This window comes from Bacillus paramobilis (assembly GCF_038096195.1).
In the GTDB taxonomy this organism is placed as follows: Bacteria; Bacillota; Bacilli; order Bacillales; family Bacillaceae_G; genus Bacillus_A; species Bacillus_A mobilis.
On record NZ_CP151108.1, the window covers coordinates 4,170,861 to 4,285,622 of the forward strand.

The window sequence follows — 114,762 nt, forward strand, 5'->3', positions numbered from 1 at the left end:
AAGTGTGCGACTTGAGGACGTTTCATCGCTACACGCTGTCATTCCGATGACGAGGCTGAGTAGTAATACAACGTACATTACCCTTTTCATTTCGAACCGCCTCCTTTTGAATATATATATTCCTTTACGAGGAGCAAATGTCCTGTGATTTTATGGTGAGTGAAATTATATCGGCGATTTTTAAAATATATCGACTTACCAACAAAACGCGACAATCTACGTAAAAAAAAGAGGCTGCCAGTTACGGCAGCCTCCCTTATTTTTAGAAGAATAAATGTAAGAAATCTTCTGTTGTAATATTACCAAAGTAACGTGCGATATCTACGCCCTCTAAAGCTACAGTGAATGCATCTTTATCAAATTGTACACCTGTTAGACGCTCTTCAATGTCATGTACATCTAGCGAACCGAAGAAGTCACCGTAAATTTTACATTCTGTTACTGTTCCTTTTTTCACTTCAAGACGAACGTCAACTTGTCCAACGGGGAAGCGGTGTGAATGTTGTAAGTTGAACTTCGGAGATTTTCCGTAGTTCCAATCCCAATTTTGGTAACGCTCTTCAGAAAGTTTATGGATTTCTTTCCAATCATTTTCTGTTAATTCGTACATCGGAATTTCTGTTTCCCCTTCGAAAATTGTTTCTAGAAGAAGTTGTCTAAACTCTTCTGTTGTCATTTTTTCGTTTAAGAATTCTGTAATGTTCGCAACGCGGCTACGGATTGATTTGATTCCTTTTGATTGGATCTTATCCATTTTTACTTTTAACGCTGATACGACGTGATCGATTTCAGAGTCAAATAGTAACGTACCGTGACTGAACATACGACCTTTCGTTGAGAACTGCGCGTTACCTGAAATTTTTCTACCTTCAGCTAAAATGTCGTTACGACCACTTAGTTCTGCATTTACGCCTAATTTACCAAGCGCTTTCGTTACAGGCTCTGTGAATTTTTTGAAGTTGCTGAAACTGTCTCCATCATCTTTCGTAATAAAGCTGAAGTTTAAGTTTCCTAAATCGTGATATACTGCGCCTCCGCCTGATAGACGACGAACGACATGAATACCTTTTTCTTTTACGTAATCTGCATTAATTTCTTCTACTGTGTTTTGGTTTTTACCAATGATAATGGAAGGTTCGTTAATGTAGAACAGTAAATATGTTTCGTTAATATCTAAATTCTTCACACAATATTCTTCAATTGCTAAGTTTATTCTAGGATCTGTAATTCCTTTATTATCAATAAATAACATCATATCACCTCATGAGTTCCATACGTAGCCACTATGCGCTAGCGTAATATGGCCACTGAAAATTTGTTTTGCCTCTGTTACTAAATCAGATGGGTTTCCTGCATGCGGTAAGTGCGTTAATAAAAGTTCTTTTACATTCGCATCTTTCGCAATACTTGCTACTTCTGTACTATTCATATGTCCTGCTTTTGCCGCTTCTTGATGTGCATACATATTACACTCACAAATAAAAAGATCAGCATCTTTTGTGAATGGAATGAATTCAGGAATATAACTGGAATCCGCGCTATATACTACAGCGTCACTACCAGCTGTAATACGCATCGCAAAGCATGTAACAGGATGAACAGTTTTTAAGAATGAAATCGAGAATGGTCCAACTTGAAGTGTTTCTTCTGGGTTGTACGCAATTCCTTTCGTATGTGGTTCATGCGTTAAAGAATGGAATCCATTCTCGTCAAACGTATGACCGTATATTGGTAACTCCGGTAGTTGCCTTGTTGTCGCACTCGTAATTAATCTCGCATATTGCAATACCCCAATATCCGCAACATGATCGTGATGATAATGCGAAAGTACAACTGCATCTATATCAGATGGTGTTATATATTTTTGAAGCTGTGCTAGTACACCACTACCACAGTCTACAAGTAAACGAAAACCATCTTGTTCAAACAAATACCCCGACGTTGCTTCTCCCGCTTCTGGAAAACCGCCCCAAAAGCCGACAACAGTCATTTTCATATGTATCCATCCTTTCTAAAACCGAGTAGGAATGCATGTTTCACTTACATCCTACATTGTTAACTATAATCCATTTCCTAAACTTTTTCATTAATTTTCAATTTTGTTATAAAACAGTTGTTGACTTTCGTTATTTGTACTAATACAATGATAGTAAGAAATGGAAATGGAGGGATTGACATGATCGATCAACCAATGGAGTTTTTCAGAAATTTACCGACGAAAACTTGTGCGCACTGTGGGAAAGAAATTGATGAGCAGCACGAAGCATACCATAACAAATGTGATGACTGCGTTCACGAAGAATAGTAGTTTATGAACATAAAAAAACCTAGCAGACATAGTCTACTAGGCTAATAACATCGTATCCTTCTTCATCGTTGAACCTTTCACCAAGAGCTCCAGTTCAAACTCATACAATTCTTTTTGTCGATAATTTTTCGTATGGATTTTATCCATCATCAGGTCGACAACCTTTCGGGCCATCTCATCGATTGGCTGCTCAATTGTCGTAATACCTGGCTCTGTAATCTGTGATAATATTTGATTATCAAAACCGATAACAGCGAGATCATCTGGAATGCTCCAGTCATGGCGTTTCGCCTCTGAAATAATTCCAGCTGCAACCTCGTCACCTCCTGCCAAAATCGCGGTAGGATTTTTTTTGTCCTTTAATACTTCATGGAATATTCTCTTTCCATCATCCCAAGAGAAAGCGTTTTCAAGAAAATCGATCGCTTCTACTTGGCGGCTCTTCTCCGTTATGGCACGTAAAAAGCCCATTTTTCGCTGTTGGCTAACCACTTTGGTTTCGTTACCACGACAAAAAATAAGATTACGATATCCTTGTTCTAACACATGCTTAGCAGCTATGTATGCTCCTTGCGCATGATCAAACTTCACTGTTGGAACATTTGCTTCCTCAATATATTCATTACATAACACGATTGGACCGTGCTGTAAGTATGGCTCTACATCTTCCCACGGATTTTCTAGTGAACATAGAATAATCCCATCTACTTGTTTCGTAGATAATAATTGTAAATACTCCATCTCTTTTTCCGGTAAATATCTTGTTTGACAAATAATCAGTTTATATTTATGTTCAGAAGCAGCAATCTCGATTGCTTCGATAAATCTACTGAAGAAAGGATTTGTAATCCTTGGAACTAGCACCGCAATTGTTTCCGTCTTTTGTTTACGAAGCCTTCTCGCCGCAGAATTAGGAACAAAGCCTAAATGCTTCATTGCTAATTGAACCCTTTTTTTCTTCTCATCTGAAACATATGGATGATTATTAATCACCCTAGAAACCGTTGTCCTTGATAACCCCGCTAATTTCGCCACGTCCTCTATAGTCGACACGAAATTCTCCCCCTTTGCATGAAAACGTTTTCTTAAATTGATTATATAGTATATTATTGGAAACTGCAATATGGGTTGTTATGATTTTACTATATTAATATTATACATAGGGAAAAGTATGTTAATGGGAGGGGAAAACATACTGCTTTTAGAAGTTTATAGTAAGCATATTTATAAAAATTTGAAGGTGATATTTCATGAATCGGACAGATCGTTTATTAGCCATATTAATTGAATTACAAAGAAGACAAACTGTTACAGCAAAAAGCTTAGCTGAAAAATTCGAAACAAGTATAAGGACTATTTATCGAGACATGGATGCACTTAACGAATCGGGTGTTCCTATTTATTCAATGCCTGGTCACGGTTATTCATTAATGGATGGTTATTTCTTGCCCCCCATTCAGCTTACGCCTGAAGAGGCTGTTACTCTTTTACTAGGCGGTGATTATATCGAGAAAACTTTCACTTCTTCTTTTTCTGTACATGCACGATCAGCAAAAGAGAAACTTGAAATTGTTCTCCCTGCTGATCAACAAAAGAAAGCCCAGGAATTACGAGAAACTTTTCGTTTCCTTTCTCCTATATTTTCACATCAGCAATCTGAACAAGAAAAACTAGAAAATCAACTTCTCCTATTGCAAGAATCTATTCAAAAAGAACAAGCTATCTCTTTTTCTTATCGGAAACCGAGAGAAACTACAAAAATAAAGCGGACCGTTCATCCTTATGGCTTAGTCAATATTTCAGGAATTTGGTACATCGTTGCCCACTGTTTACTTCGAAAACAAATACGCAATTTCCGCTTAGATCGTATGGATACGTTACAGCAAGAACAAGAATTTTTCACAAAACCGAAAGACTTTTCTTTACAAAACTATAAGCCTGAAAGCAATCGTACTGTTATGATTCATTTATTGTTTCCATCTCATATTGCACATAAAATTATTGAATCACGATATTATTTTATAGATTCATATGAACATAGAGATAACGGTTTTCACGTCTTTTTGAAATCAAGAAGCATAGACGAAGTATTTCAATGGGTATTAAGTTGGGGAAGCCAAGTGCAAGTACTTGAGCCAAAAATTCTTTCTGAGAAAATCCGTGATGAAGCAAAAAAAATGTTACGACTTTAATTGTTTCATTTCACTACTGACATAATGTTGTCAGCATTACTTCTTTATAGTAGGTAGTAACAAATACATTTTCATAAAAAGGAGTTAGCAATATGAAGAAATTTGAGGAATTAGCTACGTATTACATAGAGGAATTAGAAAGGTACTCTATAGAGCAATTTAGGACGAAGCCGTCTAGCGAAGAATGGTCTCTTGGTCAAATGTATAATCATTTAATTGCTTCTACATATATGCAGTTAGATGCAATCGCGAAATGTAAAACTGAAACACCATCAGCAACTAACAAGAAAACGGATATGGGTGAAAAAGTATATAAACTTGGTGCTTTCCCGGATATACAAATCAAAGTACCAAATCATCCTGGATATACACCTGAAAACCCCTCTAATAAAGAAGAAATACAAAAACGTATGCTAGAATTAATTACAGTTGTTAAAGACATTGAGCCAACACTTTCTTCTATTCCAAGTGATTGTAAAGTCGAACATCCTGGGCTTGGTTACTTACATGCAGCAGAATGGTTCCAACTTATTTCTATGCATTTTGCTCATCATCTTCGTCAGAAAGAAAGATTGGAACTTAAGGTTTGCTAAGTGTTAACAATTCCACTAAAAAGAGACTGCCAATATTGGCAGTCTCTTCACTAGAATATGCACCGCCTATACAATTCATAAATTCCCACTTGCTATCAATAGAAGACTCCTCTTTGTTATTCAATATAAAACCCCATCAATACGTCATCCCCATATGATCCATCTTCATATTTAATTTGCTTTCTTTGTCTTCCTTCTTCTACAAATCCCATCCGTTTGTACACTTTAATTGCCCTATCATTAATAGAAACTGCGCCTAAGCAAATTTTCTCTAAACCTTTCTGCTCTTTAGCCCAACGAATAAGAAATTCAATTAGCTTCGTACCAATGCCTTGATTACAGTACGCCTCCTTAATCCCCATTCCCATTGTGCCTGCATGTCGTAAGCGGTCTAGTTCATATCGATTGAAAAGTAAAAAGCCGACCACCTTATTATCTACTTCATAAACTATGTAGAGATTACCTTTCTCATGACTTTTCCGTATCTTTTCTCTTTCTGCATTCATATCATTTGGCAATTTATTTGGAGATACTATAAAAAACTTTGTAGTAGTTTCCGATAGTATAATTTCTTTTCTAATATTCATAATGGGTTCTGCATCAATCTCTTTTGCTAATCGTATCATTGAATCACCTCTTACCCTTTTCCTAAAAAATAATATTTAAACTATAAAATTCTCAATATGCAATATTACATATTGAGAACCTTTTCACTTTTGATACAATATTTTTACGTCTATATAAAAGGAATGTACACAATGAATCCAATCTTAACGGCTGCAAAACAACTATTACATAAAGAAGAAAAGATTTTATCAACTTTAAATTGTTCACTTACCAGTTATATTATTACACATAATGTTCCGTATCCCGGCATGTTACTGGCTACTAATAGAAGGCTTCTCTTTTATGGACAATCTAAAAATACATTCATTACCGAATTTAAGTATGAAAAAATTCAATCTATAGAAACGAAGAGAAGAATCTTTGATAAAAAAATAATATTTTACTATGAAGATGAATATATAACGCTTGGGTACATTACTAGTTCAAATGTTGAAGAGTTCGTAGACTTACTACATAGAAACTGCAACACTAGCGCAGACTCATAATCAGTGGGGATCCCCCTGCTGATTCATTATTGTAACTCCTCCCACTTCGTCCAAACTTCTCTCCCGTTTATATGATACATATTATCCTCGCGATCCATAAACCCATGCACGATAAATTCTCTTCTAATCGTACAAAAATCATCATGATATTGTTTTATGAATGTATTCATTTCTTTTTCCGTATACTGATTCTTTGCATTTAATTTGCAAATTAAATGCTCTAACAATACTAGTTTTTTCTTCTTTTGACCTGGAATCGATTTTAGACGGTCCTCTTTATCGAAAAAATTACGAATGGTTGTATCACGAAATTTCATTTCACTTTCAGTCATTTTGTTGTCCTCCATCGGTTTTTATGCTATAAAACTTTATTATTTGTCCTTACTATTCTTCTTCATTCTTTTACTTATAACATCCATAAAGTAATATCCGCTAATTAGCACATAGTAAACTAAAAGTATTCCTAGTGCATCTTTCATATTTATATATTTTTCTTTATGAAACAAGATAGGTGAAAGGGCGTAAACAAGAAAGATGATTAGCGGATTTACGATAAAATAGTAAGTAAGATTTCCTTTCATCATATCAACTCCTCTATATCTAGTTTTCTCTATAAATTGTTGTAATTCCTTTTCTTTCGTTTAGACTGCAATCAGAAATTAAAAGCAAGAGCTCCAAGGACAAATTGATTGAGACACTGGAATAGCTGAATTAATACAGAAAATAAAAAATCTATTTTCTAAAACATTGGTGTTATTGCAAAGAATTTTTGTATTATAAATGTATAGTAAAAAAATTATAGGATTATAAGTAAATAGAATACGAAATTGTTGATGCCGAAAAAATCCCAAGAAACATTCGTTTCCATTTATGAAGAGGTTCAAATTTCGAGGTTGTTTTAAATATAATGAATGGAGAATACATAATGGACAATTTATTTAATCAAATTGCAACTTTTTTTAACATATCATTACCTCAAGAAATGATGAATGCTTTCAAAACTCCAATCTATTTGCAGCACAAGAATGACTTTTTAATACGCTTATTATCCTTTGAAGAAGCCATGGAAGTGTATTTATACCTACATGAAGATGTTAATATTCCAGAAGTTTTCCCATTATGGACCGATGATAATTCCAATTATGTAGGTGTTTACATGTTAGGGCCACTAACAGGAAAAGTTTGTTTTATAGACCATGAGGAAATCGATTTATCCCCAGTATATCCTCATGTACAAACGTTAATAAAAGCTCTATTAGAAAGTCCTGAAAGCGATTGGTATGAACTTCCAAGATACTATCCTTGTTCCAAAGAAAATACGGATAAACTGCAACTAAAGCAAGATGTACAAACCATTAATGAATTGAAAAACCTTCTTAAAAACGATGAATTAAATGAAACTAAAAGAACTCAATATTTATTTTCAATTATGGCTTTAACTCCTCGCGCACAATTGCATGAAATACTTCCCCTCTTGGACGACTCGGATATGTGGGTACAAGAGAGAGCCGCTGAAATTCTAGGTTTCCATAGATACGTGCCAGCTAGCGAAAAACTAAATTGGGTTAAAGAACATGGCCAACATAACGGGAAATTAGCAGCTGAATTAGCATTAAAAAGAATAGAAATGGAATGAAAGAACTAAAAGAAAAAGACTCTGATAACAACAACCTTTGCGAACAAAGCCAATAAAAGAGCCTGTATCGATAATCACTTAGTAATTATTGATACAGGCTTTTCATTCTAATGTTTAGTTGTTATATATATTTACCTACAAGGTGCTTTTTTCTACGCTTCAATCGATTGATTTTCAGCAATATTTCTAAATTGTCGTTTGTGCATCCAAGTTAAGGATGCAATTGTTCCAAGTGATAACACAACGATGAAAATCATGAGTACTCCTATGTTTTGCCACATGAAGTTAAAGTCTCCACTTGATACAACTGCTTTCAATCCGGATACAGAATATGTCATCGGCAACCAAGCATTGAATGGCTGTAAAAACTTCGGAATCAATTCTAATGGGAATGTTCCAGCACTTGTTGTAAGCTGAATAATTAATGTGATGATGGCGATGAAACGCCCCGCATCACCAAATGCTGTTACTAAACATTGAATTAATGCGATAAACGCTAAACTTGTAACGATGCTAAAGAGTATGAAATACGGAATACTTTGTACTTCTACACCTAATCCGAATAGCAATATAACATCTGCTACAATCGCTTGAATAATACCGACTGATAGTAACACACCGAACTTACTAATAAACCAGCTAAATCCTGATTTCGGAACGCCCACTGTATCACGTAATGGATATACGATTGATAATAGTAATGCCCCAACAAATAAACCGAGTGATAAGAAGTACGGTGTAAATCCAGTTCCGTAGTTAGGAACTTCCGCCATTTTCTCCGTCTTCACTTTTACAGGACTTGCAAACATATCATACGTTTTATCCGTCCCTTTTACTTCACCAGTTTTCTCTGCCCCTTCGCCAAGTTTCTCAGCAAGTTCGCCTGAACCATCATTTACTTTTACGAGGCCATCTGTTACTTTTCCTGATCCGTCTGCTAGTTTATTTACGCCGTCGATTAGCTGGGTTGAGCCTGTTGACATTTTATTTAGACCACCATTTAGATTGCCTAGGCCCGTTGTTACTTGATTTGAGCCATCTGCTAATTTCGTTACTCCTACAGATAATGTACCTAAACCGCCTGTTACTTGACTTGAGCCGTCCGCTAATTGATTTATTCCACCTGCCATTTGGTTTGCTCCTACAGATAACGTGCCTAAACCGCCTGTTACTTTGCTTGAGCCATCTGCTAATTTCGTTACACCCACAGATAATGTACCTAAACCGCCTGTTACTTGACTCGAGCCATCTGCTAATTGATTTACACCACCTGCCATTTGGCTTGCTCCTGCTGATAGTGTACCTAGGCCGCCTGTTACTTGACTTGAGCCATCTGCTAATTGATTTACACCACCTGCCATTTGATTTGCTCCTGCAGATAATGTACCTAGGCCGCCTGTTACTTTACCCGAACCATCTGCTAATTGATTTATCGCATCAATTAATTGACCGGATTCGTTTTTAAATTTATTTGCGCCTTCTTTAGCAGTATTTAACTTCGCACCAAACCCTTGAAATTTTTCAACAAACCCTTTTTGTGCACTGGATAATTGATCAATACCAACAGTTAAAGATTGTAATTCTGCTGGATTCGATAGTTTGCTTTGCCCATCGCCTGTTTTTTGATTTATTTCACCTTTTAATTGTTTTACTTCTTCATTTAATTTATTTGTTCCACCTGCTACTCCGGCAGCTTTTTGCTGAACTGTCGCTGTACTTTTTACAGCACTTGTTACGAATGGCTGTAACTGCTCTTGATATTCTTTTGGTAAACTTTCAATTTGCTTTTGTAAATTCGCTACATCTTGCGCTGCATTTTTTGCATCTCCTGCTGTTGATTGCGTAAGTTCATTTAACTGATTTACATTCGCCCCAGCTCCATCTATTTTCTCATTTACTGTATTCAATATAGAAGGGCCTTTTGACTGCATTTCCTCTAAAGCTGCAGCAGAACTTTTCACTTTACTATTTAAATCTTGCAAACCTTTTTCAATTTTTTGAGAGGCTTCCTCTAATTGTCTTTGTCCCCCAACCAATTGTTCCATACCATTTGATAGATCGGTTGTTCCTGTTTTTAATTCACCTGTCTTACTTACTAATGTATTTAAACCTGCTGTTACCTTCTCGGACCCATCTTGTAGTTTTCCTATACCGGTCTGCATCTCACCTGTTTTGCTATTTAACGTATTTAAACCTGCTGTCACTTTTCCTGACCCATCTACTAATTTTCCGATACCTGTTTGCATCTCACTTGTTTTACCATGTAACGCATTTAAACCGGCTGTCACTTTCCCTGACCCATCTACTAATTTCCCTATACCCGTATTGCTATTTAGTACATGTAAACCATCTGTTACTTTTCCTGATCCGTCTACTAATTTCCCGATCCCTGTCTGCATTTCACCTGTTTTGCCATTTAGCGTATTTAAACCGTCTGTTACTTTTCCGGATCCATCTTGTAATTTCCCTATACCCGTTTTGCTATTTAACGTATTTAAACCTGCTGTTACTTTTCCAGACCCATCTACTAACTTATTAGATCCATCTGCTAATTTCTGAGCTCCATCCTTCATCTCCCCAGACTTTCCTTGAAGTGTATGAAGGCCATCTGTCACTTTACTTGAACCATCGTGCAATTCACTTGATCCGTCATGTAGTTTATTTGCTCCTTCCGCCCCATCTGCTAATCCTTTTGAGACGTCTTTAATGGAATCAAACATTTTCTCTGCATATGTTTTCGTTAACGTACTTGATACTTCACCTTTAATTTTTTCAATCGCTGTTCCACCAATTTGTGAAGATAAGAAGTTTAAGCTTTCGTTTGGAATATATTCTAAGTTTAATGGTTTTGGATCATCTTTTAATAACGTTGTAGCGTTACTTGAGAAGTCATTTGGAATGCGTACTAACATGTAATACTTTCTACCTTCCATTCCTTTTTTCGCTTCTTTTTCACTTACAAACTCCCATTTGAAACTTGTATTATCTTTTAAATTATCAACGAGCCCTTTTCCAACCTCAATTGGTTTCCCATCAAATACTGCACCTTTATCTAAATTAACTACCGCAACTGGTAAATCATCTAACTGTTTATACGGATCCCAAAAGGCCCATAAAAACATACCTGCATATAAAATTGGTACGAATAAGACCGCGATAATTGGAATTAATATTTTTTTACTTTTTATAATTTCAGTAAACTCTTTACGAAGTAACTGATTCCATTTCATCATTTCTCCCCCTTTTCCGAATGACCGAATTGTTCATTTGGTCATTTTCTCCCAAATAAAAAGGCTATACCTATTCATACATATGCCTTATCCCCGAATTTATACTATGCAACTGTTTCTTCATATGAAGTAAATATGTCTATTATCCCTCCCTAAAATAAATGTATGACCAAATTATTCAATTGGTCACTTTTTATAATAATAAAAGGATTATCTTAGTTTGACAATCCTTTTAATAAATAAAGTTCAAATAATTCTGCAATTTTTTCTTTTTCTAGCGGTTCATGATTTTTTTCCCAATCAAAAATAAGCGATACGTATAAGCGAAGCATAATAAATGCTGTAATTTCTGGATCACATTTGCTAATCTCACCTTTTTCAATCGCAATCTTTAAATACGATTGAATGACAGAAACGATTTCCACATCTACTTGTTGCATCACTTCTTGTACTTCTTTCGTTCCCATATCGCGCTCTTCTTGAATTAACTTAATCATGAGCTGATGTTCTTTTCTGAATTCTAATATGCTATATAATGCTCTATGTACATTTTCAAAAAATGAAATATCTGAACGAATTGCATTTTCTGCAACTTGCTTCATTTCTGTAATTAAATTAGAAATAATTTCGCCAAATAGCTCTTCTTTATTTTTGAAAAAAGTATAAATCGTTCCTTTTCCTACATTCGCTAACTTCGCTACTTGATCCATCGTTGTTGCTTTATAACCGAACGCTGAAAAAGACTTTGTTGCAGCTTCAATAATAGAACGTTTTCGATCTATCGCCACATCGTCACCTCCAAAAATGACCAATTGGATAATATAGTCAATCAGTACATCTTTGATATTACCACACGCTTACATTCTATACAAGTTCTCTTTTTTATTATTTCCAGTATAAAAATTTCCAGTCAGCGTATATCATACTGTCCATAGTTTATCAGAAGAAAAGAGAAAAGGAAAAGGTGTTCTCAAAATATACATCTCAAGAACACCTCTTTTTATTTCAGCATAGAAAGCATAATCTTCTCTAACTCTTCCTTACTTACATTTTTATCAAATACTGCTTCTCCTGGACGCTCTAAACTATGATTAATAATAACAATTTGATAGGCTCTATTGTTCCCTTTTGCAGGGACTATCATCTTCATCCCTTGTAAATTACTATCTGAGTTATTAGTCGCATAGAATATTTGATTACCTTCTAATTCGTACTGTTCAATATTTTCTTCTACAACAAACAAAGCATGGAACGGATCTTTACTTTCTCCAAATACTTGTGATTGATAAGTTGTATAGTTTCCTTTTCCGTTTGTATACTCTAATTCAATAATTAACTCAGGTCTTCTCTTAATAAAATAATTTACCTTTTCACCCTTCAAATTGTATCCTTCAATTGTGTAAGTTGGCTTCTTAATTTGAAAATCGACATGTTGCTGCGCTTCCTTTACCGTGTAATTTAAAGATTCATATACTTTGTCATCAAATGGTTTTGACTGATCATAAAGCGCATATAATTTTTCACGATCATCTTTTGTTAAACGCTCTTCTCTAAAAAATATTGACTCGTAGTCAGAATCTCTCGGAGCACCTTTTTTCTGTATATTAATAATTTCTTTATATAATTTTATGTACTGCTGGAATTCATCTTTTGTTAAACTTTTTTCAGCTAAATATAAATAATCTGTCTTTTGTTCATACACTCTTGCTGAATAACGATATTCTTTTTTCGCATTTTCTTCTGTACCAAACAGCATATCTACAGCATTTTGGAAAGCATCCTTTGACTGCTCTACTTTATCCTCTTGCTTTTCTTTTCCTTCCGTTGCACGTGCGTTGAATAAAGAAAGGGATGCTATAGTAACTATGACAATAACTCCAAGTAAAGAAAGACGATACGATTTCTTTTGGAACTTTTTAATCATAACGATTCTCCTTTTTAGTGTTCGTTTATTTCTACTTAAATTTGCTAGGCTTGGTACTTGATAGGAATAATGTTCTAAAAGGGTAATGATTGTATGACCGTATGCAATTTGCTCCTCTTTGTCTATAAAAGTAAGCGCATATGCATCACAGGCTAATTCTTGATCTTCTCGCATACAGAAATAGGCGTACCAAAGAATCGGGTTAAACCAATTTAGTAGGAGTAAGCTATACATAATCCAATTTACAGCTACGTCGTTTCTCTTAATATGAGCTAACTCATGGTAAAAGACATATTGTAATTGTTGCTCATTTAATACTTTTATATGTTTTTTTGATAGTAATACTTTCGGGCGAAAGAAACTAAAAACAGTTGGGCTCGCAATCTTTCCCGCTAGACGTAATGAAACTGCCTTCTTCATTTTCAGAGACTGCTTACAGCGATTAAACACTGTAACGACCTGTTCATCCGTAATATCTGGTTGTTTCTTTATGTAAGAATATAACCGTCTATTTGTAATAAACGTGATGATTACTAATACGATTACCCCAGCTAACCAAACATATAGAGCAATTTTGTATAAAGAAAGTGTAGTCTGTTGTTCCGCACTCGCGTTTACTTCAGGTTCACTATTCTTTGTTACAGTTTCAGAATTTGATTCTAATTCCGCTGTATGTTTCATCTCGTTATTCACTGTACTCTCAAGTGAAGATGTATTTTTTTGAATAACTTCCGACACACTAGAATTATAAGAAAGTAATGAATAAATACTATAAGAGCTATCCGGTGACCATGGTAAAAGGAGTCTTATCATTAGTACGATCCACAGCATATATTGCCACCGGGGCGTTAATTTATTTCTAAATAGAACTTTTATACATAAAATAAATCCAACTAGTATACTGGCCATAAGTGACGTTTCTATAAGCCAATCAAAAAAATGAGGAAGGTATACATTTATAAGCATGTCTATCATTGTTATCTATCCTTCCTCTTATTCTCCTCTTTCTTCTCATCTAAAATGCGTTTCAGTTCATTAATATCTTCTGAAGACAGTTTTTCCTCTTTTAAGAAATTAACAAGTAATGGTTTAAACGCTGCGCCGCAAAAACGCTTTAGCAAAGATTTCGTTTCAACTTGTAAATAATTATCTTGTGATACTAACGGATAGTAAGCGTACATACGCCCTTTATCTTGATGATAAGAAACGGCTTCCTTTTGTACTAACCGATTAATTAATGTACGGATTGTTTTCGGTTTCCAGTCCATTGCATCCTCTAGTTCTTCTATAATTTCATTCGCTGTTTGTGGAGAGTTAGACCAAAGTACTTTCATAATTTCTAATTCAGCTTCAGATATTTTAGGTAATTGATTCGTCATATACTTCACTCCTTCGTATTACATTTGTAATCTACAATTAAGATTACAAATGTAATACTTAATTGTCAACCATATTTTAGAAAATATACTTTCAGTTAAACCTTACTTAACAACAACAAATTTCCCTTTTTTCAAATAATCAAATAAAAAAACAAGAAAATCTTTACATTTAATAGTAATATAGAAAATAGACAAGTTTATCAAAATAGTGGAGGCTTTTTCAGTCATGATGCGTGCGCTTCGTTTAAATATAAAGCAAGCTTTTTGTAGTCGTATTTCTTTAATTATTATGTTTAGTGGATTCGTTCTTATTTGTATTTATCACTATTACTATGTCATTCGTTATTTAGGAGACGCTGCGAGTGGACCTATTTCAACAGATATAAAATGGATTGGATTTCGCGACAATGAAATGGATGTTTATTTATTATTAATGCCAGTTATTGCGAGTTTTCCCTTTAGTACAAGTTACAATTCGGATAAGTCAGATGGTTTTAAACCGTTTGTCAGTAAGGGGATTTCTTTATTTCCTTATTCAGTAACGAAATATATCGTTACGTTTTTTTGCGGAGGATTTCTTTATACGCTTCCATTCATCTTATCGTTATTATTTTGCAAATTAACCATTCCAGACGGAACACCTACTATTGGTTCCGGCATCATAAATGCTGATGGAATGTTCGCAAACCTATATTTTGATGCGCCTCTCACTTACATTACTGTATATATCGGAATTAATTTTTTATTTGCAGGTTTAATGGCTCTTTTAGGACTTGCTGCATCTGTATGGTCACAAAAGGACTATATGGCGATTCTCTTTCCATTCGCAGTTGCCTCCATTCCGTACGTCCTGCTAAATACAATACTTCCTTCAATAGGCGGAGCACCTATTCATTTATATGATCCGAAACAACCATTGCAAGGCATGTCACCGTACATTTTAACGATGCAATGTACTTTCTTCCTTCTCGTTAGCTTATTCATGTATATACAAGGAGTAAAGCGGGATAAGAAAAAATATAGAAGAAGACTGCAAAAAAGAGATCGATGTAGAAAAGCGTTTCAAGCAATTTCAGACTAAATCATTGAACGAATAAGAGCGTAATTCCCTAAGCAAGCTTGGAGAATTACGCTCTTATTATCATTATTCATATAATCATCTCCCCCTTACGGCGTATCTGCTAATCCCCATAAAATAACGAACACCGCAAAATAAATCGCTTTAATACCTACAACTGAACATAATAAAATAATTGCATATTTACTTAATTCTCTTCTTGCACCTATTAAAGTAAAAATGACTGCCAAACTAAACGTTACATAGGACGATGCTATATGTATTAAGTTATACGTGATATCTAAATTTTGAGTAAGTCCTGTTACCTCAGCTACAAATTGAAACATGACGATTGTACTAAAAAAAATGGCAAGCTGATTTATTAATTTTCCATTTAACCATGCTTGCATTTTTAACCTCCCCATTATAAAAAACTGAATTTTTAATTAATTTTAACATGATTTTTACAGAAAAAGAACGCTCAGTATATTTCTAAGCGTTCTTTTACAACGATTTAAGAAGCTTTCTTCAAGTCAATTTGAGCAAGTACTGGGTCGTGATCACTTACACGTCCGTGTTCTTTCATAATGTTTGAGTTTAAGTGTACTGGGTCTACAATTGTGTGTGGTGCGATGTTGTTTGTTACTAAAATATGATCTAACACTTGCGCATTTCCTTCATGAATATACGTGTAGCGGTTCTCTTTCGGCACTGTGTTTAACATATTTTTTAAGTTTGTTCCTTCTAGTGCTTTTAGTGGTTTAGCAAACTCAAAATCGTTCATATCTCCTAACACAACAACTGGTGCATTCGTATTCTTTTTCTGAATTCCTTGTACGAAATTGTTTACTTCTTGTGCTAATTGAACTCGTTTTTCTTCACTCTTTAATACGAGCGGCTGCACTTTTCCAAATGGCGTTGCATCTCCTATTTTTGAGTTTAAGTGATTTGCAACGACAACAACGTTTTGTCCTTGGAACGTAAATTCTGCCGCAAGCGGTTTACGTGTACTTTCAAATAATGGGTTTTCGTCTCCAATACGAACAACATTTTTATCAAGCAACTTCGGTACTGTTGCTAATTTCACGCGTGATGGGTTGTAGAAGAAACCGACGCGAATATTCGCTCCTGGTGCTCCTCCGTCTAGATTATTATGCGGAGCAATTTCTACATACTCATACTTTGGCCCGCGAATCTCTAGCACTGCATCAATGATACGTTTTGCGCTTAATGAAGCATCTGTTGTCCCGTCATTAATCGTTCCGTTATTATCTTGCATTTCCTCTACACCGATAATATCTGGCATTTTTAAATTGTATTTAATAGAATACGCTAACGCTTTTACTTTTTCATCTGTTGTTTCTTTTTTATTCGCCGAGAAGTTTTCAATGTTATATGTAGCAACTGTTAACTTATCAAGACGCGGCTGAATATTTGCTCCTATTTGCTTAAATCCACCGTCTACTACAGATGGTAATTCCGTTATTGGCGCGATGCGGAATGCACCGTAATCATATCCGACTACTCCTGTTATATCTCCAGTGAAAGTATCTCCTACTTTTGCTACATAATCACGAGGTACTTTTACAGAAAGACGCTCTGGGTTTAATTGATTTTCATCTAATACAGGTGTGCCATATTTCGTTACGACTTTATTCCCGCCATTTTTCACTGTTACATATAAATTTCCGTTTTTCTGAGGTGCAATAATTTTTGGCGTTGGCATCGTAACGCGCATACCTTCTATACTTTCATAAAAGTCGATTGCATCTTCATTTGGATCAAATAAACCAAATGCATCATTATCGATAATTTGATCAGGAATTTTCACACCGTTTTCTCCAAGTACAATCGGTGCTGGTAAAGCTTGATCTTTTGCGATTACAGCAACGCGGCTCGCTTTAATTTCGGTCGTCGTTAAGTCTGTTTCAAATCGCTCTGCATATCCAGGACCAACATATTCTTCTACTTCTCCATCAGCTTGAATAAGATCGCCTACCACTACATTTGCATCTTTTTTGTACACATAAATACCTTCTGAAGTAGCTGGATCATTATCCGGCTGATTATCTTCTATATAAAAACCATTTTTATCAAGCGCCGTTACAACGCCTTCCACATTGTATACTTTCTTCCCGTTGTAAGGAGAAATATGTGATTTTCCTTGAATATCATGAATACGAACCTGTTCATTGTTTGCGATAACAAATGAAAATGTTGAAATCGCTGAAGAAGTAAGCCCTTCTTTCTCTGCAAATGCTTTAATTACACTATTTTCATTCACGATAATTTGTCCGTTATAACGAACGCTTTTATTTGTAGGATTAGAGCCATCTAACGTATAGTAGATTGTTGCTCCTTCTGTATTCGTCGTTAATGTTACTGCTGTGCCCTTCGCAATTTCTCCGCCACTTGGCGAAGCTACTACATCGCTAACACGGTTTTGTCCTTCCCCTTGAAACTTATGAGCTGTTACTGATTTTAAACCTGGGCTACTAAAATATAATTCAAGCGTCCCTGTTAAACTAACTTTCTTCCCGATATTTTCAGGATGATCTTTCACGTTTACTGCCGCTCTCACATCGCCTTTTGGCAACTGAACAGGCATGATTTTGTCTGGATTCGTTTCATTTGGCGAATCCGCGATTGCTACGTTTGTATCATCAAACTTAGCCGGATCTTTCGTGTATTTAGAAGGACTTTGCGTATACCCAACGATATATCCTTCCACTATCCCCTTCGCTTTCCCTTGCTGCTTAAATACTTGAATTGCTTTTTCTACTGACATAGAAGTCGTTTCTTCTGCTTGTACTAAAGTTCCAGTAAATGAAAGCAATAGTATGAATGATAAAAAGACACTTAACAATTTCTTCACAGCCATTTTCCTCTCCCTATTTCATATTTTCTCAGCATTTCTATCATATCAAATGATTCGTTATATAGAACTACATTTCGACAAGTTTTACAAAAAATTTATTTAATTTACAAGCTTTCAAACTATAATACAAAATAATAATTTTACACCTTCTACGAATGCACTCTATAATATTAGAGAGAGAAAACAGAAAATATCGAAATTTAACTGGCATGTAAATGGATTCATTTGAATAGGAGTGATTGGATGGAAGTGCAAACAGAAACATACCGCGCAGCTATGAATGGAACATTAGAACGTCATTTTTCAGATATGATTGCCGTTATACCAACTAGAATTACAATTGAGCAGTTAAAACAGCGGCTAGAAACGATCGCTACTAAAGTTGATGAGTTAAAAATTATTTTTAGTGATGAGACAAGCCTTATTGTTGAGTTACATATGGATGAAACCATCATACCGTATGAACTGCATATTGATGAAGCGAATGAACCAGAAGAATATAAAATGTACAATAGACAAGATTCTACAATCGTAGATCGTCATTTTGAAGATTCTGCTTATGGCACTGAAATTTTTACTCGTACGCTATTTGTAGGCGATGTGCTGGACTGCTTTTTCCAGCAACTACAGTTTTTATGGAACCTCGCTCCAGACTTGTTATTTGTAATCGATTCAAGTGCCGCAATGAAAGTGATATCTAGAAGCTATATTGAATATCACGTTGAAAATGAATTATTACCTGACATTCCTGACTTGTACGTTATTCATTCCGTTTATGAAGACGATAAAGACGGTGAGCCTACGCAATATTGGTTTCATACACATGGCCTTTTAAGAGCAGGTGTAACAGAAATAGAATTAATTATTCCAAATCGCATTTCTTCCTACTACGGTATTGGTGACCTCTTTCAAACCTTTGCTAATAATGCTGTTGAAAATGGACAAGTCCCTATGAATGAGCCTATCGTTATCGCGCATAGTCAGCAAGGTTCTATACATACAGTAGCTGTTCCATGGGAAAAAGGATTATCTTATATTGGGCATAAAACGAGTATGGATCAATTATCTTCAATTGAGGATGAAGAAGTAAAACTACAACCAATAGATGCGCAAAACGTATTTCTTGGCGGTATGGATGACCGAGATGAATACCATCAATCTCCATCCGTTCTCTTATTCAAATTTAATACTTCAGAAGAATATATTGAAAGCTTTTTCCAAGAACACGAGGAAGCTACAGGGCTCATGTTCTATAAAACAAATAGTGAAACCGATCGTATGGCTTACAATGCGAAGAATACTTTCGGGTATTTCAGTAACATTTTTCACATTGAACAATCGAATGAAGATTTTCGTTTCCTCGCTAAGTTTGGTGTCTCCTACGAAGAAGGAAAAAGTGAACATATGTGGTTTGAAATGCAAGAAATTACGGAAGATTTCATTCAAGGAATACTCATTAATGAACCACATTTTATAAAAGATATGAGTGAAGGAAATAGTTATCAGTTAGATTTTGATAACTTAACAGAGTGGATTATTTATGCAGGAGATGCTGTTATAAAGCCAAATAACTTATATATGTTTATTGGTGAATAAGTAACAAAACGCCTTCAATATAATTGAAGGCGTTTCACTTTATTGCGCGATTAATTCAGTATCCATTACTTTCTCCAAATGAGAGAGTACACGCTTTGCGGCTTTCTCACCTTGATCAATACAGTCCGGAAGACCAGAACCAGCGTAAGAACTACCTGCCAAGTATATACCTGGCAACTCTTTCTCCATAAATGTCGTGAGTTTCTTCATTCGCTCGTTATGACCTACTGTATATTGGGGCATTGCTTCTTTCCAGCGGCTTACGACTGTAAATTCTGGATCCTCTGTAATATCCATCGTCTTTCGCAAGTCTTCTAGTACGAGCTGAACGAGTTCCTCTTCTGTTTGTTCTACAACTGCTTCATCACCAGGTCGTCCAACGTAACAACGAAGAAGCGTTTTTCCTTCTGGCGTTGTATGTGGCCACTTTTTATGTGTCCACGTACATGCTGTAATGGTGTAATCGTTATTTCGAGATACGACAAATCCTGTTCCATCAATATCGCGCTGAATGGCTGATTTCGAGAAAGCCATTGCCACGTTCGCAACTGATGTGGACGGAATATTGCGGAAGAAACGAAACTGCTTGTACTGCGCAAACATAGATGGCAATACTTTATGTGATGTTGCCACTACGACCGCGTCCGCTTCTATTTCTTTTCCGTTACTAAGAGTAATCGTATAACCATCACCAAGTTTTGCAATTTTTTCAATGCGAGTGCCCTTTATTATCGTACCTTCATGCATCTTCACTTCGAGAGATTCTACGATAGATTCTAAGCCTGTTTTCACTGTTTGGAAAATGCCCTTTTTCGGTTCAGATGTCTCTTTTTTCGGGGCAAGTGTACGCATACCGAGTGAAATACTACGATGTTTCTGCTCAATTTGATACATTTGCGGGAATGTTGACATTAAGCTCATTTCATCAATATCCCCTGCATAAATACCCGATAGTAATGGTTCGATTAAATTTTCAACCACTTCGTTTCCGAGGCGATGTCTGAAAAACTGCCCGAGTGATTGGTCAGATACTGGCTTTGATCTCGGCATTAACAGATCAAAACCAGCTCTTAGTTTACCAATTGGAGAGAGCAGCCTGGAAAATAGAAACGGCGTAATTTGCGTTGGAATTCCCATCATTGATCCGCTCGGCATTTTATGTAACCGATTGTTTACGAGGATAAATGATTGACCGCCCTTATTATTTACAAGTTCATCGCCAAGACCTAATTCTCTCGCTAATCTTGCTGCACTTTCTTTTCGTGCTAAGAAAGAATCCGGTCCGCGTTCAATTGTAAATCCATCTTTTCGAACGGTTTGAATTTTCCCGCCAAGTTTACCCGATGCTTCTATCAGTAATGTATCGATCGGCAAGTTGTTGTCACGAATTTCTTTTTGCAAGTTATACATTGTTGTTAATCCTGTGATGCCACCGCCGATGATTACAACTTTTTTCCTCAAGCAGGCTCCCCCTTTCTTCTTACAATACAGATTCTTTTTTCTTTAATACAACATCTGTTAAGCAATCAATAAATGCGTCCGATGCATTTGGCATTTCTGGACGATAATATTTCGCGCCAATTTCATCTGTTACAACTTTACATTCAAAGTCATTGTCATATAGAACTTCTAAATGTTCCGCAACAAATCCAACTGGTGCGTATACGAATGAAGTATAACCGTACTTTTCATTTAATTCTCTCGTTAAATCTTGTACATCTGGACCAATCCAAGGATCTGGTGTGTTTCCTGCACTTTGCCAACCTACTGCATAGTTTGCAACTTCCGCACCTCTTGCAATATAGTCAGCTGTTTCATTTAATTGATCTGGATATGGATCGCCAAGTGCGATGATTTTTTCTGGTAAGCTATGTGCAGATACGATTAATACTGCTTTTTCACGCTCTGCTTCTGACATACCGTTATATATACCTTTCACTGCATCAACCCAGTACTGAATGAACTTCGGCTCTTTATACCAGCTATCAATGCCGTGAATTGTTAAGTTTCCAAGTTTCTCAGCTTCTTCTTGTGCTCGTCCTACATACGATTTCACGCTAAATGTAGAATAGTGCGGCGCCAGAACAAGCGCGATTGCATCTTGTATACCGTCGTTATGCATATCTTTCACCGCATCTTCAATGAACGGTTCAATATGTTTTAAGCCAAGATACATACGGTACTCTACTTCATCTTGTACTTCATTTAAACGCTTCTCTAACTTTTTAGCTTGCTCTAATGTAATAGTAGCTAAAGGAGAAATACCACCAATTGCACGGTAACGCTCTGTTAAATCTTCTAGCATTTCAGGACTTGGCTTTCTTCCTCTGCGAATATGTGTATAGTAACGTTCAATATCTTCTTCTTTATATGGCGTTCCGTATGCCATTACAAGCAAACCAATTTTCTTTTTCATACAGCAATGCTCCTTTACTTCGCTAACTGCCCTTTAGAGTATTCATGAATAAATGTAGTTAAACGTTTTAATGTATCTGGATTTACTTCTGGGAATACACCGTGTCCTAAGTTAAAGATATAACCTGGCTGTTTCATCCCTTGATCTAAAATACCTTTTACATGTTCTTCAATAACAGACCATGGCGCAAGTAAGAATGACGGGTCCATATTACCTTGTACCGCCTTATGAACGCCGCGCGCACGTGCCTCTTCGATCGGTAAGCGCCAATCTAAGCCTACTACATCAAGTGGTAAGTCGTGCCATTCATTTACTAAATGTGCAGCTCCTACGCCGTGCATAATCATTGGTACACCCATCTTACGAACTTCTGCAAAAATACGCTCCATTGCTGGTTTAATAAATACGCGGTAATCTGCTACATTTACTGTTCCAACCCAAGAATCGAAAATTTGAACTGCTTTTGCTCCTGCGTTAATTTGCGCTTTTAAATATGTAATAACCATATCTGCTAGCTTATCCATTAAAGCGAACCAAGCTTTCGGCTCTGCATACATGAACGCTTTCGTATTATGATAATTACGAGATGGACCGCCTTCAATCATATAGCTCGCTAATGTAAATGGAGCTCCTGAAAAACCGATTAACGGTACGTCTAACATTTCTGTCGTTAATAAACGAATCGTATCTAATATGTACGGTACGTCATCTTCTGGATTGATTTCCCCTAGCTTTTCTACGTCTTGTAAAGAACGGATTGGGTTATCAATAACTGGGCCAATACCTGATTTAATTTCTACATCCACACCAATCGCAGGTAGTGGTGACATAATATCTTTATACAGAATTGCTGCGTCTACGTTATATTGATCAACTGGCAACTTTGTAACGTAAGCACATAACTCTGGATTATGTGTAATTTCAAATAAAGAATACTTTTCTTTTATCTTTCTATATTCCGGCTGCGAACGACCTGCTTGACGCATATACCATGCTGGTACATAATCAGTACGTTCCCCCCTACATGCTTTTAAAAATGTCTCATTTATAGTTCTTACCAAGACCCTTGCTCCCTTCCTTGCCAATGCTTTTGCTCTAAATACGTTCTATTCCGATATTTATCTTTTTTTACTATACAGCTTGTAAAAACAAAATGCATAATATTATGTACGTTGTTCATGAAATTGACACAAACATTCTTAAAAACGCTTACTATTTTCACAACATTCTTATTATAACACAGAGAAAAACTATGGTTTAGCTACTTTTGACTTTTCTCCTTCGCGATTTGTTTGTGTGTTATATGGTACAACGTAAAAACTCGGTTTTGAAAAGATGTTAACGAACTTTTCTTCATATTCCCCGGCACCATTTACAGTTGCTACATGCGTATGGACTCCGTTTTCCACTCTATAAATACGATACATAATTCTATCATCTGGAAGTGGTGTCCAGCTTAATTTCGCCTTGAATAAACCGAAAGGGCTAAACGCTAATTTCATTTTCACATCTTCAATCTTGCGCAGCCGAATTGGAGCACCGATTGTTTCCACGCCTTCTGGTTTCATAAACTGCTCTTTCTGTTCTACATTTGCCTTCGTTAAAATTTTCTTAAACAATTTCGTTGCTGATGCACTTTCTCCTTGCAACTGACGCTCTTTATCCGTGCGGTCATAACCAATCCAAACAGCGCCTACTAAATTTGGCGTATAGCCAACGAACCACATATCTCTCGCTCCATTATCGTCATTTGGTAAGGAAGTTGTACCTGTTTTCCCAGCTAACGCCCCGGTATATACACCGGCTTTCGCTGTCCCTTCCTTCACAACTCCTTCTAACATTTTCGTCATATACCATGCCGTTTGTTTCGAGAAAATTTTCGTTTCTACTTTTGGTGATTCTCCAATAACTGCGCCGTGTCTATTGAACACTTTATCAATCACGTGCGGCTCAATAATAGTGCCATTTGCTAAAAACGCACGATACATCTTCACAAGATCAAATGTTGAAACACCATTTTTCAACCCGCCAAGCGCTGTACTTAAACCAGCATCTGCAATATGAACATTGCCTTTCTCTAAATATTGTTTTCCTTCTTCTACCCCTAACTCATTTAATAAAGAAACTGCCGGTACATTTGCTGACTCTAATATCGCATCGTACATCGTCATTTCTTTCGAATACGCATGATTATAATTTCGAGGTTCATACCCTTCAAAAGAATGTCTTTCATTCGTCAATAAAGAATACGGATTATACTTTTTCGTTTCGAGTGCTGGTGCATAGACAATAAGCGGTTTTAGCACAGAACCTGGCTGTCTTTTTGCGAAAACACGATTAAATCCTCTCGGGACGTACTTCCTTCCACCAATCGCCGCTTTAATTCCGCCCGTACGATTATCCATTAATAAAAAAGCACCTTGCGCCCCCTCTTCTTTCCCAGGGAAATTCCGTGCATCTTGAAACTGGTTATATGCTACCTTTTGAATCTTTTCATCCATCGGAACGACAAACGTATATCCTCCGCGAAGTACTTCTTGATGAGACAACCCGTATAAACGTGCTGCTTCATCTATAACCATATCAATATACGGCATATATGCGAGTTCATTCTCGTCTAAGTTTTTATATAGAGCAATCGTCTTTCCTTGATAACGTACGCTCTCTTCGGCAGTCAAATAGCCTTGTTTATGCATCAGTGACAATACGAGATCACGGCGCTCCTTACTCTTTTCTGGAGAGAAATACGGTGAATATCCGTTTGGCGACTTCGGAAGACCTGCAAGCATTGCTCCTTCTTCTACTGTTAAATCCTCTACATTTTTATTAAAATACAACTTTGCTGCTGCTTGAATACCGTAAGCCCCATGCCCAAAATAAATATGATTCATATACATTTCAAGAATTTGTTGCTTCGTATATTTTTGCTCTAATTGAAGGGAGATTGCGACTTCCTTCAATTTCCGCGTAACTGTTTTTTCACGAGTTAAAAAGACGTTTTTCGCTAGTTGCTGCGTAATCGTACTACCGCCCTCTACCTTTTCTCCGGCTAACGTATCTTTATAAAGAGCCCGGAATATAGACGGGTAATCAATTCCTTGATGCTCATAAAAACGAGAATCTTCCACCGCAATAAATGACTGCTGCACGTATTTCGGAATTTGCTCGATTGGTACGAGGTCTCTATTTTCTACGTATAATTTCGTAATTTCTTTCCCTTTCTGGTCAACGATACGTGATGAAGAGTGGAAAACGAGCTGCTTTTCATCCATCATATAACCACCAGCTAATACAATAATTTTATAAAATACAATCGCTAATACAAGCGTTGCTAATCCACCTAATAAAGTCCACTTTACTTTCTTCATACATCGGCCTTCTTTCCAAATGATGGTACATTTATTATTTGAAAAAGAAGTATCTTTATGTATATAATCTTCGAAGTTTTTTACGAGAGTTGATATAATAGAAACAAACATTTAAAGGGGGCATTAAAATGAAGGCTATTATTTCATACGAAACACCTCTAGAACAAGCACATTTCACTGCAAAAAATAATGAAAAAGATATGTTTTATAAAGAAAATACAGAAGAATCTGTAGAAGGCTCTCTTCAGTATGACGTACTAGACGCTGTTGGAGAATTTAAAGGACAACCTGGCTATATCGTTTGTAACAACATTTCTGTCACAGACGAAGGTCGTCCAGTATTTGAAAACCGTTTTAAAAACCGCGCAGGCCTTATTGAAAACGAACCAGGATTCCAAGCAATTCGCGTTCTACGCCCATTAAGTAACGATACATATGTCATCTTAACGATGTGGGAAACGGAGCAAAACTTTAAAGACTGGACAGAATCACGTTCATTCGAAAACGCTCACAAAAAACGCCCTGCGCAAGCAGCAGGACAAGCTCCAGCTCAGGCGCATCCACATGCAGAGCAGCAGAAGAGTATTTTCTCTCGCCCGTCATTTGTGACTACTTTTGATGTGTTAGTTTAAGTTTTTTTGTACTGTAGTTCCTCCAGGGATACGGTACATGAAATTATAACGGCGATTTTTCGAATATATCGGCGCAACTCAAATTATATCAGCGATTTTTGAGATATATCGACTTATCGACAAATCACGACACAAAAAAGGAAACACCCTCACGCACCGGTGTTTCCTTTTTCTTTGTACCAATTATATATACGAAGCGCATCTTCTTTTCTCATATGCTTCACTTTATATTTATGTCCCGCTACCGCTACGGCAGCTGTACATAGCTCATCTTTCTTTTGAAAATACGATTGATTGTATCCTACTGCTTGAACATGCCTTCTTCGCATGATTCCTGTATATTTTGCCAGGCCGCGGTATACCATGACTAACTGATTGTCTCGTATCATATATCCACCACTTTTATATCGGGCGTATGCAAGTAACGTAAATATGATAAATAGTGGTATTAAAGTGAACAACGCCATATTTTGTTTAAAATATACACTCGCACCGACGATCGGCAGTGCAAGCACGGTACTTGTAATCCAGCCCATTATTACGTAACGGCGTAATGCAGCCTTCGGTAATTGAACGATTTCCGCTTCCGTTTCATACGGCAACTGCAAATATGTAAGTAACTGCTGGACATCTTTTTTCTTCATAAAAGGATGTAACATCACTTCATGCCCTGCTGCTTCTATACTTTGAATAACTTCTACTTCGACAGAACAATAACCGAAAGGCTGGCGAAGAATTCCTTCTTTCACCGTAATTGCTTGAATGCGGTGTAATTTTAAAACAAACTCTTTTTTATCAAATAACCCTTGTACGATGCGAATTTCATTTCCTTTTCGCTCTATTTTAAAGTTCGCATATTTTAACGCATAGCCCGCTGTTGAAATGACCCACGAGATCGCCATTAAAATCGCGGCCATAACGATTAATTCATATACACCGTTATCCATCACATACGCTTCTACTTTATTGATGAGCCATTCTGGTAGAAATTGATTAAACTCTGTGTAAATGATGACTAACATAGAAAACACTAATCCGAATCTACCAGATGTAATAGAGGCGAATAAAATTTCTTTCGCTGTTAACTGATAAACCGTCTGACTATCTTCTTCCGTAGGCGCCTCTTCACTCACTACACTTCTCTCTTTATGTAATAAAGAGGTCAATTCCTTCGCTTCCTCTTCTCTAATACCAGCTAACATCACTTCCGGCTCAGTACCGCCGCCCGCTACTTCTATGTTTAATTTCGTCAGTCCAAGCACTTGATAAATGATGTTAGAAGATGTACTAATATTTTGCACACGTTCTCTATTTAAGTAACTTTCTTTCTTTACAAAAACGCCGTGTTTAATATGTAAAATATTATTTTCAACCCAGTACACTTTGAAATACCATTTTATAGCTGAGAAAATTGCCATAATAAATAATATGGCCAAAAGGACAAGATGAAAGATATACCAAGGTTTTACTTGGCCATCTGATTTAAATAGAACAAGAAAAATAAAAGGCAATAAACCCGCAATTCGAATACCTAATAAGATTGTGATCGGATGTTGCCTTTTATACATCCTCATCACTCACTTTCGCAAGTTCTCCAATTTGTCTTTTCAGCTGCTCTGCTTCTTCTTTCGTTAAGCCTGGAATACTATGAGAAGTTGCTGCTGTTGAAATATGTAATTCTGCTAAATTATACTTTCTCATAATTGGTCCTTGTTCAATCGTTACGTGCTGCACGCGCATCATCGGAATAAGTACGCGTTTTACAACGAACATTCCTTTTTGAATCTCAATCTCTTCTTCATTTAATCTGTAACTATAATAGCGTTGACGTAAATTTGGAAACACGAAATAATCAAGCGGGATAAATAGAATAGCACCTGTTACTAACAAACCAAACAACCAACCCCACCAATTAAAATTGATCATAAAAAAGAAATATGCAATTACGACTGCTAGTATAACTGCCGCCCCAATTAAAGCATGAATTCTCCACACTTTCAGCATATTAGAATGAATCTCCCTTTCTAACGGCTGCATCTCATCACTCCAATTATATGAATTTATTATTTATATTTTAGTTGGTATATACATATTTGTAAAATTATCCCGCGTTAACGGGCAGTAAAACTCCCAAAAATTTTCAGCTGGAGCAAAGAAGTTAGGTGGGCGTTGGGCTGCCCATAAACGTCCGATTGGTGAGGACTAATAATCAGTGGGGGTGAATCTTCCCACTGATTAAAGTTTCACTTTATAGTTTTCTACATCGTATCAATCATTTCTTTAAAACTCCCTTCATTAATGGAATACACTTGAAACTGAATGTAATCTATTTCATTCATATTCGGACGGGCATATGGCAAAATGTTAAATTTAGAAGCAGATCTTCCCAACATATCTACAATCATTAGAGAAACGTCAATATATTCGAAATCTACACGGAATACTACTGCTTCTTCCGTAAATTCATACTCTTTAATCGCATCATATGATTTATTTGCACTAATTAACATTACTTTTAATAGTTGGTTCAAATTTTCTGGTTTAAAATTAATCATATACGCAACTCCTTTTTTAATAAAACACTATAAAAACAGTGTAATCTTATCATTTCATAGCTTTACACATCAATGATGTAAAAAATAAAGCTAGTTTTTTATAAATTTTTTGATATAATTACATACGGGAAACGGGAAGAATTTTGTCTTCCCTTGTGTTTTTATTTGCATCTAGTACTTTTGCTAGATGCTTTTTTTTATGCTAACAAAACTTGAAAAGATACCCTCAAAATATAACTAAATAAAAATAGCTGTTAAAATTGAAAGAACAATTTTAACAGCTATTAATTTAACATTACGCAGACTAGTCACTCCTATAATAGTTGGAGTTTTAACTAATATTGGTACGTTTCTCCAGCTGTTGTCATTAAAGTAACAGAACCATTAAATTTAACATGATAATCTACAATATGTGTTATATGAGTTTCCTTATTCTCATATATTCTACCACCGTAGCCTTGTTCTGTATTCATACCTGAATCTGGCATAATTCTTATATCTGCTTTACTTAATGGATTACCTGCTAAATATTTCTCTAATGCTTTCCTTACATAAGGTATTGCTTCCTCATCACTTTTTATATCAACTTGTTTTTGTTCTTCAACTTGCTTTTTCTCTTCAGCACGTTTTTGCTCTTCAGCCTGCTTTTTCTCTTCAGCTTCTTTTTGTTTCTTTTCACTCTCTATTTTTGTAAGTTCCATATCCACTGTCGCCATTAATTGCGTAGCTTTTTGATTATGATCTTTTAATTTCTCATTTGTTGCTGTTTCTTGCTGAACAGTACTTAATAGTTGCTTAGCCTCATCTAAAGATTTATTATTTATTAGTTCTTGCGCTTGAGATAATTTGTTATTGTACGTATCCAAGGTGTCCTTATTAGACTTTAGCTCGCCTTTCATTTTTTTAGCATCTTCTTTAAGGGAGCTTATACCACCTTTAGTTTCCACTACTTCTCCAAAAAGCTTATTCGCTTCATCCCATTTCTGCTCATCCTTTGCCTTCATTGCATCCATCCATTTTTTAGTTTGTGTATGCAAAACCTTTGCTTCGTCACTTTTTTCATCTAATGCTAAACTAAATGATGCCAACGCCTTGTCATACTCCTTATTAGCTAGTGCCAATTTCCCTTGTTCTATTGCCTTTTCAGCTGTCTTATCCCCACATGCAGCTAATAAAATAAAACATGAACATATAATTCCTAAAACTCTAAGCTTCATAACTCTCTCTCCCCTACTATTATGAATATATCTTCTAACTTAATAATCATACCATTATTGTATATCATTATATAAATTTTACAATTTTGATTACTCACTTTAAATGATACATTTATAATTTCTGCAAGCTTTTTATCGATAGAAGCTTAGATGATTATAAGCAAACATAATAAAAGCTGAATTAGATACAATTTCAAGTTTCAGCACATCTCTAGGATGAACGATGCTTCCATTTAAACTTCCTACATGACGTATTACAATCATTATAAATACCAATGGAAATAAAAAAAGATGACCTCTGTTGAATACAGAAATCATCCTCTTTATATTGATAACCTTTTCTCAAAATGTCCTTTACAAAGGGTACAGATTCATCGTGTACTTTCCATCAATTTAGTGCAGTTCAACGATTGTACCATCTTCGAATACTTTAAATACACCAGTAAATCCTGGTCCACCTGCACCTTCTATTTTATATGTCGTATGCACTCTAATTTGATAATATTTCTTTCCATTCTCTACTTGCGTATTCTCTAGCGTGTAATCATAGTCTTCTTTATATTCATTTTTAATATATGCTTTAGCTTTCTCAAAAGTAAATGCATTTTGATTCTTTCCTGTTTCTACTTTTTGGTTCTTTTCTGTCTCAGTTTTGCCATTCTTTTCTGTTACTACCTTCTGATTTTTTTCTGCCTCAGTTTTTTGGTTCTTTTCTGTTGCTACCTTCTGATTCTTTTCTGTCTCAGTTTTTTGGTTCTTTTCTGTTGCTACCTTTTGATTTTTTTCTGCCTCAGGTTTTTGAGTCTTTTCTGTTGCTACCTTTTGATTCGTTCCTGCATCAGTTTTTTGTGCCTTTGTCGCTGCCGTTACATTCTTTGCAGTTTTTTCTTCTTCATTCATTTTAGTAACTAACCCTACCGCTTTTTTATTATATTCTTCAAGTTTTTTGTTATCTTTTGTTTCTGCAACTAGCTTATTTAATATTTCTTTCGCTTCTGCATAATTTTTCTTACTTATTAACTCTTCACTTTTCGTCAATTGCTCACTATACTTCTTGTTTTGCTCTAAGATGGCTAGTAATGCTGTTCGTTCTTCCTTTGCTTGTTTTACAAGCGTAGTATTTCCATTCTGCATGTTCTCTACTTTTTCAAATGACTTAATTGATTCTTCTACCTTTGTTTCTTCTTTTAACTTCACTGCTTCAATCATTACTTTCGTTTGTTCTACAAGCACCTTTGCATCTGCATCGTCTTTTTTCTCATCTAGCGCTTTTTCAAATGATGATAAGGCATTTTTATATTCTTTATTCGTTAACGCAGTCTTTCCTTCATCCATTGCTTTGTCAAAATTCCCATTGCTACATCCAGCTAACATTAAAAACGTAAGTCCAATTACCATTAATAACTTTTTCATTTTTTCTCCTCCTATATATCCCTAAAACAATAAATAACAGCATATGTATAAAAGTCTGTGTAGTAATTAGACTGAAAATAAAGATGTACTTTGTGTGTGGGAAAGGAAGTACATTTCATTTACTATCATTACTTAAAACTCCTAAATAGTTGGTAGTTGGTTTTCTTCTTCTTTTAAAGACAGAAAGGAATTTTAATCATGTGCGTAAAGATCTCACCAGACTCTTTACTACACACACTCTTATACACATAGAAAAACTATTTTTAGGTTGTTATCTTTCAGCTTTACTTTTTCCCTTTTTGTAACATACCGAAAAACAAAAGAAAACAATCCGTAACATAAGTTACGTTTTGTAACTATTATGTAACACAAATGTAACATAAGGTTTTTAAATATACAATAGTTTTTTTACATTATTTTCCCCTATCTATATTTTCAGAAAACAATAAACTTCCAATCCTTAGTGTAAATAAGGATGCAAAGGATCTCTCCTCACTATCATCAAGTTGAAAAACAAACAGTACTCTGAAACAAAAATTCCTTACGCTAAACAAAGTTAAATAAAAAAGCCAACTTCTTTACATGAAAAGAAATTGACCTTTTATTTTATTCACGTTAATCCCTATGTATTAAAAAATTTATTTATTAGTCTCAAAAAACTACAAACAACCGTTTATGGAATCTTCCTAACGTATCGTAAATCCAAATTTTTAATGAAATAATCCATTAGCGTTTGAGATTAACAAAAAAGCCTACTAATGAAAGTAGACTTTAAATAATGCCGTATAAATTATATTTTTTTAGATTATCAAATTAATAATTTGTCAATTCATTTTCAGGAGTTTGAATAATAACGGGATTTTTCCCGGGATCAATCCATCTTAAAATATCAATCACATTTTGTTTATCTACACCTGTACACCCTTCTGTCCATGAAGTAGAGACGTGGAAGAAGATTGCGCTTCCTTTGTATGGTGTACGTGATTCCGTATTATAATTAATTACGAATCCATAATCATACGCTGGGATATACATATTTTCAGCTGACTTCCATCTACCTCTTACAGGCTTTTCCTGCAGTGTATTATAGTATGGGGATGTAGAATCATCTACCCAGACATGATTTGGTGTTAAATGAATAAAGGGAAGTTTCGTACCAGGATTTCCTTGTCTACCGAAAGCCGAGCCAATGGTGTATTTTCCTCTTGGCGAACTCATACCACTCTCACTCATCTCAACTGCAAAACCTTTTTTCCCAATATATCCAATTATACTCTTTTGCTCTCTCCATTTCCCATTTAAATTTTCAAATGTACGAATTTGAGCTTGATTTGTATGATAGCCTTTTGTTGTAACTAAAATAACCTGTTGATTATTTTGGATCGTTTTTAGGTTGTCGATTACTGTTCTAGATTCATTCGTATTCATCCATTGAAGACCAGAACCAGTTCTTATACGCAACCACGTACCTCTTTCTTCCACTACTGTCACCGTTTGCGCTGTATATTTTAACAGTACATTCGCTGAGTCCGCTGGATAATCGTATGTGAAAAAATCTCTATTAATATGAATTCTTTTCTCATTTAATAAAATCCATTTGAACCCTTGATTTGTATGGATTTTAACCCAGCCATCTCCTCTTTCTTCATACACTGTTACAGTTTGTGGTGTACATTCAAAAGCGATTCCTGAAGATAATGAGGCATCGTGATAAGCAAAGAAAGATTTAGACATCTGAATTTGTTTACGCTTGAATTCTTTATCTTTTGAAGTATCTGTTCGAGCGACTAAACTTACTGTTTCAGCACGAGTAATCGTTTGATCAGGCTTCCAATTATCATCACCGTATCCACTTGAAATGCCTAATTCAACCAAGATGTTTACATGTTTCTCGCTCCAGCGCCCTTTTAAGTCGTTAAATACTGTTGGAGGATTCCCGGTCACTTTCTCTTGTAATTTATATGCATTTACTAACATAGAAGCCATCGCGCCTCGCGTTAGCTTTCCATTCGGATTAAACTTCCCGTTCCCCTCTCCTTTAATCACACCCGCTTTTTCTATAGCCGCAATATACGGAGCTGCCCAGTGCCTTTTTGAGTCATCAAAAGTAGGCGTTGCCGATTCATCGACAGGAAGGTTCAATATTTTCGCCATCATTGTTGCGGCTGCGCCTCTATCTATCTCTAAATTTGGTGAAAATGTACCGTCAGGCATACCTGACAATACATTTTTATTTATAAGATAGTCTACTGATGGCTTTACCCAATCCGGAACATCAGGGAAACTACTTGGAGCTGCTTGCACTTCATTCTTCGTTACATTTTCCATTTCAGCTAAAGAACTTGAAGAAATAGAAAGAGATCCTACCGCAATCATACCTATCACTGCTATTTTTATTAGCTTCATACGTATATATGTTCTCCTCTTCTTAATTAAACTAACTCGTAGTACCATTGTGATTCATTTCACAAAAACCATCATAATGACAGATCACACAAATGTTAATTATAACCTTTTACCTTAAATATTCCAATAACAATATAAAAAGAAATAACGTACTAATAGTTTACTATTTATATTAGAAGCAAAAAAATAAAGCTAGTTTTTTATAAACTTGATATAATCACATATAGAAGATGAAAGATTTTCATTTGTGCCTAGTTCTATTGCTACATGCCATTTTACATAGTCTCGGGGGATAATAATGAAGAAATTTACTATTAGCTATATAGCATGTTTACTAGCTTTCTCTATTGTTGTAAATGTTCCGCAGTATATACGCGTTCCAAATTATGCGGATTCATGGGGACCGATTTGGTTATCTATTATTATGTTTTCAATTCTTGGAAGTATTCCTGTTCTTATCGGTTGTTTAATAGGTGAATTTTGTTATAGAAAAATAAAAGGAAGTCACGAATTAAAAATCGGTGTTCCTTTATTTATAGTGTTAGGTATTACTTACAATCATTTACTCTTTATGTGGTTTAACCAAAGAGATTTGCTATCCCTTTATTTAGAAGCTTTTCTGGATACTGGCCTTCCTATTACCGTATCATCTGTACTGTTTTATCTTGTCAGACGGCGTTAATTCTTTATTTATATTTACTACATAAAAAATGTTATTACTCCTGTTACATCGAGTAATAACATTTTTATTTCAAGCTATTTAACAAATTCGCTTCCAACTAGCATCCTTCACATCTTCACTAGTCGGCTTTCTAACTAATTTCACAGAACATTCATCACAAGCACCAAATGCAATGAAGTTTTGCTGTGCTTGTCTTAACGAGACTTCATTTGCCCCGCCTTCAAAGTCAGGATCATTAAACTGAACCTCATCATCTTCCCAATAACATATATTACAAATTTCATATGTACCTGGTGGTTTTTCTTCTATTGTTTTATATCCGCAGCACGGACATGTGTATTTCATTATTTCACTCCATTATTAACTTGTTTTTTCTCCCATATATTCCGCCCTATAAAGAATGTAATAGCGCAAATCATAGTTATTATCATGAAAGTAATATTAGAATCTTCATATGTAGTTGGAATTCCAACCGTTACGGAAACAATACTACAAGCTAAAAGTAAATATAATAATAAAGATATAATATAGCTTAGTTTAAATCGTACAATGATACCTCTAAACAATAGTTCACCAAGTAGACAGCCACCTAAAATGATAGGCACTCCGAAATACAATGTAAGGACTCCCATTTGCGCAGTAGATTGAATTATCTTTCCAATTATGTTCGGCGAAGTCATCTCATCATTTCTTCCCATCCTATCAAATAAATCAAGTGCCGTTACTGAAATAAAGAAACTTAATATAGAAAATGAATACGGTATTAAAAATTTGCTCACTCTCATTCACCTCACTTTCCCTTCCCCATATATTATTCATTATTTTCACATACAGTGAAACTTTAATCGGTGGGGGATTTTTCATCCCCCACTGATTATCAGCCCTCACCAATCGGGCTTTTACGGGCAGCCCGACCCGCACCTAACTTCTTTGCTTTTGCTGAATTTTGAGGTGGGGATCTTACTGCCCGTTAATGCGGGATAAAAAAATAGCCCGCCTTCCGCAAAAGACGAGCCATTCTATTTAATCCTCACTTAATTTCTTCTTATACCAATCCTGCATTCTCTCCGCGTCTTCTACTCTCGTATGCTCTAATTTATAATTCGATGATGCATTAGAGAACTTATACGTACATAAATTTGCACGGCGCTGGAAATATGATTGTGTCTTTTCCATTGATTGGACGTGTCTTCTTCTAACAAGTCCTGTATATTTTCCGACGCTGCGATATACAAGCGTAATTTGCTCTCCGTTTACACTGTAACCATTCGTTTTAAATGTTGCGTATCCAAGTGTAAAGATGAGGATCGCGAGCGGAATTAATGCCCACATGATGAAGTGCTTTTCAGAGTATATACTTATTCCAATAAGCGGGATTGCTAGCATTGCGAAAAAGATGAAACTATCAATGAGATAGCGGCGTAATGCTGCTTTTGGTAATGAAATAATGTTTGTATTTAGTTCGTATGGTAATTGTAAATGTGCGAGTAACTGTTGTACGCGATCTTTTCGAATGATAGGATGCAGTGTAACTTTTTCTTTCTCGTCACCCAGTCCTTTACTTTGAATGACTTCTACTTGCACAGCACAATAACCGAATGGCTGACGTAACATACTTTCTTTTATCGTAATCCCTTGAATACGATGCAATTTTAGTACGAGTTCTTTTTTCTCAAGTAATCCTTGCGAAATGCGGACTTCATCATTTCTTCGATTCACTGTGAAATCTCCATGTTTTAACGCGTAACCAATTGTCGATATAACCCACGAAAGGACGATCAAAATGGCTACCATGAAAATCCAGCCATATATATCATGTTCCATTACATACGACTTTACGCCATTCTCTATCCATTTTGGAATGTACTCATCTACTTGGTGGTACACGAAAAAGATTAATGAGAATAATAGTCCAAACTGACCAGATGTAACAGATGCTAATAAAATTTCTTTCCAAGTTAATTTGTATTCTGTCGCTTGTTTTTCTTCTGTAACGATTTCTTTTTCGACTACTTTTTCTGATGTATCTTCTGCTTTCACTTCTGGAGTTGGCTCATTTAGCATTGCAATAAGCTCTGTTGCCTCTTCTACTGTAATACCAGCTAAGCTAACTTCTGCATCATCGCCTCCGCCAGCTGTTTCAATCTGAATTCTCTTTAAACCGAGCATTTGATATAACACGTTAGAACTTGTGTTAATCGTTTGCACACGTTCTTTATTTAAATAGCTCTCCTTCTTCACAAAGAGCCCTTGTTTCACATGTAATACGTTATTTTCAACCCAATATGTTGTGTAATACCATTTTTCAAACGCTGAAAAAACGGTGAGTAAACCGAATGCAGCAGGAATTAAATACCAAAACGGAAACTTTCCATTCAAACTAAACATGAAAATAATGAGTGGTATAAAATCTGTTATTTTTAATTCTAATAACATCGTGATTGGATGCTGCCTCTTATACATCCTCATCACTCACTTTCGCCAATTCTGCGATTTTCGTTTTCAACATTTCTGCTTCATACATCGTTAAGCCTGGGATGCTGTGAGAAGTTGCCGCTGTTGAAATGTGTAATTCTGCTAAGCCATATTTTCTCATAATTGGCCCTTGTTCAATCGTTACGTGCTGTACACGAATCATCGGTACTAATACACGCTTTACGACGAAAAGACCGTGCTGAATTTCAAGTTCTTCTTCATTTAGTTGATAGCTATAATAGCGCTGACGAAGTTTCGGGAATACGAAGTACTCCAATGGCGCTAGTGCAACCGTTAAGCCGATTAACACGTACAAAATCCACGCCCACCAATCAAACTTTATCATGAGGAAAAGGTAAGCTAAAATAACGAGGATACCAATCCCTTCTTCAATGACAGCACGAACTTTCCACACCTTGACCATGTCAGGGTGAATTTCATTCTTCAATGGATCCATGTAACCACTCCAAATCTAGTAATCTAATATATGAATACTCTCAAATTATATTTTACATAACTTTACAGGGAATTGAAATTCAATCTTCTTTCTTCTCGGGAATAAAATATCCGAACCAAAGTAGCCAAATGAAACCGATTAGCTTCATCCAACTTCCATCCGCTTGAAAAGCTTCTATCATGCCTGGAATTTTATACACTCCAATGAACCCAAGAAAACCGAGCCACCAGTTTTTTTGCATTTTCACTTTTATTCCTCCTTCATTACGTTTTTCACGTTTTGAATCCAAATTTCTTTATACTTTAACTCGAATCCCATCAGCATGTAATTACTCATATTATCGATCACAAGCGCTAACGTATGAGCATTTTCTTCCGTTGCCTGTTGTGACACAACGTCAAGTTCTACACCTTTCTTCAATAAATCGTGGAAACCATTTAAGAAATCTTCTTGTATTTCAAATAAGCGTTTCTGATACTTTTCATTTCGCGCCGCAGTTACGATAAATTCATTTATAACGCGTAATATTCCTTCTTGCCCTTCATACTCAGACAACATATGTAAACCATCTGCGATTAACTGTTCTGCAAAGTTTTCTTTCGTATAGCGTTCTTTATCGAAATAACTAGCGAAATGATAACCAGAAAAAATCTCTTCAAATAAAAAATCAACTAACGCTTCTTTAGAAGAAAAATGATAATAAATAGCCGGTTTTGAAATACCTACCTCTTTCGCAATCATGGAAAGGCTCATCTTCTCAATGCCGTGCTCTGCCATGAGTTTAAATGATGCCTCTACAATGTTTTGCGATGTTTGTAAATTTTTTGTCATACTGTACCTCACTTATTTTTACTTACCGGTCGGTAAGTGAATTATAAAATGAAACGAAATGATTTGCAAGTTAGTTAACGCTACGGAAGGAATTTATTGGTAAATATAGAAAGGTATAAAGTAAAAGCAACATATAACAATAAGGAGGATATTCCTATGGGACTTGGTGGTAAAGGTGGTAGTGGTGGCACTGGCGGCGGTGAAGCTGGACAAGATGGTAAGGGCGTTAGTAGCGGTTATATAGTACTCATTGTGCTCTTTATCGTCTTGATCGTAGCTGGAGTCAGCTATGGTGGACTTGGTTTTTAACTTTCATCAGTAATGGTAGGCAAAATAGAAAGCACTGGCTGTATTAATGGCCAGTGCTTTCTATTTTCGGCATTCTTATACATCATGTTTGTTTCATTATTGATCATCTACAATAATATACGCTGTCCGGATTGGTCCATGTACACCTACGACAAGGTTCATTTCAATATCTGCGCTATTTGATGGACCAGAAACGAAATTCACACAAGCGGGCAGTTTTTCTCCTGATGTATTTTGATCATGGATCATTTTTGTAGCTTGGGTTAATCTTGGCACGATCGTACTTTTAGGAACGATTGCAATGTACGACTCTGGAAGAAGGCTAACATGTCTTCCCTTTAACCCGTCATTAAATAGTACAACGGTTCCTGATTCTGCCAGGGTCATATCACTGAACGTAATGCCAAGGTCAGCAGCTTTCGCAAATGCTATGTCCTCTTCTTTATGATCCGATCCCCAAATACGAAAATGCGTTGTGCCTTCACTGTTGAAAAGTGGAGTAAGGCCGTACTCATGAAAGCGCTCATCGTTCGCATACATTGCGGATTTAATATTCCATTCTTTTAGTAAAGATTGAAATGTTTCAACTAGATTTTCCTTCGTTGTTCGCTTTACTTCTGTATGAATGACTTCGCAGTGCTCCATTAACTGTACTACAAGTTCGTCTTGCGCGAGTCCGTCAAAAACAGTCCACTGCGGGGCAAAAGACCATTTCGGCTTTTCCACTGCTTCTGGACGTTTCCTACCAAGCTTTTCTGATAATTGGAGTAAAAATTCCTCACGATTTTGGATGGCCATCATCGTTCTCCTTTACGTGTTTTTCAAACCACTTTCGAAACGGTTGTTTTTTCGGAACCGGGAAATCTCTCGCATCTGTCCAAGCTTTTAACGGCCCAATGCCACGCTCGATTTTATCACCTTTCGCAAGAGGTTTTAATGCATACGGAGCGCTCTTCGCCGCAAAAGAAAATAAGCTAGGACTCTTCACTACTTTTTCAAAACCTTTCATAGCCGCATTCCAAGCTACAGGTGATCGTTTTTCTTCTACAATGCGGCTGCGATGTTTAATTAATAAGTCGTGTAACGGGATTTTCACTGGACATGCTTCTGTACACGCACCACAAAGGCTAGAGGCATAAGGTAAATCCTTATATTCATCATATCCCCCTAAAAGCGGTGTTAACACAGCTCCAATTGGCCCTGGATAAATGGAGCCATATGCATGTCCACCAATATGCCTGTATACAGGACACACATTAATGCATGCTGCGCAGCGAATACACTGTAGGACACTTTGGAATTCTGTCCCTACAATATCAGAACGACCATTATCCACAATAACTAAATGAAATTCCTCAGGTCCATCTGTCCCGCCAGGCTCCGTTAATCCTGTAATATAACTTGTTAACTTTTGTCCTACAGAACTTCGGCATAGAAGTGTTACTAAAACATCAAGCTCTTCCCATGTCGGAACAATACGCTCCATTCCCATAACTGTAATTAACGTTTTCGGAAGTGTCGTAGTAAGTCTTGCATTTCCTTCGTTTGCTACGATAGAAATGGACCCAGACTCTGCAACTGCAAAGTTACATCCAGTCACTCCTATATCTGCCGCGAAGAAATCATCTCGTAAATAGCTTCTTACAAACCTCGCCATTTCCGTAGGGTCAGATGTTCCAGTGTAATTTAACTTTGTTTTAAATATTTCACAAATATGTTCTTTATCTTTGTGAAGGCACGGAACAACAATATGTGACGGCGGATCGTGGTCGTTCACTTGTAGAATAAATTCAGCAAGATCTGTTTCTAACACTTCCGCTCCAGCTTCTTCAATTGCCTCATTCAAACTAATCTCTTCCGTTACCATCGATTTTGATTTCACAATTTTTTTCGCGTTTTTCTTTTTTACAATCTCTTTTACATATTCCCTTGCGTCTTCGGCCGTCTTTGCAAAATAAACAAAACCACCGTTTTTCTCAATATTCTCACTCAGCTCATATAAATAATAATCAAGGTTTTCTAATGTATGCTTTCGAATTTCTTCTCCTAAAGCTCGCCATTCTTCCCAATTCCCAAGACTCTCAGTCGCTTTTAATTTCTTGCCCCTAAGACCATCTTGTGCTTTCCTAACAGCCTGTCGCATAAATTGATCACCAATACCGGTTGCAGTACGTTTATGAAAGGGATCGTTCCCGATTTTCATTCCCATCTTTATTTCCCCCTCTTATTTTCGGTCTTCATTTAATACTTGAGCGATATGTTTTACATCAATTGGATAGCCATTTCGTGTTAAACGTCCTTTTATATTCATTAGGCAGCTACAATCCATCCCAATTAACAAGTCCGCACCGGTTTCCATAATATGCTTTACTTTTTCATCGACCATTTGTTCAGAGATTTCTGGCATTTTCACTGAAAATGTTCCTCCAAATCCGCAGCAATCATAATTATGTGGCAACGAAACAACTTCTAGTCCCTTGACGCATTTTAATAATTTTTGTGGTGGTTCTTTAATTCCCATTAATCGGCTCATATGACACGATGTATGAACCGTTGCTTTTTTATGAAGCTCCGCACCTAAGTCTTCTTTCCCTAATACTTCAACGAGAAATTGTGTAAATTCATACGTTTTATTCGCAAGCTCCGTCGCTTTTTTCTTCCACTCCGCTTCACTGTCAGAAAATAAGCTAGAAAACTCGTGAACCATCATCGCGCACGAACCCGATGGTGCCACAACATATTCTGAACTAGAAAAGACTTCAATCATATGTTTTGCAGCTGTTTTTGTTTCTTTCACGTACCCGCTATTATAGGCAGGTTGTCCGCAGCAAGTTTGGCTTTTAGGAAAATCAACTTCACAGCCTAAATCTTCAAGAATTTCGACGACATCACTTCCGACCTCTGGATAAAAAACATCTGCCACACAAGTGATAAAAATTGATACTTTCATATTTGCACCCCTACATACAATAAAATAAGCTCAAGTAACTCTATTTGTATATTATTGGTAAAAAGATAAAAAATATGAATAGAAATATGAAAAAAAGACTCTCAAATTTGAGCATAGTCATCAACTTTAAAAATGCATTGTTCTTAAAACGAAAAAACGAGTTGAATTCACATAAATAACTGTAAAAAAATTAAAAATTTTGTTTAGGGGGTACTTAAAGACCTTAGCTTGATAGGCATGTGACGGTGCCTCATGCTCACCAAGCTAGTTAGTGTCTGTTAAGTAAACCTTATGGATTTGTATATCTCATCCATCCACTTTCAGATTGTTTCGCTTTATACTTCCCATAAGACAGAAGCTTCATTGCCGAGCGATTGGCCGCATGAAAAACCAAGTTCAGCCTCCATTCTTCCTCCATTTCACTAGGTGGTGGATTCATAAAAAAACGCCATCCTTTCTTATGATTCTACAGAAAGAATAGCGTTTTTTTCATTTTAGGGGATTTTGTTCAACTGGAAAAGATACCCGAAATATTAAAATATCTTTGGCTAGATAACCACCTTTACACTGATTCCACCATCGCTCTACTGAATATCAAGTTCACTGCAATCACGATGACTGCACCGATAAGGGTTGCCAATACACGGTCGAACAGAATGATAAACTGGAACGGCTTGCCGGCTTCCATGATCAAAATAATGAGCGGAATCATGGTTGCAGAGTATACAAGATAATTTCGAACCTTTAGAAGAGGTCGAACACCTGCGAATAGTCCGATACTTATAACTACCCCCCAAATTGGTAGACTAGTTGCGAGAAGCAAGCTCGCAACAATCACGCCGATTACTGTGCCAAGCACTCGTTGCGTTGTTTTGATTGGAAAGAGTTCTATTTTCCGCTGAGTAAGGATCGCTACGGTAATTGCAATCCAATAGAAGTGGTGCTCGGGCCAAAGTATTCGCAATCCCTCAGCTATACCTAGACATAATGCGAGCCTGATTGGGAATTGCCAACCGGATAGGTGTGAAAGAGAATTCCGCCATAGAATGATTTTTTTCGATATTGGCCCTTTCACATCTCCATCTAACGATGATTTATAACAACGGTGTACCCAGATGCCTAGCACCAAGCTGATACTGACGGTCCAAATCGCCCCTGCTAAGATTGAAAAAATTAGTTCCATCCTGTACTCCGTCTGGTCGACCATGTTGAGGATGATGATCAGGAATATGACAAAGCGTGTTGTTGCCACCGCCAAGGCACGACTATATCCGCCAATTAACGCAGCAAGGCTTACTAGCAGGATCAAGACTCCAAATGTCAGATAGCCATGTCCGAAAGAGAGAACAGCAGCAATCGCAGCGAGCACTACTGATATTAGCGCTGATGCCAACTTTTTTCCGTGATTTATAAAACTCGAACCGACTTTCACGCTACTGACTGCCAAACTGCCGACCGATGCAGCAAAACCAAGAGCGGGATAGCCTAGAACTGTGGCGAACAGAACAGGTCCAGCCATACCTATGCCGGCGGAAATGAGTTCTACTATTTCTACCTTGGCCTCCTTAGACCAAGAAAACACTTGAGCCCTATATGTCTTTACATTCATCTATAGCACCTCTTCCGACCCAAAGAGTAGGGTATACAGTTTAATAATAGGCTCTTTCTTTAATCCATGGACATGTGGTGATACCTATATCCACCAAGCTAATATTTTGAAGTATCCCCAAAATGAAAATTTTATCTTTCCAGAGTTATTTATAATAATTCAGCTCATTTTTTTCGATATGGGGAAATGCCAATTTCTTAAGCTGCTGGCGATGTGGCGAGACCCTACTTATAAGTAATTGATTAGAGGTGGTACAGATATTGTTATGGTTTAATAAGATTTCCGTAAATATATTATAGAAACTGCGCTCCATTCCTTCATTCGACAGGGAATAATAAGTATAAAAAAGAAGGCATCCTAACTGTGGAAGTTAGGATGCCTTCTTTCTTATAAAGCAAATCAATTTCTATTAAGCAATCGCATACGATAACAATTCATCGTCACTTCTCCGAGTCTTTGCAGTAATTGATAGTTCGCATATGCGCCGACTGGGGCACCGATTATTGGTACAAGCTGAAGCATTTTGGCTAAATCGATATAGTCTCGGTACTCTGTTTGGAACTTTTCCCAGTCCATATGATTTTCTTCTTCTGTATCCCACGTTTCAATTGCTTTCCATATTTCTTTACGGTGGTCGTCACTGGAAAAGGCAAGCTGGAAAACGTGAAGGATAAAAAGGCGCTCTTCTTTATCGCTCGTATCAAATCCGTACAACGTTGCTGCATCGAATAAAAATTTAATTTTAATGCCGAGTAAAAGCGGAAAGTCAGCAAGGCCAAGGAGAATACCGCCTGCTCCCGTCCCTGCTCCTTCTGCCGCTGCTATTTTTTTGTACTCATCCATTTTTTTACGTACTTCATCGTCTCTTCTTTGCAATGACCAATTCGTCTCTTTTAATTTCGGCTTTATAACGTTTGATCCAGCACTAATCGTTTGCACCATCATCCGAATCGTTTCCGTTAATACTTTTTGCACTTTCGCCGGAATAAGCTGTTGTACTTTCGTCTGCACTTTCTTAGAGAACCGTGTCATCATAGAAGAATCTTTCATGAATGTAGCTTTCCACTGCTCCAATTCTTTTATAACCTTCTCTTCATATGTAATCATAGGTTCATTCCCTTCAATTTAAACGCTCAATACGTTTCGCCCCGTATTGATAAACGAAACCGATACTAAATACTATGCTTGCGACTAATAAAATGCCCGTCATCATGAAATCTTTCGTCGCAAGGGCGAATATAACTGTAAATACAACGCTGCCAATAATAAGAATTGCATTTAATAAAGTAAGAAAATCTTTCTTCTTCTCTTCTCCCCCGACCGGGTACAAATCAAGCCAAATCTTCATGCGGTGATGCTTCCATAAAGTTAATAGCTGATAACCGATTAAGTATAGGAAAATAAAGCTTACGATAAATCTTCCATATAAAAATGGAATGAAGTAAAGAATAACTCCGCCAAGAGCAAGCAGGCGTACATACAAGCCGAAATAGTTACCAGATCGTAAAAACGTTCTCGTATATAAGTATAAATATGTACGCTTTTCACCAATCATCGAAAGGATGAAATCAAGCCATTTTCTACGTGCTACTCTTTCTTTTAATGCTGGTACATCAACGAACATGTTCGCGATGCGGTACAGCAGCATCATTTTCTTACCTTCTTCAGAAATTAAATATTCCCAGTTTAGCGGCTTTCCCTTCACCATTTGATGCAGTACTACGAGGTATAACACCATGAGAAGGACGATTCCGCCAATAAACATAACGGAAGTACGTTCTACAAGGAAATACACAAATAAGCCGTTTAAAATAAAACGAATGAACCAATCAGCTCTTTGTATATTTTGATCTGTTAAAAATGATTTTTCCCACGCGACGAATAAGTTCCACGCTTTTACAATGACAAACGCGAGTACAATCCATATGTAGGCCGCTCCTGTTTGCTTCATTTGCTGGAAGTATAACGGGGCAAGCGCTGCTGCAACGATTGCGATTATGTATAACTGAATCATAAACGTAAAGAGAAATGCCTTTGTGAAGTAAGGTTTTAACTTTTCTTCAACGGGCAGCAAGTAAACGAGATCCGCTTCTTTTAATAACGTTTGAATGGATCCAGCCGTTAATACGAGACCGAGTAACACTGCCATAACGAGCGCCGCCTCAAACGAAGGTGTTAACGTTTGTAACCATTGCTGATAATAATACGCTCCTGCGCCGATGATAAATACGAAAATAAATTTCAAATGATCATTAAATACGTATTTACTATATGTACGAACTTCTTTTAGAAAGTGACGAAATCGTTCTTTCCATAATGCTGTGCTATTCATAATCTTCTTCCTTCGTTAATGCAATATAAATATCATCTAGCGTTGCACCTGGCATATTAAACTGTGATTGCAGTTCAGATAATGTTCCCATCGCTCTTACTTCACCTTGATGCAAAATAATGAACGAATCACAATAACGCTCTGCCGTCGCTAAAATGTGTGTACTCATTAAGATTCCCGCACCACTCTTTTTCATTTGATCCATCATTTGAAGGAGTGATTGAATTGCTAATGGATCAAGCCCAACGAAAGGTTCGTCCACAATGTAAAGAGAGGGCTCCACTAAAAACGCACTCATAATCATTACTTTTTGTTTCATCCCTTTTGAGAAATGAGATGGAAACCATTTTAAACGATTTTTCATACGAAACTCTTGTAATAGTTGTCCTACACGTTCTTCGTATTGTTTTTCATCGACACCGTACGCCATCGCTGTTAACTTCAAATGTTCTTCTAGCGTTAGCTCATCATATAATACTGGTGTTTCTGGGATGAACGAAAAACTAGAACGGTACGCTGTCATATCATCACGAATTGTTTTCCCATTAATTGTGACAGTTCCTTTTTTCGGTTCCATTAAACCGATAATATGTTTAATCGTCGTACTTTTACCCGCTCCATTTAAACCGATTAAGCCGACAAGTTCGCCTTTATTCACAGAGAACGAAACATCTTTTAGTACAGGTCGTTTCGTATATCCTCCTGTAACATTTTCTACACGCAATAACTCGCTCATACGACACCACTTTCTTCATTAGTATTCATTCTATATTCATCTTACCAAAAATAGCGCTGTACTACATAGTATCGATGCCCTCAAAAAAAAATTTAAATTTGTTCGCATATATTTTTACGAAAGCGGACATCATAATTAAGGAAGAAGGAACACATTGAAAAAGCAACCACCAATTGATGAGTACAACAACATAGTGAAGTCATCATGAAATGGGGTGTCCATGTTGGACAAAGAAATTTACACATAACCAGATCATTTGTTTCATTTTAGAAACGGGGTGTCTCTGAAAGAGCATATACTGTTTTAAAAAATAAACAATTTCCCTTTATAAAGATTGCAATTCATTTCACTTGAAAATGGGGTGTCTACGGCAGAAACTTTAGCCGATTTACCGTGCATTTCTTAAATAAATGAGGTGTCTGCGAAACGTAAATTACGATAATGCTTTTTCAATCCCTCTTCAGAAAACAGGAAGCTGAGTCAGCTTCCTGTTTTTCGTGTTTGTTCTCTTATGTAATTATGGTAAAATACGGCTAAGGATATTCGAAAGGATGAGATCAATGAATCATACAGCGGACAATTGTATTTTTTGTAAAATTATTGACGGGCAAATCCCTTGCTCAAAAGTATACGAAGATGAACATGTGCTTGCATTTTTAGATATTAGTCAAGTAACAAAAGGACATACCCTTGTTATTCCAAAAGTTCACAAACAAGACATTTTTGCGTTAACGCCAGAAATCGCATCACACATTTTTTCTGTCGTTCCGAAAATCACAAATGCGATTAAAGCAGAGTTTAATCCAGTTGGCTTTAACCTACTTAACAATAACGGTGAAAAAGCTGGACAAACTGTGTTCCACTTCCACCTTCATTTAATTCCACGCTACGGTGAAAACGATGGTTTCGGTGCTGTTTGGAAATCACATCAAAATGAATACACAATGGAAAATTTACAAAACATCGCAAGTACAATTGCAAATAGTGTGGAATAGTGACACTATAATAAGAAGTAATACATAACAAGCCACTTTCCTAAAGTGATTACATATTGCACGGCTTGTTTCTCCATTCGAGATGCCGGGGAATGTGCACTAAACACTTTTCTTTCCCTTGTCTTAAAGATATGCATATTTTTTCACATCATGAATACGAACAAAAAATAAGGAGGTTTCCTTTTATGTCAAAAGCTAAATCCTTTATTACAGGTGTCATTTGCGGCGGAGCAGTTGCTGGACTAGCCGTTCTTTTCTCTACTCCTTCTTCTGGCAAAGCTATGCGCGGTAAGTTAAAAGAAAAAGGAAATGATATTAAAAAGACTTTAGCTGATATTACAGCTGATACAAAATTATTAAAACGTCAAATCGTTGAAACTGCTTCAGAAGGTAAAGAAGTGTTTCAAGAATTAAAAGACGATATGCAAGATACACTTTCGAACTGGAAGCAAGACATTTCTCAAAACAAACGACATATTGAGCAAGAGATTTTGGACATTCAAAAATCAATTGAGAAACTACAAGAAGCTGTTCCGGAAAAAGCGTAAACAAATTCCTGCTTAGTTTTTTGCATATAACAAATATTTTTTATATAAATTGACCTTAACACGGCATATCACACAGATATGCCGTGTTTTTATGCATTTACAATATATGTTATCACTTAACATGTATGGACAACGCATGTATTCACGACTCATAAAACGCTTCCATAGTTATGCATGATTTGTATAGAATGTCATTTTTCCAAAAAATTTTCACAATTCTCACAAAAAGACTTTATTAATTTTTATTTTACTGGCATAATAGATAGTAATGAAAAAGAATGTTAAAGTGGGTGAGTAAATGAAAAGTGGAGAAAAAGATTACTCGGTAAAAGAAGCGATGATTTTCAGCCAACGCATTGCTCAATTATCGAAAGCGTTATGGAAATGTGTAGAGAAAGATTGGCAACAGTGGATTAAGCCTTACGATTTAAACATTAATGAGCATCATATTTTATCAATCGCTTATCATTTAAAAGGGGCTTCTATTTCTGAGATTGCTAAGTTTGGAGTTATGCACGTATCAACGGCGTTTAACTTCTCGAAAAAACTGGAAGAACGCGGCTATCTTGTATTCTCGAAAAAAGAAGATGATAAACGAAATACGTACATTGAGATTACAGACAAAGGGGAAGAATTACTACTTCGCTTAATGGAGGAGTATGATCCTGAAAATAACTCTGTATTTAATGGGGCTCTTGCACTTCGTAATTTTTATGGTAAGTTCCCAGAAAATATCGAACTTATCGCTATCTTGCGTAACATTTACGGACAAGACTTCATCGATATTTTTGAGAAATCATTAGAGAATATTGAGGAGAATTTTACGGAATCCGATCAGAAGTTAGTTAAGAAGTAATCTATTTATTTTTTCGCAATCATGCTTAAGAATTCATTCATAAGCGGATTAAATAAACCTTGTTTTGCTAGCGCTTCCGCAGTTTCGTGTACTTCGAGCTGATGTGGAAGCGCTTTTTCAAATTGATCTAACAGCGCATCGAACAAAAGAAGCCCTTCTGCTTTTTCCACTACATATTGTTCGTTCAGTACTTCACAAAGTTTTAGTATACGTTCAATATCTTTTTTGCGAGCTTTTTTCTTTATGATCAAAGAATAAAATGGACACTTTTCTTCATCAATCATTTTAAATAGTAGGTCTACGTAGTATTCAGCTTGTTCTAATCTTCTAACAACGTCCATTTTCTCCCTCACTTTCTAACACAAAGTCTTCTATTTCTGAATTTTATAACACGAACAAAATATCGTATGATACAATATATAAAGTATATGTATTTTAGCCAAAAGGAGGTCTCGCCTCATGACACTTATAACAGTTGTTTTTGTCGCATTCGCACTTCTTGTTATATTTTACACGAATTTTATGACACATACACTGTGTGAACGAAAACAAATAGCTGCGAGCCGCCAACCCAGTGTCTTTCGGGTTATCAATGTATGTATAACAATTTTATTAATTTCTAGTTATATAGAAATTATATTTCATGGAAAGTGAGGAAGGAAGCCCCTTCCTCACTTTTTTCCTCTATAAGCAAATTATACCTACTATAACCAATAAAATAAACAGTACAAGTAATAAAATAAGTTGAGAATTCATCCCCATCCCCTCCTCTTTTCTGTATATGCGGCATGCGCCCAATATGGAACACCTTCAAAATCTGACACATACTGGTTAAATTTTCTTTATCAATATGAAATCGAGTCGAAATATGATATATTAAATTTTGTACATATTGCTTATACTATGAAATAAATGACACGCATCTTAACTTTATCCTAAAGCCTCGGTAAGCCCTGTTAAGCGCGCTTTACCAATACAAAAAGCAAAAGTATCAGTGAGACTTAATCGGGCTCTTATGAACTAAAATTCATTGGGTAGGATAAATTAAAAATACATAATAGTAGGAGTGTTTATCGAATGAAGAAAGCTATGCTTGCCTTAGCCGCAACAAGTGTAATCGCATTATCAGCATGTGGAACAGGATCATCATCAGACAAAATTGTTACATCTAAAGCTGGTGACATTACAAAAGACGAGTTCTACGAGCAAATGAAAACACAAGCTGGTAAACAAGTACTAAACAACATGGTTATGGAAAAAGTACTTATTAAAAACTACAAAGTTGAAGACAAAGAAGTAGACAAAAAGTACGATGAAATGAAAAAACAATACGGTGATCAATTCGATACACTATTAAAACAACAAGGTATTAAAGAAGAAACTTTAAAAACTGGTGTGCGTGCTCAATTAGCGCAAGAAAAAGCTATCGAGAAAACAATCACTGATAAAGAATTAAAAGATAACTACAAGCCTGAAATTAAAGCAAGCCACATTCTTGTAAAAGATGAAGCGACTGCGAAAAAGGTTAAAGAAGAACTTGGACAAGGTAAATCTTTCGAAGAGTTAGCAAAACAATACTCTGAAGATACTGGTTCAAAAGAAAAAGGTGGCGACTTAGGATTCTTCAGCTCTGGTAAAATGGTTAAAGAATTCGAAGATGCTGCTTATAAACTGAAAAAAGATGAAGTAAGCGAGCCTGTAAAATCACAATTCGGTTACCACATCATTAAAGTAACAGACATTAAAGAACCAGAAAAATCTTTCGAACAATCTAAAGATGACATCAAAAAAGAAATCGTTCAGAAGAAAGCACAAGATGGCGAATTCATGAACGATCTTATGATGAAAGAAATCAAAAAAGCTGACGTAAAAGTTGACGATAAAGATTTAAAAGATCTTTTCAAAGAGCAAAAAGCTGACGCTAAAAAAGACGAAAAGAAATAATGAAGTGAAAAAAGCTTGGGCTTCGGCCCAAGCTTTTTTATTTTGCAATTTTTATCCTCCTATTTGCGAGAAACAGGATAAAGTGAAACTTTAATCAGTGGGGGTTTTCTTCATCCCCCACTGATTATTAGCCCTCACCAATCGAACTTTAATGGGCAGCCCGACCCCAACCTAAATTCTTTGCTTTCGCTGAATTTTGAGGTGGGGGTCTTACTGCCCATTAAAGCGGGATAAATGAATAAAGTTTGGTAAGAATATATCTAAAAAAGGTGTACGAAAATGAAGAAAATAATCTTCCTCCTCTTACTTATACTATTTTCTATTGGAACCGCCGAGAAAACCTCTGCTCATTCTACAAAATCAGTTAAAGATACATTAGAAGTCTCTGCGCATCAAGAATTATCAGTAAAACAAGCGATTGAGTTGGCATATCCCTCTGCACTTAAATGGAATAAACATGCTCAATTCTTACAGGCAGTTAATATAGACAAAGATAAACCCGAGAAGTCCATTGGGAGCAACGGTAAAAGAAAGTACTGGAATATTGATTTCGGAGTGCCAGATACGAACAAAATATTTTTAATCACAATCTTTGAAGGAAAAATTGTTGAAGCGCAAGATGTCACCCGAGATGGCGTTTCGCCTTATTCTAGAGAAGAGTTTATAAAGTTAGAAGATATTCACTACGATTCTCCCCATTTACTAAAAAAAGCATTAAAAATAGGTAATATGCATCCCGGTAAAGATTGGGCAAAAGGTTATAATTTCATGCTAAAAAAAGACACTAAGATGAACTTTCCCCTAATGTTAGTAATAGGCTGGAATAAAGAACAGACAAAAATGAAAGCTGCTGGTTTTCATGTAACAACCGGATAATATATTCCACCGCAAAATTGATTTTTTGTTCTCCCCTTTTAACTAATAGATGCTAAAAATCGAACTGAAACAGACTATAATCTACAACAAAAAACCTTGATTCCATCACACACGGAACCAAGGTTTATCTTATTATCATTGATTAAATGAAAAAACTATGTTAAATTAGTACAGAAACACGTTTTACAAAATACAAAGAACGTATTTATCCGTATCTTAATTGTACACCAAAACACATCTTCAGTCAACCTCTATTTTTCACTTTTAAAGGAGTGCTTACGTATGAACAAAAAACTTGATTTAGAGCAAAAACGATTGGATACCGTAATTGAAACGATTACGGAGCAAATTGATAAACTGGAAAACGAAACTGGCAGACGCCGAGCAGAAGTAATCCATATTCGTAAACACTTTTGGGATGACGTGAAAGTGAATACTGATACTTTCGATGATTATCTTGAAACAGTTATCAACTTAAGACAACAAGCTCAGTCACTAGCTGTCACACAAATTACCCATAAACACACCTTTAATCGACTTGCTGCATTAAGACGTATGCATAAAGCACCTTACTTCGGGCGAATTGATTTCAAAGAAGAAGGAGAATCTGCTGCGGAGAAAATTTATATCGGCGTAGCTACACTTACTGATGCAAGCGGAGAAAACTTTCTTATATATGACTGGCGCGCACCCATTTCGAGTGTGTACTACGATTATCCACCAGGACCGGCTGAATACAGTACACCAGGCGGCGTAATCCACGGTAATGTGGAGAAAAAATTACAATACATTATCCAAAATGGCGAGATTGATTCTATGTTCGATACGAGCCTTACAATTGGTGATGAAATCTTGCAGCAAGCGCTCGGAAAAGGTACAAACAAACATATGCAAAGCATCGTTGCTACAATTCAGCGCGAGCAAAATGAAATTATTCGTCACGATGAAGGCCGACTCCTTATCGTGCAAGGAGCTGCTGGTAGTGGTAAAACGTCAGCTGCCCTGCAACGAATCGCCTACTTACTATATAAATATCGCGAATGGTTAAAAGCTGATCAAATTATTCTCTTCTCCCCTAACTCTATGTTCAACAGCTACGTATCTAACGTATTGCCTGAACTTGGTGAAGAAAATATGCAGCAAGTGACTTTCCAAGAATATTTAAACCATAGACTAAGCAAGTCATTTGACGTTGAAGATCCTTATGAACAATTAGAATATATGTTAACCGAAACGAATAGCCCTACCTATAAAACGAGAAATGCGAGCATTCGATTTAAAGCATCAACCCAATTTTTCGAGATGATTAGAGCGTATAGACAATCCCTTGAATCTTCAGGCATGCTATTTAGAGGAATGAAATTTAGAGGAAAGTTAATTGTTTCTGCTAAAGAAATTACAGAGCAATTTTATAATACGGATTCCTCCCTCCGCTTCCATAATCGAATTGAAAAGTTAACGGATTGGCTAAATAAACAAATAGATGCAATTGAAAAAACAGAACTGAAAAAGCCTTGGGTAGAAGAAGAAATTGAATTACTTAGCAAAGATGAATACCAAAAGGCTTATAAATATTTACAGAAAAAAGGCGAGTTTGACAACAACTCCTTCCATGATTTTGAGAAAGAAACGAGAGTACTTGGACGTATGATTGTCCGTAAAAAATTGAAGCCACTTCGTAAAGGCGTTCAAACATTGCGTTTCATCAATTTCACAGGCATATATAAACAACTCTTCACAGATGCATCATGGGTTACTGGGGAAAAACCAAAAGAATGGGATGACATTTGCTCCTTAACAGTAAACATGCTTGATGAAGGAAAGCTATATTACGAGGATGCGACTCCATTTTTACTTTTAAAAGAATTAATTGAAGGCTTCCAAACGAATAGATCGATTAAACACGTACTCGTAGACGAAGCGCAAGATTATTCGCCGTTTCAATTTGAGTTTTTAAAACGTCTCTTCCCTGCTGCAAGAATGACTGTACTAGGAGACTTTAACCAAGCGATATTTGCCCATGCAAGTGAAGCAGTGAATTTCAATACACTTACTAGCTTATACGGACCAGATGAAACGAACGGCATCAACTTAACTCGTAGCTATCGCTCAACAAAACCAATTATTGAATTTACACGTGCTCTCGTACCGGAAGGCAAGAACATTCACGCCTTTGAACGTGACGGCGAGAAACCTACAGTGACGAAAGTATCGAATGACAGCGAACTGCACCAGCATATTACTGCCAAAGTTGCTGAACTACAAAAACAACAGCACAATACGATCGCAATTATATGTAAATCTGCAGCTGAAAGCGCCGCTGCCTACGAAGCACTTCGTCATATCGAGAATATTAAACTTGTGAAAAGTAACTCAGCCGAGTATGAACAAGGTATTGTCGTGATCCCTGCTTACTTAGCGAAAGGTATCGAATTTGATGCTGTTATTATTTACAATGCATCTAAAGATGTATACAGCGATGAGAGCGTTCGTAGATTGTTCTACACTGCTTGTACGCGCGCAATGCATGAACTGCAACTTTATAGCGTTGGCGAGGTTAGTCCTTTTATACTTGGGGCTGATTCGGAGAGTTTTGAACTTATTACACCTTGATAACAATCAAGGTGTTTCTTTTTTTGCAGGATTTACACCTTTAAAGTAGAATATATCATTTTAGAAAAAAGTTAAGGAGTGAAAAGATGAACCATTATTTTATTGCTATTTATGACGGCGTATTTCCTACCGAAAAATTACATACCATTTTACAGTCTAATCCTACTTTTACCGACCTAAACGTCCGTCCTCTCGAAATCTCATCACCAAGACCTTTCACATTATTAGTTGGCGAAGAACACGATACACTCACAACTGGACTTACAGACAAATACCACTTATTAACGAAAGAGTTGCAAACACTTGAGCAGCAAGAAAAGTACTACTATGTATACGATTATAAAATTAGAAAGACCATCGAGAATCCTATCCAAAAATGCTTTCCATTAGCACAAATCCATATAAGTGTTACGAAATTCCATCAGATGATTCAAAAAGTAAAAGACTTAAAACGACCTGTTTTTGCAGGTTATAACATTGTCTCTCATGATGCAGACATACTTACGATTGATGTACTTCTTTCTTCACCTTTACTAGATCCTAACACTTCCGAAAAAAATGCGGAAGAATATGCCTATTTACAACAACTAGCTGAATCAATCTCTCGTTCCGAATTATGTATTTCTATTAAAGAGAGTTCACTTATTTAGAAACGAAAAAGAGGGTTATTTATCATAACCCTCTTCTACTATCTATTTACGTTTGTACTTGATCATAATAATGAATTCTTTTATATACAACTTATAAGTATTAAGGTGTTTTTCTCGTTCTAAATGAAAGATCTTTACGTCGATATACACTCAGCACGATCCCCATTATAAGCGCATGAAATACAGTCGGCGTTAATCCATAACTAATAAAAGGTAAGGATATCGCAGCAAGCGGCAATAATCCTAGTATCATTCCAACATTATAAATGAACTGGAATACAAAAAGGGTCATTCCACCAACGAGCAGCAATTTACCATACCGATCATTTATTTTATAAGATATGACCACTAACCTTACTACGAAAAGGGAAAGGATTAAGACAAGAATCAGTGCTAGCACATATCCATAATAATAAGTCAAACTTGCAAATACAAAATCAGTATCTGGATTAGGGATGCGCTTTACATCTCCATGTGTACCAAACCAACCTGCTGACGACATTACCTCTTTTAAACGTATATACATAAAGCCTGCGCCCTGTGCATCACGCTCTGGATTCAAATACCCTAAAAATCTATCCAAATGATATCCTTTTACTGAGGACCAGGAAAAAGACGCCCTTATAACCAATAAACAGATTGGTACAATTGTAATAATTAATGCCGTTTTCTTTCCTAACTTACTCCACCAAAGCATAACGAATACCATCGTGATATAAATAAAAATCACTGAAAAAGCTGCGCCAATTAAGAATAAATACAAAGAAAATAAATACAACACTACAAGATACCTAACTTTCAACCTACTATTATTGAAAAAAGAAGCCCAAGCTAGAAAAAAGAACGGCACTGCCATTAAACGGTCAATTGCAATAGGACCAACTTTTATTATCGGTTCTCCAAGCATCCCAGCATTCGGAAAGCAGTGTAGCATTAACAATATTAGCACCCCAATTGTATAAAACAACCATCCTAATCTCTCTAACTTCCGATAATCAATCAGCATCATCCCTAACGCTGTTGCAATACCAAGAACAACAGATATCACCTTATCCATTAGTAAATCATTCATATATTCAAAGGCTACAACTGGCAAAAAACCTAACCCCATCGCAGCCACTAATAAACCAATTAAGAACCAATCAACCTTTGGCTTATGTAGTTTGTTAAGCTCTTGCCCAAGTTTGACCGGACTTCCCATTTGTTCAACAGCCTTATCTTCAGCAACTTCCTCGCTTAGCCCTTTTTCTATCCACATATTCTTCGCCTGTTTTAAATGAAAATTTAGTTCAGTTGCTACTAAGTCCTTCGCTTCTTTTGATTTAATATGATTCGTAACCTCGCTTACAAAACGCTCCCCTTTTTTATTCAATTTCGCCTCACTCCTGTACTAAGCCTTTTAATATAAATTGTACCTTCGTAGCATTTTTTTCTGCCTTTCGCAGCATCTTGTTCCCTTTATCATTTAATTGATAATATTTAGCTCCCGCATGGTCCCAGCTAGATTGGATAAAACGATTCTGTTCTAGACGATGTAATACGGTATATAAAAACCCTTCATTTCCTTCGAATTTCCGAATCCCTCTCCCTCGTAGTAGCTGTGACAATTCGTATCCTGTTTTTTCATTACTGAGGAGTTGTAAAATCGCTAAAGAGATGTCCTCTTCTTTTTCGTTTGACGCATTAATTTTTTCGCGCACCTGCTTTCGGTGTTGATCAGAAAAACTCAAATGTTTAAACGTTGTATTCTCCATTGATTTTCGCAGGCCTTTTAATCGATCTTCCATTTGATTATTCCTCCAATCCTTTCTTCAAAAGCTCCTTCGCTTTTTTCAGTCTCGTTTTTATTGTGTTTTCTTTCACGTCTATTACAATAGCAATTTCTTTAATTGTTAGTTCTTCATAATAAAATAGATAAATGACTTCTCGATATTTTATCGGTAACTTCATTACTGCTGAAGCGAGCTCACGGTCCTCCGCATTTTGCATAACAGTTTGTTCAACACTATCATTTTGAATCCCCATATAAGCAGATTCATCCCCTGTCACGATCACCTTTTTGTTATACCAACTTTTTATATGGTCCTTACATTGATTAATCGCAATTCTCCATAACCACGTTTTCACATTCGACTTCCCTTTGTATGTATGAAGAGATTTATAACATTTCACAAATATATCTTGCGTTACATCCTCAGCAACCTCTTTATTATTCACATATGAATACACAAGCTGCAGGACTTCTTGTCCATACTTGTTCATGATTTCATCGATAAGGAGTTCCTTATCTTCTATTTCAAACGCTTCTATCGTTAATTCATCCACATCATTTCCTCCTTCCCATATATTAGACGACGCAACCTATGGAAAAGTTTTATACATTCATAAAAAAATACGGATGGCAATAACATTTTTTATAAATCACTTCCTAAGCAAATTACATATAATAAACCCAATAGTCGTTACAATACATTCACCTGAAGAGCGTCTTCCTCCCAAGGCGCTCTTTCATTTTGCAATAAGGATTTTTATAGTCAAGATTCCCCTCAGCTCTAAAGACCGCTAAATGAAAAAGAGAACCCATTTAATCGAGTCCTCCTGCTTCCTAACGCTCACTTAAAGAATCTAATATCTCATGGCCATACAAAGAGGGCTTCATAATATCAAAACCAATAAAGTCTTCATACTGCTTATCTGAAAAATAAAATACGATATTATGAAATAACACTTTTTGCAAATGAGTATCCTGAGAAAGTCTAAATGAGTATATGTATGTATTATCATTTGAAGTTTTCTTTATATATATTTTACTCCTATTTGCTAATTCTTTTAATTTGCGAGCATTTTCTCTAAAAAACTCAATCCCCACTATGCGATCAAATTGATCTATATCTAAATTTAATGTCGGATTTTCTTCTAATTCTTCAGTCGATTCAATCTCAATTTCTGAAGTGAATGGAATTACATACAGATATGCCATCTGGATTTCAGAATCGTAAGTAATTAATTTTTTCATGCTGCACCTCATATCCGTATTCATTTGTCTTGTTCCCTCTTTTAAAACATAATACAATTGAAATGTAACTTAATAAGCTATAACTAGTAGGTGTGATAATCATCTCTTCCATTTTGAAAAAAGGGGGAGGTGATAAAATGATCGCGATGTTTGTAATTAAATTAGTTTACGGTATCCTAACCGGAGCTGGCGTTGTCATCGGTAGAAGATACGTCGGTCCGTGGCTAATTTCTGTATACAAAAAAGCGAGAACCACCCTGCTTCGTGGAAAAGGTAAGGGCGGTTCTCGGCTAAAACGTTAATGTAATTGTCTTATAACCGCACCTACTACCACCACAATAGTAAGTTAGGTTACAAAGACAGAAGTTTCTCAGGCTTCTGTCTTCTTTATTTTATGCAAAATTCATATTATATACTCTATCATCATTGTAACACATTCTAATTATTTTTAGTCAAGAGAAAAAACACCTAAAGGGCTCTCCTTCAGGTGTTTCTCTTTTTACGCTAACGCAGCCGCCTGTTCTTGTTGATCTACAGGAATTACAGCGTCTCTTAATGCTTTTTCTAATTCTGCTGTGTATTTCATTTGCTCTTCTTTGCTCCAGCCTAGTTTCGCAGCCATGTAGTTGATTACTGCTTCTTTCCACTCGTATACCCAGTGGATATTGAAGAATACAGCGCCTCTGCGGCGTACGAAGAAGTCAACTGGTTTTGCTGTCATTTCGTAATCCATTGCGTATACAAGCGGGATTAGAACTTCTAGCGGCATGTTGTATTCTTTCGCTTCGTCTTTATGTTTTTTCGCTAAGTCGAATAGTACGTCTACGTTAGAGCCGTAGAATTTCGCGAATTCTTCTGCTTGTGCTGTCGTTAAACCGTATTTCGTACCTTCGCCTGCTTTTTTCGCAACGAATGCTGGGAATCCGTGTGAACCACTTACATGTCCACCAGAGATTGGCATATGTTTCGTATCGCTCTTCGGATATGCACTATGACCTTCTTTTTGTAATAGATTCGTTACGTAGTCTACTACCATTTCAGCCATTTTGCGGTATCCAGTTAATTTACCACCTGCGATTGTAATTAAACCAGATTCAGAAGTCCAAATTTCATCTTTACGAGAAATTTCAGATGCATTCTTACCTTCTTCATAAATTAACGGACGTACACCAGCCCAGCTTGACTCCACATCTTTTTCTGTAATTTTCACGCTTGGGAACATGTAGTTAATCGCATTAATGATGTATGTGCGATCTTCTGTTGTCATGTGCGGTACAGCTGCGTCTTTATCATAGAACGTATCTGTTGTACCTACGTATGTTTTTCCACCGCGAGGAATCGCGAACACCATACGTTTATCTGGTGTATCGAAGTAAATAGCTTGCCCTAATGGGAAACGTTTTTGGTCAATTACTAAATGCACACCTTTTGATAACTGAAGTACTTTCCCTTTTTTCGAGTTATCTTTTTCACGAAGTGTATCTACCCAAGGGCCAGCTGCGTTTACAATTTTCTTACCGTACACTTCATATACTTCTCCGTCTAGTAAATCGATTACACGTACACCACATACTTTTCCATCTTTATATAAGAAACTGTCTACTTTTGCGTAGTTAACAGCTTTCGCACCGTGTTCAATTGCTTCTTTCATTACTTCAATTGTAAGACGCGCATCGTCTGTACGATATTCTACGTAGTAACCGCCGCCTTTTAATCCTTCTTTTTTCACAAGAGGCTCTTTGTTTAATGTTTCTTCACGGTTAAACATTTTTCTGCGCTCGCTTCGCTTTACGCCTGCTAAGAAGTCGTATACACGAAGACCAATTGATGTACTGAATGATCCGAACGTACCGCCTGTATGGAACGGAAGTAACATCCACTCTGGTGTTGTTACATGGGGACCGTTCTCATATACGATCGCACGCTCTTTCCCCACCTCTGCTACCATTTTCACTTCAAGTTGTTTTAAATAACGTAGACCACCGTGTACAAGCTTCGTTGAACGACTTGATGTACCTGCTGCAAAGTCCTGCATTTCAAACACAATTGTTGATAACCCGCGTGTTGCTCCATCTAATGCAATACCAGAACCAGTAATACCTCCACCAATTACGATCACATCTAACTCTTGTTTATTTACTCCGTTTAATACGTCTTTACGTTGTTTACTTGAAAATTTCATGGTAATTCCTCCCTTTGATAACGAAAAAAGAGACCACGAACTCCGCTATAGATTTCGCCTCTATAGCGTGTTGTGGTCTCTCCAAATCTCCTACCGAATTATTAACTTGTCACCATTATAACACTGTTTATGATTATTTGAAAGCTTTTGTTGCTTCAATCGCTTTTTTCCATCCAGCATATAGCTCTTCGCTTGTTTCCGCTTCCATCGTTGGTTCAAAGCGTTTGTCCATATGCCACTGTTCTTTAATTTCATCTTGGTTTTTCCAATATCCAACCGCAAGACCAGCTAAGTATGCTGCACCTAAAGCTGTCGTTTCATTGATTACTGGACGCTCTACAGGAACATCTAAAATATCACTTTGGAACTTCATTAAGAAGTTATTTTTAACTGCTCCACCATCAACGCGTAATGTTTTTAGTTCAATACCTGAATCTGCTTCCATTGCGCATAATACATCTTTCGTTTGGTACGCTAAAGATTCTAGTGTTGCACGAATAAAGTGCTCTTTCGTCGTACCGCGCGTTACACCAAACATAGCGCCGCGTACTTCACTATCCCAGTACGGTGTACCTAATCCTACGAATGCTGGTACAACGTATACACCGTCAGTTGATTCAACGCGAGAAGCATATACTTCACTCTCACTTGCATCTTTAAACATGCGCATTCCGTCACGTAACCACTGAATTGCAGAGCCTGCTACAAAAATACTTCCTTCTAATGCATAGTTTACTTTACCATCTATACCCCATGCAATTGTTGTTAATAGGCCATGCTCAGAAGCTACTGCTTTTTCACCTGTGTTCATTAACATGAAACAACCAGTTCCGTAAGTATTTTTCGCCATACCTTCACCGAAACAAGCTTGTCCAAATAATGCTGCTTGTTGGTCACCAGCTACACCTGCAATCGGTACATTTTGACCGAAGAAGTGATAGTCAATTGTTTCGCCATAAATTTCAGATGATGGACGTACTTCTGGAAGCATGCTCTTTGGCACTGTTAACATGTCTAGAAGCTCATCATCCCACTGTAAGTCGTGAATGTTAAACATTAATGTACGTGATGCATTTGAGTAATCCGTTACGTGCGCTTTACCGCCAGACAATTTCCATACAAGCCACGTATCAATCGTTCCGAATAATAGATCGCCGTTTTCTGCTTTTTCTCTTGCACCTTCAACATTATCTAAAATCCATTTTACTTTCGTACCAGAGAAGTATGCGTCAATTAAAAGACCTGTTTTTTCGCGAACCATTTCGCTATAACCTTTTTCTTTTAGCTCATCACAAATTTCAACTGTTTGACGAGATTGCCATACGATTGCGTTGTAAATTGGTTTTCCAGTCGTTTTATCCCATACAACCGCTGTTTCACGTTGGTTCGTAATACCGATACCAGCGATTTGTTCTGGTTTTACATCTGCTTCACTTAAGCAAGTTGCGATAACTGCTAAAATAGATCCCCAAATTTCTTGTGCGTTATGCTCTACCCAGCCTGGCTTTGGAAAATGTTGTGTAAACTCTTTTTGAGCTGAATGAACAATTTCACCTTTTTTATTGAACAGAATTGCGCGTGAGCTAGTTGTTCCTTGGTCTAATGAAAGAATATATTTTTTCATAATGGTTTCCCCCTATGCTACTTTTCTACTATTTGTATTGCTTTCACTTTTTTTACTTGTCATATAAGAGATTGCTAGTACAATCACAGTTGCAATAATCACATAAATAAGTGCTGCATTTTGTTTTCCTTCAAATACAACTTGATGGAATAATCCTGCAAGTGATCCACCTAGAATTGGACCAACTACTGGAATCCATGCATACTTCCAGTTCGAACCGCCTTTTCCTGCAATCGGAAGGAAGAAGTGTGCGATACGCGGACCTAAATCACGAGCCGGGTTGATCGCGTATCCTGTCGTTCCACCTAATGATAAACCAATACTTACAATTAAGAAACCTACGATAAATGGATTTAATCCATCTGCAAATTTATTTGCTCCAATTGCTAATATACCAAATACTAAAACGAATGTTCCAATCATTTCACTTAAAAGGTTTGTAAATGTGTTCGGAATTGCTGGGCCTGTTGCAAATACACCTAATTTTGTTCCTGGATCTTCTGTTTCTTTCCAGTGTGGTAAGTAATGTAAATATACAAGAACTGCCCCGATAATTGCCCCAATCATTTGTGCTGCGATATAACCTGGTACGTCACTCCATGGGAACGCTCCCTTAAATGCTAATCCTATCGTTAAAGCCGGATTCAAATGTGCCCCACTAATTGATCCAACTGCATACGCTGCCATAGCAACTGCTAAGCCCCAGCCCATTGTAATAACAATCCAACCAGAATCTTTCGCAAACGATTTCTTTAAACTTACACCAGCGCAAACGCCGCCACCAAGTAAGATTAACAACGCAGTCCCTACTAACTCTCCTAAAAATGCTGACATAGTATCCCTCCACAATCAATTTAAACGCTTCCAAATGTGATAGAGGTAAAATGAATGGCCATTCGTTTTTGTCAAAAGAAAAAGACCCACAGCTTTGCACGCTTCTATATAAATTTATATAGAAACAATGAAATGTGGATCTCTTCTTTTCTCCGTCACGTTTATTAACTTGTCTATAATGTTAACCTTTCATGAAAGCGGTGTCAACAGAATTTTTTCACATTTTCGTCACTTTTTTTGGTAATGTTTCCATAGTTCTTTTTTTGATGTCGTAATTGCTGTCGCACCAGCACTTAAAGCTCTTTCAACATCTTGCACAGTACGAATGAAACCACCCGCTAAAATCGGGACACCAGTACGCTCTTTCACTTCAGCAATCACATCCGTTAGCGCACCAGGAAGCACCTCTATATAATCCGGCTTCGTCTTTTCTAGCAAATTACAGCTCTTTTCCATCGCGCTAGAATCAATTAAAAAGATGCGTTGAATTGAGACGACACCCTTTTGCTTCGCCTTCATAATCACGCTCGCCTTTGTCGACAGTAACCCGTACGGTTTATATTCTTGGCATAAAAACTCCGTCGCATGCCCATCACTTTGTAATCCATGAATCAAATCAACATGTAAAAACACCTTTTTACTATGCTGCTTCGCAAGTGACACAACACTCTTCAATTGACCAACATGAATATCTAAAATAACAATATACTCATACGAACTATGTAATAGCTTTTCCAAATCTTTAATTTGCCTCACTGCCGGCAAAATCTTCTGTTCATGAAATTCCATTCTATATCCCCTTCCTGTCTATTCTTTATAGTACACAATTTGAGTAGAAAGAACAGCTAGTGCGGGGAATTATTTCCTCTATCTATATATTTTCTTCAACTTATCAGAAGCAGTGCCACCTATGACCATTAAGATGAGAGGTAAAAAATTCATTACATATGGTGCATCTGCTACAAGTGTAATGCTCGCCCCGGCAAACTTATTTAACATCCATACAACGATTTTGGTAAGAAACAAAAATACTCCTAGCATGAATAGACTTTCGAAAAACACCTTCCATTTTGGATATGCTAATTGTTTACTATCTTCAATAACTTTCTGCGTCAACTCTTCATCGCTCCTTAGCAGTTCATCAATCGTAATACCGAACAAATCGCTTAAATGAATAATAATTTCAATGCTCGGATAGTTCTTTCCCGTCTCCCATTTCGAAACTGACTGCCTACTTACATGAATTTTTTCAGCCAAATCATGTTGCGACCAATTTCGTTTTTCTCGTTCTCGTTTCAAGCGTTCACTAAAAATCATACTGTGTTTATCACCTCTCTACGTCTAGTATGGGCAAATAACTGATGAAGAGTAAAGCGAGTTGTCGTTGCGTAAGTTGTGCAACTTCTGCGTTACAGGTTGTAATGGTGCTATGTAGTGTGTATATTTCATATGCTATGCTCCTATAATAATTTCCCGAACAATAATCGTGCTTCTTAACATTGTCGCTTTGTGTCGGTAAGTCGATATATTGAAAAAATCGTTGGTATATTTCAATTTATATTCGATATATTTTAGGAAATAAAACAGTGGATAACAATACGTTATCCATTCTCCCCTAATTATAATAAAACCGAATCCTTATCAATATTCTGATTACCCTCCTTATCATTCTCCAAAAAGGAAATCGTTTTGTTGATTTCTCAACTTATACTAATATGGATAGCGCCAGGGAAATTACTGAAGAAATACAATTAGAACGAACAAAAACCCTGTAAAATTTATTACAGAGTTTTTTGCCAATTATTTATTGTTTTGCATAACGAATACGAACATTATCGTCCATATGATAAATTTGTAATGTGTTTCCATCATAGTTTTGTAATTTATACATCATACTATCATTTGTTAACTTTACTTCTTGACCGTCTTTAACTGCCTTGGTTACTTTTAAGGATAACTGGAATGACGGAACATCTACCGCATATGTTCCTGTTAGGTAGTTATCTTTATTCGGATAAGAACCATTCGCATAGGACTCAAATGTTTTATCACCTTTTAGTACTAACGTAGTTTTTACGCCACTACCGTAATCAACACCCCAATTCCCAATAATCTCAGTACCATCTTTGATGTTCTTCTCCATGTTTCCATAATTAATTCCTAACTCTTCACTTGTACCAACTGTACCTACAAATACTCCCGTTTTAGCTTGGCTTTTATCTGTTTGAGCCTGACTACCAGTAGTTGGGTTTGTCGGTGTAGAAGTACTTGTTGTACTATTAGATTTTTCTGTGGCTGTATCACCTTTTATTTCGGATCTTAACTTATCGAATGTAGGTTTCCAAATACGTTTTGCTTCCTCTAGTTTTGTATTTGCTTTATTTAAGATTTCCTTATCAGTCTCTAAGCTGAAGCCTTTATCGTTGAATAACTTCTCTATTTCACTGAATGTTTCTCTTAGTTTACCTGTCGCTCTTTCAATCTCTTTTTGGTCTTCTTTATGTTTTGGCGGTGCGTAAATCTTCTCTATCTTATCAAATACTTTATAGATGTCTTTAATACTATCTAATACCTCAGCTTTTGATTTACTTCCATTTCTCAAATCTTTTACAGAAGCATCATAGTAATCAAAACGTCTTAACATATCCTGTTCAATGTCTAATAAATATTGTGCATAATCTTCATCTAAAACTCGAACCTTTTGAACATCTTTACTTTCTTCTTTCGAATTAGTTGATTTTTCTTTCGTTTCAGCAGCCTTAGATTTACTCGTTTCTTCTGTCTTTTCTTCTTTATTTGCCGAATCTTTCACTGTAACACAACCACTTAATAATATGGCAACTGGAACTGCAGCAGCTATTAGTTTCTTCACTTTCATACCTCATACCCCTTTAAGTCATTTATTCTTAGTTGGTTTTACTACCGATACTCTTCGCTGCTTCTTCAAACAGTTTTGAACCTTCTTGTGCTTTACTTAATGATTGATGCATTTTACTCTCGTCTTCTTGGTCTAATGCATCAAAGAGAAGTTGGAAACAATCCGCATACAGTTCCATCGATTGCTTTATCTTCGCCTGTTCTCCCTGTAATTCAGGAGGCGCTTGTAGATTCTTCAGTTTCGTTGCAGTTGCCTTTGCTCCACCTAAACTCAGTTGTACTTCACTTTTCTTTTGTTTATATGATTTTACATCTGAATCTGCTATTCCTTCAATTAACTTCATTGTATCTTCAATTTGAGTAGCACTGTTTATGATATCTGCCTTGTACCTTTCAACATCTGAACCAGTTACCTTACCAGTTGAAGAACTAGATGCAGTTGAATTATTTGAAGCAGAACTTTGTTGACTACTTGATGAACTACTATTTGTACCTTCACCTTTCGCTACAGATAAGCTATCCTCTTTCTTGCTATCAGTTGACTTACTCTCTTTTTCAGCAGTCTTACTCTCTTTCTCTACCTTTTGCGTTTCTTCTTTCTTTGGTTCAGCTTTCTTACCATCAGTTTCAATTGTAATACAACCACTCAATAACATAACTGGTAACGCTAAACTTACTAATTTCTTTGCTTTCATGATTATTAATACCCCTTTATTTGTAAAATGTAGTGCAAACAAGTTAATATACTTAACTAATAAATTCTCCCAAATAATTTATCAGCATCTACTATCCATAGATTTCCTGTATATTCATAATATTTCCATATATCGTTTTACAGAGAATTACATATTTGGTCAAAGAGATTTATGTAGTCTTTAAAGGTAAATTTATTAAACGAAGAAAAATTTTAATCACAAAAAAGAAGCTAACCATAAACTGTTAACTCCTCAGCTGAAAATAAAATATTATCTTTCCTTATCTTCTAATATCTAGATTGGGATTGAATATTTGTAAGATGAACATCAAACATATCAATGATTTCAAGAAATCTATCAGCTTCACGGAAAACATGGTCTGCTAATAACGGATGAATGATACTCTTTATTTTACATTGCTCAATTAAATCACGTGCTGTTTTCTTAAAATCCCGAAGAGATGTAACCGACACACGATTTTGATCTAAAAATTGATCTAAAAGAGGGACTGTTTGGGATTGTGGCTTCATAGATTCCAAGTCAATTGCTTGATACATCAATTCATCAAAATCATTACTAAAATTCCGAGCTGTATCTACAAGCTTTCTTTCCGATGGATCAAGAAGATGACCAATAAATTTAGCATGGTCTGCCATAATCCTTAAAAAGAAAACATTTTCTTTAATAATAGCATCAGGAAGAGCATCTAATTTCCCTTCATTTAATTGTATTAAACGTTTTCTAAAATAATCAGCTTCCCTACTTGTATGGTCAACTAACAGCGGAAAGTTATTTTGTCCTGGCAATTTACATGTGAGAATTAACCCTAAAATTTTTCGTTTAAATCCCCAAATATTAGTTGCGGCTTGTTGTACTTCTGCATTAAATCTTTTTATTTGCTCAGGATCTGTTTCATTTGTATAGGAATGCGCTATTTGTTCAATATGTTCAAACAATCGATAAAATTGATTAGCCTCTTCGATTAGTTGCGTATCCTCGCATCTAAACCCTAAGCGAAGAAAAAAAGAATGCTCCTTCATGATTCTAGACCAAAAACGAATTTCATTTAATGAACGCTCAACAAACATTACAGACGTAACACCCGTATCAGGATGTAATGATGTTTCATCCCTATGCATTGTTAATCCCCCCCGTAGATACTGCGCTAGTTCCATTCTTATGAGGAAACATATATATATAAATACCATCAATAAAGGTTCATGATGAATTTCGTATACATGCTTCCCAAAAAGAAAAAAGGCTACCACCTAGATGTAAAGTTCTACTAGTTGGTAGCCTTTCAAAATTTCTATTAAAGCAATACCGAATCTTTATCACTATCCTGATTCCGTTTCTCTCGCTCTTCTTCTAAACGCTTCATATACACTTCGCCTTCTTTTTCGATAAACTCATTATCCATCTCTTGCTCTTTTTTTGAAGTATATAAAACCATGTAGCCACTTAATACGATCCCTACGATTACAAGATACACCCACCATGGTAAAGTTTCCACTGTACTTCATTCCTTTCCTTAGACAAGCCTTATTAGTTTCACTGTATGAGGAAAGAAGTGGATTTATGCTTAAAATTTATCCCGCTTTAATGGGCAGTAAGACCCCCACCTCAAAATTTAGCGAAAGCAAAGAATTTAGGTGGGGGATCAACTGCCCATTAAAGTCCGATTGGTGAGGGCTGATAATCAGTGGGGGATGAAGCCCCCCCCCTGATTAAAGTTTCACTTTATTGCGGATTCTTCGCGAAGAACGCTTGTACATATTCCATAAACTCTATTGGTTCCTGGCGAAACGGTGCGTGGTATCCTTTTTCAATGATATGGAACGTACTATCCGTAAATAGCTGATGATACAGTTCACCATTTTTCCAAGAAACGCTCTTATCGTGTCGTCCCCATATAATTAAAGTCGGCACCTTAATTTTATCTGCTTCCATCGCGATGCGGCGCTCTCTCATTTTCGTAAGCTGATCATAATGCTCTTTATCGTCGCGACTATTTTTTACTGCATTTTTATTATAATCCGTAATCTCTGTTACAGTTTGTAAGTCTGTCGATAACGGCGGCACTTCATAACTTTCTTTTTGCTGGAAAGATTCTATCCCTGTAGAATCCGCTAAAATGAGATGCGTTACTGCATCCGGATATAAATACGCTAAATTTAGAGACATCTCTCCGCCCATCGAATGACCAAGTACTGCGAATTGATCGTATCCAAGTTTCTTCATTAGTTTATAATATAAATTCACTTGCGCAGGAAACGAATACTGAAAATCAACCGGCTTAGAAGAACGCCCAAATCCTAAAATATCAACCGCGATAATCGTGTGATCCTTTACAAGTTCCGGATAAATATCACTAAATCCATCAGATGAACCACCAAACCCGTGAAGCATAAGTAAAGGCGGCTTCCCCTCACCAATTTGCTTAAAATAAATCGTCTGCCCATCAATCTGCGCCATACTCTCTTTCGTATTCAGCTTCATCATAACAGTATTTTTCACTTCTCCAACCTTCGCAATCGGCTTATCAACGAAGTTACATACGATTAACAAAACGAGCACAATACCGCTAATGAAATAAAATTTAAACCGTTTCAAATTCCCGTCTCCTTTCTCTTGTTGCTATTTAAAGTTTTTACATTATTTGGTTGTTTTATGATTAATTTTAATTGTAACTATAACAGTTACAGTTATATTAAAAAAATATTACTCACTTCTATTAGTGATGGTTACTTTGTAACTATTATAGTTACATATTTAAAGTAAGTCAATTCTTTTCTCTACATGACCTAAAAATAGAAAGGGACTTCATGTTGAAGTCCCTTTCTTTGTTATTATAGTTGGCTTACTCCGCCGCCATCGCCTCTATTATCTGCTGGTGCTCCGCCATCTCCTCTATTGAAATTGGCTAGCGCTCCTCCACCGTCCCCGACACTTACATAGTCTGGTCTTGCTGGCGCTCCACCTGTATCTCCTCGACTAGCGTATTGATTAGATTCAGTAGAATTGTTTAAGCCTATCGCTAAAGTCCCCAAAAGTGCTAATCCTGTTATTACTTTACTAAGTTTTTTCATTATTTCAAAGCTCCCTTTTCTAAATATTTTTCATTTGCTTTATTATTTATATAAAAATATTTACTTGCTTTGATATGATTATCTTCTTCATAAAATTGCATTGCTAATTTTTCACTGTATTCTTTTATACATTCTAACAGATTTTTACTTTCAAAATACGCAATGCTTTCTAATACAATTTTCTCTATTTCATTCGCATTAGAGCCCTTATTCAATTCTTCCAATATCATAAAACGATATTGAAATTCTTTATTTTTTAATTCATTACATATTTCAATTCCCATCGCAATATATTTTTGCGCTAACTCAACTTTACCCAATTTACAATACTCTTCAGCCACTGTAAAAATCGATTTATAATGTTTAGGTAATTTCTCAGCAACTTCAGAAGCATGTCGAATTGCTAAATCAGATAGATTTTGAGTACCATATAACCAACCTAAATTGTTTCTAATCATCAGAACGTACTTTTTATGATTTACTCTTTGGAATACATCTAAAGCAATATTAAAACTTTCTTCTGCTAATTCAAATTGCTTTAATTCCACGCAACATAAACCATATATATTTTCACATAATGCAACATTAATTTGGTACCCAGGATGATTTACAAATTCTTCTTTCGCTTTTTGAATGTGGTGAATAGCTTTCACTTGCTGGTATGTATGGTAGTAAAATTCACCTAAACGATAATTAAATTCTGCTTTTTCACAAGGATTTTGAATGTATTCTAATAATTTTGCTGCCTGTTCAAATTCTTTACTAGCTTCCTCATAATTTTCAACCATTCTAAAATAAAGCGCTTTAAATAAATGATAATAATAAGCTAGCACACCTTCTTGAGGAGCTTCAAAAGATTCTACTTGATTAAAGTTACCTTCTTTAATGGAAACCCAATCATTCAAAACTTGATACCTAAAATTCAACAAAGCATGATAAAGCAATACATCCTGATCCACATCCAGCCCACTAATCTTACTATCAATCTCCTCTTTCATTTCTGTGGCTTTCTCTATATTTTGCTGCAACATTACACAATACCAATCATCTAAAGAATGTTTCATTTGCTCCCGTGTTACTACGTCTGCTCCCATACACCTGCATCTCCTTTTCTCAAACTTACAAAATTAGGATATTTATACAATTATCCAAATTGTATATTACCACCCCTTTTCTATGTATTGAAAAATAATTGTCAGAAAATTTATAATTTAAATGAATTATACCAAATATTTCTATTTTAAAAACTTGAGAAACATTTTTCAGAAAATTTTATAGACCAAATAAAAAAACAAGCAGTTCCAGCGATCAGCTAAAACTACTTGCTCTCCTACTTACTATCTCTATTGTTACTCTTTAATAAATTCCTTCGTGCTTCTTACTGTATCAATTGGACGAACTAATTTTTCGATTTCTTCACGTTTTGGCTCTAGGAACGGAGGTAATGATAATTTTTCGCCAAGTGTTTCATATGGCTCATCTCCCATAAATCCTGGGCCGTCTGTTGCAAATTCAAATAAAATTTGCGGTGCTACTCTTGCGTATAATGATTCGAAGAAGTGACGATCTACATATCCAGATGACGGAAGACCAACGCTACCGATTCTCTCAATCCATTCTTCTAATACAGCGCGATTTTCTACGCGGAATGCAGCATGGTGCACTGTACCAAAACCTTGTCTTGCTTCTGGAAGAGCCGTATTATGTTCTACAATGACAGAAGCACCGTTTCCGCCTTCGTTTACTTCAAATAAATAGAATTCTCCTTCTTGCGCAATCTCTTTAAATAATAGAACTTTTTCTAACACTTCTTTAAAGAAACTAAAGTTTGCGATGCGGATAAATACAGGTCCTAAGCCAGTAATTGCATATTCTAATGGAACTGGACCGTTTTGCCACGGTGTACCTGATTCTATCCCATTATCTAATTCATCCGAGATTAATTGATAGTGTTGATCATCAAAGTCAACGAACGAAAGAGTTTTCTTACCAAATTGCTCTTTAATTCCTGTATGCTCCACTTCAAGACGGTCAAAACGGTTCACCCAATACGCTAATGCTGCATCAGTTGGAACGCGGAATGAAGTTTTTGAAATTTCATTTGTACCGTGTACTCCTTTAGAAATACCTGGGAAGTCAAAGAATGTCATATCCGTTCCTGCACTACCTTTATCATCTGCGAAGAATAAATGGTACGTTTGAATATCATCTTGGTTTACTGTTTTTTTAACTAAACGCATTCCTAAAACGTGAGTGAAAAACTCATAGTTCTTTTCTGCACTACTTGTAATTGCTGTAACGTGGTGAATTCCTTTTAATTGGTTCATTTTATATTCCTCCAATGGTTTTTAAATTTATATTTTCTCTTCTATTATTTCTCTTCAATAGGTGCTAATTTCGCTTCAATTTCTGCTCGCTGATCTTCTAAGAACGGCGGTAAATCAAGTTTTTCCCCTAAATGTTCTACATCTCCATCAACCGTAAATCCTGGTCCATCTGTCGCAATTTCAAATAGGATTCCGTTTGATTCGCGGAAGTATAAGCTTTTAAAGTAGAAACGATCGATAATACCTGAAGAATAGAAACCTTTTTGTATTACCTGTTCTTCCCAATAAGCTAGCTCTGCATCGTTTTTTACACGAATCGCTAAATGGTGAATGCTACCGCGGCCCGGCTTTTCAGTAGGACCATCTAAATATTTCACAACGATTTCTCCAAAGGCTTCTCCTTTAATAGATTGGAAAATCGCTTCTTCGTCATTTCGGCTAACTTCTGTATAACCAAATATATCTGTTAGTGTACTCGCCAGTTTATCAAATCTACGCACTGTCATTTCCACAGAACCCATTCCTTGAATTTGATGTTCAACAGGAACTTCTGATTTCTCCCACGTTTCCCAGTGCTCCACTTTTTCTCCGTTTGAAACGATTAGCACGAGGCGAAGACCTTCCGCATCCTCAAATTGCAAAGCAGGACGATTTGCATATGTTGTTATTTCGCTATGTTTCACACCAAATTTCTCAAATCTTTCTTTCCAGTAATGTAAACTTTCCTCTGACGGAACGAGTAATCCGATTCGCGTAATTGCATTCGTACCACGGTACGTTTTTCCTACTAAAGGCATTTCAAAAAATGATAGTTCCGTACCTGGGCTCCCTGTTCTATCTCCGTAAAATAAGTGATACATCGATGGATCATCTTGGTTTACCGTCATTTTCACACGACGTAAACCAAGTACGTTTTTATAAAAATGATTATTCTCACTTCCGTTTTTTGTAACCATTGAAATGTGATGATGCCCTTTAATTTCATACATTGATAATTCCTCCGTTTCATTTTACTAGTCAAGTGATATCTAAAAAATAATATGCTTCTTAGCTTTTCAATTTATTCTCATTATGTTTTTGTAAATTCATCTTAGTTTTTACTGAATAAGTTACTTCGTTTTTTAATCGAAAGCAAGTGAGTGTATGTTTTTCATATGACTCAATCGCTTTCGTTACTATCACTTTACAACTCAAGTGATTAAAAAGCAAGTAATTTATCTCGAATTCGAGATATTTTTTTATTGGATAACATTTTGAACTGGAGAATGATGGATTTCTATATGGGATAGCGCCACAAAAATGTGGATTTACAACGCCAAGTCCATTTTCATTTTTCCATAAATCGGAAAGTATCGATTTTGTTAACCCTACCCTTTATTTAGAAAAAGCTGTTCTTTTAAGATCAAATAACTAACGTTCTTGGATTAAAAACTCGCGAAATTCTTGGTTTCAGGACATTATAAAATTCATAAGTTGATGGATGTGAGATATCGCCAGCATTTTTGAAAAAAACACGCTAAGAGTATGCGAGATTTTATACAGTTTTTTCGTTAATCCAATAACAGACAAAAACCCTAAAACCGCACCAGAATAGGAATGTATAAAAAATTGCATAGATTGATAGAACAAAAAAAGGAGGTTCCCTTGTGAGAGTATGGTTCCTCCTTTTTCCTTGCTACCGATAATAGGACGTTATGTTAACCGAGAATGAATAGAACATTCATCATTTTTTCTCTTGTATTCGCTTGTACTAGAATTAAACTAATCTTCAAACCAAAATAACACTTCAATAGGTGCTTTTAAAACTTTTGCAATATCGTAAGCCAATTTTAATGAAGGGTTATATTTTCCGTTTTCGAGATTACCAATTGTTTCTCTTCTAACTCCAACTTTATTAGCTAAATCTCCTTGGGACATATTTAACTTTACCCTATATTCTTTCATCCGAGTAATCAGCGTCATCCTGCATCCCTTTCTTTTCTCTATGTTCAAATATTTCTAAATTAATTAGAAAAGTTCCTAACGGTATTAAAATTGAAAGTCCAAAAAATAAACGAATTACATGTACATTTTCAAAAATAGAAACACTTAAGAGTAGTATACTACCAAATATTAGTGTTACAAAAAATGCCCTTGTAGCGGCCATACGAACATGCAGTATAAAAAGCTCATCTGGTATAACTTTTGCGTATAAAAAAAAGAAAAAGAATAGGAAATAGTAGTGAGGCGAAAACGAATTTTCACTTAAAAATGAGAAAGGTGCCAAAAAACCTAAAAAACCAATAAACCCTAAGTAAGCTAATTTGTTTTTCATATAAGATCCCCTTTGTGATTTATTTCGCTCTTTATGTGATAAATATATCACATAAAGAGCGAAATAAAAAGGAATTGAAACAGTACATCTTTGTTTCAAACTAATACTTTTAACTTCCCTTAACGAGAATTATGTAACTAAGCTGCCCATATGGACAGTTTATTGTATTTTTTACTTAGCATATTTTTTTCTGAAATGCTGACGGTACTCAACTAAAAAGTTGATATGCTCCCATTCTAGTGGCAAGATATGTTTTATTAGTTCTTCGTTACACCCATGCGTACTTCTTAACTATTTTATTTCATTTTCAATAAAGTGAAACTTTAATCAGCCCTCATCAATCGGACTTTAATGGGCAGCCGGACCCCCACCTAAATTCTTTGCTTTCGCTGAATTTCGAGTTGGGGGTCTTACTGCCCATTAAAGCGGGATAAATTGAAATTTAATGACTTAACATTATGCTTATCTTAGGAGCGAGGTATTTTATCGGTGAGTGTACACAAACCATGTAATGCTTGCTGTTAATAATGCTGACGAAATCAAAGCTGTAAGAACACTATATGTTTGCCACATAAGTATTGTTGACCAATCGAAAGCACAGCACAGTATACCCAGGGCAATCGTAGCGGTCAGGAAAATAACTGTTACGGTTATTCTCTTTTTTGTCATTGGCTGCCGCTCATTCGTTCTCCTTCTGCGTAATCCTAAGAGAAATAGCAAAACAGACAATAGGAAAAGAATAATTGTGATAGACGACAAAATGATATCCAAAAGCTGTGTGCCGCTTATTTCATATGACTGAGTTAGATTGCCTTCTAATATATCTTTAACTTTTAGTACCATGTTTGTATTGGTATTTGCACCGTTGCTCAGCAAGGAGACGGCTGTTCGTTCATTTGGCAGTATGACTACTTCGGTTCTGAAATTTGGATTGCCCCCAGTGTGTTCTATAATCGTTTGTTCGGCGTTTACGGACCAGCCTGCCGCATAATACATACCGTTGACAGCCGAAACAGACATATCACCCCTATGTGATTTTTCGATAACCATGTGAAATATTTCGGGTATGTCCTGCACGATCCCCATCTGTATGCCCATCCAACGCGCCATATCTTTTGTATTAGAAATGATGTAGCCTGCGGGTTTATTCCCAGCATAATCCGGAGCTTTAAATGGAGTTGTCATAAAAAAGGAAGAACGGTATCCCTGTGCCAACTGTCCAGTGGCTTGAGCATCTTCTTTATAAACATATGTCTGGTGAAGACCTAACGGCTGAAATACCTGTTCCTTCATAAAGTCTTCATAGCTTTGTCGCGACACAATCTCAATAACCAAACCCAATACGTCATAATTAACGGTTCCATAGTTATACTGTTCACCGGGAGGGAACGCCAATTCAGCATCAACGAGCATTTCCACAGTCTTTTGCAACATATCCGGTGTATTGCCTTGTGGAATATTTTGAAGATGCCTAATATTTGTTAGACCACTGGTATGGTGAAGAAAGTTATTTAGTGTAAGACTTTGCATATCAACAGGTTTCCCTTGATACTTTAATGTAAACCAAGGTAAATATTTTTGGACAGGGTCAGTCATTGAAAGCAGCCCTTGCTCTTCCAATAGCATAATGCCCATACCGGTAAAAGCTTTACTGACCGAGGCTAACTCATAGAGTGTATTTTCACTTGCAGACAACCCCTTTTCACGGTCTGCATACCCTGAAGAAAAGTAGAACACTTCATCATCAGCAAGTATTGAGATTGACATTCCCGGCACACCTGATATACGACAGGCATCATCTAGCAACGCTTGTATTGCCGCAGATTGCGAATCTGACAACGCATAACTTTGTGTTGCAAATCCTGAGAATAATATAAATATCGTTAATACAAAAACAATAATCTTTTTCATAAACTCTCCTTTTTGGAAAATTATAAGAGAATAATATAAAGTGAAACTTTAATCAGTGGGGTTTTCTTCATCCCCCACTGATTATCAGCCCTCACCAATCGGACGTTTATGGGCAGCCCGACCCCCACCTAACTTCTTTGCTCCAGCCAAATTTTGAGGTGGGAGTTTTACTGCCCGTTAATGTCGGATAAATAACCTCCTTTTACAACTACGAAACTAAATTTTAATTTATCTTTCTATTCACCTGTATAATATCAAATAATTGCGAATAGTTACACTTGAACGAACAGATGGATGTAATTTGAAACAACTTTAAAGAGCCTTGCTACGTAGAATGTAGTAAGACTCTTAGCTTTTTAATAATCAAAATTCAATAACTTTATTATCATTATACAACAGCCCCACTAAGCGTATTAACACTTAATGAGGCCATTTGATTCACATTATTAATTATGGAACGTCGGTTTATAGAACGAACGATTATCAAGTGCGAAGACACGCTCTGTGTATTCGCCTGGTTTTGTGCGTCCTAATGCGCGGTCCATCATGTTCATTTTTGCATCTAAGTTATCGATGTAGTGCAGAATTTTTACCACAATACCAATTATCTAGATTTTATATCTACTAAAGCATTATACAGATTTACAATACCTTTTCCTGAAACATTTTCATCGTAATAGCTAGTTTTATCTGCATTCCTATACAAAGTACTTTCAACTTCCTCATTGGACATTTCTCGTCCGAATTTTTTGAAATATTCGTCTTTCATTACAGCAATCGCAGCTGTTACTTTCGGAGCAGCCAAACTTGTTCCTAACATGAATTCATATCCTGGTTCAATACCAATACTCTTACTTAGTTTTGTTTGCGGAAAATAAGTAGGATAGGTCGCTAACACTAGACTATTAAAATCATATATTTTATTTTGTTTGAAATCAGGACCATAATCCCCACCTGGGGCAGATATCGAAATAACACTTCCGAAATTGGAATAACTCGCTAATTTATTCTCCTTATCAGTTGCTGCAACCGTGATTACGTTTTTGTCACCACCTGGCAAGTGTATTAACAAGTCATCAGGTTTCCCAAGTTTTTCTGCTAATTCTTTTGGATTGCTTATATCTAATCCTTCATTACCTGACGATGCTACTAAAACTACGTTATTTTCTTTTGCATATTTAAATGCTCTTTCATAAGCCCTGATAAGATTGCTATCTCCTTTGTTTTTGATTGATTTAAAAGTACCTAAACTTAAATTAATTACATCCACACCATCTTTAGTAGCTTGGATAATTGCTTCAATAGTCCAACTTGAATCACCACCTGTTTGATTGAATACTTTATATGGTATAATCCCAATACTTGGACCAACACCTTGGATTTTCCCGTTTGCAGCTATAGTCCCCGCTACCATTGTTCCATGCCCAATATTATCACTAGTACTAGCATCATTAGGGACAAAAGACTTTCCTTCACTTATAATATTTTCTTTTAAATCTGGATGATTGAAATCAATCCCAGAGTCAATAATTCCTACCTTTACATCATGAGATCCTTTATTAATTGATTGGCTTTTATAATTATTTGTTACTTGTTTTATATCCCACATCCATTTATCATAAGGCCCCTTTTCTTCTTCCTTCAAAAATTGAAAACTATGTTGTTTCTCCTCACTTATGGGTTTTGAACTTTTAATTCTTAATTCCACATCATTTACTATATTATTACTGGGAATCTTTAAATCCTCACTAACATATTGCTTCATATCGGGCAATTGTTCTTTATCAATTCCTTTTACTACTAAGCTGTTAATTTCTTTAATTTGATGTACCTTTACATTTGAAAATTTATTCTCTATTTTTTCTTCCGTCTCTTTAACATCACTATCTAATAATATAATTAAAGATTCCTTACTAGCGGCTTCTGCATAAACATTTATATTAGATGTCATATATATAAATATTAAAATAAATAAAGTACCTATAGTACCTTTGCTTAATAGAAAAATGGATTTTTTCATTTGAACCTCCGTTTTTTGATTTTTCAGTATTTTTTCGATGCATAAACATTAAGATTATAAGTAGATATACTTATATATTCTTTCGATGAAAAAGTTTATTTATCTATTTATAATATAGGATTATATAACTCAGCTATGTTATATAATCCATCGTTTCATTTTAAATGCCTCATTCCTCTAATTGAAACTAAACAAGTCTCACCATTATTCATAACTACTTGCTTATTTGTCTTGTCTAGATATTTAATATTATTTTTATTTACAACAAAGGATTTATGACATCTACAAAACTCTTCTCCTAACTCTCCCAGCTCTTTAATAATTCCATAAAACTCTATATAAGTATCCTCTAGATGCATGATTATTTTATGAGGCGTGACAGAAGATTCAAAAAAGAATATATCAGAATAATGAACAGTTCGAATTGTATTACCTACTTTATATCTAAATAGATTTTGTTTTCCCCCATCTTCATTCAAATGACGCTTTAAAGCTACCGCTATACAATCTCGAATTCTGCCAGTCATTTCACCTATATTTCCCTTAATTATATAATCCATCGCTTCAATTTTATAAGTAAATGTCATATAAGACAATTCACTATGTGTTGTAATAAACACGATTTTCCCTGTAGCATCTATATCTCTAATCTGAGCCGCTAATTCCAATCCATTCATATTTGTTTTTAAATTCACATCGATAAAATATAGCTTTGTACCCTCTGTTTTTCCCTGTAAACTTTCAATAATTTCATAGGGATTTTCTGTAGATAAAATTAATTTAGCATTTAGCTCCTCTATCATTATGTAATTTTTCACACACGTTTCAATATACTCTCTTTGAGTACGATCATCTTCACAAATATATACTAAAAGCATATACTACTCCTCCAATTGAATATGAATTTTTTGAACAAATAAATTATTTTTTTTTGTCGTTTCAGTAGTAACATTGGTCAAGGGTGCTAGCAATTCCTGAAGGTTATTTAAACCTAAGCCCCTTCCCTCACCTTTTGTTGAAAACCCTATTTTTTTCAACAAATGTAGCCTTGGCGTGTTATCTCTGCATGTATTTTGAATGATGATTGAAACATTGTCTCCATCCTTAATTACACCCGTCAATAATTCACTATATTCATATTCTACACACTCTATTTCTTCAATTGCATTATCTAATAAAATACCTACAGAAGTTATTAATGCAAATGAATCGATCGGAAGTTTTTCAATTTCTGCATTTGCTTCAAATCTAGCATTAATACCTAGCTCTTGTGCCCGCATTAACTTAGAAGCAAATATGCTCTTTAATTCTTTTAATTTAATCTTACTTAAATTTTCTAATTTAAAATTATTCTCATCCAAATATTTAGACGTTGGCTTTAAAATTTCTTCAAAGTAACCTTTTAATCCTTGCATATCTTTCTCTAAAATAAACATTTCAATAGATAAAAGGATGTTTTGATAATCATGCTTAAATTTTCTCATGTTTTGATAATGGATTTCTATTTCATTCAAATACTTCTTCAAACTATCATATTCCTCTTCTTTTCTCTTCTCCTGAAATAATTTCTTTAAATGTGCAAAATATATAATGACAGTAACAATAGAAAGAAATAAATACATAAAAAAGAAAAATAGATTTAATCTAATTAATTCAAAAGTATTGCCTTTAGAAGCTGCCGCGAAAATTAGAGTATAATAAACAAAAACTGTAGAAACCCCAATGAAAGCCATAAACAGTTTTAACTGTATATTTATCCCACTTAATTTCTGCAGTACCTTTTGCACCAGAATTGAAATGAAAATCCCCATTAGGACACAGGATAATAAATGAATCCAAACTTCCACTTCAACTATATTAGGGAGATATCCTAAAATAATCGTATCTAGATAAGAAGAGATGTGATCACTAATCAGTACAACTATTAGTGCATAAGAACCATACATCAAAGAATGAATTATCTCCCTTTGGTAAAAATAACTCATACAATATGTAAATAAAATCAATATAATTGATGCATATATAAATCCTTCGATATAACTAATAGCTCCAATCAAACTAATTACTAAAATAACTATCCCCTCTAAAATATTCCTCTTTTTTACATTAGAAATAATCTTTAATGAGACAATCGTTATTAAAAACTGTACAAATAATACACCAAATGTAGACATACTTCTTTCCACCTTAACTATAATAAATAAGGTATATTATATCTCTATCAAAAGCATCAAGTCTACCTATAAAATGGAGATTATTTCATTTTTTGCAATTCTTTCGGAATTTTAGGGTCATAAAGTACCCCCAGACATCTTCCCTTTAAAGTAAATTCTCCTACTTTTTCTAACATATTTATTAACAGTTTTTGCGTTGTTTGTTTCTCCACCATTTGTTTTTTCACTGTTTTATGCCACTCCCCTTTTTTTACCATTTAATACATGACTTGTTAGTGGTAATAGCATTGCTGCTCCCAAAAATGCACCCACCCCAATTAAATTCCCAAAATATAAAGAGGGTAATAACAAACTAACCATAGCCAAACAAAAATTAATTCTTATAGCTCTATTCCTAAGTAATATCCTTTCATCGTCATCGTACATTTGATATCCTGTACAAGCTGGAGCATATTTAAAAATAATAACAAAGTTTAACAAGAACAATAGAGCTAAACTTAATTTAGATATAATAAGAATTTGATTTATTAACAATGGTGCACCTATAAATAAGCTTACAGTTATTATAGTACAATAAAGATTGTTATTTGCATGAGCTCCAAAAGCATAGATTCTGATGCTCATGAAAGAAATATGAAAAACAACAACCTCTAACATTATCCCTAAAGTATATGCAAATATGTATACTATAAACAATTTAGATATATTTAATACTAAAAATTCCATTGCATACTTACATTTAAGATATTTAATACGATCATATTGTAAATCAGAGGTATTCACTAACCGTTGAAATAGATTAGTAGCAAATTTTTCTATCATCAATATTTTCTCATTCTCTTTCTGTAATAAAAATTGAAACACTCATTACCTGTATAAAATTTATAAAACCTTTTTATAATTCTTTTCTTTTATATGCACTTATTGAAATGAAATATGAAATGATAAAAATAAAACAAGATACCAGCAAGAAGTTCACTGAAAAAATTTTATCAAAACCTTCCACTTCTCCCATCATCATTTTTTGCATAAGAGAAACAAGCCCAAACATCGCAAAAGCAAAAATTATACTAATTATACGTATTAACTCTGATTTATCTCCTCCATATATATAAGTCAATGAATATATAGTAGAAGCTAAACAAAGTACCAATCCCATCCCACGAAGCACACTAATTAAAATTAACTCACCAGAAATTTTCACAAACAATGAATTTAACATAAATACCCCAGCAGTCACTAGAATACTTATTATTAATAATAACAGAAATGTTATATATTTACTTCTTATAATTTCTTTTCTTTCAACCGGAAGAATAAATTCAAACTTATCCCATCCAGACAAATTATCCTGCTTTAAAACTTCAAATGCACTTACTGTTATCAATGCCATTGGCAAATAAAATGCCATTTTTAACGCTGTTGCATTTCCTGATAAAACCAAAATCACATTACTTACAATTGCAAGGAGTAGTGAAAGGGCAATACTCTCTCTCACAGAATAAAAATTATTTAAAATAAGTCCCTTCATCCTTTTTCTCCTTTCAATAATAACATTGTAATATTCTCAATCGAAACATCATTTGGAATTATTCCCCTAGGACTATTGTGTTTATTTGAAACAAGTACCTCAACGTGTTCCCCTATTTTTTGATACGCTACAATACTAGACTTATCCAGCTCTTGTAATTCATTTTCAGTACACGTGAAAATAGCATAGTTATGTAATAAATCTTCTTTATCTACCCTTAAAATAATCTCTCCTCTTTTTATAAAGATAAGATAATCTGCAACTTTTTGAATATCACTTATAATGTGAGAAGAGAGTAAAATAGCATGTTTTCTATCTTTTACAAATTCCAAAAATACATTTAATATCTCTTCTCTAACTACTGGATCTAATCCAGATGTAGCTTCATCTAAAATTAACAGTTTTGGGTCATGTGCAAGTGCTACTGCTATAGAAAGTTTCATTGACATACCACGAGAAAAATTTTTTACTTTTTGTCCTTTAGGCAATGAAAAGACATTAATATAATGCAAAAACACTTCTTGATTCCATTGATTATAAATATTTTTCATAACTTTTGATAATTGATTTACACTTAAATTACCCGAAAAATTAAAATCATCGAATACAAAACCGATATTTTCTCGCATCTTTATTATAGCAGTATCCATTTCTTCTCCAAAAAACTTTATAGAACCGGCGTCCTTCTGTAATCCACCCAGTATTGTCCTCATTGTCGTAGTTTTCCCTGCACCATTTTCACCAATAAATCCTACAATAGAACCATATGGTACTGAAAACGAGAGTTTCTTTAATTCAAAATTAGAAGTAGGATATGATTTTTTTAAATCTTTAATCTCTAAAACATATTCCATGTTTATTCCTCCACATAGTTTATTAGGAAAAGAACAAATAGAACACCCGTCCATTCGTCCCTTTCCTAATTTCAACAAAATTGCAAGATCAATATCGTTTCAATAGTCACAAACAAAAAACTTATTTCAGCAAGTGTTACTTACTGTTGACATAAATCCTGTTACTGTCCATGAAGCCGTTGGCCATTCTGGTTGTACATCTGTACCTTCGTTTAATTGTTGTAATGCTAATACGTCTTTCATTATTATCCCTCCTCTTATTTGTACTTCTGATCTATTTGGATTCCACTCTATTTTTAGCAGTGGTTACTTACTGTTGACATAAATCCTGTTACTGTCCATGTAACTGTTGTCCATTCTGGTTGTACATCTGTACCTTCGTTTAATTGTTGTAATGCTAATACGTCTTTCATTATTATTCCTCCTCTTATTTGTACTTCTAATCTATTTGGATTCCACTCTATTTTTAGCAGTGGTTACTTACTGTTGACATAAATCCTGTTACTGTCCATGTAACTGTTGTCCATTCTGGTTGTACATCTGTACCTTCGTTTAATTGTTGTAGTGCTAATACGTCTTTCATTATTATTCCTCCTCTTATTTGTACTTCTAATCTATTTGGATTCCACTCTATTTTTAGCAGTGGTTACTTACTGTTGACATAAATCCTGTTACTGTCCACGTAACTGTTGTCCATTCTGGTTGTACATCTGTACCTTCGTTTAATTGTTGTAATGCTAATACGTCTTTCATTATTATTCCTCCTCTTATTTGTACTTCTAATCTATCTGGATTCCACTCTATTTTTAGCAGTGGTTACTTACTGTTGACATAAATCCTGTTACTGTCCATGTAACTGTTGTCCATTCTGGTTGTACATCTGTACCTTCGTTTAATTGTTGTAATGCTAATACGTCTTTCATTATTATTCCTCCTCTTATTTGTACTTCTAATCTATTTGGATTCCACTCTATTTTTAGCAGTGGTTACTTACTGTTGACATAAATCCTGTTACTGTCCACGTAACTGTTGTCCATTCTGGTTGTACATCTGTACCTTCGTTTAATTGTTGTAGTGCTAATACGTCTTTCATTATTATTCCTCCTCTTATTTGTACTTCTAATCTATTTGGATTCCACTCTATTTTTAGCAGTGGTTACTTACTGTTGACATAAATCCTGTTACTGTCCATGTAACTGTTGTCCATTCTGGTTGTACATCTGTACCTTCGTTTAATTGTTGTAATGCTAATACGTCTTTCATTATTATTCCTCCTCTTATTTGTACTTCTGATCTATTTGGATTCCACTCTATTTTTAGCAGTGGTTACTTACTGTTGACATAAATCCTGTTACTGTCCACGTAACTGTTGTCCATTCTGGTTGTACATCTGTACCTTCGTTTAATTGTTGTAATGCTAATACGTCTTTCATTATTATTCCTCCTCTTATTTGTACTTCTAATCTATTTGGATTCCACTCTATTTTTAGCAGTGGTTACTTACTGTTGACATAAATCCTGTTACTGTCCACGTAACTGTTGTCCATTCTGGTTGTACATCTGTACCTTCGTTTAATTGTTGTAATGCTAATACGTCTTTCATTATTATTCCTCCTCTTATTTGTACTTCTAATCTATTTGGATTCCACTCTATTTTTAGCAGTGGTTACTTACTGTTGACATAAATCCTGTTACTGTCCACGTAACTGTTGTCCATTCTGGTTGTACATCTGTACCTTCGTTTAATTGTTGTAATGCTAATACGTCTTTCATTATTATTCACCCCCTTTCAATTCCTGTTCAGGAACCCTTTTTATAGCGTCCAATCAAATTACTTCACTTCTTATATCCTGTTTTTTCTACAAAACTATTAACATTAATAATTGGCAACCAATGTAGTGGATTGGATTTTAGGATCCCATTTAAAGCCAATATTATGCCCGCACTTCCAGAATACATATCATCCGACAACCTATAACAAAAATTACCAGGGAATGAAAGTGCATTAGCTTCTTTAATAAGGAATAAGTTTAGCTTATCTACTGACTCCATTAAGTCCTTTTCAATACCCTCTATTTTCTCTTCCATGATAAGTGGCAGTAACAAGAACCCTCCGATCCCATCAAATAATCCGCCACTAAATGTACATCTAATATCATTAAGATTAGTAATTAAATTTAATTCTTCTTGATAGAACTTTTGACCACTTACATGATTTAAATACCATATGGCTACTCCAATTCCTATTGATCCTCCAGATAGGTATGGTAATAATCGGTTTTTATCATCTTTAGTTTGCAATATTCCGATTTTTTCATCTTTTTGTGTGTTTCTTAAATCACGTTCAATTACATCTTTAGCAAGTATATAGAATTCTTTCTTTTTGGTAACCGAATACAACGCTGCATAAAACATAGAAACACCAGACCATCCATCTAAGATGCCAATAGGAACAGCAGCCCAATCACTTACAGTTAAACTTTTATTTTCATTTATATAGCTTTTAATACTATTAGCAATTGATTCTGCTTTCTTTAAATAAGAATCCTCTTTCTCCTCTAAATATAAACTGATATATGCAAGACCAATTCCAGCTAATCCTGATCTTAATGAAACATCATTGTAACTATTTTTCTTAATATTCCTATTAAATAATTCTAATCCTTCTCTCTTATATCCTAATTCATATAATGCGACTGCGATTCCAGCTTCTCCCGTAAAAAGACCTTGTTGTGTTATAGAATCCAACTCATTCATTAAAACATTTTCCATCCATTTAAATACTTCCACATCAACATTGCCAGATCTAAAGAGAGCTAAAGCTGCACCAGTTCCACCAGTAAACACATTATATTTTCCATCCGTAACCTCGTATTGTCTGATATCACCATGAATTAATCCCTGTTCAGGAACAAAATTCTCCATAACCCCTTTTCTTAATCCATCTATTATGGAAGAGATTTTTTCAGAAAAGTTTTCATATGGTTTATTAACATCATTACGTTCTTTTTCTCTCGTTTCAGATAAATACTCATCACATTTTTTTTCTATATTCCTAACGAAAGAATAAAAATCTCTACCAAACTCCCTTTCAATCCATTCATTTTGGTATAGATATGAATTGTCTGCAAGGGTACTGACAGGCCCCATTGGTAATATACAATATCTCAAAATCTTCTTAACTGCATACCAATCTCGTTCTTTATGATTTTTATTTTTAAAACTAGCAAATCCCATTGTTTGCATAGCTGCTTTTGATTCGATTTCTGCTTCATTTGCAGATTCAAAGTCTATAAGCTTTACATTTAATTCTTCATCAATTATGACGTTTGATGGCTGTAAATCACCCATACCTATGCCTTTTTCATGCATCCCTTCAACAATATTTACTAAACTAAAAATAATTTGTTTTACATCAGCTATATAAATTTCCTTATCAGTTTTCCGATGAAATGGGTATTTAACCGAAATCCATGTTTTTAAATCCAATCCTTCTACATATTCTTCCACCAAAAATATATGTTTCCAAGACTTAAAATAATCGATGACATTTACTACACCTTTAACATCAGTAAGTTGAGTTAAAGTATCATATTCTACTTGAATTCTTTCTATAGCATCTTTATTTTGAGCATCTAAACCAACTTTTGGTCTAGCTTCTTTGATAACAACTTTTTCTTTATCCTCCTTTCTTTCAGCTAAATATATACCTCCTCCATTTGTATATCGAAAGGCCTCCAGAAATTCATATTTCTTAAGTCTATCCTCTTTATCATTCTCTTTATCAAAAATATTTTTAGAATCTAAAAACTGATCAAAACTCTCTACAAATTTCGGTACTTGATAATAAGGTTTGCGATCATCCGGGATTAAGTGACCGGATTCATCCTTGATACATGGTTCACCTTTTTCATTATAAATACTTCTAAACCCCCCATATCGATAATAAATATTACTATTCTTCCAACATTTATCACTTAAAATATATGGGCCATTCTCTTTATTTTTAATTTTTTCATATAAAACATTTAATAATTCCAAAAACACTTCATCACTAGGAGGATATATAGTTATAAATTTCCCTGAACTTATCCTATTTCCATTTTTTGAATTCACACTATGTAAAGTCGATTCATTAATAATATGTTTAAAAGCAATTTTACGTTCTATCAATATTTCGCTTACCTCTTCTAAAATCTCTTGTGCATTATATATTGTCGAACTTATATGGATCTTCCAACCTTGATCTTTAATCTTCTGATCTCTAAAAGAGTAAAATTTCCAAGGTGAGCTATCTTCATTAAAAACTAAACAGCAATCAGGTAAATTTAGTACCTTATATGTGCTATCTATATGATTAGAACTTCCCTCTTCGAAATATTTAGAGTTTGGCTTCAAGTATTTAAAATAAAGATGATTTTTATTCAAAATTATTCTCTCCTTATCTATCGAGCTTGTAACTGTAGTTCACAGAACTGATTATATAATTGATGATGTTTCTGTAACTCATCATGTTTACCTTGCCCTGTTATTTTTCCATTCTCCATAAAAATTATATTCTCAGCATCAATTATTGTAGATAATCTATGCGCTATTACAATAGCTGTTCTATCTTTAGCAATATTTTTCATAGCATATTGCACCTGTTGTTCAGATTTACTATCCAGATTTGCGGTAGCTTCATCTAATAGGATTATCTTAGGATTTTTAAAGAACATCCTTGCAATTGCAATTCTTTGCCTTTGTCCCCCCGATAGCATTAAACCTTTTTCACCAACATTAGTATCTAAGCCATTAGGTAAATCTTCAATAAATTCCCAAGCATAGGCCATTTTACAAGCATTAATTATTTCTTCTTCACTCCTTGGTGACTCATCCAACCCAAATAATATATTTTCTCTTATAGTCCCACTAATCAAACTATGCTCTTGTGATACATAACCTATTTGGGAGCGCCAAGAATTAATAGAAAAATCCTCTATATTTTCTCCTCCTATATAAATCTCTCCGTCACTAGGTTTATAAAATCTCTCTAACAAGGATACAAGTGTTGTTTTTCCACTACCACTTGGACCAACAAATGCATAAGTATGTCCTCCTTTAATAACTAAATTAAGATTTTGTAAAGTAAACGATTCATTATCTTCGTTATTATATTTGAAACTTAAATTTCTAATTTCTATATCTTTATTAGTTACATTTAATACCTTTCCTTTATCTAAATCTTCTTCATACTCGTACATTAAATTAGAAATCCTTTCGGTTGCCCCCTTCGTTTTTTGGAGTTGAGAAAAGAATCCTCCGAAGTTAACCATCGGTCCCATAATATAGAAGATAAGCGTCAAAAAGGCAATAAATGTTCCTGGTGATAACTCACCATTCGCAAGTTTAACTCCTCCATAACCTACAATAGAAATAATAATTAGCATCATTAGCAAATTAATTATTGGGTTTACAGTAGCCATCCATTTCGCTTGCTTTATCCCAATACATTTTAAATCATCTATGTTTTCTAAACCTTTTTTGATTTGATAGTTTTCTGCTGTGAATGATTTAATCAATTTATTTTCTGAAATCATTTCAATGGCACTTATATTAAGCCTACCCATTGATCTTTGTTGTTCTTTAGAAAGGCTAGACAGTTTCTTTCCCAAGGGAATAAAAAATGCAAGAAATAATGGGATAGCTCCAATAATTATTAACGATAGCTCCCAATCGTAATAAAATAACCAAAATCCACAAAATAAAATCATCAATACCGCATTAATAAATTGTGAAAATGAAATGCTGACTAAATTATAAAGTACTGTAGTATCATTAACTAATCTACTAGCTATGTCACCTGATTCATTTTTATCAAAAAAACCTGCTGGTAACTTAACAATTTTAGTCCACGCTAGTCCTCTTACATTCGCGACAATTTTCAGTCCAATTACACTCAGTAAGTAACTAGCTATTAAACCTGTTACCATTTGAAGAATAAACAGTGTAACCAATCCAAATAATATTCTCATATCTACATTTCCTGAAACAGCAAATCCATCAATAAAATTTTTCAGGAAATTCGGTATAAATGTTGAAACTATTGCACTCATAGCACTGATAATACAAGAAAGAATAAACAAACCATATTTTGGCTTTGCTAAATTAATTAACTTAAAAAAATCTCTCCATGTATATTTATAATTACTACTCTTATCCTTGTTCATTTTCCCACCTTTTCCCAATCATTAATTAACTTACATCAACCTTATATACAGAAGTTTATCATGCAAATTCTAGTTCCTATCGTTTCTATCCTGAAACATTCAAAAAGTAGCATAAACGTCTTCTAAATATATAGAAGTAACAATTCTGATATCATAATTGTTACTTCTATATATCTTTATTATTAATCCAAACAAAATTCACATTATATGATTGGTGTTTCTTATACTTTCCTAAAAATTATTAAATTAACTCTTTAACTAAAAAAAGGCAAGTGACTTAGTCTATAAACTAAGTCACTTGCCTTAAATTCTTTATTTAATTATGGAACGTCGGTTTATAGAACGAACGATTATCAAGTGCGAAGACACGCTCTGTGTATTCGCCTGGTTTTGTGCGTCCTAATGCACGGTCCATCATGTTCATTTTTGCATCTAAGTTATCGATGTAGTGCAGAATTTCTGCTTCTTTTACTAATGGTGGTTTTGGGCTACCCCATTCTGCTTTTCCGTGGTGAGAAAGGACGATGTGTTGCAGAATTAATACTTCTTCTGCATCGATGTTCAGCTCGTCTGCTGCTTTACCAATTTCGTTCACCATAATAGAAATGTGGCCTAGTAAATTTCCTTCTAACGTGTACGTTGTAGAAATTGGGCCAGATAATTCAATTACTTTACCAAGGTCGTGTAAAATAACGCCTGCATAAAGTAAGTCTTTATCTAATGATGGGTATAGATTTGAGATAGCTTTCGCTAAATCAAGCATCGATACGACGTGATAAGCTAATCCAGATACGAACTCGTGATGGTTCTTTGTCGCTGCTGGATATTCTAAAAATTCGTTTTGATGCTTATTTAATAAATGTCTCGTTAGACGTTGAATGTTCGGGTTTCTCATTTCAAATATGTATTGCGTAATTTTCTCGACCATATCTTCTTTTTTCACTGGCGCTTTTTCTACGAAGTCTGAGATGTCCGTTACTTCATTTTCATTCGCAACTCGGATTTGTTTCACACGTAATTGAATACGTCCTTTGTAGTTTAGAATGTCACCAGCTACTTTAACGATTGTTTCCGCTACATATTGTTTCTCAACTTCTGGTGATACGTCCCATAGCTTCGCTTCAATATCTCCACTTGGATCTTGTAAGATTACTGTTAAAAACGGCTTTCCATTGCTTGCTAGACCTTTTGTCGCTGTTTTAATTAACAAGAAAACATCGACTTGTTCACCAACTTCATATTCTGCAATTTTCTTTTTCATTCGAATTCCTCCACCATATCAGTTACTTTTAGTATAGCACACTACAACTCATTTTCTTTACGCTTACGCACTAATTTTATAATCTGTTTTTCTGTAAAATACGTTAGTAAATGCGCATGACATGTAAAGAAGATGACTTGCCTATCTTCCGCAATTTCCTTTATAAGTTCAATCGTACGATTCGTCCTTACCGCATCAAAATGCACGAAACTATCATCAATAATAAACGGATAATCATGCTCAAATGTTTTCGCTAATGCAAATCGTAACGATAAATATAACTGCTCCGCTGTCGCTTGGCTTAGTTCATGACTATAAAAACGCATACCATCGTTACGTTCCACAATGAACGGCTCCGCCTCTGACGGTGAAAAAATTTTACTATATCGTCCGCCTGTTAAATAGACGAAATACTCTTCTGATTTTTGTAAAATACGAGGAAGATGTACCTCATGATAATATTGCTTCGTTTTCGTTAACACTGTCTTTGCGGCCGCATACGCAGCCCACTTCTTCACTTGTTCACGCACTTGCGCTTTTTTCATTTCCCACTCGTGCATTAAATCACCATACGTACTGCCTTCTTCTAAATTCGCAATTTCCATACGATGTTTCGCAATGCGCTCTGTCAGTTCTTTTTCCTTTGTAAGACAGTTTTGCGCAGTTGTCATTTCTTGCTTTAATTTTTCATCATAACCGTCAGCTTCATAATGTTCAGCTAATGATAAACTCGTTAAACGCTGTTCTAACAAATCAATTTGCGGTAATAAACGCCCTACTTGCTTCTCAGCATCTTCACGTTTTTCCGCAAATTTACCTGCTTCTAAAAACATCTCTTCATCTGTAGAATGTGCGATATGCCATAAACTATCTCGTTCTACTAACAGTTGTTTCAATTGCTCTTGCATGAACGCATATTCTTCTTGCCATTCCGCAAGCTTCTCTTTTAGCTGCTTACAAGTTTGGCGTTTTTCTTTCTCATTTTGCATACGGATTTGTGCATCGTGCAGCTTACTATACTCCGCACTACCGATAACAGTTTCTAGTTTATGTTCAAAATGCGAAATCATTTCATACAATGAAGATTTGCGCTCAATTTTCTTCTCTAACTCACGATATAATTGCTGTATTTTTTCCATACGCTCAAACGCCGGCAATATGTGTGCATACGTATAAAACTCAGGGAACGTATAGCGCATTTTATATACATTTACTTGTTCGCTAATGCGGAACGTTTCTCGCTCCCACTCCTCATAGGATGAAACGACTTTATCATACGCTCGCTCCATTTGCTGTAACTTATATGACTCGCGCTCAAATAGCTTACGAATCTCTTCATCTTTTTCTAACTCATAGCGCACAGACATCGCTTCTTCACTTTGTCTCCCGCCAGCACTTTGCTGAAGAGTAAGAAGTTCTTCTTGTAACCCGCTTGACGGATCTTTATATAAAACAAGGGCAAGAACAATCGCTACAAAAATAATGACACTAATAAATAAAAGCGGGCGGTTATCTATAAATAAGCTTGTAAATAAAATGACTGTGTTAATAAGAAGTAACAGAAGACAAACTCTTTGCCACTGCTTTTTCTTTTGCATAGCCGCTCCTGCTTTTTCCTCATACTTGCGCTTCATTCTATCTGCGCCCATACCGATAAACGCCGCATCTTGGAATGACTTCTCTTTCTCAGCTAACGTATTTCGCTCTTCATCCGCTAACATTTGTTGCTTAATCTGTCTTATATTTTCTTCTTGTTCTTCTAACTGCTCTTGCGCTACTTTAAAACGATCATCGAGCTGTGCTTTTTGCGTTTCTAATTCACGTGCTTTTTGCACTGCTTGCGTAATTAACTCTTTCGTTGCCAAACTCATATCAAACGACAGAACTGTTTCTTTTTCAAAAGTAGCACCAATTTGTTGCTCTAGTTCTGTCAGTTCTTCTTTTATATTCGTAATCGTTCCTGTCATATCGCGCATTTCTTGACGTGCATTTTCATAAGACATATGCTGCATACGAAGTTCTTCTACATAACTTTCTTTTTGCAAAAACGCTTCATCTATTTGAATCGATTCCATTTCCGATTGCACATTCTCTATTTTTTTATGGAGCGAATCAACTTGTAATTGAAGCGGCTCCATCTTCGCCTTAATCGCTTCATAGCGCGCCATCCCGTTTACAGGAAATTGCCCGCTCTCGTTTTCTAACACTTTCTCATGCGCACGCTTTTCAATAACGAGAGGCTCAAGCGCAGCTAATATTTCATAATCTTGCTTTCGTTTTTCTGCATTCTCTTTTTCAACGCGAACAGAAGCAAGTCCCTCTTCACTTTCTTTTAACTGCTCCACTTGCTTTTCATACGTGCCAATTTTCCCTTGCCACTCTTTCATCTTCTCTTCAAGCTTCTTCATTTCTTGCAGTGACACGTTAATTTCTGGTTTACGCCCGCTCGGTTTAAAACGCTGATCCATTTCCTTTTCTAGCTTTTTATCTAGCTGTAATAACGCATCACTTCCGACTGCGCTTGCTGAAAATAAATAATTTCCGATATCCGTTTCGCCGAGCTGATGAATGTTTTGAAGGCCGTGCATATCAAATGAAAAGACAGATTCAAATAAACTTTCATTCATCCCGCTTAATATATCGTGTAAAATTTCTTCGCCGCCCGTTTTCCCATCTTCAAAATAAACGGTCACCTCGCCAGCTGCCGTCTTTGGCAATCTTTCAATTTTCAAACGACCGTACTTCTCTGTTTGCACAGTCATCGCACCGCCATACTTGCCGCCTTCTTTCGGCTCATAGCGGCGCTGTCCTCTCGTTGGAAAACCGAATAAAATACTTTTCATAAATGAGCGAATTGTCGATTTACCCGCTTCATTTTCACCGTATAAAACAGTCAGCATTGACAGATCCATTTCCACATTTTCTAATTTTCCGTACCCATAAATATGGAGTTTTTCAATTCTCATTTCTTATCCCTCTCTTGCTGGAATAATTGCTCTAAAATAATATTTTCCGCTTCCTTTTGAATCTCTTTCTTCTCTTCTTCTGTAAAAGATTCAATACTATTACGTGCTACAGGAGATGTCCAAATCGTGCGCAACACGCCGTCCATATTGTTGAAAGCTTCTAACTCCTTTAGCACACTACCGACGAAATGATTTTCTTCTTTCAAACGCTCGATTTCCGCAAAAGAAACCGTCTCATTTTTCCACTTCATCGCATATACGAAATCTTTTCGCTCTTCGCCAGATGCTAAAATATGAAAAATCTCTTCTACGCGCTTTTCATCACGTAAATAAGGAGAAATTGGTCCCTGTCCTGTAAATACGACAGTTAAAAGCGTCCCTTCTTCTTCTCTTCGGCATTCATTCATCGCACTTGATATCACAGTCATAAGTTCATCAACCGTTTCAAGTCCATCGATACTCACTTCTATCTCATCCCACACAACATCCGCCGTATGGAAAAATGAACATTGCGTTCCTTGTTTCGTGAGTTCAATAAGATACGCACCCTTTTCGCCCGTTTCCTTACGATGACGTCCTTGTATGTTTCCTGGATAAATAATGCATGGCTCTTCTGATAAAATTTCACGTTTATGTATATGGCCAAGAGCCCAATAATCAAACTGCTTTTCTTTTAGCTCACGAATTTGAAACGGTGCATAGCGATTATGCTCTGCATCTCCTTCCACACTTCCGTGAAGCATACCAATATGAAAAGGCGCATCACTCATTTTCGTATACTGCGCTGTCATATTATCCGTTACCGCTTGCTGCAAATAACTAAACCCGTAAATAGAAGCTACTAGCTCGCCATTTTTATAAAATGATTTCTCTTCTACATAAGGATCCGTAAACACATGAACATTTTCCGGAAACTCAATTGCTGCCCAGCTTCCCCCTAAATGATCGTGGTTACCGTGAATAATAAAAACAGGGATATCGTACTGCGAAAGTCTCTTCATTTTCTCGCGCACAAACACTTGCGCTCTCAAACTTCTCGTCTCCGCATCATACAAATCCCCGGCTAGTAATACGAAATCAACGCGCTCTTGAATCGCTTTATCAACAATACGCTCGAACGATTCAAACGTACTCTGCTTCATTCTCTCCCAAACAGACTGCGGTACATTCATTTCCATCCCTTTAAACGGACTATCCAAATGCAAATCAGCCGCATGTATAAACTTCACTTGTTTCACAAATAACGATCCTTTCTTTTTCCGTACTTTACTACGAATAGTAAATCTAGTGCCCATAAAACTTCCCCTTTATTTTAACACGCAATGTCATATATTTCTTTGCATATTCTAGTGATTTATGCCAAAATAGTTATAAGATTCTGATTTTTATCATTGGAGGGAATTTTCATGGGAGTATACGTTCTAACAGTCTTTGAAAAAGATGGTTCAAAAGCATTAGACGAATCATTCGAGGCGGCAACTGAAAAAGAAGCGAAAGCAAAAGGTGAATCTATTTTACAAGAAAAAGGATTGTATGAAAAAACACATCGCTGCACATCTTCTGCAGGTAAGCTCGTTTTATTCCAGCGCTAAAAAAAAGAAGCGTCATCCGCTTCTTTTTCACTCTACTATATCTTCGTCACACCACGTAAACACCACATCTAGAATGCGATTACCGATACGTACGCGCTTATTCCATTTTCCTGTTTGGATCTGATGTTGCAATTCTGCTTTCATCTTTTCCGTCCAGTCGTGAATCGTTTCACTACCGTTGTACGGATATACGCTTGGAAACTCTTCCTGCAGTAGATGCAAGCTCTCTGCATCAAAATGAAAATGGAAGAAGTAGTTTGCTGTAAGCGATGGTTCTTGCAATCGTAAAAAATGATCATCAATTTGCTTTCTATTTCTGTAGAAAGTAAAGATATTCACTTTACCGCTCGTAATTTGGTCAATTTGAATTTCGTGCTTCTCTATAATCACGTCTTGCCCACCTCGTTATATACTATCCTTAGTATATATGTCTTTTGCAACAAAGTTAACCATTTTCGCGCGAAATTCATTTCCTTCATTATATTACCTGTACCTCCAAGTACAATCAGAACAAATAAAAAACAAAGTTGAAGGGGAGCGATCACATGTATTTCGGAAGCAAAGGTTGGTATGTAAAAGAACTTAAAAAATTAGGTATTCGTACTTACGAAGGTAAAAAACTAGAATCATATCGTACGCATGCGTTATCTAGTTTACTTGAGAGAATGAAGAAAGCTTCGGCTTAATTGATGTAGGAAGCAACTACGGTTGCTTCCTTTTTATATAGTGGAAGAATAGAAATAATCCTATCTTAACGTTCTATCTTTACCGTTATACTCTCTTGATAAAAACCACCCCTTATCAACTGAATCTCTATTACCAAATCTCTTTCTAGATAATCATTCGTACATACTTTAAATTCCCCATACTTATTAACCCGTCCGCTTCCAACATACATATCACCACTTGTTATGACAATTGTTGAATGAGGTTCTGCACGACCCAACACAAAATTATGACCATATTCCACAGAAGCTATCGTTATTTTTTGATGCATATTATGAATTGAACCTATACATTTCTTTTTACACAAATTAACATTACTTTCTTCAGCCCTCGAAAACGCCAGATTCCTGTTAATCTTTTCTGAAGAGGAAGCAACATTCCCCAGCCAAATAAACCTATCAAATGTAGTAATAGGTAGAAACATCTACGCTAACTCCCCCATTCTTCTTTCCTGTTTTTATCGTCTACAATCTTTTGATGAACTTACAGTAATAATTTCTATATTAATATAAAAAAATATCCTTTTTCCATTCAATTTCGCACTGTTAATTTGTACAGAATACATAGAATACTGTTTTTCACCCCAGATGCAATGGCAACGCTACACAAAATAATCCACGATCCATTAAATGTAAATTCACCTTCAAATGTGTTAATAATAATTATGTTGCCGATTATTAAAAGAATCCATGAAATGGAATACTGTTTTCCATTTGTAATATATAAAATTCCATCCTCATTACAAACTGTAATTCCTCCACCTTGCCAAACACCAATAGCGAAAGAAAAAATCGTAACTGCCAATAACTCTGCTTGTAAATCTCTAGTCACTGGTTGCGGCGCCGTATAAGTAATAATCCCTATCATCATGAGAAAAGTAATAATATGTATCCAGTTTAATTTTGTTTGTTTTCTTTGCAGCCAAATAAAGAAAATTACTACAGAAATTAAAAACAAAGTTGCCATTTACTTATTCTTCTTCCTTTCCTACATTAGAAACGCCTGTAATTGTAATACAATTACAATGTTCTTAAATCTCTCATACTTTCTGAAGCATAACACGAGAAAGAAATAAAAAAATCGTACAAAAGGGCAAGCCTATAATGTACGATTGGGCATATATAATGTTTTAAAAATGAATTAACTTCCTTTCAATAGATACAGCTACTGCTTCTGACCTTGAATTAACACCTAATTTATTGTATATATTTGTTAAATACGCTTTTACTGTTCGCTCAGCTATTCCCATATCGAATGCAATTTCTTTATTCTTATTTCCACGCGCAATAGCTTTCAACACAAACAATTCTTTTTCTGTTAGGTTATTTTCTTCAACCTTATCAGCATATACTTCTTTCCTTTTATAATTCACTATCTTTTCCATAATATTGGGTTGTAGTAAAATCTCACCTCGAATAGCCGCTTCCAATGTTCGAAACAAATTCTCACGATCCGTATCTTTTAGCAAATATCCTTTTGCTCCTAACTCAATTCCCTTTAACATTAATTCGTCTTCGTTATAAGTAGTTAATATAATAATCGGCGTATGATTTTGTTTTTTATTTAAAGCTTCAATTGTTTCTAGACCACTCATTTTAGGCATATTTAAATCCATTAAAATAACATCAGGTTTCTTTTTTTCTATGAAAGAAAGGGCTTCTTCTCCATTTGCAGCCTCACCTATAATTTGAAATGAATCACTCGTTTCTATTATTAATTTCAGACCCTCTCTTACAACGAAATGATCATCCACAATTAATACGTTATACTTCATGGCTATCTCCTTCATTATTGATAGGTACTTGAATACACACTTTCGTACCCTTCATCTTTTCACTCAATATATGTATTTCTCCATTAATCAATCGAACTCGCTCATTTAAGCCAATTAATCCATAATGCCCAGGATTCTTACCGATAGATCCAGTGTCAAAGCCCATTCCATTATCTTCAACTTCAATAGTAAGCTTTTCAAGGTTATCGATATATTCAACTTTTAAATTTACATCTGTTGCCTGCGAATGTTTTGCGATATTCGTTAAACATTCACTAATTACATATAAACAATGTTCCTTTACTAAGCTTGAAATATGCGGAGGGCTTTGAATAGTAAATCTCACTTGTATAGACGTAGCCTCAGAAAAACGTTGAACTTCTTCCTCTACTGCCTTATTAAATGAATTGGTAGTATGACGCAAATCATCAATAACCAACCTTGCATCATGTAAAGTTTGTCTCGCTCTTATCATAGTTTGTTTCATAATCTCTTGAGATCGTTCTATATTCCCTTTTTGCATATGGGCATCTATTGCTTCCAATTGCATAATTAAGCTCGCTACACCTTGCGCTAATGTATCATGTAAATCCCTTGCCATTCGTTGCCTTTCATTAGCTAATGTCAATTCTTCTACTCTCATATATGCAGACTCTAACTCTTGAATGTAGCTCTGTATACGATTACGTGCATCGTATTGCTGCTTATTAATATAAGAAAAAGGAATAATAATTGCTAGTACTAAAAGGAACATAGAGATAAGAATAGCTACTTTATTCACACCATAATTCATACTAATCGCAATACAAAATATGGCATACATGAGAGTAAAAACTGCCATTACTTTAAATATATTGTTATAAACATATAAACTTTGAGCAATTAAAATAGGGGTTAATCCAACAAAAATAGCTATTGAACCATTTGGTACAATAAATGCAGCAAGAAACACAATGAAGAGTTGTACAAAAAAGAAATACAACAATTGCCTATTTTTTAATGAACTCGCATACCAATGAAAAATAGTATGAATAACAATGACTATTGTAAAAAAGAAACTATCTATTGAGAGAATATTATTACGAAATTCTAAAAGCATTGAAGCTATATATACGAGTGTAATCCATAAAACAATAAACCTTCTTGGAATAAATACCGCTTCCAATACATTTGTATCCACATCTATATTTGAATTCATTTTTTTCATATTTGACCTCCATCATTATATTATACAAGATGCAGCTTACATTTTGATAAAGTGAAACTTTAATTAGTGGGGCTTTTTTCCATCCCCATTACAGAATATAAATATGAAATATTGCATATCGAAATGCATTGATATAATTGTAAGCGCTTACTATAATAAGCGTATAAAGATTTATTGCATCTTACCATAAAAAAAGGAGGCACTCATATGGAAATCGCAATGGCAGTTTTAAAATTTGTAGGTGGAGTAATTCCATTAGTTCAAGAACTTTTAAAAGCATTCATGTAAGGTTATCATTCAGCAATTATCTATAATAATTATCATACAAATGATCTGTATATCAAAAACAAATTGATACACAGATCATTTGTGTGAGAAAACTTTATACGAGAACTATGTAACCTAGTAGAACAATAATGATACATCTATCTCAAGTTAGAAAAAGACGCTCACAAGAGCGTTTTTTCTTATATTACTATGTATTCAGGAGAAATCGATTTTACCAAGTAGATAAACGACGAATTTCTGTTCCCTTTTATTTTTTGATAACAAAATAATCACTCCAACCAAAAATGCTATAATAAACCCAATCAAACTAAGGGGGCACTTTTATCTTGCACGGAAAACACATTCAATTTCACAAGTTTGGTAACCCAAAAGATGTATTACAAGTTGAATATAAAAATATAGAACCATTAAAAGAGAATGAAGTTTTCGTTCGTATGTTAGTTAGGCCAATTAATCCATCTGACTTAATTCCAATAACGGGAGCGTACGCTCATAGAATCCCTTTACCTAACATACCTGGCTATGAAGGTGTTGGTATTGTAGAAGATGTAGGTGCGGGCGCTACTAGAGACCTTATCGGTAAACGTGTTTTACCGTTACGCGGAGAAGGTACTTGGCAAGAATATGTGAAGACGTCAGCTGATTTTGTAGTCCCTATTCCGGATTCTATTGATGATTTCACAGCGGCACAAATGTATATTAATCCTCTTACGGCGTGGGTTACTTGTACAGAAACGTTAAACTTACAAAGTAATGACGTTTTATTAGTGAATGCTTGTGGGTCCGCTATTGGACATCTATTTGCGCAGTTATCACAAATTTTAAACTTCCGATTAATTGCTGTTACAAGAAATAATAAGCATACAGAAGAGTTACTGCGCCTTGGTGCTGCATATGTAATTGATACTTCCACTGCCCCGCTTTATGAAACAGTTATGGAATTAACAAACGGGATTGGTGCAGATGCTGCGATTGACTCTATCGGAGGACCAGATGGAAATGCATTAGCTTTCTCCTTACGTCCAAACGGGCACTTTTTAACGATCGGTCTTCTATCAGGAATACAAGTGAACTGGGCAGAGATTGTCACGAAAGCAAAAGTACACGCGAACATATTTCATTTACGACATTGGAATAAAGAAGTGTCACCATATAAATGGCAAGAAACGTTTCGTCACTTAATTCGCTTAGTAGAAAATAAACAATTACGTTTTATGAAAGTCCATTCTACATATGACTTAGCGGATGTGAAAGCGGCGGTTGATGTCGTGCAGTCTGCTGAGAAAACGAAAGGGAAAGTGTTTTTGACGAGTTATTGAATGTAAAGGAAACGTATACGTTTAAATAACAGTATTCGTTAAAACTTCTTGTTTTAATTTAAGATACAAATTGGTAAAACGTTTTATTTCATTTTGATATTTATGGAGGTTCCTATGTCCGCTATAGGTTTCTATTCCTACTTCGGTTAGTTTATTAATTACTAATTTCCATTCCTCCCATACTGTTGTTTCGCTTAACATTCCATTATAAAATTTATCAAATTGATCAATAAGATAGAAGTTTGATAATATCTCTGATACATCCCTTTTTGCGCTTAAGGCAACAATACAAAAAGGGATTATTTTTTGTGTCGTTGGTATAGATTCTCTAGTAAAACTCATTCTCTTTTCTAACCAATGATTGATATCCAAAACACCAAATGCTGTATCAATAGGAATCCATTGTTTGAGATTATTGTTGTAGTACTCCAGCCACCTATGATCGTTATGATTCCAACCAAATATCGAATAGAAATCCCCATGTTTTTCAATTAAATTAAGCGAAAAGTTTTGTCTTTCCATACTTTCGGAATGAGAATTTATTTCCAAGATCCACCTAGTTTCTATTCCTATATGAGTTAATACTTTTTCGACTACCTTTGCCTGCTCTGCGCAATTCCCTGCTCTTCTTGCTAAAATCTCTTCTACTGTCCTTTCCACGTAATCAGTTTGTACCCATTCAAACTCTTCATTTAACCAAGCAAAGATTGTATTCACTTTTTCGCTTTCATCTTTTATTCCTTGTATTCTCTCATTAATTTCATTAGATATTCCAACATTAAATTCCAACTTCAAGTTCCCCCTTTACCTTTTCATCTACAATATTTTAACATATTTCTTAATTTTCAAATATCAACAGTCTCATTCTGCTCCATACTTACATTGTCTAAAAATAACATTGTCAACCGAACTTAAATTGGTTATCATAAAAACGAATATAACAGGAGATGAGCAGATGAATATGAACGAAAAGAAATCTTTTTCAAAAGTTTCTCGTCGGAAATTAGTCGATGAAGTGCTAGAACGTCTACAAGAGAAAATCTTTTCTGGCGAGTATGAAGTTGGCGACCGCCTCCCTACAGAGCCGCAATTAATGGAAGAGCTAGGGGTAGGACGTTCAACATTGCGAGAAAGCATAAAGATATTAGTACATGCTGGCATATTAGAAGTTCGACAAGGACAAGGTACTCGTATTGTTTCACTCAATACAACGCAAGATTCATTTGAAAAACGACTGCAAGCAGCTAATATACATCATGTGTATGAAGCACGAAATATGTTAGATAAAGAAGTAGCAATGTTAGCGGCACAGCGCCGAAGTGACGAGGATCTTTTATACTTAAAAGGACATTTGAGTAAAAGAAAAAATGCCCTTCAAGAAGGAAATTATGTAGCATACATAGATGCAGACATTCAGTTTCATCTAGCCATTGCAAAGGCGAGCAAAAACGAAGTTCTACTTGATTTGTATGAATCTTTCGTACCTGCCCTTCGTCACATTTTAAGCCAATTCATATTACATACAGCGAACTATGAAGATAACTCTGACATTCATGAAAAGTTATTCCAAGCGATTTTAAAACAAAATACTGAAGAGGCACGAACATACGCTATTCAAAATTTGGAGCTGAAATAAGCTCCTTATCTATTACACACAAACATCAGATGATATACTCAATAACATCTGATGTTTAAGAGAGGGGAAAGTGAAATTGAAACATCAAGAACGAACTTATTTGTATATACTAGCACTATTTTTTATTTCTATTAATTTACGTATCGGAATTACATCTGTTTCACCTTTACTAGAAACAATCCGACAAGACTTACACATAAGCAATTTCTCCGTTAGTTTTTTAACAGCTATTCCTGTTTTTTGTATGGGGACATTCGCCTTACTGACTGGGAAGGTAATTAAAAAATATGGGGCAGAAAAATCAATTATGGCTTGTCTTATTTTAATTGGCTTAGCAACATGTATGAGGGCCTTTACCTTTTCTATTTCCACATTATTCGCGAGCGCTTTATTTATCGGTATTGGCATTGCACTTGCAGGCCCGTTACTATCAGGGTTTATTAAAGAAAAATTTCCTACAAAAATCGGCTTAATGATTGGCATATATTCAGTAGGTATGGGAACTGGTGCTTCTTTAAGTGCAGGATTAACGATTCCTTTACAACATGTATTAAAAGGATCTTGGAATATGGCACTCGCTTTTTGGGGTGTACTTACGATTATTGCTATTATATGTTGGTATCCCGTTATGAAACGAAAAAAGAATACGAGTACACAAAATAAAAAGAATAGTAGCTTACCTTTAAGAAATAAAAAAGCATGGTTGTTCACAATCTTTTTCGGGATACAATCAGGAATCTTTTATTCCATTACGACTTGGCTTGCGCCGGCAAATCAAAGTATGGGGGTAAGTAGCGAACAAGCGGGGACTCTTATAACTGTTTTTACAGTAATTCAAATGATATGTAGCTTTTTCATTCCAACATTAGCGGATATTTATAAAAACAGAGCACTTTGGTTATTAGGAAGTATATGCTTTGTACTCGTAGGTTTATCGCTTATGATTCACCCATTAACTACACCATGGGTCCCTTCTATCCTACTAGGTATCGGGCTCGGCGGGGTATTTCCACTCGCTCTTATGCTGCCGCTATATGAAACAAAATCTTCAGAAGATGCGAGTGCATGGACTGCTATGATGCAATCAGGAGGATATATTATAGGCGGATTCATTCCCGTCCTAGCAGGAATCGCTCGTGACTATTTTAATAGTTATACGCAAGTTTTTATTATAATGACACTTTTAAGCTTCATTTTATTCCTATTAACTTTAATCATGAATAAAATGAAAAGAAATGCAGAAGATCTTGTCTCCGCTTAAATTAAAAATGTTAATATATGGTATAATTTAATTAAAAACGAAAGGAGCTTCTAACATGTGGTTCATTTCGGCAATTTGGCCTGTTATACTAGTCGGGGGAATTGTAGTATTTGTAATAAAAAGATTGGAACATAAATATAAGCACGGCAAATTGGGTAAGAAAAAAACTCAAAAAGCTCAACTGTTATTAGATAGTTTCATACCTATGGGAATGCTTGTTGGCTGTATGATCGGTTTGATTTTCGGTATGTTTTTCCCGGACTTCTCCCTGCTTTCATTTAGTTTAGGGGCCGGAATAGGCTATTTATTTGGTTATTTCGCCTATGAAATTTATAGTAAGACAGGAGATAATTTTTCATACTCCAAAAAGAATAATCAGGACAGTACATAGTCGTCATATACAATATGTACTGTCCTTTATTTTTGCATCAATGCTATCACCTTACCTTCCACATCCTATATACCTTTTCTTACCTCAAATAACAATTTTATTATTTGTCATATAATTAACACCTTCGTTAAACATATATAAAGATTGTTGTATTTCTTACTTTTCTCTTTGAAAACAATATATACTACATTTGAAATAAGCAAGTGTGTCTGCTTATTATCTAAATTCCCGTGCAATACCCCCTCACGAAATGCTAGGAGCAATCCTAGCATTTTTTACAATAACGTTTTGCCCACTTTGAACATATGTAATTATAATTTCTTGTCAACGTTAGTCATAAAACAAAAAAAATCCCCTCAAAGCATAAACTTCAAGGGGGAGCCTGTTTTTTCATTTACTTATATACGTACAGCTGTACCACTTACAGCAACCATTAACATTCCATCACGAACAACCTCGTAATCTACGTCAATACCAACGATAGCGTTCGCACCTTTTTGTTTTGCAAGTTCTTTCATTTCATCCATTGCGATATCACGAGCTTCTTTTAGCTTGCTTTCGTAAGAACCAGCACGACCACCGACAACATCACGAACAGAAGCGAATAAATCGCGGACAATATTTGCACCCATAATAGCTTCACCATTTACAATATCGATATACTCAATAATTTCTTTACCTTGAATTCCAGACGTTGTTGTTACAATCATGACTGACACTCTCCTAATAAGTTGTAGTTTGAATAAGCTTTCTTATGTCTTTATTATGACATGGAAAAAGTATCTAATCTATTGAATTACCTTACAGGAGTGTGACAATTTTGTAAGAATAAAGCGCCTATTCTATTTAATAAAGCGCTTTAACATTTGGATACATAAACGATTCTCTATTTTCTTTCCAATCCTTTTCTACTTCTTTAAAAGTTGGTCGCCCTAACTCTTCCTTGTTTTTCTGTTTACGAAACCATTTCTTTACATACTTCTCTCCATTTTTGTTTTGAACTGTACAAAGGAAACTGTTACTACTATCCTTTACTATTTTTACAATCACGAAAAGACACCTCTTCCCTTTTAAATAACATAATAGAACTTGATCTTTTACTATAAGCCCTTCCTCTCTTATAGTCATACGACTCCTCGGTCGCGCCAAAGTTGTAAGATCAAAAAACGATATTCACTATATTTAATATGTGACGTACATATTATTTAAAGAAATCGGAGTTATAAGCATTATGCTTATCAAATATTTTATAAATCTCTAACTTATCATCTAATGTTGCATCTACTAAAATTAATATATTTCCATCATAAATGTATTCTTCATATTTCTTAGCATGTTCCTCAGGGATTCCTAAGCCGATAAATGCTCCTATTAAACTTCCAGCTCCTCCGCCAATACCGGCTCCTCCGATAGCTGCTGCGATAGGTCCTGCTGCTACGATTGGACCCATTCCAGAAATGGCAAGTATACCAAGACCTGTTAATAAACCTCCGAGTCCGCCTGCTACTCCTCCTGCCACAAGCCCTGTCGCTGAAAAGATATCCGCTTTATGTGCAGTTTCATGATTCACTTTTTCACCCGATTTTTCTTCCAGATGTTCAATTTCCTTTTGATCCTTTGCAATAGCTGAAATATTATCAGCTGGATATCCTTTATCTTTTAATTCATTAATAACGAATGCCGCATCATCGATTTTTCTAAAAACACCTACTATTTTTCTATCTACATTCATAACTATTAACCTCCTAAAGTTTTATATAATGTATCTTTATCTTTCTTCATTTCTGTATACACTAATCTTCTTATTAACATAACCATTTATGAAAAAAGCGAATAGTAAAAGCATTACAAGCGAACTACTTAACAAGTAAATTAAATCAAATGTAATATCAATCATCAGTTCATTCATGTATACCAGACTCCTTTTTATTTAAAGTAAAAGTATATTTTTATAGACTAGAAATCTTACAATTCATCTTCAGTCAATCTCTTTGTAGTTTATGTATACCCTTCGTAACCCTTTCTAAACATAAAAAACTATAATTATATTTTTTCTTATTTATATGTTTAACATTTTTTAAAACGGGTATGTTTATATTGTTATGCTTACTATATGGAAAGGAATATTTCGATGAATGCAATCCAATCTACTACTATTCTTTATAATGAAACACCTACAATAACGCAGATTCATCATTTTTATGCTTTAATGACAACATTTCAAACAACTTTATTTATAGGTAAACACGGAACACTTACTTCCATTAAAAACTTAAGCACATTAGTATCCTTTTTCCTTACTGTCAAAAAGAAAGAACTTGTATTATTTATCTTTGAAGGAATAGATGCAAAAAAAGCTTTAAGAACACTCTTTCCTTCTTAAAAATTTTGTTATCCCCCCTATTCCCTCGATTGTTACTTTTCATATATGTTTTTATATTTCAAAATGATTTCCTCAATTCAAAAAGAGACCCCCTAATACAATAGGGGGATTTCTAGTTTGGCCTTACGAAAACTGATATAATATATATTACGTTTTTTATTCTGTACAATTGAAAATTGTTAATAACCTTGAAGGTAGGAATTTTTAATGAACTCGAAAGCAAGATTTAGTATTCGCTACAAAATTATGGCTGGTTATTTAGTTATCATTTTGTTCTTACTTATTTCTTTCATTATGCTAAACAATGAGATTTCCAGTTTACAAAAATCTCGTAATTTTATTATTGATCACGATTTTAAAGTTCTTAATTTAACGAATCAAGTGGAGAAAGAATTACTAACAATTGAAAATAAAGCGAAAGGATTTATCACTTCTAATGATGCAAATTACGTTCAATCCCTTAACGCTGCGGAAAAGGATTACGAAAAACATTATCAAGATCTTTTTGCTCTATTAGAGGATAACCCCTCTCAGCAAGAAAAGTTAAAACAGATTAATGAAAACATTACTAGTTGGATTAATAAAGAGATTCACCCACTTATTACAAATAGCAATAGTAATAACGTACAAGCAATCGATACGACTCAAATTCAGTCACTACAATCGCAGGTAACGAACTTCCGTAGTGTAGAGGAGCAACTAACGAAGAAAAGAGCTGCACAATTAGATACCGAAAATAATAAATTAGAGCTTTGGTTATACAGTTTGTTGTTCTTACTTTCTTGTATTTCTATTATCGTTTCACTCTATATTTCGAATTCCATTACAAAAACGATTAAAAATGTAATTCAAGCTATTAAATCCATTTCTTCTAAAGAAAAAATTACGGAAAGAATTCATGTAAACACTCATGATGAGATAAAAGATTTGGCTCATACAACGAACCATCTACTAGACGAAATATCGAAAAGAGAGTGGTTGCAAACCGAGCTTGCAGAATTAATTTTAATGTATCAAGGTGTATCTTCTATTGAGATGTTAGGGAACAAAATTCTTAGTGGAATGATACAAAAAACGCAAACTTCTTGCGGTGCATTTTATGTACGTGAAGAAATTGAAGACACTGTCTACTATGTGAAGAAAGCTTCTTTCGCCGATCAGGGTTCTGATGTTGGGAAGCAATCCATTAAAATGGGTGAAGGTTTAATTGGGCAATGTGCTTTAGAAAAGCAAAGCTTTATTCTTAGAGAAATACCAGAAGAATTTCGTTATGTCACTAGCGGCTTATTAGAAATACGCCCTCAAAACCTACTAGTTATCCCTATCTTATTTGAAGATGAAGTGATTGCAGTAATGGAGTTAGTAAGTGTAACTGACATTTCAGATTTACATCAAGATTTAATTCAACAAACTGTTGATAACCTAGGTTTAACGATCCATAGTATTATGGGACGTATGCGAATTCAAACTCTTTTACATGAATCACAAGCAATGACAGAAGAGTTGCAAGTTCAATCAGAAGAATTGCAAACACAAGCTGAAGAACTACAAATGCAAGCCGAAGAATTAAGAACAACGAATGAACAACTAGAGTCTAGAACGGAAGAGGCGGAGCAGAAGACAGCTGACTTACAAATTACTAAATCAGAATTAGAAGAAAAAGCAAGTGAGTTATTACGTAGCTCAAAATACAAATCTGAATTCCTAGCAAATATGTCACATGAATTACGCACACCGTTAAATAGTATTTTACTATTATCTGAAATGTTAAGAGAAAATCATGATAATCATTTATCCGACGATGAAATTGAATTAGCAACCGTTATTCATTCATCAGGGAAGGATTTACTTACTTTAATTAATGACATACTAGATTTATCTAAAGTAGAAGCTGGCAAACTAGACATCATTTTTGAAGCAACGAACATAAGTGATATGGCAGCAAATATGCATCAAAACTTTTTACATATAGCTGCACAAAAAAATGTCGAATTTACTATTGAAGACAGTGCTATTATTCCTGATTTGTTTTATACAGATGCAAAACGGATTGAACAAATTATTAAAAACTTATTATCCAATGCATTTAAATTTACGGAAAAGGGATTCGTTTCTTTACATTTCGATTCAATAGAAACAGCCAATTTAAGTCATGAAATGCAGTCTATCAGTAATGATTGGATGAAAATTTCGGTAAAAGATACTGGTATTGGTATCGCTAAAGAACAGCATCAACTTATTTTCGAAGCCTTTCAACAGGCAGATGGCGCAACGATTCGAAAATACGGTGGTACAGGCTTAGGGTTATCTATTTGTAAAGAGTTTGCTAGATTATTAGGTGGTTGGATTACGTTAGAGAGTAATGTAGGAGAAGGCAGTACTTTCACCGTATATATCCCTAACCTTCCAAATGGGTTAACTGATATACAAGTATCCAATTTAGAAGTTGCAGCAACGATAGAAGATGTTATTCCTGCTGAAGTTGTTGAGGAAACTATCGTGACGCCAGAAACAAATAACGTCTTCCAAGAGAAAACTATTTTAATTGTCGATGATGATCATCGAAATATATTTGCATTACAAAATGCATTAAAAAAACAACATGCCAACATTATTACTGCGCAAAACGGCATAGAGTGTTTAGACATACTAAAAAACAATACAAATATTGACCTTATTTTAATGGATATTATGATGCCGAATATGGACGGTTATGAAACGATGGAACATATCCGAATGAACTTAGGGTTACATGAAATACCTATTATCGCATTAACTGCTAAAGCAATGCCAAATGATAAAGAAAAATGTTTATCTGCTGGCGCTTCAGATTATATAAGTAAACCATTAAATTTACATCAACTCTATTCAGTAATGAGTGTATGGTTAATAAAATAAGTGAGGTTTAGTTTAAGTGGAAAATAAGTATTATAATTTTGATCCATCTGTAGATATGGATAAGCGCACGAACTTAGAAATTGAATTACTATTAGAAGCGGTATTTAAACTATCTGGCTTCGATTTTCGCCAATATGCTCGCACATCTATTTATAGAAGAATTTGCAATCGAATGCAGCTCTCTAATATACCAACCATTTCAAAGTTAATTGAAAAAGTAATTCATGAGGAAGGGGTTTTAGAACAGTTATTAAATGATTTCTCCATTAATGTAACTGAAATGTTCCGTAACCCTAACTTTTTTAAAGCGCTAAGAGAGCATGTGATTCCTGAATTAAAAAAGTATCCTGAAATTAGAATTTGGCATGCTGGATGCGCAACTGGTGAAGAAGTATTATCAATGTCCATCTTACTTCACGAAGAAGGATTAAGTGAAAAAGCTGTTATTTACGCAACAGATATGAATACAGATGTGTTAGAGAAAGCAAAACAAGCTATCCTTCCGTTAAATAAAATGCAAACTTATACGAAAAATTATTTACAAGCTGGCGGTACACAAGCATTTTCTAACTATTATTCAACAGATAATCGTTTTGCTTATTTTAATCCATCACTGTTACAAAACATTATTTTTGCGCAACATAATTTAGTAACTGATCAATCTTTTAACGAATTTCATATTATACTTTGCCGTAACGTCTTAATTTACTTTACGAGTAAACTTCAAAACCAAGTACAGCAACTATTTTATGAAAGTTTAGGTCACAACGGATTCCTATGTTTAGGAAATAAAGAAACTCTCCGTTTTTCACATATAATGCCGCATTATATCCAGTTTAATCCGAACGAACAAATCTATCAAAAAATACAATAAAAAGCGTATGAAATCCCCTTTTTGGATTTCATACGCTTTTTATTTCGCATTCGTTTCTATCATAATGAGGCACATATCATCTGATTGTTCTTTCTTCTGTTCTTCCTTATAAAACCCTTCGATCTCTTCTTCTAAATCTCCCCATTTTCTGTCTGTAAAAGCACGTAACTTCTCTTCAGCCTCAAATTCATCATGTGCAATTGCTTCAAGAACACCATCTGTAAACAATACGATTTGAGCGTTTTCCTCAAAAGGTATAACTGTCTTTTCAACTTTTATTTCATCAAAAAATCCTACTGCACAACTCCCGTGATTTAGTTCCACTACATTCGCTTCATCAACTAAAACGTATCCAGAAGGATGTCCTGCATTTACATATTCAATTGTTCTCTTTTCTGTATCAACTACTAAGTATATCGCTGTAAAATAATATGGGATATTGTCATTCTCATTATGTAAGAGAGTCATATATTTATTTAAGTCTTTAATGACAAGTTCTGGATCGATTAAACATTTAATCGTTTCACGTAATACAGACGAGATAAACATACAAACTAATGAAGCAGATATACCATGTCCCATCACATCTAATAATATAATACCGTAGCGGTTTTCATCGATTTTATACCAATAATACATATCTCCAGCTAATTTAAATGAAGGTAAGTAACTTGCTTCAATTTTTATATGATCTTCTCGTAATGGGCTACTTAATAAGTTTCTTTGTACTTGCGTTGCTAAATCTAATTCATTACGAAGGTTTTCTTCTTGTTCTTTATGCCAATTTAATTCCGATTTCAAGCGTAATGCTACACGCATACGCGCTAACAATTCAACTTTATTTATCGGTTTCGTAATATAATCCATTGCCCCTATATCTAGCGCTTCAGCTAATTTATTCGCGTCTTCTAAAGCTGTTACAAAAATAATAGGAATATCTTTAAACTTCTCCTCGTTTTGTAATCGCCTACAAACTTCAAGTCCATCAATTTCAGGCATCATAATATCTAATAGTATTAAATCAATTTCATTATGCCTGGAAGAATCTTTTCCAAAATGGATGTATTCGAAAAGCTCTTGTGCAGAATTAAGCGATACAAGATCCTGATATCCGGCTTGTTTTAAAATTTTTTCAATTACAAAGATGTTAACCGGATTATCATCGACAATTAAAATGGACACAAGTTATTTCCCCTTTTCTTATTTAAAATGTAAATCTATTATCATTTTCTATTTTTCTAGTATTGCACACTCAGTTATAAAATGAAAATTTCCTACTCAAACATATTTATACAGCAAAAGAACAAACCCCCTAGAAATGAGAGTTTGTTCTTTCACTCTATAAAGTGAAACTTTAATCAGTGGGGGGTTTCTTCATCCCCCACTGATTATTAGTTGAACCAATCGGACTTTTATGGGCAGTTAACCCCCCACCTAAATTCTTTGCTTTCGCTGCATTTTGAGGTGGGGGGTCTTACTGCCCATTAAAGTGGGGTAAAGTTCCACTATTAATTTAACACCATTGCTTTGTCGCTTAAAAGACGATCTAATTCTTCCATATGATTTGTTTCATCTGCGATCATATCTTCTAACTTTACAACTAACTCTGTCATATTTAATTTCGCGGCCTGTTCTTTTCTCGTTTCATAGCGCTTAATTGTTTCATATTCTGATTGTCTAGCTTCTTCTAACATTGCTCTAACATCTTCTACTTGTTTCACTGGTAAAGGAATCGTAGTAGGTGTACCACCTAACGTCTTAATTTTCTCCGCTAAATATAGGGCATGTCCTTGTTCATCACTAATTTCAGATTCAAAGAAGGGTTTTAACACTTGTCTATATATACCAGAAACTGTAGCTGCATTATGGTTATACATAATAATTGCCGAGTATTCTCCTGCTAAATCTTCATTCAATCCTTTGATTAGTTCTTTCACATCGTGTGACATTTTAATATCTCCTCCTATACTTAATAACTACCCCTTTTCTCATGTTTTAAACATAATTCTTTAAAATTTTTATGTATCTAAAAATGCTGCTTGCTTCAATTTACTTATCGCTTGTCTTTTAATACGAGAAACATGCATTTGTGAAATACCTAACCGTTCCCCTGTATCCTTTTGATTTAAATTTTCTCCAAATATATAATGAATAACACTCTTTTCCGTATCATTTAATACGTTAAAAATATCCTTTAAAACGAGACGTCTTTCTGTTTCTTCATATCCTTGCTCTACTTCACCTACAGATTCAATTCTCGCCACCGAACTTCCATCAGATGAATTTTCAACTACATCATCTAAGGAAGATACTCTATAATTATTTTTCGCATCCATAATTTCTAGCACTTCCTCTTCGGAGAGTTCCAAATGATCCGCAATCTCTATAATCTTCGGTGAACGTTGCAGTTGATCTGTTAGCTCCTCTATCGCAAGTTTAATCTTCCCGCCTAAATCTTTAATTCGCCTTGGAACATGAATACCCCAAGTTTTATCACGTAAATACTTCTTTATTTCCCCTACTATCGTAGGTATTGCAAACGGCTCAAAAGCATTTCCTATCGAATAATCATACCTTCTTATTGCGCCTAAGAGCCCTAACATTCCTACTTGTATAATATCCTCATGCATCGGTCCACCTTTTGAATAGCGATATGCAATGGAATGTACGAGATTTTTATAGTGATTAACCAACCTTTCCTGCGCTTCATCACATTGATTTTGTTGAAAGTCTGCAATTAGTTTAATAACGTCTTCTTTAGCAAGATTTGTAGGTTGAGATTGGATTTCCATCATTCTCCACCTGCTCTCTTTGTATATATTTTGTCATTAAAACTGTCATGCCCTCATCATGCATAATTTGTATATCATCCATTAACGTATTGATTAAATATAAACCTAAACCATTTTCCGGCAAATGCTCTACTGGTTTATTAATATCATACGGACCAACTTTCCTTTTTAAAGTGCTGAAATCAAAGCTAACCCCATTATCCGCAACCATAATTTCTAATCGATCTTCATATAGACCAAAGACAATTGTAATTTCTCCAACGTCTTCTTTATATGCATGTTGTACAATGTTTGTACATGCTTCACTAATAGCAATTTTCATATCTTCTATATCGTCATAAGCAAAGCCCATTCGATTCGCAACACCAGCCATTGTTAAACGAATAATAGCCACATATTCTGCTTTTGCAGGAATTTTCATTTCTATCTTTTCAAATTTCTCCATCATCCCTAGTCACCTTCTTTCTACTTTTTCAAAATCGGAATTCAAATTTAATATTTCTGTTAGTCCTGTAATATCAAATAATCTTTTTAGTCTTTTAGAGACACCAATAAATTCTAGTTTGCCATCATTTTTCTTAATTGCTTTTAATAGCGCTATAAAAACGCCTAAACCTGTACTATCCATATAATCTACCTTATTAAAGTCTACTACTATATAAACCTCTTTCTCACTTGCAATAGGCATGATCTTATTTTTTAAATCTGATGCCGTATACGCATCAATTTCACCATTAAGTTGTACTGTATAACCTAAATCATTTTGCAAAATATTTATTGCCAAATTCATCATTTCCGCCCCCTTATCTCAAGCTACTACTATTTAATTACCCATAAAAATTAGTTTTAAACATATTTTTTAATTTTAATTATAAAGTGAAACTTTAATCAGTGGGGGTTTTCTTCATCCCCCCACTGATTATTAGCCTTCACCAATCGGACTTTTATGGGCAGTTGATTCCCCACCTAAATTCTTTGCTTTCGCTGAATTTTGAGGTGGGGGTCTTACTGCCCATTAAAGCGGGATAAATAAATTTTCTACACCTTTCTCAGCTTAATGCTTAAAAAATACTACCAAATGTTTAAACCTTGTAAATTTGTGTATGTATAATGTATAAACATTATTTTTAGGGGGATCTATCTATGGAAGAGCACAACTTTAAAAAGGGAGATTTCGTTCAATTTTCTTATCGACACGATCATGCTACAAAATTAATTGGTTCCATTATTAACATACTAACGAATACAATTGTAGTTGATATAGGTAATAGCGAGGACTTATCCCATATAGAACCAAGGCAAGTCGTAAGAATAAATAATTGTGAAAAAGTAACGATGGTTTAATACATAATAGAAAGTGTACTGTTAATGAGTGGAGGTCTTCATCCTCCACTCATTTCTATGCAGATTACATGAAAAAAGCATCCAAATTAGTTTAATTGGATGCTTTTTTATGTATATTTATCAGTTCATTCACTTTATAGCTATATATAATAAACTTAAGATTACTATTCATTATCATACTTACGCTTTCCGTAGCATTCTAGAAAAGAATGTAACGATTAAAATAAAGACGATTGCACCTAATAAAGCTGGAAGAATAAAGATGCCTCCCCATTCAGGACCCCAATGACCAAATAACGCACTACCTACCCAAGATCCGATTAATCCGGCAATCACATTACCAACTATACCTAAAGGAAAGTCTTTTCCTGTAATCATTCCAGCTAACGCACCAATAAGTCCACCTACAATACACGTAATAATAAGTCCCACAATGAAACCTCCTATATTATTTTTATATTGGATTTATCAAGCTTTGGTATGTAACCAAAGCTTGATAAACATGTATTATTCTTTATGATCCAATCCATCATTTATCTTTTGTTTCACTTTTCCGACTTTTTCTTTTATAGTTCCTTTTGTCTTCTCCCACTTCCCTTCATTTTTCAACTCTCTATCTTCTGTAACTTCACCAATTCCTTCTTTTACTTGTCCTTTTTTCTTTTCAACTTTACCCGTAATTTGTTCTTTCAGCCCGTTTTCACTCATTTTTATAATCTCCTTTTCGTAATAGATTTATAGATTTAAAGAGTATACATGCATCTTCTTTCTTGTAACCATTCACCGACTCTTTCTAAATCCTTAACGAATAACAAGATTTTTCCTTCATCCAGTTTTTCTTCATAAAAGTTAGCTTCTTCCTCATTAAGTCCTAACTCTTGCATCTTATTTCTTAACTGATCTCCCGTTTTTTGAAAGACGTTAATAATGCTTGTCCCAAGTCCCTCTTCTTTTATTCCAATTGTATTCACATCTGCATTGTCTGCGATTCTATCTGTCCTTTCTTTCTCATGTGTTAATACGTAAATATCTTTTTGGTCTATTCCTTTCTTCACTAGATCATTCGCCGCATTCATGACCTCTTTCTCCGTAATAAATTCATATACAAAAGGTTTACTATACTTCGTTTCCATCTTTAACTTCCTCCTCTAAAATGAATTATTTGTTATATTATATGTAGTACACCCATTTTCGAAATGTTAAACATAAAATATGAAAAAAATTATGTGAATTTTGATTTTAATAGAGAATGAACAACATAATTTACCACTTTAAAACATTTTTCCTTACAATAACTACCTTAATTAACAGAAAATTGTTATAATTAAACATAAGGAGGGATATTATGAAAAAAATCATATCTATATGCGCTCTAACCGCTCTATCTTTCACTTTAATAGGATGTACAAGCACCTCAGCTACAGACAAATCTCCACAAACTAAACAAGAACAGAAACAAAATGCCTTTCAATTAAACTCCGCAAATATTACAGACATTGAAATACTTAGCACGATAAATAACAACGTTTCAAAATCTCAAACAGATAACGAAGAAATGATAAAATCAATCGTTTCAGCAGTTCAAAAAGGCACTCCTAAATCAATTACATTAGATCAA

The 114,762-nt window shown here is 35.2% G+C and carries 131 protein-coding genes and 3 pseudogenes (2 of these 134 running past the window's edge); 32 read left to right on the forward strand and 102 right to left on the reverse strand.

The window, feature by feature from the left end; all coding sequences use genetic code 11:
• The 3 genes from AABL52_RS21360 to AABL52_RS21370 form a co-directional block, all read right to left on the reverse strand.
• A protein-coding gene (locus AABL52_RS21360; RefSeq protein ID WP_341518355.1) for a hypothetical protein crosses the window boundary here: on the reverse strand, positions 1-90 show its 5' portion. 354 nt of this gene lie to the left of the window's left edge; 90 of the gene's 444 nt are visible here — the first part of the coding sequence; its start codon is at positions 88-90; its stop codon lies off the left edge, out of view.
• 172 nt (positions 91-262) lie between these two features.
• The gene (locus AABL52_RS21365) at positions 263-1,252 is read right to left on the reverse strand and encodes a lipoate--protein ligase (RefSeq protein ID WP_341519742.1); all 990 of its coding nucleotides are present in this window, start codon (positions 1,250-1,252) and stop codon (positions 263-265) included.
• 9 nt (positions 1,253-1,261) lie between these two features.
• A complete protein-coding gene (locus tag AABL52_RS21370) occupies positions 1,262-1,996 on the reverse strand; it encodes an MBL fold metallo-hydrolase (RefSeq protein WP_340422091.1) in 735 nt (244 codons plus the stop codon).
• 180 nt (positions 1,997-2,176) lie between these two features.
• On the opposite strand from AABL52_RS21370, the gene yhfH reads away from it, so the two are divergent.
• A complete protein-coding gene (gene yhfH / locus AABL52_RS21375) occupies positions 2,177-2,305 on the forward strand; it encodes a protein YhfH (RefSeq protein WP_000567010.1) in 129 nt (42 codons plus the stop codon).
• Between the two features lie 39 nt (positions 2,306-2,344).
• Here the strand turns inward: yhfH and AABL52_RS21380 are convergent, their stop codons facing one another.
• Positions 2,345-3,361: a LacI family DNA-binding transcriptional regulator gene (locus AABL52_RS21380; protein ID WP_000103724.1), complete on the reverse strand. Its 1,017-nt coding sequence runs from the start codon at positions 3,359-3,361 to the stop codon at positions 2,345-2,347.
• Between the two features lie 197 nt (positions 3,362-3,558).
• Here AABL52_RS21380 and AABL52_RS21385 point away from each other — a divergent pair, with 197 nt between their 5' ends.
• Positions 3,559-4,500: a helix-turn-helix transcriptional regulator gene (locus AABL52_RS21385; protein WP_341518356.1), complete on the forward strand. Its 942-nt coding sequence runs from the start codon at positions 3,559-3,561 to the stop codon at positions 4,498-4,500.
• Between the two features lie 92 nt (positions 4,501-4,592).
• Positions 4,593-5,093: a DinB family protein gene (locus AABL52_RS21390; RefSeq protein WP_282895617.1), complete on the forward strand. Its 501-nt coding sequence runs from the start codon at positions 4,593-4,595 to the stop codon at positions 5,091-5,093.
• A gap of 116 nt (positions 5,094-5,209) precedes the next feature.
• Here AABL52_RS21390 and AABL52_RS21395 read toward each other — a convergent pair whose 3' ends face one another.
• Complete coding sequence (locus AABL52_RS21395; protein WP_341518357.1) at positions 5,210-5,719, reverse strand: GNAT family N-acetyltransferase; 510 nt, start codon at positions 5,717-5,719, stop codon at positions 5,210-5,212.
• Between the two features lie 123 nt (positions 5,720-5,842).
• Between AABL52_RS21395 and AABL52_RS21400 the strand changes: the two genes are divergently transcribed.
• Complete coding sequence (locus tag AABL52_RS21400; protein WP_282895647.1) at positions 5,843-6,205, forward strand: PH domain-containing protein; 363 nt, start codon at positions 5,843-5,845, stop codon at positions 6,203-6,205.
• A 26-nt stretch (positions 6,206-6,231) separates the two neighbouring features.
• Here AABL52_RS21400 and AABL52_RS21405 read toward each other — a convergent pair whose 3' ends face one another.
• Together AABL52_RS21405 and AABL52_RS21410 are read right to left on the reverse strand one after the other, a co-directional pair.
• A complete protein-coding gene (locus AABL52_RS21405) occupies positions 6,232-6,537 on the reverse strand; it encodes a DUF2087 domain-containing protein (RefSeq protein WP_341518358.1) in 306 nt (101 codons plus the stop codon).
• 39 nt (positions 6,538-6,576) lie between these two features.
• Entirely contained in the window at positions 6,577-6,789 is a 213-nt protein-coding gene (locus AABL52_RS21410) for a hypothetical protein (protein WP_341518359.1), read from the reverse strand.
• A 341-nt stretch (positions 6,790-7,130) separates the two neighbouring features.
• Between AABL52_RS21410 and AABL52_RS21415 the strand changes: the two genes are divergently transcribed.
• Positions 7,131-7,841 (forward strand): hypothetical protein, encoded by a 711-nt coding sequence (locus AABL52_RS21415; RefSeq protein ID WP_341518360.1) that lies wholly within the window; start codon positions 7,131-7,133, stop codon positions 7,839-7,841.
• A 152-nt stretch (positions 7,842-7,993) separates the two neighbouring features.
• On the opposite strand, the gene AABL52_RS21420 is transcribed toward AABL52_RS21415, so the two are convergent.
• The 4 genes from AABL52_RS21420 to AABL52_RS21435 form a co-directional block, all read right to left on the reverse strand.
• The gene (locus tag AABL52_RS21420; protein ID WP_341519743.1) at positions 7,994-11,071 is read right to left on the reverse strand and encodes a YhgE/Pip domain-containing protein; all 3,078 of its coding nucleotides are present in this window, start codon (positions 11,069-11,071) and stop codon (positions 7,994-7,996) included.
• A 215-nt stretch (positions 11,072-11,286) separates the two neighbouring features.
• Positions 11,287-11,859, reverse strand: coding sequence for a TetR/AcrR family transcriptional regulator (locus tag AABL52_RS21425; RefSeq protein WP_000963369.1), 573 nt, complete (start codon positions 11,857-11,859; stop codon positions 11,287-11,289).
• A gap of 212 nt (positions 11,860-12,071) precedes the next feature.
• Positions 12,072-13,970 carry a M56 family metallopeptidase gene (locus AABL52_RS21430; RefSeq protein WP_341518361.1) on the reverse strand — a complete coding sequence of 633 codons (1,899 nt, stop codon included), beginning with the start codon at positions 13,968-13,970 and terminating at the stop codon, positions 12,072-12,074.
• Between the two features lie 2 nt (positions 13,971-13,972).
• The gene (locus AABL52_RS21435; RefSeq protein ID WP_341518362.1) at positions 13,973-14,374 is read right to left on the reverse strand and encodes a BlaI/MecI/CopY family transcriptional regulator; all 402 of its coding nucleotides are present in this window, start codon (positions 14,372-14,374) and stop codon (positions 13,973-13,975) included.
• Positions 14,375-14,600: 226 nt separating this feature from the next.
• Here AABL52_RS21435 and AABL52_RS21440 point away from each other — a divergent pair, with 226 nt between their 5' ends.
• Positions 14,601-15,455, forward strand: a complete 855-nt coding sequence (locus tag AABL52_RS21440) for a hypothetical protein (RefSeq protein ID WP_097845294.1) — start codon at positions 14,601-14,603, stop codon at positions 15,453-15,455.
• Between the two features lie 86 nt (positions 15,456-15,541).
• Here AABL52_RS21440 and AABL52_RS21445 read toward each other — a convergent pair whose 3' ends face one another.
• Together AABL52_RS21445 and AABL52_RS21450 are read right to left on the reverse strand one after the other, a co-directional pair.
• Complete coding sequence (locus AABL52_RS21445; RefSeq protein ID WP_341518363.1) at positions 15,542-15,841, reverse strand: hypothetical protein; 300 nt, start codon at positions 15,839-15,841, stop codon at positions 15,542-15,544.
• 104 nt (positions 15,842-15,945) lie between these two features.
• The gene (locus AABL52_RS21450; protein ID WP_341518364.1) at positions 15,946-18,312 is read right to left on the reverse strand and encodes a DUF6359 domain-containing protein; all 2,367 of its coding nucleotides are present in this window, start codon (positions 18,310-18,312) and stop codon (positions 15,946-15,948) included.
• Positions 18,313-18,552: 240 nt separating this feature from the next.
• Between AABL52_RS21450 and AABL52_RS21455 the strand changes: the two genes are divergently transcribed.
• On the forward strand, positions 18,553-19,905 hold the full coding sequence (locus AABL52_RS21455) for a DUF4026 domain-containing protein (protein WP_341518365.1): 1,353 nt from the start codon (positions 18,553-18,555) through the stop codon (positions 19,903-19,905).
• A gap of 39 nt (positions 19,906-19,944) precedes the next feature.
• Here AABL52_RS21455 and hemY read toward each other — a convergent pair whose 3' ends face one another.
• The 4 genes from hemY to AABL52_RS21475 all read right to left on the reverse strand — a co-directional run bounded on the left by hemY (position 19,945) and on the right by AABL52_RS21475 (position 25,689).
• Complete coding sequence (gene hemY, locus AABL52_RS21460; RefSeq protein WP_341518366.1) at positions 19,945-21,366, reverse strand: protoporphyrinogen oxidase; 1,422 nt, start codon at positions 21,364-21,366, stop codon at positions 19,945-19,947.
• Positions 21,367-21,385: 19 nt separating this feature from the next.
• Positions 21,386-22,321, reverse strand: a complete 936-nt coding sequence (gene hemH / locus AABL52_RS21465; RefSeq protein WP_000726794.1) for a ferrochelatase — start codon at positions 22,319-22,321, stop codon at positions 21,386-21,388.
• Between the two features lie 14 nt (positions 22,322-22,335).
• Positions 22,336-23,382 (reverse strand): uroporphyrinogen decarboxylase, encoded by a 1,047-nt coding sequence (hemE, locus tag AABL52_RS21470; RefSeq protein WP_000252605.1) that lies wholly within the window; start codon positions 23,380-23,382, stop codon positions 22,336-22,338.
• Positions 23,383-23,571: 189 nt separating this feature from the next.
• The gene (locus tag AABL52_RS21475) at positions 23,572-25,689 is read right to left on the reverse strand and encodes a transglycosylase domain-containing protein (protein WP_341518367.1); all 2,118 of its coding nucleotides are present in this window, start codon (positions 25,687-25,689) and stop codon (positions 23,572-23,574) included.
• A gap of 128 nt (positions 25,690-25,817) precedes the next feature.
• Here AABL52_RS21475 and hmoB point away from each other — a divergent pair, with 128 nt between their 5' ends.
• Complete coding sequence (gene hmoB, locus AABL52_RS21480; protein ID WP_341518368.1) at positions 25,818-26,321, forward strand: heme-degrading monooxygenase HmoB; 504 nt, start codon at positions 25,818-25,820, stop codon at positions 26,319-26,321.
• A gap of 149 nt (positions 26,322-26,470) precedes the next feature.
• Here hmoB and AABL52_RS21485 read toward each other — a convergent pair whose 3' ends face one another.
• The 5 genes from AABL52_RS21485 to AABL52_RS27165 form a co-directional block, all read right to left on the reverse strand.
• Positions 26,471-27,889, reverse strand: a complete 1,419-nt coding sequence (locus AABL52_RS21485) for a PH domain-containing protein (RefSeq protein ID WP_341518369.1) — start codon at positions 27,887-27,889, stop codon at positions 26,471-26,473.
• Complete coding sequence (locus tag AABL52_RS21490; RefSeq protein WP_048554087.1) at positions 27,882-28,358, reverse strand: PH domain-containing protein; 477 nt, start codon at positions 28,356-28,358, stop codon at positions 27,882-27,884. The genes AABL52_RS21485 and AABL52_RS21490 overlap by 8 nt, the downstream gene beginning before the upstream one ends.
• A gap of 221 nt (positions 28,359-28,579) precedes the next feature.
• Positions 28,580-28,876, reverse strand: a complete 297-nt coding sequence (locus tag AABL52_RS21495; RefSeq protein WP_341518370.1) for a protoporphyrinogen oxidase — start codon at positions 28,874-28,876, stop codon at positions 28,580-28,582.
• 335 nt (positions 28,877-29,211) lie between these two features.
• Complete coding sequence (locus AABL52_RS21500) at positions 29,212-30,093, reverse strand: hypothetical protein (protein WP_144660098.1); 882 nt, start codon at positions 30,091-30,093, stop codon at positions 29,212-29,214.
• A gap of 132 nt (positions 30,094-30,225) precedes the next feature.
• Positions 30,226-30,357 carry a JAB domain-containing protein gene (locus AABL52_RS27165; protein ID WP_423250468.1) on the reverse strand — a complete coding sequence of 44 codons (132 nt, stop codon included), beginning with the start codon at positions 30,355-30,357 and terminating at the stop codon, positions 30,226-30,228.
• Between AABL52_RS27165 and AABL52_RS21505 the strand changes: the two are divergent.
• A pseudogene (locus AABL52_RS21505) lies at positions 30,337-30,417 on the forward strand (IS3 family transposase); the annotation flags it as partial. The gene AABL52_RS27165 and the pseudogene AABL52_RS21505 overlap by 21 nt on opposite strands.
• A 69-nt stretch (positions 30,418-30,486) precedes the next feature.
• On the opposite strand, the gene AABL52_RS21510 reads toward AABL52_RS21505, so the two are convergent.
• Both AABL52_RS21510 and AABL52_RS21515 read right to left on the reverse strand, forming a co-directional pair.
• Positions 30,487-31,506, reverse strand: a complete 1,020-nt coding sequence (locus AABL52_RS21510; protein ID WP_341518371.1) for a hypothetical protein — start codon at positions 31,504-31,506, stop codon at positions 30,487-30,489.
• A gap of 813 nt (positions 31,507-32,319) precedes the next feature.
• Positions 32,320-33,912 (reverse strand): S-layer homology domain-containing protein, encoded by a 1,593-nt coding sequence (locus AABL52_RS21515; RefSeq protein WP_341518372.1) that lies wholly within the window; start codon positions 33,910-33,912, stop codon positions 32,320-32,322.
• Between the two features lie 298 nt (positions 33,913-34,210).
• Between AABL52_RS21515 and AABL52_RS21520 the strand changes: the two genes are divergently transcribed.
• The gene (locus AABL52_RS21520) at positions 34,211-34,594 is read left to right on the forward strand and encodes a hypothetical protein (RefSeq protein WP_341518373.1); all 384 of its coding nucleotides are present in this window, start codon (positions 34,211-34,213) and stop codon (positions 34,592-34,594) included.
• Positions 34,595-34,672: 78 nt separating this feature from the next.
• Here the strand turns inward: AABL52_RS21520 and AABL52_RS21525 are convergent, their stop codons facing one another.
• The 6 genes from AABL52_RS21525 to AABL52_RS21550 form a co-directional block, all read right to left on the reverse strand.
• Complete coding sequence (locus tag AABL52_RS21525; protein ID WP_341518374.1) at positions 34,673-34,939, reverse strand: CPCC family cysteine-rich protein; 267 nt, start codon at positions 34,937-34,939, stop codon at positions 34,673-34,675.
• Entirely contained in the window at positions 34,939-35,373 is a 435-nt protein-coding gene (locus AABL52_RS21530) for a hypothetical protein (RefSeq protein WP_341518375.1), read from the reverse strand. The genes AABL52_RS21525 and AABL52_RS21530 overlap by 1 nt, the downstream gene beginning before the upstream one ends.
• 244 nt (positions 35,374-35,617) lie before the next feature.
• Positions 35,618-37,057: a PH domain-containing protein gene (locus tag AABL52_RS21535; RefSeq protein ID WP_341518376.1), complete on the reverse strand. Its 1,440-nt coding sequence runs from the start codon at positions 37,055-37,057 to the stop codon at positions 35,618-35,620.
• Positions 37,050-37,526: a PH domain-containing protein gene (locus AABL52_RS21540; RefSeq protein WP_000371354.1), complete on the reverse strand. Its 477-nt coding sequence runs from the start codon at positions 37,524-37,526 to the stop codon at positions 37,050-37,052. Before AABL52_RS21540 ends, AABL52_RS21535 begins: the two co-directional genes overlap by 8 nt.
• Before the next feature lie 79 nt (positions 37,527-37,605).
• Positions 37,606-37,773, reverse strand: coding sequence for a hypothetical protein (locus AABL52_RS21545; RefSeq protein WP_000783815.1), 168 nt, complete (start codon positions 37,771-37,773; stop codon positions 37,606-37,608).
• Between the two features lie 2 nt (positions 37,774-37,775).
• Positions 37,776-38,357 carry a TetR/AcrR family transcriptional regulator gene (locus AABL52_RS21550; protein ID WP_341518377.1) on the reverse strand — a complete coding sequence of 194 codons (582 nt, stop codon included), beginning with the start codon at positions 38,355-38,357 and terminating at the stop codon, positions 37,776-37,778.
• 156 nt (positions 38,358-38,513) lie between these two features.
• Here AABL52_RS21550 and AABL52_RS21555 point away from each other — a divergent pair, with 156 nt between their 5' ends.
• Positions 38,514-38,666, forward strand: a complete 153-nt coding sequence (locus tag AABL52_RS21555) for a sporulation protein YjcZ (protein WP_341518378.1) — start codon at positions 38,514-38,516, stop codon at positions 38,664-38,666.
• A 96-nt stretch (positions 38,667-38,762) separates the two neighbouring features.
• Here AABL52_RS21555 and AABL52_RS21560 read toward each other — a convergent pair whose 3' ends face one another.
• The 8 genes from AABL52_RS21560 to ecsA form a co-directional block, all read right to left on the reverse strand.
• Complete coding sequence (locus AABL52_RS21560; RefSeq protein WP_341518379.1) at positions 38,763-39,464, reverse strand: LutC/YkgG family protein; 702 nt, start codon at positions 39,462-39,464, stop codon at positions 38,763-38,765.
• A complete protein-coding gene (locus AABL52_RS21565; RefSeq protein WP_016089003.1) occupies positions 39,445-40,875 on the reverse strand; it encodes a LutB/LldF family L-lactate oxidation iron-sulfur protein in 1,431 nt (476 codons plus the stop codon). The genes AABL52_RS21560 and AABL52_RS21565 overlap by 20 nt, the downstream gene beginning before the upstream one ends.
• A gap of 15 nt (positions 40,876-40,890) precedes the next feature.
• Positions 40,891-41,616 (reverse strand): (Fe-S)-binding protein, encoded by a 726-nt coding sequence (locus AABL52_RS21570; RefSeq protein ID WP_016089004.1) that lies wholly within the window; start codon positions 41,614-41,616, stop codon positions 40,891-40,893.
• 289 nt (positions 41,617-41,905) lie between these two features.
• Positions 41,906-42,055 carry a hypothetical protein gene (locus AABL52_RS21575; RefSeq protein WP_016089005.1) on the reverse strand — a complete coding sequence of 50 codons (150 nt, stop codon included), beginning with the start codon at positions 42,053-42,055 and terminating at the stop codon, positions 41,906-41,908.
• Between the two features lie 123 nt (positions 42,056-42,178).
• Positions 42,179-43,225: an FUSC family protein gene (locus AABL52_RS21580; protein ID WP_016089006.1), complete on the reverse strand. Its 1,047-nt coding sequence runs from the start codon at positions 43,223-43,225 to the stop codon at positions 42,179-42,181.
• Positions 43,226-43,624: 399 nt separating this feature from the next.
• A complete protein-coding gene (ecsC, locus tag AABL52_RS21585; protein WP_341518380.1) occupies positions 43,625-44,332 on the reverse strand; it encodes an ecs operon protein EcsC in 708 nt (235 codons plus the stop codon).
• Between the two features lie 13 nt (positions 44,333-44,345).
• Positions 44,346-45,557: an ABC transporter permease EcsB gene (gene ecsB / locus AABL52_RS21590; RefSeq protein WP_341518381.1), complete on the reverse strand. Its 1,212-nt coding sequence runs from the start codon at positions 45,555-45,557 to the stop codon at positions 44,346-44,348.
• On the reverse strand, positions 45,550-46,293 hold the full coding sequence (gene ecsA, locus AABL52_RS21595) for an ABC transporter ATP-binding protein EcsA (RefSeq protein WP_001292604.1): 744 nt from the start codon (positions 46,291-46,293) through the stop codon (positions 45,550-45,552). The genes ecsB and ecsA overlap by 8 nt, the downstream gene beginning before the upstream one ends.
• A 560-nt stretch (positions 46,294-46,853) precedes the next feature.
• Here ecsA and AABL52_RS21600 point away from each other — a divergent pair.
• The 3 genes from AABL52_RS21600 (at position 46,854) to AABL52_RS21610 (ending at position 48,692) form a co-directional block, all read left to right on the forward strand.
• Entirely contained in the window at positions 46,854-47,288 is a 435-nt protein-coding gene (locus AABL52_RS21600) for an HIT family protein (protein WP_001016842.1), read from the forward strand.
• A gap of 185 nt (positions 47,289-47,473) precedes the next feature.
• Complete coding sequence (locus AABL52_RS21605) at positions 47,474-47,836, forward strand: YtxH domain-containing protein (RefSeq protein WP_000030295.1); 363 nt, start codon at positions 47,474-47,476, stop codon at positions 47,834-47,836.
• A 298-nt stretch (positions 47,837-48,134) separates the two neighbouring features.
• The gene (locus tag AABL52_RS21610) at positions 48,135-48,692 is read left to right on the forward strand and encodes an HTH-type transcriptional regulator Hpr (RefSeq protein WP_000834920.1); all 558 of its coding nucleotides are present in this window, start codon (positions 48,135-48,137) and stop codon (positions 48,690-48,692) included.
• A 5-nt stretch (positions 48,693-48,697) separates the two neighbouring features.
• Here AABL52_RS21610 and AABL52_RS21615 read toward each other — a convergent pair whose 3' ends face one another.
• Complete coding sequence (locus tag AABL52_RS21615) at positions 48,698-49,033, reverse strand: DUF1878 family protein (RefSeq protein WP_000383650.1); 336 nt, start codon at positions 49,031-49,033, stop codon at positions 48,698-48,700.
• A 118-nt stretch (positions 49,034-49,151) separates the two neighbouring features.
• Between AABL52_RS21615 and AABL52_RS21620 the strand changes: the two genes are divergently transcribed.
• On the forward strand, positions 49,152-49,346 hold the full coding sequence (locus AABL52_RS21620; RefSeq protein WP_000172691.1) for a hypothetical protein: 195 nt from the start codon (positions 49,152-49,154) through the stop codon (positions 49,344-49,346).
• Between the two features lie 30 nt (positions 49,347-49,376).
• Here AABL52_RS21620 and AABL52_RS21625 read toward each other — a convergent pair whose 3' ends face one another.
• Positions 49,377-49,490 carry a hypothetical protein gene (locus AABL52_RS21625; protein ID WP_002007073.1) on the reverse strand — a complete coding sequence of 38 codons (114 nt, stop codon included), beginning with the start codon at positions 49,488-49,490 and terminating at the stop codon, positions 49,377-49,379.
• A gap of 279 nt (positions 49,491-49,769) precedes the next feature.
• Between AABL52_RS21625 and prsA the strand changes: the two genes are divergently transcribed.
• The 4 genes from prsA to AABL52_RS21645 all read left to right on the forward strand — a co-directional run bounded on the left by prsA (position 49,770) and on the right by AABL52_RS21645 (position 54,775).
• Entirely contained in the window at positions 49,770-50,636 is an 867-nt protein-coding gene (prsA, locus tag AABL52_RS21630) for a peptidylprolyl isomerase PrsA (RefSeq protein WP_341518382.1), read from the forward strand.
• A gap of 279 nt (positions 50,637-50,915) precedes the next feature.
• On the forward strand, positions 50,916-51,512 hold the full coding sequence (locus tag AABL52_RS21635) for a hypothetical protein (protein WP_341518383.1): 597 nt from the start codon (positions 50,916-50,918) through the stop codon (positions 51,510-51,512).
• A gap of 282 nt (positions 51,513-51,794) precedes the next feature.
• Positions 51,795-54,125 (forward strand): RNA polymerase recycling motor HelD, encoded by a 2,331-nt coding sequence (gene helD, locus AABL52_RS21640; RefSeq protein ID WP_341518384.1) that lies wholly within the window; start codon positions 51,795-51,797, stop codon positions 54,123-54,125.
• Positions 54,126-54,211: 86 nt separating this feature from the next.
• Positions 54,212-54,775, forward strand: a complete 564-nt coding sequence (locus AABL52_RS21645) for a hypothetical protein (RefSeq protein WP_199714223.1) — start codon at positions 54,212-54,214, stop codon at positions 54,773-54,775.
• Positions 54,776-54,875: 100 nt separating this feature from the next.
• Here the strand turns inward: AABL52_RS21645 and AABL52_RS21650 are convergent, their stop codons facing one another.
• The 4 genes from AABL52_RS21650 to AABL52_RS21665 form a co-directional block, all read right to left on the reverse strand.
• Positions 54,876-56,147: an FtsW/RodA/SpoVE family cell cycle protein gene (locus AABL52_RS21650; protein WP_341518385.1), complete on the reverse strand. Its 1,272-nt coding sequence runs from the start codon at positions 56,145-56,147 to the stop codon at positions 54,876-54,878.
• Positions 56,148-56,154: 7 nt separating this feature from the next.
• Positions 56,155-56,562: a PadR family transcriptional regulator gene (locus AABL52_RS21655; protein ID WP_341518386.1), complete on the reverse strand. Its 408-nt coding sequence runs from the start codon at positions 56,560-56,562 to the stop codon at positions 56,155-56,157.
• 4 nt (positions 56,563-56,566) lie between these two features.
• Positions 56,567-57,100: a sigma-70 family RNA polymerase sigma factor gene (locus AABL52_RS21660; protein WP_341518387.1), complete on the reverse strand. Its 534-nt coding sequence runs from the start codon at positions 57,098-57,100 to the stop codon at positions 56,567-56,569.
• Positions 57,101-57,380: 280 nt separating this feature from the next.
• A complete protein-coding gene (locus AABL52_RS21665) occupies positions 57,381-57,791 on the reverse strand; it encodes a DUF2283 domain-containing protein (protein ID WP_098237645.1) in 411 nt (136 codons plus the stop codon).
• 137 nt (positions 57,792-57,928) lie between these two features.
• Between AABL52_RS21665 and AABL52_RS21670 the strand changes: the two genes are divergently transcribed.
• Entirely contained in the window at positions 57,929-58,093 is a 165-nt protein-coding gene (locus AABL52_RS21670) for a hypothetical protein (protein WP_000561154.1), read from the forward strand.
• A gap of 197 nt (positions 58,094-58,290) precedes the next feature.
• On the opposite strand, the gene glpD is transcribed toward AABL52_RS21670, so the two are convergent.
• The 40 genes and pseudogenes from glpD to AABL52_RS21870 all read right to left on the reverse strand — a co-directional run bounded on the left by glpD (position 58,291) and on the right by AABL52_RS21870 (position 93,897).
• Positions 58,291-59,973: an aerobic glycerol-3-phosphate dehydrogenase gene (glpD, locus tag AABL52_RS21675; RefSeq protein ID WP_340422036.1), complete on the reverse strand. Its 1,683-nt coding sequence runs from the start codon at positions 59,971-59,973 to the stop codon at positions 58,291-58,293.
• Positions 59,974-60,106: 133 nt separating this feature from the next.
• The gene (glpK, locus tag AABL52_RS21680) at positions 60,107-61,597 is read right to left on the reverse strand and encodes a glycerol kinase GlpK (protein WP_000760000.1); all 1,491 of its coding nucleotides are present in this window, start codon (positions 61,595-61,597) and stop codon (positions 60,107-60,109) included.
• 12 nt (positions 61,598-61,609) lie between these two features.
• Positions 61,610-62,431: a glycerol uptake facilitator protein GlpF gene (gene glpF, locus AABL52_RS21685; protein ID WP_001272205.1), complete on the reverse strand. Its 822-nt coding sequence runs from the start codon at positions 62,429-62,431 to the stop codon at positions 61,610-61,612.
• Between the two features lie 228 nt (positions 62,432-62,659).
• Positions 62,660-63,220 (reverse strand): glycerol uptake operon antiterminator GlpP, encoded by a 561-nt coding sequence (glpP, locus tag AABL52_RS21690; RefSeq protein WP_000394296.1) that lies wholly within the window; start codon positions 63,218-63,220, stop codon positions 62,660-62,662.
• A 78-nt stretch (positions 63,221-63,298) separates the two neighbouring features.
• On the reverse strand, positions 63,299-63,748 hold the full coding sequence (locus AABL52_RS21695; protein WP_341518388.1) for a helix-turn-helix domain-containing protein: 450 nt from the start codon (positions 63,746-63,748) through the stop codon (positions 63,299-63,301).
• 487 nt (positions 63,749-64,235) lie between these two features.
• A complete protein-coding gene (locus tag AABL52_RS21700; protein ID WP_000865188.1) occupies positions 64,236-65,309 on the reverse strand; it encodes a DUF3994 domain-containing protein in 1,074 nt (357 codons plus the stop codon).
• A gap of 28 nt (positions 65,310-65,337) precedes the next feature.
• Positions 65,338-66,003 (reverse strand): DUF7018 domain-containing (lipo)protein, encoded by a 666-nt coding sequence (locus tag AABL52_RS21705; RefSeq protein WP_341518389.1) that lies wholly within the window; start codon positions 66,001-66,003, stop codon positions 65,338-65,340.
• 287 nt (positions 66,004-66,290) lie between these two features.
• Positions 66,291-67,142: a DUF2935 domain-containing protein gene (locus tag AABL52_RS21710; RefSeq protein ID WP_000554482.1), complete on the reverse strand. Its 852-nt coding sequence runs from the start codon at positions 67,140-67,142 to the stop codon at positions 66,291-66,293.
• A 173-nt stretch (positions 67,143-67,315) separates the two neighbouring features.
• Entirely contained in the window at positions 67,316-67,516 is a 201-nt protein-coding gene (locus tag AABL52_RS21715; protein WP_000449229.1) for a sporulation YhaL family protein, read from the reverse strand.
• Between the two features lie 227 nt (positions 67,517-67,743).
• Entirely contained in the window at positions 67,744-68,616 is an 873-nt protein-coding gene (locus tag AABL52_RS21720) for an alpha/beta fold hydrolase (protein WP_098146519.1), read from the reverse strand.
• 236 nt (positions 68,617-68,852) lie between these two features.
• A complete protein-coding gene (locus AABL52_RS21725) occupies positions 68,853-69,092 on the reverse strand; it encodes a Phr family secreted Rap phosphatase inhibitor (RefSeq protein ID WP_000736511.1) in 240 nt (79 codons plus the stop codon).
• Positions 69,092-70,186 (reverse strand): tetratricopeptide repeat protein, encoded by a 1,095-nt coding sequence (locus AABL52_RS21730; RefSeq protein WP_000500574.1) that lies wholly within the window; start codon positions 70,184-70,186, stop codon positions 69,092-69,094. Before AABL52_RS21730 ends, AABL52_RS21725 begins: the two co-directional genes overlap by 1 nt.
• Before the next feature lie 255 nt (positions 70,187-70,441).
• Complete coding sequence (locus AABL52_RS21735) at positions 70,442-71,419, reverse strand: ring-cleaving dioxygenase (protein WP_341518390.1); 978 nt, start codon at positions 71,417-71,419, stop codon at positions 70,442-70,444.
• Positions 71,420-71,463: 44 nt separating this feature from the next.
• Positions 71,464-72,408 (reverse strand): ring-cleaving dioxygenase, encoded by a 945-nt coding sequence (locus tag AABL52_RS21740; protein WP_341518391.1) that lies wholly within the window; start codon positions 72,406-72,408, stop codon positions 71,464-71,466.
• Between the two features lie 772 nt (positions 72,409-73,180).
• Positions 73,181-73,381 (reverse strand): helix-turn-helix transcriptional regulator, encoded by a 201-nt coding sequence (locus AABL52_RS21745; protein ID WP_000172689.1) that lies wholly within the window; start codon positions 73,379-73,381, stop codon positions 73,181-73,183.
• Positions 73,350-73,733 carry a DUF3796 domain-containing protein gene (locus AABL52_RS21750; RefSeq protein WP_000791539.1) on the reverse strand — a complete coding sequence of 128 codons (384 nt, stop codon included), beginning with the start codon at positions 73,731-73,733 and terminating at the stop codon, positions 73,350-73,352. Before AABL52_RS21750 ends, AABL52_RS21745 begins: the two co-directional genes overlap by 32 nt.
• A gap of 483 nt (positions 73,734-74,216) precedes the next feature.
• Positions 74,217-75,644: a serine hydrolase domain-containing protein gene (locus AABL52_RS21755; protein ID WP_341518392.1), complete on the reverse strand. Its 1,428-nt coding sequence runs from the start codon at positions 75,642-75,644 to the stop codon at positions 74,217-74,219.
• Between the two features lie 446 nt (positions 75,645-76,090).
• Positions 76,091-76,234, reverse strand: a pseudogene (locus tag AABL52_RS21760) (3'-5' exonuclease); the annotation flags it as partial.
• A 14-nt stretch (positions 76,235-76,248) separates the two neighbouring features.
• On the reverse strand, positions 76,249-77,664 hold the full coding sequence (locus AABL52_RS21765; RefSeq protein WP_341518393.1) for a S8 family serine peptidase: 1,416 nt from the start codon (positions 77,662-77,664) through the stop codon (positions 76,249-76,251).
• A 155-nt stretch (positions 77,665-77,819) separates the two neighbouring features.
• Positions 77,820-78,542, reverse strand: a complete 723-nt coding sequence (locus tag AABL52_RS21770) for a LytR/AlgR family response regulator transcription factor (protein WP_144613317.1) — start codon at positions 78,540-78,542, stop codon at positions 77,820-77,822.
• Between the two features lie 3 nt (positions 78,543-78,545).
• On the reverse strand, positions 78,546-79,838 hold the full coding sequence (locus AABL52_RS21775) for a sensor histidine kinase (protein WP_144613315.1): 1,293 nt from the start codon (positions 79,836-79,838) through the stop codon (positions 78,546-78,548).
• A gap of 80 nt (positions 79,839-79,918) precedes the next feature.
• Complete coding sequence (locus AABL52_RS21780; protein ID WP_186327178.1) at positions 79,919-80,065, reverse strand: cyclic lactone autoinducer peptide; 147 nt, start codon at positions 80,063-80,065, stop codon at positions 79,919-79,921.
• 4 nt (positions 80,066-80,069) lie between these two features.
• Positions 80,070-80,660 (reverse strand): accessory gene regulator B family protein, encoded by a 591-nt coding sequence (locus tag AABL52_RS21785; RefSeq protein ID WP_341518394.1) that lies wholly within the window; start codon positions 80,658-80,660, stop codon positions 80,070-80,072.
• A 73-nt stretch (positions 80,661-80,733) separates the two neighbouring features.
• The gene (locus tag AABL52_RS21790; RefSeq protein ID WP_341518395.1) at positions 80,734-81,369 is read right to left on the reverse strand and encodes an ABC-2 transporter permease; all 636 of its coding nucleotides are present in this window, start codon (positions 81,367-81,369) and stop codon (positions 80,734-80,736) included.
• Positions 81,366-82,223: an ABC transporter ATP-binding protein gene (locus AABL52_RS21795; protein ID WP_341518396.1), complete on the reverse strand. Its 858-nt coding sequence runs from the start codon at positions 82,221-82,223 to the stop codon at positions 81,366-81,368. Before AABL52_RS21795 ends, AABL52_RS21790 begins: the two co-directional genes overlap by 4 nt.
• Before the next feature lie 126 nt (positions 82,224-82,349).
• Entirely contained in the window at positions 82,350-82,466 is a 117-nt protein-coding gene (locus AABL52_RS21800) for a class III lanthipeptide (protein WP_222124846.1), read from the reverse strand.
• 53 nt (positions 82,467-82,519) lie between these two features.
• Complete coding sequence (locus tag AABL52_RS21805; RefSeq protein ID WP_222124844.1) at positions 82,520-82,636, reverse strand: class III lanthipeptide; 117 nt, start codon at positions 82,634-82,636, stop codon at positions 82,520-82,522.
• Positions 82,637-82,689: 53 nt separating this feature from the next.
• Positions 82,690-82,806: a class III lanthipeptide gene (locus tag AABL52_RS21810; RefSeq protein WP_222124844.1), complete on the reverse strand. Its 117-nt coding sequence runs from the start codon at positions 82,804-82,806 to the stop codon at positions 82,690-82,692.
• A 53-nt stretch (positions 82,807-82,859) separates the two neighbouring features.
• Positions 82,860-82,976, reverse strand: a complete 117-nt coding sequence (locus AABL52_RS21815) for a class III lanthipeptide (RefSeq protein ID WP_222124844.1) — start codon at positions 82,974-82,976, stop codon at positions 82,860-82,862.
• 53 nt (positions 82,977-83,029) lie between these two features.
• Positions 83,030-83,146, reverse strand: a complete 117-nt coding sequence (locus AABL52_RS21820; RefSeq protein ID WP_222124844.1) for a class III lanthipeptide — start codon at positions 83,144-83,146, stop codon at positions 83,030-83,032.
• A gap of 53 nt (positions 83,147-83,199) precedes the next feature.
• Positions 83,200-83,316: a class III lanthipeptide gene (locus AABL52_RS21825; protein WP_222124844.1), complete on the reverse strand. Its 117-nt coding sequence runs from the start codon at positions 83,314-83,316 to the stop codon at positions 83,200-83,202.
• A gap of 53 nt (positions 83,317-83,369) precedes the next feature.
• On the reverse strand, positions 83,370-83,486 hold the full coding sequence (locus AABL52_RS21830; RefSeq protein WP_222124844.1) for a class III lanthipeptide: 117 nt from the start codon (positions 83,484-83,486) through the stop codon (positions 83,370-83,372).
• Between the two features lie 53 nt (positions 83,487-83,539).
• Positions 83,540-83,656: a class III lanthipeptide gene (locus AABL52_RS21835; protein ID WP_222124844.1), complete on the reverse strand. Its 117-nt coding sequence runs from the start codon at positions 83,654-83,656 to the stop codon at positions 83,540-83,542.
• 53 nt (positions 83,657-83,709) lie between these two features.
• On the reverse strand, positions 83,710-83,826 hold the full coding sequence (locus tag AABL52_RS21840; protein WP_222124844.1) for a class III lanthipeptide: 117 nt from the start codon (positions 83,824-83,826) through the stop codon (positions 83,710-83,712).
• A gap of 53 nt (positions 83,827-83,879) precedes the next feature.
• On the reverse strand, positions 83,880-83,996 hold the full coding sequence (locus AABL52_RS21845; protein ID WP_222124844.1) for a class III lanthipeptide: 117 nt from the start codon (positions 83,994-83,996) through the stop codon (positions 83,880-83,882).
• 63 nt (positions 83,997-84,059) lie between these two features.
• Positions 84,060-86,651 carry a class III lanthionine synthetase LanKC gene (gene lanKC / locus AABL52_RS21850; protein ID WP_341518397.1) on the reverse strand — a complete coding sequence of 864 codons (2,592 nt, stop codon included), beginning with the start codon at positions 86,649-86,651 and terminating at the stop codon, positions 84,060-84,062.
• Positions 86,652-86,668: 17 nt separating this feature from the next.
• On the reverse strand, positions 86,669-88,432 hold the full coding sequence (locus tag AABL52_RS21855; protein WP_341518398.1) for an ABC transporter ATP-binding protein: 1,764 nt from the start codon (positions 88,430-88,432) through the stop codon (positions 86,669-86,671).
• Positions 88,433-88,748: 316 nt separating this feature from the next.
• Positions 88,749-89,693 (reverse strand): 3'-5' exoribonuclease YhaM, encoded by a 945-nt coding sequence (yhaM, locus tag AABL52_RS21860; RefSeq protein ID WP_000726650.1) that lies wholly within the window; start codon positions 89,691-89,693, stop codon positions 88,749-88,751.
• A 41-nt stretch (positions 89,694-89,734) separates the two neighbouring features.
• Positions 89,735-92,659 (reverse strand): ATP-binding protein, encoded by a 2,925-nt coding sequence (locus AABL52_RS21865; protein WP_341518399.1) that lies wholly within the window; start codon positions 92,657-92,659, stop codon positions 89,735-89,737.
• Positions 92,656-93,897 carry a metallophosphoesterase family protein gene (locus tag AABL52_RS21870; protein WP_341519744.1) on the reverse strand — a complete coding sequence of 414 codons (1,242 nt, stop codon included), beginning with the start codon at positions 93,895-93,897 and terminating at the stop codon, positions 92,656-92,658. Before AABL52_RS21870 ends, AABL52_RS21865 begins: the two co-directional genes overlap by 4 nt.
• A 168-nt stretch (positions 93,898-94,065) precedes the next feature.
• Between AABL52_RS21870 and AABL52_RS21875 the strand changes: the two genes are divergently transcribed.
• On the forward strand, positions 94,066-94,251 hold the full coding sequence (locus tag AABL52_RS21875) for a YhzD family protein (RefSeq protein ID WP_000539551.1): 186 nt from the start codon (positions 94,066-94,068) through the stop codon (positions 94,249-94,251).
• Positions 94,252-94,278: 27 nt separating this feature from the next.
• Here AABL52_RS21875 and AABL52_RS21880 read toward each other — a convergent pair whose 3' ends face one another.
• Positions 94,279-94,641, reverse strand: a complete 363-nt coding sequence (locus AABL52_RS21880) for a hypothetical protein (RefSeq protein WP_000582777.1) — start codon at positions 94,639-94,641, stop codon at positions 94,279-94,281.
• 155 nt (positions 94,642-94,796) lie between these two features.
• Here AABL52_RS21880 and AABL52_RS21885 point away from each other — a divergent pair, with 155 nt between their 5' ends.
• On the forward strand, positions 94,797-94,937 hold the full coding sequence (locus AABL52_RS21885; RefSeq protein ID WP_341518400.1) for a YflJ family protein: 141 nt from the start codon (positions 94,797-94,799) through the stop codon (positions 94,935-94,937).
• Positions 94,938-95,002: 65 nt separating this feature from the next.
• On the opposite strand, the gene AABL52_RS21890 is transcribed toward AABL52_RS21885, so the two are convergent.
• The 4 genes from AABL52_RS21890 to AABL52_RS21905 all read right to left on the reverse strand — a co-directional run bounded on the left by AABL52_RS21890 (position 95,003) and on the right by AABL52_RS21905 (position 97,958).
• Complete coding sequence (locus AABL52_RS21890; protein ID WP_341518401.1) at positions 95,003-95,401, reverse strand: hypothetical protein; 399 nt, start codon at positions 95,399-95,401, stop codon at positions 95,003-95,005.
• Positions 95,402-95,508: 107 nt separating this feature from the next.
• Positions 95,509-95,943 (reverse strand): hypothetical protein, encoded by a 435-nt coding sequence (locus AABL52_RS21895; protein WP_000212317.1) that lies wholly within the window; start codon positions 95,941-95,943, stop codon positions 95,509-95,511.
• Positions 95,944-96,106: 163 nt separating this feature from the next.
• Entirely contained in the window at positions 96,107-96,751 is a 645-nt protein-coding gene (locus AABL52_RS21900; RefSeq protein WP_000876838.1) for a response regulator, read from the reverse strand.
• Entirely contained in the window at positions 96,741-97,958 is a 1,218-nt protein-coding gene (locus AABL52_RS21905) for a sensor histidine kinase (protein ID WP_341518402.1), read from the reverse strand. The genes AABL52_RS21900 and AABL52_RS21905 overlap by 11 nt, the downstream gene beginning before the upstream one ends.
• A gap of 103 nt (positions 97,959-98,061) precedes the next feature.
• Between AABL52_RS21905 and AABL52_RS21910 the strand changes: the two are divergent.
• A pseudogene (locus tag AABL52_RS21910) lies at positions 98,062-98,246 on the forward strand (hypothetical protein).
• A gap of 323 nt (positions 98,247-98,569) precedes the next feature.
• A complete protein-coding gene (locus AABL52_RS21915; RefSeq protein ID WP_341519745.1) occupies positions 98,570-99,565 on the forward strand; it encodes a zinc-dependent alcohol dehydrogenase family protein in 996 nt (331 codons plus the stop codon).
• 21 nt (positions 99,566-99,586) lie between these two features.
• Here AABL52_RS21915 and AABL52_RS21920 read toward each other — a convergent pair whose 3' ends face one another.
• Positions 99,587-100,354 carry a transglutaminase-like domain-containing protein gene (locus AABL52_RS21920; RefSeq protein WP_341518403.1) on the reverse strand — a complete coding sequence of 256 codons (768 nt, stop codon included), beginning with the start codon at positions 100,352-100,354 and terminating at the stop codon, positions 99,587-99,589.
• A gap of 166 nt (positions 100,355-100,520) precedes the next feature.
• Here AABL52_RS21920 and AABL52_RS21925 point away from each other — a divergent pair, with 166 nt between their 5' ends.
• The 3 genes from AABL52_RS21925 (at position 100,521) to AABL52_RS21935 (ending at position 102,853) form a co-directional block, all read left to right on the forward strand.
• On the forward strand, positions 100,521-101,201 hold the full coding sequence (locus tag AABL52_RS21925) for a FadR/GntR family transcriptional regulator (protein WP_074651653.1): 681 nt from the start codon (positions 100,521-100,523) through the stop codon (positions 101,199-101,201).
• Positions 101,202-101,277: 76 nt separating this feature from the next.
• Positions 101,278-102,462, forward strand: coding sequence for a CynX/NimT family MFS transporter (locus AABL52_RS21930; RefSeq protein WP_341518404.1), 1,185 nt, complete (start codon positions 101,278-101,280; stop codon positions 102,460-102,462).
• A gap of 55 nt (positions 102,463-102,517) precedes the next feature.
• The gene (locus tag AABL52_RS21935; protein ID WP_341518405.1) at positions 102,518-102,853 is read left to right on the forward strand and encodes a hypothetical protein; all 336 of its coding nucleotides are present in this window, start codon (positions 102,518-102,520) and stop codon (positions 102,851-102,853) included.
• Between the two features lie 398 nt (positions 102,854-103,251).
• On the opposite strand, the gene AABL52_RS21940 is transcribed toward AABL52_RS21935, so the two are convergent.
• From AABL52_RS21940 to AABL52_RS21955, 4 genes are all read right to left on the reverse strand, one after another.
• Complete coding sequence (locus AABL52_RS21940; RefSeq protein ID WP_000637510.1) at positions 103,252-103,563, reverse strand: YbjQ family protein; 312 nt, start codon at positions 103,561-103,563, stop codon at positions 103,252-103,254.
• A gap of 136 nt (positions 103,564-103,699) precedes the next feature.
• Complete coding sequence (locus AABL52_RS21945; RefSeq protein WP_000635880.1) at positions 103,700-103,903, reverse strand: DUF4028 family protein; 204 nt, start codon at positions 103,901-103,903, stop codon at positions 103,700-103,702.
• A 151-nt stretch (positions 103,904-104,054) separates the two neighbouring features.
• A complete protein-coding gene (locus tag AABL52_RS21950; protein WP_341518406.1) occupies positions 104,055-104,585 on the reverse strand; it encodes a general stress protein in 531 nt (176 codons plus the stop codon).
• Between the two features lie 36 nt (positions 104,586-104,621).
• Entirely contained in the window at positions 104,622-104,762 is a 141-nt protein-coding gene (locus AABL52_RS21955; RefSeq protein ID WP_001004256.1) for a hypothetical protein, read from the reverse strand.
• Positions 104,763-104,984: 222 nt separating this feature from the next.
• On the opposite strand from AABL52_RS21955, the gene AABL52_RS21960 reads away from it, so the two are divergent.
• The 3 genes from AABL52_RS21960 to AABL52_RS21970 all read left to right on the forward strand — a co-directional run bounded on the left by AABL52_RS21960 (position 104,985) and on the right by AABL52_RS21970 (position 109,008).
• Positions 104,985-105,236 carry a hypothetical protein gene (locus tag AABL52_RS21960; RefSeq protein WP_000991709.1) on the forward strand — a complete coding sequence of 84 codons (252 nt, stop codon included), beginning with the start codon at positions 104,985-104,987 and terminating at the stop codon, positions 105,234-105,236.
• 207 nt (positions 105,237-105,443) lie between these two features.
• Positions 105,444-108,134, forward strand: coding sequence for a response regulator (locus AABL52_RS21965; protein ID WP_341518407.1), 2,691 nt, complete (start codon positions 105,444-105,446; stop codon positions 108,132-108,134).
• Between the two features lie 16 nt (positions 108,135-108,150).
• The gene (locus tag AABL52_RS21970; RefSeq protein WP_000429033.1) at positions 108,151-109,008 is read left to right on the forward strand and encodes a CheR family methyltransferase; all 858 of its coding nucleotides are present in this window, start codon (positions 108,151-108,153) and stop codon (positions 109,006-109,008) included.
• A 39-nt stretch (positions 109,009-109,047) separates the two neighbouring features.
• Here the strand turns inward: AABL52_RS21970 and AABL52_RS21975 are convergent, their stop codons facing one another.
• The 5 genes from AABL52_RS21975 to rsbV all read right to left on the reverse strand — a co-directional run bounded on the left by AABL52_RS21975 (position 109,048) and on the right by rsbV (position 112,593).
• Positions 109,048-110,190, reverse strand: coding sequence for a fused response regulator/phosphatase (locus AABL52_RS21975; RefSeq protein ID WP_341518408.1), 1,143 nt, complete (start codon positions 110,188-110,190; stop codon positions 109,048-109,050).
• 326 nt (positions 110,191-110,516) lie between these two features.
• Positions 110,517-110,957, reverse strand: a complete 441-nt coding sequence (locus AABL52_RS21980) for a ferritin-like domain-containing protein (protein WP_341518409.1) — start codon at positions 110,955-110,957, stop codon at positions 110,517-110,519.
• Positions 110,958-111,026: 69 nt separating this feature from the next.
• Entirely contained in the window at positions 111,027-111,803 is a 777-nt protein-coding gene (gene sigB, locus AABL52_RS21985) for an RNA polymerase sigma factor SigB (RefSeq protein WP_341518410.1), read from the reverse strand.
• Positions 111,766-112,248: an anti-sigma B factor RsbW gene (gene rsbW / locus AABL52_RS21990; RefSeq protein ID WP_061678677.1), complete on the reverse strand. Its 483-nt coding sequence runs from the start codon at positions 112,246-112,248 to the stop codon at positions 111,766-111,768. The genes sigB and rsbW overlap by 38 nt, the downstream gene beginning before the upstream one ends.
• Positions 112,249-112,254: 6 nt before the next feature.
• On the reverse strand, positions 112,255-112,593 hold the full coding sequence (gene rsbV, locus AABL52_RS21995; protein WP_044444094.1) for an anti sigma b factor antagonist RsbV: 339 nt from the start codon (positions 112,591-112,593) through the stop codon (positions 112,255-112,257).
• Positions 112,594-112,943: 350 nt separating this feature from the next.
• On the opposite strand from rsbV, the gene AABL52_RS22000 reads away from it, so the two are divergent.
• The gene (locus AABL52_RS22000) at positions 112,944-113,144 is read left to right on the forward strand and encodes a methyltransferase (protein WP_000390990.1); all 201 of its coding nucleotides are present in this window, start codon (positions 112,944-112,946) and stop codon (positions 113,142-113,144) included.
• 180 nt (positions 113,145-113,324) lie between these two features.
• Here AABL52_RS22000 and AABL52_RS22005 read toward each other — a convergent pair whose 3' ends face one another.
• The 3 genes from AABL52_RS22005 to AABL52_RS22015 form a co-directional block, all read right to left on the reverse strand.
• Positions 113,325-113,576, reverse strand: a complete 252-nt coding sequence (locus tag AABL52_RS22005) for a GlsB/YeaQ/YmgE family stress response membrane protein (RefSeq protein WP_000522902.1) — start codon at positions 113,574-113,576, stop codon at positions 113,325-113,327.
• A 75-nt stretch (positions 113,577-113,651) separates the two neighbouring features.
• Positions 113,652-113,852 (reverse strand): CsbD family protein, encoded by a 201-nt coding sequence (locus AABL52_RS22010; RefSeq protein WP_097843688.1) that lies wholly within the window; start codon positions 113,850-113,852, stop codon positions 113,652-113,654.
• Positions 113,853-113,887: 35 nt separating this feature from the next.
• Positions 113,888-114,277: a general stress protein gene (locus AABL52_RS22015; RefSeq protein WP_061678673.1), complete on the reverse strand. Its 390-nt coding sequence runs from the start codon at positions 114,275-114,277 to the stop codon at positions 113,888-113,890.
• A 212-nt stretch (positions 114,278-114,489) separates the two neighbouring features.
• On the opposite strand from AABL52_RS22015, the gene AABL52_RS22020 reads away from it, so the two are divergent.
• A protein-coding gene (locus AABL52_RS22020) for a lipoprotein (protein ID WP_341518411.1) crosses the window boundary here: on the forward strand, positions 114,490-114,762 show its 5' portion. It continues 183 nt past the right edge of the window; the window shows 273 of its 456 coding nt (coding positions 1-273); the start codon lies at positions 114,490-114,492; its stop codon lies beyond the right edge, outside the window.

What these genes read in the sequence shown, in the direction of transcription:
- AABL52_RS21815 (WP_222124844.1), bottom strand. Translation starts at nt 82,976, where the DNA reads ATGAAAGACGTATTAGCATTACAACAATTAAACGAAGGTACAGATGTA.
- AABL52_RS21845 (WP_222124844.1), bottom strand. Translation starts at nt 83,996, where the DNA reads ATGAAAGACGTATTAGCATTACAACAATTAAACGAAGGTACAGATGTA.
- prsA (WP_341518382.1), top strand. Translation starts at nt 49,770, where the DNA reads ATGAAGAAAGCTATGCTTGCCTTAGCCGCAACAAGTGTAATCGCATTA.
- AABL52_RS21855 (WP_341518398.1), bottom strand. Translation starts at nt 88,432, where the DNA reads ATGAACAAGGATAAGAGTAGTAATTATAAATATACATGGAGAGATTTT.
- AABL52_RS21765 (WP_341518393.1), bottom strand. Translation starts at nt 77,664, where the DNA reads ATGAAAAAATCCATTTTTCTATTAAGCAAAGGTACTATAGGTACTTTA.
- AABL52_RS21900 (WP_000876838.1), bottom strand. Translation starts at nt 96,751, where the DNA reads ATGAAGTATAACGTATTAATTGTGGATGATCATTTCGTTGTAAGAGAG.
- AABL52_RS21445 (WP_341518363.1), bottom strand. Translation starts at nt 15,841, where the DNA reads ATGCAAGCATGGTTAAATGGAAAATTAATAAATCAGCTTGCCATTTTT.
- AABL52_RS21455 (WP_341518365.1), top strand. Translation starts at nt 18,553, where the DNA reads ATGGAAGTGCAAACAGAAACATACCGCGCAGCTATGAATGGAACATTA.
- AABL52_RS21655 (WP_341518386.1), bottom strand. Translation starts at nt 56,562, where the DNA reads ATGGAAGATCGATTAAAAGGCCTGCGAAAATCAATGGAGAATACAACG.
- AABL52_RS21810 (WP_222124844.1), bottom strand. Translation starts at nt 82,806, where the DNA reads ATGAAAGACGTATTAGCACTACAACAATTAAACGAAGGTACAGATGTA.
- AABL52_RS21950 (WP_341518406.1), bottom strand. Translation starts at nt 104,585, where the DNA reads ATGAATGTAGATAGAAAAATAGTAGGTGTTTTTAGAAAAATCGATGAT.
- AABL52_RS21485 (WP_341518369.1), bottom strand. Translation starts at nt 27,889, where the DNA reads ATGTATAAAAGGCAACATCCGATCACAATCTTATTAGGTATTCGAATT.
- AABL52_RS21495 (WP_341518370.1), bottom strand. Translation starts at nt 28,876, where the DNA reads ATGATTAATTTTAAACCAGAAAATTTGAACCAACTATTAAAAGTAATG.
- AABL52_RS21710 (WP_000554482.1), bottom strand. Translation starts at nt 67,142, where the DNA reads ATGCATAGGGATGAAACATCATTACATCCTGATACGGGTGTTACGTCT.
- AABL52_RS21750 (WP_000791539.1), bottom strand. Translation starts at nt 73,733, where the DNA reads ATGAAAAACAAATTAGCTTACTTAGGGTTTATTGGTTTTTTAGGTTTT.
- AABL52_RS21395 (WP_341518357.1), bottom strand. Translation starts at nt 5,719, where the DNA reads ATGATACGATTAGCAAAAGAGATTGATGCAGAACCCATTATGAATATT.
- AABL52_RS21635 (WP_341518383.1), top strand. Translation starts at nt 50,916, where the DNA reads ATGAAGAAAATAATCTTCCTCCTCTTACTTATACTATTTTCTATTGGA.
- yhaM (WP_000726650.1), bottom strand. Translation starts at nt 89,693, where the DNA reads ATGAAAAAGAAAATTGCAGAATATGAAGTTGGTGAACAAGTCGATGTT.
- AABL52_RS21895 (WP_000212317.1), bottom strand. Translation starts at nt 95,943, where the DNA reads ATGGCAACTTTGTTTTTAATTTCTGTAGTAATTTTCTTTATTTGGCTG.
- AABL52_RS21745 (WP_000172689.1), bottom strand. Translation starts at nt 73,381, where the DNA reads ATGACGCTGATTACTCGGATGAAAGAATATAGGGTAAAGTTAAATATG.
- AABL52_RS21790 (WP_341518395.1), bottom strand. Translation starts at nt 81,369, where the DNA reads ATGAAGGGACTTATTTTAAATAATTTTTATTCTGTGAGAGAGAGTATT.
- AABL52_RS21405 (WP_341518358.1), bottom strand. Translation starts at nt 6,537, where the DNA reads ATGACTGAAAGTGAAATGAAATTTCGTGATACAACCATTCGTAATTTT.
- AABL52_RS21575 (WP_016089005.1), bottom strand. Translation starts at nt 42,055, where the DNA reads ATGAATCCACCACCTAGTGAAATGGAGGAAGAATGGAGGCTGAACTTG.
- AABL52_RS21700 (WP_000865188.1), bottom strand. Translation starts at nt 65,309, where the DNA reads ATGAAAGTGAAGAAACTAATAGCTGCTGCAGTTCCAGTTGCCATATTA.
- AABL52_RS21620 (WP_000172691.1), top strand. Translation starts at nt 49,152, where the DNA reads ATGACACTTATAACAGTTGTTTTTGTCGCATTCGCACTTCTTGTTATA.
- AABL52_RS21525 (WP_341518374.1), bottom strand. Translation starts at nt 34,939, where the DNA reads ATGAAATACACATGTCCGTGCTGCGGATATAAAACAATAGAAGAAAAA.
- AABL52_RS21500 (WP_144660098.1), bottom strand. Translation starts at nt 30,093, where the DNA reads ATGAAGCTTAGAGTTTTAGGAATTATATGTTCATGTTTTATTTTATTA.
- glpD (WP_340422036.1), bottom strand. Translation starts at nt 59,973, where the DNA reads ATGAAATTTTCAAGTAAACAACGTAAAGACGTATTAAACGGAGTAAAT.
- glpP (WP_000394296.1), bottom strand. Translation starts at nt 63,220, where the DNA reads ATGGAATTTCATGAACAGAAGATTTTGCCGGCAGTGAGGCAAATTAAA.
- AABL52_RS21925 (WP_074651653.1), top strand. Translation starts at nt 100,521, where the DNA reads ATGAATATGAACGAAAAGAAATCTTTTTCAAAAGTTTCTCGTCGGAAA.
- AABL52_RS21420 (WP_341519743.1), bottom strand. Translation starts at nt 11,071, where the DNA reads ATGAAATGGAATCAGTTACTTCGTAAAGAGTTTACTGAAATTATAAAA.
- AABL52_RS21740 (WP_341518391.1), bottom strand. Translation starts at nt 72,408, where the DNA reads ATGTATGAAATTAAAGGGCATCATCACATTTCAATGGTTACAAAAAAC.
- AABL52_RS21475 (WP_341518367.1), bottom strand. Translation starts at nt 25,689, where the DNA reads ATGAAGAAAGTAAAGTGGACTTTATTAGGTGGATTAGCAACGCTTGTA.
- AABL52_RS21670 (WP_000561154.1), top strand. Translation starts at nt 57,929, where the DNA reads ATGATCGCGATGTTTGTAATTAAATTAGTTTACGGTATCCTAACCGGA.
- AABL52_RS21820 (WP_222124844.1), bottom strand. Translation starts at nt 83,146, where the DNA reads ATGAAAGACGTATTAGCATTACAACAATTAAACGAAGGTACAGATGTA.
- helD (WP_341518384.1), top strand. Translation starts at nt 51,795, where the DNA reads ATGAACAAAAAACTTGATTTAGAGCAAAAACGATTGGATACCGTAATT.
- AABL52_RS21800 (WP_222124846.1), bottom strand. Translation starts at nt 82,466, where the DNA reads ATGAAAGACGTATTAGCATTACAACAATTAAACGAAGGTACAGATGTA.
- AABL52_RS21490 (WP_048554087.1), bottom strand. Translation starts at nt 28,358, where the DNA reads ATGCAGCCGTTAGAAAGGGAGATTCATTCTAATATGCTGAAAGTGTGG.
- AABL52_RS22015 (WP_061678673.1), bottom strand. Translation starts at nt 114,277, where the DNA reads ATGGAAACGAAGTATAGTAAACCTTTTGTATATGAATTTATTACGGAG.
- AABL52_RS21965 (WP_341518407.1), top strand. Translation starts at nt 105,444, where the DNA reads ATGAACTCGAAAGCAAGATTTAGTATTCGCTACAAAATTATGGCTGGT.
- AABL52_RS21365 (WP_341519742.1), bottom strand. Translation starts at nt 1,252, where the DNA reads ATGTTATTTATTGATAATAAAGGAATTACAGATCCTAGAATAAACTTA.
- AABL52_RS21770 (WP_144613317.1), bottom strand. Translation starts at nt 78,542, where the DNA reads ATGCTTTTAGTATATATTTGTGAAGATGATCGTACTCAAAGAGAGTAT.
- AABL52_RS21935 (WP_341518405.1), top strand. Translation starts at nt 102,518, where the DNA reads ATGTGGTTCATTTCGGCAATTTGGCCTGTTATACTAGTCGGGGGAATT.
- AABL52_RS21795 (WP_341518396.1), bottom strand. Translation starts at nt 82,223, where the DNA reads ATGGAATATGTTTTAGAGATTAAAGATTTAAAAAAATCATATCCTACT.
- AABL52_RS21415 (WP_341518360.1), top strand. Translation starts at nt 7,131, where the DNA reads ATGGACAATTTATTTAATCAAATTGCAACTTTTTTTAACATATCATTA.
- glpF (WP_001272205.1), bottom strand. Translation starts at nt 62,431, where the DNA reads ATGTCAGCATTTTTAGGAGAGTTAGTAGGGACTGCGTTGTTAATCTTA.
- AABL52_RS21535 (WP_341518376.1), bottom strand. Translation starts at nt 37,057, where the DNA reads ATGTATAAGAGGCAGCATCCAATCACGATGTTATTAGAATTAAAAATA.
- AABL52_RS21730 (WP_000500574.1), bottom strand. Translation starts at nt 70,186, where the DNA reads ATGGGAGCAGACGTAGTAACACGGGAGCAAATGAAACATTCTTTAGAT.
- AABL52_RS21580 (WP_016089006.1), bottom strand. Translation starts at nt 43,225, where the DNA reads ATGAATGTAAAGACATATAGGGCTCAAGTGTTTTCTTGGTCTAAGGAG.
- AABL52_RS21785 (WP_341518394.1), bottom strand. Translation starts at nt 80,660, where the DNA reads ATGATAGAAAAATTTGCTACTAATCTATTTCAACGGTTAGTGAATACC.
- AABL52_RS21520 (WP_341518373.1), top strand. Translation starts at nt 34,211, where the DNA reads ATGAAGAAATTTACTATTAGCTATATAGCATGTTTACTAGCTTTCTCT.
- AABL52_RS21695 (WP_341518388.1), bottom strand. Translation starts at nt 63,748, where the DNA reads ATGATTTTTAGTGAACGCTTGAAACGAGAACGAGAAAAACGAAATTGG.
- AABL52_RS21890 (WP_341518401.1), bottom strand. Translation starts at nt 95,401, where the DNA reads ATGTTTCTACCTATTACTACATTTGATAGGTTTATTTGGCTGGGGAAT.
- AABL52_RS21835 (WP_222124844.1), bottom strand. Translation starts at nt 83,656, where the DNA reads ATGAAAGACGTATTAGCATTACAACAATTAAACGAAGGTACAGATGTA.
- AABL52_RS21555 (WP_341518378.1), top strand. Translation starts at nt 38,514, where the DNA reads ATGGGACTTGGTGGTAAAGGTGGTAGTGGTGGCACTGGCGGCGGTGAA.
- AABL52_RS21830 (WP_222124844.1), bottom strand. Translation starts at nt 83,486, where the DNA reads ATGAAAGACGTATTAGCATTACAACAATTAAACGAAGGTACAGATGTA.
- glpK (WP_000760000.1), bottom strand. Translation starts at nt 61,597, where the DNA reads ATGAAAAAATATATTCTTTCATTAGACCAAGGAACAACTAGCTCACGC.
- AABL52_RS21400 (WP_282895647.1), top strand. Translation starts at nt 5,843, where the DNA reads ATGTACACAATGAATCCAATCTTAACGGCTGCAAAACAACTATTACAT.
- rsbV (WP_044444094.1), bottom strand. Translation starts at nt 112,593, where the DNA reads ATGATGAATTTGGCAATAAATATTTTGCAAAATGATTTAGGTTATACA.
- sigB (WP_341518410.1), bottom strand. Translation starts at nt 111,803, where the DNA reads ATGATGGAAATCCAATCTCAACCTACAAATCTTGCTAAAGAAGACGTT.
- AABL52_RS21775 (WP_144613315.1), bottom strand. Translation starts at nt 79,838, where the DNA reads ATGTCTACATTTGGTGTATTATTTGTACAGTTTTTAATAACGATTGTC.
- AABL52_RS21370 (WP_340422091.1), bottom strand. Translation starts at nt 1,996, where the DNA reads ATGAAAATGACTGTTGTCGGCTTTTGGGGCGGTTTTCCAGAAGCGGGA.
- AABL52_RS21665 (WP_098237645.1), bottom strand. Translation starts at nt 57,791, where the DNA reads ATGAAAAAATTAATTACTTACGATTCTGAAATCCAGATGGCATATCTG.
- AABL52_RS21725 (WP_000736511.1), bottom strand. Translation starts at nt 69,092, where the DNA reads ATGAAAAAACTTAGTAAAGTAATAACAGGATTAGCACTTTTGGGGACT.
- AABL52_RS21605 (WP_000030295.1), top strand. Translation starts at nt 47,474, where the DNA reads ATGTCAAAAGCTAAATCCTTTATTACAGGTGTCATTTGCGGCGGAGCA.
- AABL52_RS21435 (WP_341518362.1), bottom strand. Translation starts at nt 14,374, where the DNA reads ATGACGAATCAATTACCTAAAATATCTGAAGCTGAATTAGAAATTATG.
- AABL52_RS21645 (WP_199714223.1), top strand. Translation starts at nt 54,212, where the DNA reads ATGAACCATTATTTTATTGCTATTTATGACGGCGTATTTCCTACCGAA.
- AABL52_RS21565 (WP_016089003.1), bottom strand. Translation starts at nt 40,875, where the DNA reads ATGGGAATGAAAATCGGGAACGATCCCTTTCATAAACGTACTGCAACC.
- AABL52_RS21540 (WP_000371354.1), bottom strand. Translation starts at nt 37,526, where the DNA reads ATGGATCCATTGAAGAATGAAATTCACCCTGACATGGTCAAGGTGTGG.
- AABL52_RS21410 (WP_341518359.1), bottom strand. Translation starts at nt 6,789, where the DNA reads ATGATGAAAGGAAATCTTACTTACTATTTTATCGTAAATCCGCTAATC.
- AABL52_RS21570 (WP_016089004.1), bottom strand. Translation starts at nt 41,616, where the DNA reads ATGAAAGTATCAATTTTTATCACTTGTGTGGCAGATGTTTTTTATCCA.
- ecsA (WP_001292604.1), bottom strand. Translation starts at nt 46,293, where the DNA reads ATGAGCGAGTTATTGCGTGTAGAAAATGTTACAGGAGGATATACGAAA.
- AABL52_RS21615 (WP_000383650.1), bottom strand. Translation starts at nt 49,033, where the DNA reads ATGGACGTTGTTAGAAGATTAGAACAAGCTGAATACTACGTAGACCTA.
- AABL52_RS22010 (WP_097843688.1), bottom strand. Translation starts at nt 113,852, where the DNA reads ATGAGTGAAAACGGGCTGAAAGAACAAATTACGGGTAAAGTTGAAAAG.
- ecsB (WP_341518381.1), bottom strand. Translation starts at nt 45,557, where the DNA reads ATGAATAGCACAGCATTATGGAAAGAACGATTTCGTCACTTTCTAAAA.
- AABL52_RS21980 (WP_341518409.1), bottom strand. Translation starts at nt 110,957, where the DNA reads ATGTCACACGATGTGAAAGAACTAATCAAAGGATTGAATGAAGATTTA.
- AABL52_RS21955 (WP_001004256.1), bottom strand. Translation starts at nt 104,762, where the DNA reads ATGAATGAACTGATGATTGATATTACATTTGATTTAATTTACTTGTTA.
- hmoB (WP_341518368.1), top strand. Translation starts at nt 25,818, where the DNA reads ATGAAGGCTATTATTTCATACGAAACACCTCTAGAACAAGCACATTTC.
- AABL52_RS21450 (WP_341518364.1), bottom strand. Translation starts at nt 18,312, where the DNA reads ATGGCTGTGAAGAAATTGTTAAGTGTCTTTTTATCATTCATACTATTG.
- AABL52_RS21385 (WP_341518356.1), top strand. Translation starts at nt 3,559, where the DNA reads ATGAATCGGACAGATCGTTTATTAGCCATATTAATTGAATTACAAAGA.
- AABL52_RS21840 (WP_222124844.1), bottom strand. Translation starts at nt 83,826, where the DNA reads ATGAAAGACGTATTAGCATTACAACAATTAAACGAAGGTACAGATGTA.
- AABL52_RS21805 (WP_222124844.1), bottom strand. Translation starts at nt 82,636, where the DNA reads ATGAAAGACGTATTAGCATTACAACAATTAAACGAAGGTACAGATGTA.
- AABL52_RS21705 (WP_341518389.1), bottom strand. Translation starts at nt 66,003, where the DNA reads ATGAAAGCAAAGAAATTAGTAAGTTTAGCGTTACCAGTTATGTTATTG.
- AABL52_RS21550 (WP_341518377.1), bottom strand. Translation starts at nt 38,357, where the DNA reads ATGACAAAAAATTTACAAACATCGCAAAACATTGTAGAGGCATCATTT.
- AABL52_RS22000 (WP_000390990.1), top strand. Translation starts at nt 112,944, where the DNA reads ATGGAAGAGCACAACTTTAAAAAGGGAGATTTCGTTCAATTTTCTTAT.
- AABL52_RS21440 (WP_097845294.1), top strand. Translation starts at nt 14,601, where the DNA reads ATGATGCGTGCGCTTCGTTTAAATATAAAGCAAGCTTTTTGTAGTCGT.
- AABL52_RS21905 (WP_341518402.1), bottom strand. Translation starts at nt 97,958, where the DNA reads ATGAAAAAAATGAATTCAAATATAGATGTGGATACAAATGTATTGGAA.
- AABL52_RS21390 (WP_282895617.1), top strand. Translation starts at nt 4,593, where the DNA reads ATGAAGAAATTTGAGGAATTAGCTACGTATTACATAGAGGAATTAGAA.
- AABL52_RS21755 (WP_341518392.1), bottom strand. Translation starts at nt 75,644, where the DNA reads ATGAAAAAGATTATTGTTTTTGTATTAACGATATTTATATTATTCTCA.
- rsbW (WP_061678677.1), bottom strand. Translation starts at nt 112,248, where the DNA reads ATGATGGAGAAATTTGAAAAGATAGAAATGAAAATTCCTGCAAAAGCA.
- AABL52_RS21885 (WP_341518400.1), top strand. Translation starts at nt 94,797, where the DNA reads ATGTATTTCGGAAGCAAAGGTTGGTATGTAAAAGAACTTAAAAAATTA.
- AABL52_RS21960 (WP_000991709.1), top strand. Translation starts at nt 104,985, where the DNA reads ATGAATGCAATCCAATCTACTACTATTCTTTATAATGAAACACCTACA.
- ecsC (WP_341518380.1), bottom strand. Translation starts at nt 44,332, where the DNA reads ATGATTACATATGAAGAGAAGGTTATAAAAGAATTGGAGCAGTGGAAA.
- AABL52_RS21430 (WP_341518361.1), bottom strand. Translation starts at nt 13,970, where the DNA reads ATGATAGACATGCTTATAAATGTATACCTTCCTCATTTTTTTGATTGG.
- AABL52_RS21875 (WP_000539551.1), top strand. Translation starts at nt 94,066, where the DNA reads ATGGGAGTATACGTTCTAACAGTCTTTGAAAAAGATGGTTCAAAAGCA.
- yhfH (WP_000567010.1), top strand. Translation starts at nt 2,177, where the DNA reads ATGATCGATCAACCAATGGAGTTTTTCAGAAATTTACCGACGAAAACT.
- AABL52_RS21600 (WP_001016842.1), top strand. Translation starts at nt 46,854, where the DNA reads ATGAATCATACAGCGGACAATTGTATTTTTTGTAAAATTATTGACGGG.
- AABL52_RS21735 (WP_341518390.1), bottom strand. Translation starts at nt 71,419, where the DNA reads ATGAACCAATTAAAAGGAATTCACCACGTTACAGCAATTACAAGTAGT.
- AABL52_RS21825 (WP_222124844.1), bottom strand. Translation starts at nt 83,316, where the DNA reads ATGAAAGACGTATTAGCACTACAACAATTAAACGAAGGTACAGATGTA.
- AABL52_RS27165 (WP_423250468.1), bottom strand. Translation starts at nt 30,357, where the DNA reads ATGATTGTAATACGTCATGTAGGAAGTTTAAATGGAAGCATCGTTCAT.
- AABL52_RS21940 (WP_000637510.1), bottom strand. Translation starts at nt 103,563, where the DNA reads ATGATTGTAACAACAACGTCTGGAATTCAAGGTAAAGAAATTATTGAG.
- AABL52_RS21560 (WP_341518379.1), bottom strand. Translation starts at nt 39,464, where the DNA reads ATGGCCATCCAAAATCGTGAGGAATTTTTACTCCAATTATCAGAAAAG.
- hemH (WP_000726794.1), bottom strand. Translation starts at nt 22,321, where the DNA reads ATGAAAAAGAAAATTGGTTTGCTTGTAATGGCATACGGAACGCCATAT.
- AABL52_RS21610 (WP_000834920.1), top strand. Translation starts at nt 48,135, where the DNA reads ATGAAAAGTGGAGAAAAAGATTACTCGGTAAAAGAAGCGATGATTTTC.
- AABL52_RS21865 (WP_341518399.1), bottom strand. Translation starts at nt 92,659, where the DNA reads ATGAGAATTGAAAAACTCCATATTTATGGGTACGGAAAATTAGAAAAT.
- AABL52_RS21515 (WP_341518372.1), bottom strand. Translation starts at nt 33,912, where the DNA reads ATGAAGCTAATAAAAATAGCAGTGATAGGTATGATTGCGGTAGGATCT.
- AABL52_RS21510 (WP_341518371.1), bottom strand. Translation starts at nt 31,506, where the DNA reads ATGAAAAAGTTATTAATGGTAATTGGACTTACGTTTTTAATGTTAGCT.